Here is a 115343-nt window from a genome sequence, read left to right on the forward strand (position 1 = left end):
CCATACCTACTCCCTCCTCTATCTACCGTAAGGATATTCCCTTATCAATGAGCTCCTTCGCCCTGATAACTTCTTGATCTGATGGCGTAGGACAAAGCTCGAGTGGATATTCCTTCCCCATCTGGCGCCATTTATAGACACCCATTCGATGATAGGGGAGTATCTCCAGTTTGCATACATGATCTAATGAGCCAATAAACTTGCCGAGCTCGATTAGATCGCTGCTGTCATCCGTCCATCCGGGCACGAGCACATGACGAATCCAAAAGGGCTTTCTGAGTTCGTCTAAATAATGCGCAAATCGTTTCATGCGATCGTTGGGCTGTGCCGTAAGCTCGATGTGCCGCTCCGGATTCAGCTGCTTCAAATCGAGCAGCACCAAATCCGTCACTTCCAACAGCTCCCGAGCATGACTTGGCTCACAGAAGCCGTTCGTATCCAGCACCGTGTGCAGCCCCCAGCGCCTCTTGCACTCGGTGAATAGCCGGGCTAGGAAAGGAGCCTGCAAGGTCGGCTCCCCGCCCGTCACGGTAATCCCTCCACCCGAGCTTCGGTAGTACGCCAGATAAGGCTCTATCTCATTCATAATTTCTTCGACATCCATCTGCATCCCCGCGTTCATTTCCCATGAATCCGGGTTATGGCAGTACTTGCACTGCAGCGCACAGCCCTGCATGAATAGTACAAAGCGAATGCCCGGACCGTCCACGGTGCCAAAGGTGTCGAAGGAATGTATGCGTCCTTTCATATCGCTTTGCACTCCTCTCTTCTTACATCGCGCCGTGGAACGTACGATGGATGACATCAAGCTGCTGCTCTCTGGTCAGCTTGATGAAGTTTACCGCGTAGCCAGAAACGCGGATCGTCAATTGCGGATACTGCTCCGGATGCTCCATCGCGTCCAAGAGCTGAGCTCGGTCAAACACATTAATATTCAAATGATGACCCTGATTCGTCATGTACCCATCGAGCAGTGAAACCAGATTCGATATGCGTGTTTCTTCCTCACGGCCAAGAGCCTTGGGCACAATCGAGAAGGTGTTGGATATCCCATCCAAGCAGTGCTCATAAGGAAGCTTGGCGACAGAAGCCAATGAGGCAAGCGCTCCCTTGCGGTCGCGTCCATGCATCGGGTTAGCGCCAGGCGCGAAGGGTTCTCCGGCTTTGCGTCCGTCCGGCGTGCTCCCTGTCTTCTTCCCATATACGACATTCGACGTAATGGTCAGTACGGACATCGTTGCTACTGCGCCCCGATACGTCTTATGCTTCCTGATCTTATTCATGAAGGTTTCCGTCAATTGAACAGCAATCGCATCTACCCGTTCATCATTATTGCCGTATTGCGGGTACTCGCCCTCAATCTGGAAATCAACGGCAATCCCTCGTTCGTCGCGGATCGGACGGACCGTCGCATATTTAATGGCGCTAAGTGAATCAGCGACAACCGACAAGCCCGCGATGCCTGTGGCCATCGTGCGTATAATTTCACGATCGTGCAGTGCCATTTCCAACCGCTCGTAGCAATATTTATCATGCATATAATGAATGACGTTCAGCGTGTTTACATACAGCTTCGCCAGCCACTCCATCACGGTATCGAATTTCTCCGCAACCTCTTCATAATTCAGAATATCGGAGGTCAAAGGCGTTAACTGAGGTCCTACCTGTATCCCCAGCTTCTCATCCACACCGCCATTAATCGCATAGAGCAGCGCTTTGGCCAGATTGGCACGAGCGCCAAAGAACTGCATCTGCTTGCCGATGCGCATCGCGGATACACAGCAGGCAATGCCATAATCATCGCCATAATAAGGCCGCATCAGATCATCATTCTCATATTGAATGGAGCTGGTCTCCACCGATACCTTGGCACAGTAAGCCTTGAAGCCCTCTGGCAGCTGCGATGACCACAGCACGGTCAGGTTCGGCTCAGGGGCCGGGCCCAGATTGTACAAGGTATGCAGGAAGCGGAAGGAATTTCTCGTCACGCGCGCTCTGCCGTCCAGTCCCATCCCGCCGATGGATTCCGTAACCCAAGTAGGATCTCCGCTGAAGAGTTCGTTGTAATCAGGCGTGCGTAGAAATTTGACGATGCGAAGCTTCATGACGAAATGGTCCACAAGCTCCTGTGCTTCCACCTCCGTCAACGTTCCAGCGCGCAGATCCCGCTCGATATAAATATCCAGGAAGCTGGATACGCGGCCTAGACTCATCGCCGCTCCGTTCTGCTCCTTAATCGCAGCCAGATAGGCGAAATACAGCCATTGCACAGCTTCACGGGCATTGACAGCCGGCTTCGCGATATCGGAGCCGTACGACTGAGCCATCTTCTTCAGTTCCTGCAAACTGCGAATTTGTTCAGAGAGCTCTTCCCGCAGTCGAATAACCTCTTCTGTAATTGCGTCCACTTCCAATTGCAGAAGATCTTGCTTCTTCTCCTCGATCAGCCGGTCTACCCCATACAGAGCAACACGTCTGTAGTCACCGATGATGCGGCCGCGGCCATAAGCATCCGGCAAGCCAGTAATGATGGCAGCCTTGCGTGCTGTTTTCATCTCTGACGTATAAGCGTCGAATACGCCTTGATTGTGCGTTTTGCGAATATCCGTAAATACGTGTATGATTTCTTCCGGCAGCTTGAAGCCATACGCCTCACAGGCGTCAATGACCATGCGAATCCCGCCAAAAGGCTGTACAGAACGCTTGAGTGGAGCATCTGTTTGCAAGCCGACAATTTGTTCCTTGCTCTGGGCGATATATCCTGGCGCATGCGAGGTAATGGAAGAGACCGTCTGAACATCAATGTCCAAGACGCCTCCATTCTCTCTCTCTTGGTTGGTTAGCTCACTGACGATACGCCATAGCTCCTTGGTAGCATCCGTAGGCCCTGCCAAGAAGGAATGATCTCCTGTATACACCGTCAAGTTATGATCGATAAAATCTTTCACATCGACGGCGTTTTGCCAGTGTCCTGTGACGAATCCATCCCAACAACTGCCTGCCTTGATTGCCTCTTCTCGTACTGACATGACGACACCTCCTAAGAAATTGTGTGGGATACTCGCGGCATTAAAATTTACCGTAAAAGGCATTCCGATACACATCAGCCAATTCCGTAACTAACGGCATGCGTGGATTCGCCGTCGTACATTGATCTTCAAAGGCGCGATCCGCCAAGTAATCCACACGTTTCTCGAACTGCTCCGCAGCGAAGCCAAGATCCTGGAACTTCTCCGGGATACCAAGAATGCCGTTCAGCTTGCGGATAGCCTCGATAAGGCTGTTTACGCCTTCTTCCGTAGTCTTCGCAGGAAGTCCCAGCATGCGGGCAATTTCCGCATAACGTTGATCTGCTATGAAGTGATCGTATTTCGGGAACGATGTGAACTTGGTTGGCTTTTGAGCATTATAGCGAATAACATGCGGCAGCAAGATCGCATTCGTGCGTCCATGGGCCGTGTGGTATTCTCCGCCCCATTTGTGCGCCAAGCTATGATTAATGCCCAGAAACGCATTGGCAAAAGCCATGCCGGCGATAGTGGAAGCATTATGCATCTTCTCACGTGCGATTGGATCTGCTGTGGCAAATGATTTCTCCAAGTTTTGGAACACTAATTGAATGGCCTTCATCGCCAAACCATCCGAATAGTCATTAGCCATGACCGATACATACGCTTCAATGGCATGGGTCAGAACGTCCATCCCTGTGTCAGCCACCGCCGTTTTCGGCAAGCTGTACACATAATCAGGATCAATGATGGCTACGTCCGGTGTAAGCTCATAATCGGCGAGCGGATATTTGGTATTGCCCTTCTCTTTGTCCGTAATGACGGCGAATGACGTTACTTCCGAACCTGTCCCCGAGGTCGTAGGAATCGCGACAAATTTCGCTCTGCGCCCTAATCGCGGGTATTTGTAAACCCGTTTGCGGATGTCCATGAACTTCTGCTTCAAGGCATCGAAACTGGTATCCGGGTACTCGTAGAACAGCCACATCGCTTTCGCTGCATCCATAGGCGAACCGCCGCCCAAGGCGATAATGCAATCCGGCTGAAAGCTTGCCATCTGCGCCCGGCCTCGTTCCACCGTTTCCACAGACGGATCAGGCTCCACATCAGAGAATACTTCGATGTACACGGGAAGCTGCCGCTTGCGGAGATAATATTCCACACGCTCTACGTAACCCAGCTTCACCATCATCGGGTCAGTGACGATCATCACCCGCGTAATGTCGGGCATTTTCTCCAAATATTGCGTAGCGCCTTTCTCAAAATAAATCTTCGGCGGTATTTTGAACCACTGCATATTGACCGTACGGTAGGCCACCCGCTTCACATTGATCAAGTTCACGGCACTCACGTTAGAAGTGGTCGAGTTATGACCATAAGAACCGCAGCCAAGTGTCAGGGATGGCAAGTTTGTATTATAAATATCGCCAATTGCGCCATGCGTGGAAGGCGAATTAACAATAATGCGCCCTGTTTGAAGCTTGCTTGCAAATGCCTGAATGACCTCTTCATTCTGCGAATGAATCACAGAGGAATGCCCCATTCCGCCGAATTTAACCACTTCTACCGCTCGATCAATCCCTTGCTCTGCGTTCTTCACCTTGTAACACGCCAGTACGGGGCTTAGTTTCTCCGCCGACAGCGGATACGCTTCGCCGACACCAGCCAGCTCCGCGACTAGTATTTTCGTTGCCGCAGGCACCTTAATTCCCGCCATCTCGGCTATTTTCACAGCGGATTGGCCTACAATGACTGCGTTAACCGCACATTTCTCCGCGTTAATCACAAGCCCGGAAACAGCTTCGGTTTCTTCTTTATTCAAGAAATAACAGCCCTGATCCACCAGCAGCTTCCTTGTCTCCGCATAGATGGACTCCTCGATAATAACAGCCTGCTCCGAGGCGCAAATCATGCCGTTGTCGAACGTCTTCGACAGGATCAAATCGTTGACAGCCTGCTGGAGATTCGCCGTTTTCTCAATGAAGCAAGGAACATTCCCAGGTCCAACGCCGAGAGCCGGCTTGCCGGTGCTGTATGCTGCCTTCACCATGGAAGAGCCGCCCGTAGCCAAAACCAGCGCTACATCCGGGTGGTTCATCAGCAGTTGAGTAGCTTCTACGGATGGATGCCTCACCCATTGAATGCAGTGCTCAGGCGCGCCAGCTTTAACCGCCGCCTCCAGCAAAGTTGCCGCTGCTGCGCTGCTGGATTGCTGAGCCGACGGATGGAATGCGAAGATGATCGGATTCCGCGTTTTCGTGGCAATCAAAGATTTGAACATCGTCGTTGAAGTTGGATTGGTGACTGGGGTTACCCCCGCGATAATGCCGACCGGCTCAGCCACCATTTGGTAATTCTCGTAGTGGTTTTCCTCGATAATACCAACCGTCTTGTTATTTTTAATGCTATGGTAAATGTACTCTGTTGCAAATAAATTTTTGGTAATCTTATCCTCATAGACCCCGCGGCCGGTTTCCTCCACAGCGAACTTGGCGAGAACCATATGACGGTCAATGCCGGCTAATGCCATTTGCTGTACAATTTGATCTATCTGATTTTGATCCAGCTTGAGAAACTGCTGCTGTGCTTGCTTCGCTCTAGCTACCAGTTGGTTCACTTCATCTTGTGCAGAAAGCTGTTCGGCGATTTTTGCTTCTTTGGTTGCCACGATTCATCCACTCCTTTATTGGTTAAACCTGTCTGCTGCCGTTTTCTGATTGGTACGCCCTTAGATTAACCTTAATCTGGAACTTGAACTATGATAAATATCACACGCCAAAGCCCAATCCCATGAACATCTTGTGAATATAATCACACATAAATAGAGAGAAAAAGCAGCAGTCCTATTTCATAACAGCTGCCGCCCATGACGCAAGATTTCATAATCCTCAAATGTTTTGATATTCGTGACAAAATTCAAATCAATGCCGTTCTCTTGCAGGAAACGATCTCCCATTTCACTCCAAAAAACATGGTTCAATAACGCTGACACGCTGGTCTCTCCTTGGTTCAAGAGAGGTACAATATGAGAGGCGCAGGCGCGATCGTAAATCCCATGCAGCGGAAACACCTCTCCGGCTACGAAGGGAACAACCGCTTCAAATCCATCCAGCTTTCTTTGCATCAACAGGTGACCGGCTTTACTGGAGATAAAGGGCATGTCGCAGCCGACAACCCAAACAGAAGCATATTTGGCTAAAGATAGAGCTGCATGCATGCCGCCAAGAGGCCCGTGGCCGACAAAAAAATCCGTTATAATACGAACTGAGCGGTCAACGATGTTTAAGTAGGGTGTGGGCTCATTGGTGACAACAATCATCTCTTCGCATATTTCCCTCATGGTTTCGATTTGCTGCGCAATCAGAGGCTTTCCGTCAAACGGAAGCAGTGCCTTCAGTTCTCCCTTCATGCGACGGTTTGCTCCACCAGCCAGAATCACTCCTGAAAGCATATCCATCACGTCTCCCTCTCCAAGTGTTTTGTCTAGTTCAACTTTAGACAAAATTACTATGCCTGTAAGTGAAAAATGTCACACTCACCTATAGGCCCAGCGCGTACAAGCAGCCATGCATCAAAGCAAAAAGCCTATTCTTGGTCCCAACTGCTGAGTAGGGAGAATAGGCTTTTATCCAAATATCATCATGTTAGCAGCCCTCAGCTTATCTGTATTTAGGCTTTACATGCAGTCGATCTGCGATTTTGTCGAACCATTTGTGAAGATACGGAAGAATCACATGATCCACGCCATATTTGCCTGCATTAGCACCAGCCGCTAAGATGATGAAACCAAGCAGCATTAACCATGGATTCGTGCTAACCGTCCCAGCGAACATATACATCACATTCATTAGAACACCAAAGAAAATCGCTGTCGTTGTTAAGGCCCCTATGAGTAAGCCTATGCCGACCAATAGTTCACCCCACGGAACCAGAACATTGAACCAGCCTACATGCGGAAGCGCGAAATTTTTGAGGAAAGCAACGTAATTGCCATACACCATATCCGTCGTTCCGGCCTCCAGAACCGGTTTAGCGATCGCTCCTTTTAGGAAGCCTGTTGCATCAAAAGCTTTGTCTCCCGTGATTTTATGCCATCCAGCTATCATCCATTCCCAACCTACATACAAGCGAATGATCGTCAACAAGATGGCCGCGTAATTGTTCTCTCTTAACCATTTCATCATGTGAACCAGCTCCTTCGTTCTTTATGACTTGATTATAGCTCTCCGAAAATGAACCGTATGTGATAAAAATCACAACCTAAAAAAAAGCTTTTCTTTATAATAAGCTTCATACTTATTAAGGTAAGGAAAAAGGAGATGATCCATGATGAAACACGAAATCACCGTTCATTTTAAAGTTATTCATTCGGACAAAAGCTCTCTGCTAAGAGGCATCCTATTCTTAGAAGAGAATCAGAAGCCAACCCTGTACGACTATGAACAATGTCTCAAAGCTTGTGGTCATGACGTTTCTTTAGTGGATAAGGACAATGTCATTTTCAAAGCTAGGAAGCCTGGCGAAACCTATCTCATTCATATTTTGGAGGAGAGAGAATCTACGATTCGAGATCAAATTGTGGAAAACTTGGTCAGAAATTTGCTGAACTGATTGGCTCAAGCATGCTCCTGCGTAATTCCCGCAATTATGCAGGCTTTCCGTCTTGTGCATAGGCCCAAAGCGGAAAAGCCTGCGATTATGCATCCTTTAGAAAGCTTTTCTCCATTCTAGGGTGGAAAAGCTTAAAAAGCCTGCATAATTGCAGGCTTTGTCATGTTTTAACACGATTAGATCGAAAAAGCCTGCACATACGCAGGTTTTCCAATTCCAATTGAACCTCTAAGCCTCATAAAACTTGTGGCCGCAGACGGAACAGAATTTGGTATCCGCCAGAACCACTTTTCCACACACACATTCCTTTTCATTGCGAGCTTCATTTATTTTCTGTTCAATCTGCACGATTTCCTCCTTGATGGAAGTAATGCCTTCGCACAGATCAGCTACCTCTGCCTCCGATTGAGCTGCATTACCAGCAAGACGAGCTGCATACACGGCTTCACCAATCAAATTATAGTGCTTTTCAATCTCTTTTTCCTTTGACGAAATTTGCGTCTTCAACTTAGTGATCTCTACCGTTTGCTGTGCTTTTTTCGCTGCGTCAGTTGCTCCCTGTTTTACTTTATCAAAAAATGACATACGTACACTTCCTCCCCAGACATTTTTCATCTTCCTAACGAATCATATGCTTACGCTGACCAAAGTAACACCTTCGCCAGATTCCTTAGGGACCGCTGCCAGAGCTAATGATAGACCATCCCCATGCATCCTTATTCAGGTAAAAGGCATACCAATTATCTCCGCTTAATCTTCCCTGTCCCTCATGTCAAAAATTGTATTTGCAATCACATATTCCAATCATAGCATATTTCCCATTCCCTTGCCCGTCCTGACGAACAGATTGAAGTTCACTGCTTTGCTTAACATGATATTCCGTTGTTCGGTGATGAAAATACGAGTTGAAAGAAGGACCACATGCTTTCGCAATATGGCCCCTTATTTGTACCTATGTTAAATTTTCAAAGCTTCCAACAGCTTGTAAATCATCGCTGCCGCTTCTGCTCTTGTTGCTACGTTGTTCGCACGGAACGTGTTATCCTCATAGCCTTTCAGAATACCCTCAGACACTGCCGCGCTCACCGAAGCTTTGGCCCAATCCGGGATGTTAGCCGCATCTTGGAAAGATTTCATGCCAGCATCGGCTTTTTTCACGTTCGTTTTGAGCGCGTTAGCGATCATAACGGACATTTCGGCCCTTGTAATGGTTTGATTCGCTTTAAATACTTTTGCGCTATTTTCTTCGTATCCGCTAATGTATCCTGCTTTGACTGCTGCGGCTACATCCGCTTTGGCCCAAGCTGGAATTTGGCTTTCATCCGCGAAATTCTCAGCTCCCGTTGATGCTTGAAGTCCTAGCGATTTGACTAGTATACTGGCGAATTGAGCTCTTGTTACCGTTTCTTCCGGATGGAAGGCTTGATCTTCAAACCCTTGGATCGCCTTCATGCCAATCAAACGGTCCGTATACACACTTGCCCAGTGTCCCGTCAAATCTTTGAACAGTGTAGGCTCGTAATTAAATACCGCAAATTTCGTGAAGTGATTGACTTGAACAGTTACCGTACCGTCATCCTTCGGAGTGCCTCCGATGAATATCCATTTCTTTTGCAATTCATTGTAGTAATAGACCGCTGCATGCTTAATCTTGCTGCTGTTCGAATCTTTTTTATAATTAATCGAAATTTCAATTGGTTTATTAAACGTATGACCTGATGTGCTCGTAAACTCAAGGACTTGGCTTAATGCTTGTAGATTTCCTACAGCTGGCGTTTGATCTGCCGGTATAACCGAAACCGTAACCTTGCCGTCTGAAGGTAAAGCATCTGCTGGAAGCTTGAATTTCACCACATCCTTGATGCTGCCTTCTGATCCTTGCGCCGCTTTTACATCCAATTGAACGGTTTGCTCCTTGGTCTCTGGCTTAGGCGCTGGATCTGACGTTGCGGGTGATCCATGTTCTGGCGTTGGTGTTGGTGTTGTTGGTGAGGTTGGATCAGAATCAGACTCCTTGTAAACAACCACAGTACGAATGACCTCTTTAGCAGCATTCCCAGCCAAGTCACTCACGTTATAAGCAATTTGGTAAGTTCCGAGTTGATTGGTGTCTACAGTTCCTGTGATCACGACATCTCCTGCGATCCCAACGTTATCCTTCGCTGCTGCTTTTTGTTCCGTATACACGGAACCTTTAGCAAGTCTTATGCTTGACTCTCCGTTTAGTGTAATGACCGGTATTTCCTTATCAATTTTCACCATGAGCGGCAGCTTATCTTGATTGCCTAAGTTATCCGTCGCTCGGAAATAAAGCTGATTTTCGCCTTCCTTGGAGATATTTACATAGCTGTTGCTGTCATAGTGTTGATACGCTTGTTCACTATCCCCATTCATAGACAACTGGAGCGCAGCTGAAGTGCTTGGCGCGTAGACATTCGCATAGACGCTGACCGTAACGTTCTGGTTCGTCCAAGTACCGCCAGTATACAGCTTGCCATCTTCTGTTGTCATCTTACCATGAAGCTCAACCGTTGCTTGGTTGGTCCCTTTGATGATACCTGGGAACGATTTGGTCTTGCTAATTTCACCGTTCTTGACCGTAGCAGTCAATGTAAACATGGTGTTATTCGCCGGTTTAGCAAGCAATTTACCACTATTGCTGATTAAGGAAGGCATCGAGCTTTCCCACGCAATCGTTACACCTTGGTCGCCTGTTGTCGGTAGTTGTATATCCGTCTTCACATCGTTTAGATCGCCTAACGTTAGTTTGTTCAACGTATCGGTTACAGCCGAAATCGGCGCCACGAAGATTGGATTGGAATAAAACCATAAATCCTTATAATTTCTATCATTAATATTATTAAAACGTGTTATATTATCGGCATCATTCGTAATTGGGTCAAGCAGTGGATTGCCTGCTGCATCCGTTTCTCCCGAAACATTCAGCCCCAGATTGGTGCCTCTTAATCTATAATATTGCTTCTTGCCAGCAGAACCTAAGTCATACGTAATAACATTGTATTCTTCGCTATCAGTCGTCCAGTCCTTGCTGGTGAACGATGCAATAACTTTCGTTGAATCATTCGTATCTTTGTTATACTCGGCCGTTCCGGCTGCGGCTTTCTCGTCGCTTACGTCTCCTGCGATTAGATCGATGTGATCTACTTTAGGCGCTACTTTCGCAGATTTCCCGCTATCCACCGGCTTTTCATAGTTGTTTGTGGTTGGGCTTTTAAACCGAATCGTAAGCTGAAGGTGATCTCCTTCTACTACGCTCACCGACGGATCAAGCGCACCCATCTCGAGTTTGGAACCATTGCCCTTAATATTGAAATCGAGTGCATTAATCAGGTCGCCATAGACGGAGAAAGATTTTCCTGAACGCATCCCGTTCACAATGTCCTGCATCTCAGTCCCATTCGTCCATGTGTAGTTCTTGGCATATTCACCAGGCCAGTATCCACTCGAGTTTGGATTTATAGTTTTGAAATGGAAATCGGAATTGGCGAAATTCCAATAGTTTCTGCCTTCTCCCAGCAAGGCATCCCAGACGCCGCCAACCTTGGCAACCATGTAGTCTGTCCCGCCGAAGGAGCGGAATTTGTAATTATTATCTGCTGTAGGATTGTTAACGTTATATGTTGTGTTGTAGCCCCCGCGATCGGGTTCCATTTGGCCGCCAATCATGCCTTCGAAGCCAAAGTTGACATTCGGAGCTGCATTGTTGAAGTCACGAAGGTCTGCGATCGTTGTCCGTGGTGTATCCCCATTTTTTCCCCGGGACGGATGTGTGACAAGGAAATAACTTTTCTCTGCGAAATTATATTTCAGCCAGTTAATTGCTGTTAATGCATCCGCATGGGTTGAGAACCCTTTTGCAGGTCCAGGAGCTTTTTTCCACTCGGCCACATCATTGTCGTCAAACATATTTTCAGGCTCTTTTGTAAACAAATACTCAAATTGATTCGCTGCTTTTAATGCTTTGGAAGATCCCGGTGTATCGGTTAAAATGCCAATTGCGGCATGATCATGTGTCGGAATATCCCATTCGAAGCCGGAGAAAATCGTTTTGTTGGAATAGGATCCGGCGTTTTGTATCGCATTGACCTTGGGAACTTCATAATTAATAGCTCCCTTAGAGTATGGAATCGGGCCTGATGGCACCTTGGTTCCTTCATCATCACGACCCGAAGATCTCAAGTGATTAGCCGTTGCCAGCCAGTCCAGCCCATATTTCGTAAATGCATTCTCCAGCGTATCAGTAAGCGATACCTGCGCATCATCGGATTCAAACGTATGGGTATGGAATTCTCCCGTTAACCATTTGCCCGTTTTGGCGTTAGTTGGCTTAACCTTTACGGTAAATGGCTTCGTTGCTGTTGCATTGCCTTTGGCCAGAGTTGCTGTCAAAATGACGGTTGCATCACCGGAGCCTGCAGCAGGACGATGTACATTTCCTTCATTATCAATGACCGATGCGTTGTTGGAGGACCAGCTGATCTTCGTCCCATTCCCTGCAGACAAGGGTAAATTCACATTTCTTATTACCTGGTTTACATCCCCAAGACTAAGAGCACTTTTCTCAACTTCCAGCAAATTTCCGGCTTGTTCAGCTACCAGAGCTTGAACAGCTCCTGCATCCAAAGCACGGCCGTACAGATAAAAGTCATCAAACTGTCCATCAAAATAAGGATCAGTACCAGCTTGTGGCTTGCCTAAATAGTTGTATTTCGTCGTTAAAGCGGATGGTTTGTCAGGAAAGGTATAACTCCCGCTATCCTTGCCATCTACATATACCGTGGCTTTCGTTCCTGCAACAACGACCGCAACATGCGTCCAAACTCCCGCTGGAACATTGCCGATATGAAAGCCATTTTGGTTTCCGTTATAGTTGTAGAATAAAAAGTAGCCATCGTTATCGATCGTCAAAGCAAACGAGTTTTTATTCCCCGACTCCCCGCTGCCAAAATCGAAAATGCGTGACCATTGGTTTCTCTGATCAATTTTCACCCAGGTGGCAACCGTAAAGTTATCTGTGTTTTCAGGAACCCCCATAGGCAAGCTAACATAGCCGCCCTGCCCGTCTAAATCAATTCCGCCTGCGTTTAAGCCGCTCTTCCAAGCTGCTCCGTTTTTCAGACTTGCCTTCTTTACGCCACCAACGACGGAATTAGAGGCTTCAGTGCCGCTTGTTTCATCGAATGTAAAATGGGAGCCTTCAGCGTATTGCGTGTATAAATCATCAATCACTTGTTGTGTGGATGTGCTTATAACCGGGTTTGACGCGTTATACCCATAAGGAAAACTCATACTGCCAGTATCCTGTGGAAGTGAGTTGTAATCAAAAGATAACGTATCGTTAGCTGCCAACGTTATTTTCATTTGCACCAAATCTTTACCACGGTCTCTACCAATGATTAATGGGATATTGTTAACAGTTGTTTTTAAATTTCTGTGCGCATGAGCTCCTAATACAGCGTCTACGCCAACCAGCTTATTCGTGATATCAATGATAGGACCACTGAAATCATTTTCTTCGCTGAACTCTTCATGGATGTTGGCAACTACAATCCGAGCGCCGTCAGCTCTCGCTTTTACAGCCGCTTTGTTGACCTCATCAGCCACATCCTTGATGTTGTAAGCATCAACAGTTCCAGGCAGCGCGTATTGCGTATCTTGTGTAACTGCGCCAATAATGGCAATTTTCACACCGTCTTTAACGAATACTTTATAGCTATCAAGAACAGGCTGATCCGTATTCTTATCATACAAATTCGCCGCAAGCATCGGATACTGGGCCGGCACATTCTTCGTTATTGGATCTAATCCCCAATCGAATTCGTGATTGCCAAGCGTGGAGGCTTCCATGCCCATCGCATTAAAAACCTTCATAACCGCAGTCCCAAGCGACCACTCCGAAATATTCGTGCCTGCATAGTTGTCCCCACCGCCCAGTACAAGCGTCCGATCAGGGTTTTGAGCTTTAATTTCTTCAATATTACGTGCCATAACAGCTGCGATTGGATGCTTGTCATTATCTGTCAGCCTTCCGTGAAGATCTGGGATTTGAAGAATATCAAATATCTTATCCGCTGCGACAGCATGAGCATTTGGTGCAGGAAATGCTTGTCCGATCATGAGAGTTGCTAGTGTAGTCACTGCAATGAAACGTTTCAATTCCTTAGTAAACATTATTCTCCACCTATCCGTTTTTTTATTTCTCTCTTCTTTTCTCCTACAGTCGGTTCCTTTCTTTGTCGCATTATAATTATATCAAATGGCAATCGAATAAGGGGTTAAGTAATTGTTAAGGCGGCACATTTCGGGGGGATTTAGAGCAAAAACAGCACGCCCTCCAAGGAGGATCGCACTGTTACTAAACACATATTTGGAACATCAGGAATATGGGGTCCGATACTACAAACGTCCATGTTCTTCGCTAGCTTGGCTGCTCTTTGCCGCGGAAGCTCGGTTTTCGGCGCTTGAGACTGTTTTTTTCGCTGGCTCAAGCTCAACTTGCTGCTTTCCCCCTTCTGAGACAGTTTCGGCTCCCCTTCGTCGTACACAAAAAGAAGGAGCCGCCGAATGGCGAGCTCCCCCATATTTCAATCGTTTACTTATGAATCCCAATTGTCACAATTTCACATGGTCCGATGGGCAATGCCATCTCGCCTTCAGCATCAACTTCGAGCATTGTACCGTTAGTTTCCATAATGGTACTCTTGTAGAAGTTCTTGAGCGGGATGTTGGATTGGACTTTGAGCTCGGTGTTACTTGAGCTCATGTTGTACCAACGGAGCAGAAGATCGCCGGTTTCTTCGTTCATTTTCATCGAAGAGAATGCCATCTCGCCGCCTTTCCACTGGAATGGCGTATACGTCAGTGCGATACGTCCATTGTGAATGCCCGTTTGACATAAGGTCCACGGAATTTGGAACTGATAGGCTTCCTCATACGCGCCGAATTGTGTGCCTTCTCCGTTATGTGGAATAAGGGACAAGCGGACCGTATGCTCGCCCAAACACTGCGCTTCCGGTGTTGGGAACAAGCCCCAGTCGCCTAGCTCGCCCACAGCACGAAGCAATGTTACTGCAATCGTATTGCGTCCATCACGCAAGACTTCGTATTCGTTCAACCCGAGGTTGGCAACGACCAGACCTGCACCTGTACTTGTACTCGCACCTACGCCCACACTTGCATTTGCACCTGTTCCCGCTTCTGCACCTGCACTCGCACCCGCCTCGCAAACCTCAACAAATGCCTGCTGATGCTGCGTATTGCTAGGGTTTTCCCATTCAACCGCCGGCACGTTGTCACGCTGCGCGATTTCAAACATGGAGTCAACGCGGTGAACGTCCGCGCTCAAATCAGTCGGGAACAGCATCCGCAGCCGGTGATCTTTGGCCTGATTGTTGAAGGAAGATTCGATCTCAACGCCTTTGCCGCTGCGGCTCAGACTGAGCACTGTGCGAATCTGCATCGGCACCATTTGCGTAGAGCGCTGCGCTTTGCGATGCGGGTAATAGACCAAATCACGCTGCTCTTCTTCCAACATCTCGTTGCCAGACGCTGGAATTGCCCAGTCGTGAATAATTTCAACAGAAGCTTGATAGGCTGTATCTTGCAGCACGCGAATTTGTGCGAGCAAGCCGTGAGTTGTCAAAGCCTGCTCACCATCCGGCTGTCTAAACATATATTCGTTGCCGATATCTCCCGTGTTCTCATAGACGCCCAAATCCTGGTAGATACGGCCATTCTTTTTATCTGTCATGGAGAATGAACCGTTATCCGCGATTGCGATCTTCACCGTGTCATTTTCCATTACCCGTTCTCCCGCAAGCAGCGAGGAATGGGCCAGTTTGGCTTCCCGTTTCACCCAAGCGTAAGTTTTCAAACCAAGTGCAGGAACCTTCTCTGCTTCAAAAGTCACTCTCACTCTGCGGCACATATACGGTTGACGGAATTTGTCGTCCGGCAAATCGTAGCCGAACTGTAATCCCAGATCCTCGAATGTGCTTGGAATCAAATTCCCCTGCTCATCCACAAGCACTCTGCCTGACAGATCCGCTGCCTTAACAAAAGCGCTCGCTTCCTCAAGGGAGTAACCATCCCGGAAGTACAAACGCAAAGCATCCAACTCGATGCTCACTACGCCTGTACGCTCCCACCCTGTTGTATTGAAAACAACGACTGGCACTGCGTTTTCGCCTGCCTGGGCAAAACTCGACGTATCAACCACATCCGCAATCGCTTGCTTGCTGTCATCGACGATCGCTTCCGCGACATGGCGGCTTTTCTCAAAGCGCGTCACCATCTCCCGGTGTACTTCGTCCACGGAGCAGCCGCAGATGCTGTCATGCGGGTGATTCTGCATTAATGTCTTCCACGCGTAGGTAAACAGATGATGGGGGTACTTCTCCCCCGCTTTAAGAATATGTGCAAAAGCAGCCAGCGGTTCAGCTACTTTTTCCAGCATGGCTTGCCCAAGCTGATTCATCTGCTTCAAATAAACACGAGCTGAAGCGGTGTTCACAAGCGTTGACCAGCCGTCCGTCCGCTGACTGCGCAGCTCGCCTTTTACCGTCGAAAGCTCCTGCTTCCCTGAACGCTGAACAGCCTCCAAGTAATCATTAAAGTTCGAATGAACAAAAGTCGTATCCGGGAACAGCTCGTTGGCGACTTGAATCGCTTCCGGCAGGTCTAATTGAACAGGCTGATGATCACAGCCATTCATGAAGAGCAGCTCGCTCGTCGACGCGTATTTCTCGGCATCAGCCAGCTTGCGCTCCCAATAGGCCTTCGCTTCTTCGCGGTCTACAGGAATTTCATTCCCGTTGGAATACCAGTTGGCGAAAAGAATGCCAAGCACTTGGGAACCATCAGGTCCCTCCCAAAGAAGCTCCGAGAATGACGATTCATAATCACCGTCCGAGACCGTATTGTTAAAGCCTGTTGGCTTGACGCCGCGGCCAAACAAAGCATTCGTGATGCCCGACTGCTGCATCAATTGCGGTGTTTGACCTACCAGACCAAACGTGTCGGGGAAATAACCGATTTTCGAAACTTGGCCTACCTTTTGGGCATCTTGATGACCGATCTGCATATTGCGCACATTAGCTTCACCGCTAGTTAGGAAGGCATCTTGCAAAATATACCAAGGACCAATCAGAATTCTGCCGTCCTGAATCAATGTATGCAATCGGTCCTTTTGCTCTGGTCTCACCTGCAGATAGTCCTCTAGAATAATCGTTTGTCCATCTAAAAAGAAGCTGCGATAATTCGGATCCTGATCCATTTTATCGAGCAAGGCATCAACCAGCTTAACGAGACGAACATGGTGCTTCTCATAAGGCAAATACCATTCCCGATCCCAATGTGTATGGGAAATAATATGAGCGGTTCTCTTCGTACTCATCGTTTAACTCCTCTCAATATGGACTTCGTTCGGACGGTACACGGAAATGAGATGGCCCCCCGCATCTGCTGCAAAAAGAACGGAACGCTCTTTCTCCAGTGTGAACGTATAAGTAGCCTCGGTATCCGTATCCTTCACTTCGATCGTCACGTCCCACGCAAACTCAGACACAAATACATAGAGGAAGCCGTCCTTAAAGCTTAACTTCCTTCCGTATACGCCTGCGATATCGCCACCTTGCATCCATTGCAATCCGCTTGCAACACCTGCTGACTCGATGGCATGCTGGTACAGCTCGACCAACGTATCCGTTCGCTCGTTCAATTCAACAGGCAGCGGACTCCAAATCAGCCGGCCTTTCCCAAGCGGTATATCAACGACAGCATCCCCGGTACTGGATTCTGCATTTCCTGCTCGTACTTCTTTCGCGATTTCAGCAATCCGGCGCTGTCCATAAGAAACCGGAAGCGCGGCACCTTGCAGCTGTAGTCTTTCTTCTCTGCGTACATTGTGCAGCTCGGCGGATCCCAGCTCCTCGGTTAGACGCGGCGTTTGCTTCCAATACGCATCAAGGCTGATTGGCCCCGTTGCGAGCAAGGTCGCGCCCGTGCGCTTAACAATATCGACTAGCTGATTCCAAGCTTGCTCATCCAGATTGTGTGCACTCGGGAGCAGAATGAGCTTGGCCGGCTGTTCCTCGAGCACATCCAAATGATATTCCGAGGCGCCGCGGAATGGCATCTTCATCTGATACGCCAGCACGCGGGTCATTCTGGTTGTTGCATCGAAGGCCAATTTCCGATTGGAGAAATCGTTCGAATAAGGGAAGATCGCAACGATGTCCTCCAAGGCCCGATCCTGGAATAAATCCTTGATTTCTGCCATAAATCGACCAAACTCATAAGAGACATCCGCCTCTGGCTTCTCCGTACCATCGGCACGAAGCGCACCGATATGCGACTCATTCGCGTTATCCATATAGAAATTGGTGTTCCAGATCCAATGAATAGCTCCTGCGCCTCCGGTTGAGAAGGCATAGGCATACTTGCGCTCGAGTAGGCTCCGCAGCTCGATCTCCGAACGCTTCGCCCGTCCATCCGGTGTCTCCACATACATGATGCCTGTTTCTTGAATCACATTTGGCTTATGCGCTGTTTTGGCGAAAATACCATCCCAAACGAGGTTGTCATTCAACCACCACGAGTGCACAGTTGTATAATCCACCGCTTCCTCATAGAAAAATGGAGAAGGCCGCTGAGCGCCAAGCGCTTCGTCCTGACCGACCACAACAAGATGATCCGGACAGATTTCCTTAATCGTATCATAGAGCTCTTTGGCCCAGCGATTATGCATCTCCATTGAAAATAAACAGTAATCGAGCCAGCGTGTTCCTTTTTTAGCCCGGTGCATATCCTGAACGTCAAAATTGATTTCTGCCGCTTCTGGAATGGCCGCCGCTTCAAAAGTCGGAAGCTGCTCAGGCGACATATTCCATCGCTCCTGAAGAAGCTCGATGTGCTTATGACGCTGCTTGAGCCACTCGACAAAAGCTTCCCGTTCATAGACATCCCGGCTGGAGCGCGGACCATCGGAAAAGATTTGAGCCGGATCAAACATCGAAGGCTCGTTGATCAGATCCCAATCCACATGTGTCGTCGCACGATGGCGAGAAACAATGGAGCGGATAAAACGCTTCTGTGCTTCTACGCTTTGCGGGTCCAGATAGGGATTAACGCCCTCCCACGTCTCTGGCGTGAAGGAGAAGAAGGTGAAGGTCACCTGCAAATTGTGTTTTTTGGCGGTTAAGAAGAAAGCATCAATCGCTCTCAGCACTTCTTCCGACGCATGTCCGTCCACCTGCATGATGTTGCGGTAAGCCGTCCAAATCCCTGTGCGTATCCAGTTGATCCCTGCCTTGGCCATCTGGGCCATATCCCGATCCCAAACATCGGCGTTGGGCAGGAACAGAAATTTGCGAGCCACATCGGAAGTCATATAGGTCATACCGACAACTGGCAGCGGGTGTCCGTCCTTGATGAAATAATCACGACCGCAAGCAATCGGTTGTCCCTCCGCAAGAAGCTGGTGATCGTGTCCCCAGAATCCTTGACGCAGCACACGAAGCTCCCCATCCTCCGATGCTGCCTTGCAGGTCACTCGGTATAAACCACGTTGTATATCAAGTGGCACCGGAATGCGTACCACATTGAATTCTTTGTTTACTTGAACTGTCATTTGGTGATTCCAGCCCGCCTGCTCACCCTTCTCATGCTCGACACGAAGATCCAAAGTCCAAGTCTTCGAAGCGGCGCCTTGGCCAAGCAGCTGCGATTGGATCGTCAGCATCGCATGTTCACCTTGTTCAAAGCTGGCATAATTCGGCTTGATCCATAGCTCGGTAACGCCGCTCGCACAGAACGATGCCCAAGCCAGCAAGGTTTGAGCGCCCTCTTCACTCCAAAACGAAGGGCTGAGCGGGACATTGACGAACATCCAGCGCGAACCTATGAACTCACCGCGTGTGTTCTCCCACAGCACAACAGGCGCTGCGATTTCGCGGCCTTCCTTGCCGATGCTTTTCAAAAGCGGATAAATCTGTGTGCTCATCGTTCCCGCTGCACCCATTTGATGAGGCAGATCACTGTTGCGCGTCGTATGCGGTACCATATTCCATGTATCCGCCAGCGCAAACAGAGATTCCTGCTCTTGCAGCAGAGGGATTGTATCTAATGCGGTATAGGAACGAATAGGAGATCCTTCGACACGAAGAATCTCATGAATATACAACTGTTGATGGTAAGCTGTCTGCTCGCTCTCCACCAGCCAGCCGCTGCCTTCCCGGCGCACAGGGCGCTTGAATGCAGCGCCGCCAACGCTTAGCAGCCCGCCGCCGCGCTGCAGGAACGCGAGAATATCCGGCCATGCCGACTTCGGAAAATAAGGAGCATGCAGATTGACGAAGCATCCGCCTTCTGCCTTGCGAAGAGCCTCGCCTAAGCAATCGGCTCCAACAACCTTTGCGCCTTGTGCTTCCAACCGCTCTTTCTGCACATCGCAGAAAGAACTGATTGGGAATCCCGCTTCATGAAAAATAATGACGGTTTGACTCATAGATGACCATCCTTCATTGCTTTATACACCAATTGGGAGAATAGGCTGTTCGACCACGCGAACCATTTTCGAGTAAAAATTGTTGGATCATCCACATGAAAACCCTCATGCATGAAACCCGTGTCTGCATCTGTCGCTTCAAGCATAGCAATCATCGCCAGCTTTTCTTCCACCGTGGAAGCCGTTATGCCTTGCATGGACAAAGCCATATGCCAAATGTAGTCGTCAGGCGTATGCGGGCTGCCGATGCCTTTGGCCACTTTGCCTTCGAAATAAAACGGATTCTCTTTGCTAAGCGCAAATTGTCTTGTGTTCTGATAAATCGGATCATCAGCAGATACATAGCCCAGATAAGGAATAGACATAAGCCCCGGCGTACCCGCATCATCCATGAGGCAGTAATTGCCGAAACCGTCCGTCTCATAGGCATAGATCGGGCCAAACGTCGGATGGCGGTAAATACCGTATAATTGGATGCCATGATCAATATCCGCTTCAAGTGCTTTCAGCTCTTGGAGGAAATCCATATCCCTGAACACCCACTCCGCGAATTCCTGCATATGGCGCAGGGCTACAACCGCGAACATGTTCGCCGGAATATTGTAGTGGAAGTCACAGGCATCGTCGCTGGAACGGAAGCCTGACCAGACCATGCCCGTATAATTCACCGGCATTCCGAGCCCGTTATTGCGCAGCGAATCCGTCGGAATTCCGTTATTGCGGGTAAACCGATACGGCGACTTCTCAAAATGATGCTGCTCTGTTTTGAACAGTTCATAGATTTTGAACATTGCGGCTTTGAACCCGGCATCGAAAATATCGGTTAGCTCGGTTTCCTTCCAGTATGCGTAAGCCAATCGCATCGAGAAGCATAAGGAATCGAGCTCAAATTTACGCTCCCAGACCCATGGCGACATCTCCGTTTGGTCCGCCTTGTTCCAGTGCCAGTCATTGGCGGATTCGTTAAACGCATTCGCATAGGGATCAATGTGGATGTACTGAATATGACGTTTAATCAACCCGCTAATAATGCGCTGAAGCTCTGCATCATCCTTGGCGAACGGCACATAGTGCATCACTTGCTCGACGGAATCCCGCAGCCATGACGCAGGAATATCCCCCGTGATCACAAACGTGGTTCCATCCTCCATTAATTTGGTCGTTGTCTCCAAGGTATTAGGAAAACAATTTTTGAATAATTGCAAAAGCTTCGGACGATGCGCCAGCTTCTCCTCGGCTTCCTGCAATACAGCTTGAATCGCCTTAGGCAGCTCCAGCTTAGGCATCGGAATTTTCGGCAGTCTGAATTGTTCCACGGTAAGTCCTCCAAATCTATCTATTCACGAATGTGATTTTCCTCTTATTCTTTCACAGCACCGATCGTCAAACCTTGAATGAAGTAACGCTGGAAGAACGGATAAGCAAAAATAATCGGCCCGGTAGCCAGTACGACCATCGCCATCCGTGACGTATCCTGCGGCAGCGATTGCAGCAAGCCTATGCCCACAGAAGGATTGCTCGTGTTCTGGAGCAGGAACTGCATGCTGTTCTCAATACGCATCAGCATTGACTGCAAAGGCACCAAACTCGGCGTATCAATATAGAGCAGCGCATTGAACCAGTCATTCCAGTACCCCAATGTACTGAATAGACCAATCGTCGCCAGTCCCGGAAGGGACAGCGGCAGCACCAGCTTAACGAAGATGCCGAATTCGCCGGCACCGTCTATTTTACCAGATTCGATAATCGCATCCGGAACGGATGTACTAAAGAAGGTTCGCATAATCATGATATAAAATGCATTGCCGGCGAGCGGCAAAACTAACGCCCAGAGTGAATCCTTCAGTCCGAGCAGCTGCGTCATTACAATATAAGTCGGCACAAGTCCGCCGTTGAACAGCATCGTAAAAAAAGCGAAAAAACCGAAGAAATTACGAAATTTAAAACTTTTACGTGAAATGGCATAAGCAAAAGTAGCTGTCAAAAGCAAACTTACGATCGTCCCTACTACCGTTACAAGGATCGTGACGCCATAGGACATAAGCAGTTGATCACCGGCTTTGAAGAGATAGCGATAAGCTTCTAAGCTCCATTTCTCCGGGATAATGCGGTAACCGTTCGTGTTCAGCGATTTCTCGTCCGTAAACGATATGATCGTGACAAATAGAAACGGGAACACGCAGGCAATGGCGAAAAGTCCCGCGGCAAGATGTGCCATTATATTCAGTGCGGGCGGCAATTTATGAAAATCACGGGGTTTCTTCAACGTAGCTGTTTTCACGTCAAAATTCCTCCTTTCATCGAAAAGTGATTAAAACAACGCATTATCTTTATCAAATTTTCTAACAATATAGTTGGATGTCATAACGAGAACGAAACCAATGACGGATTGATACAAGCCTGCGGCTGTACTCATGCCGATTTCTCCCGTAGATTTAAGCCCGCGGTAGACATACGTGTCAATAACATTCGTAACAGAGTATAGCGTCCCTGAATCTCTAGGCACTTGCAGGAACAAACCAAAGTCAGCATAGAAAATACGTCCGATAGCAAGCAGCGTCAGAATCGTCATCAACGGCTTCAGCATCGGGAAGGTGATGTGTTTGATCTGCTGCCATTTGCTCGCACCGTCGATCATTGCTGCTTCATAAAGCGATTTATCTATCCCCATAATTGCCGCTAAATACACAACACTGCTGTATCCGACTGATTTCCAGAGATACACGAGAACAATAATAATAGGCCAATAAGTCTTGTCGTTGTACCACCGAATAGGATCGACACCGAACCAAGGAAGAATATGATTAAGCATTCCTTTATCCACGCTAAGGAAACTGAATACGAAATAGCCGACAATAACCCAAGATAAGAAGTAGGGTAAGAACATCCCTGTTTGATATAACTTCGCTAATTTTTTATTCGTAATTTCTGACAAAACAATAGCTAACCCGACGGATAGCACTAGTCCCAAAACAATAAACACAATGTTGTATAAAAGCGTGTTGCGCGTAATGATATAAGCGTCATTCGTACTAAACAAAAATTTGAAATTTTGCAGTCCTACCCACTTACTCTCTATAATGCTTGCCCAAAAACCGTCACGGCTATAGCGGTATTGCTTAAAAGCAATCACCATACCGGCCATCGGCAAATAAGAGAAGAACAGGAACCAAAGCGTTGCTGGCAATGCCATAAGCAGCAGCACGCGGCTTTGTTTAACATCTCTAAAGAATGCTCCTATTCTCTGCATACTTTCCACCCCTCACCTTAGTTGCGAATAAAAAGATCAGGTGAATGCAGAACATTCACCTCATCGCTAATGTAAACTTATTTTTTGCTTGCAGCTCTCCAAGCATCAACTTGGCTTTGCGCTTCTGCCATAATTTTATCCAGACCAGCCGCTTTGAACTTTTCATTCGCGAGTGGGATATATTTATCCGGATCAACAGTACCTGTCATCAGAGTTGCCCAGAACTCTTCTTTTACGTTTTGAACAGCTGCAATTTCATTGATGACCTTCGTTGGATCGAAGTTGAAGCCAAGCAGCGGCGCAGGTACGCCCGTGTCATTAAACTTCTTGAACTCTTCCCATTTGTTCTCTGGATCTTTGACATCTTTATACGTCAACAGAACGTTACCAAGAGAGAAGGTTGGCATATCGTAATTTTTGGATTCTGGTAAGTTTTCCATTTTGTCAGTACCGACTTTTTTGTAATGCACGCCTTCAATCCCGGAATCGATCATATTGCGCAATACGGGATCTGTATTCAACAGGTTCAGGAATTCCATTGCTTTCTCCGGATATTTGGAGTTCGCCGAAATCGCCTGCATGGAGCCCATAACGGACCAGTTGTAGATTAAAGCCGGGCTTGCTTGCTTGGAAACAACCGGGTAGCCGTAGCTTGCTGACCAAAGGTTGTCCGCGAATGGCTGATTTGTCGCTTTATCCGCGAACCATTTGCCTGTTACTTGGACATCATTCAGCGAAGTCAAAGTCGATGCTTCCGTCGGAACGTAGCCCGCTTTGTAATACTTGTTCATTGTTTTCAGTGCTTGCTTCATTTCCGGCGTATCCAAAATGTTAACCACTTTGAAATCTTTATTGTCTACGCTCACGGCCATTGGCATTTTCTCAATAATGTAATCATACGGCACGTACGGCATGTAATTTTTATCTACAGCTAATCCGTAAACGTTTGGTTCTTTGGCTTTAATCGTTTGAAGCAGCGGCTCCAAGCTTTCAAGTGATTTCACGTTATCTAGATTAAGGTTGTATTTGTCTACCATATTTTTGTTGAAACGCCACACGTCTTGAGCCGGCAGCTCTTTGTTGGCAGGTACGCCGTAATTATGCCCGTCTACCTTGGAACCGTTCAGGAACGCAGGATCTAACGCTTTCACAATGCCTTGTCCATTTTTTTGCAAAAGCTCGTCAATCGGCTTGAATGCGCCTTTACGTGCGTTTTGTACGTAATCAAATGCCCATGAAGAGGTAAACATAATATCCATCGGAGTGCCGGATGCCGTCATGACTTGCATTTTCTGTGCGTAGTCGCCCCAGTCCGTCATATTCATCTTCACCGTTACGCCGATTTTCTCAGCTGTGTACTTGCTGACTTCCGCCATAACGCGGTCCACATCTTTCTGTGGTGTGCCGATCGTATACCAAATTAACTCTACAGGTTTATTTGTTGACGCATTGCCTTTCGCATCGCCAGCGTCTTTGCTGCCGCACGCGCTAAGCGTCATTGAAACAGCTAACGTCAGTCCCAGTGTAGTGACCAAGTTTCTTTTCATCTTGCTCATGTTATATCCTCCCTAATGAATCCTCGATTGATTACGCCCAAGGGGGCTATATTTACAGTACCGCATGAAAGCATTTACAAATAGACGATAAATTAAATGAACCTTGTCTAAACTCAAGAAAAAAAACGCTACCAAAGCAATTTTGTAGTAAAATGCAAGGAATATAGAATAGGAATTAGGCTAGGGTTTCTATTCAAATATCATACCCAGTGCCATTTACATTTCTCCATTTAAAATAAAGTAACAGCTTGCAGGTTAAAGTTATCAATAGCCTTTTCCATTATGTCCTGATTAATGGCAATATATCTGAGGGTCATGATTGCGGAGTGATTGAACAATTCCTGTAAGAGTTCTATAATTTTTTATCCTTTGTGGAAATGGAAGCCACAATTCTTTCTCGAGCCTATTTGGGCAGATATATCTCATTTCGATGCGGTATAAACACACCCTCAAGTGCATAGGGCACATCATACGCTTCGTCACAGCTAACAAAATAGATCCCGCTCGCCACACTCCTCAGTTCCAACTATAATGTCGGGGAATTTACCAAAGTGTTCGAGGCAAATCTCACGTCGTAGCGTATATAATACACCATCTGTTTCAATAAAATTCGGTAGAACACATGCAAGTACACACCTTTATCCATTCGTATGTGCATCTGATACACAGAGATCTTCTTGTGCTCCGTTCGTTTCACTTTGTACTTCCTGTCAAATAACAGCCTTCCATACCAATCTCTGAAAAAACCTATAGGGATGTCTCAATACTCTTCTATCACCTTATCTGTTGTAACACTTATCATTGTCGACGTGTCCTCCTTGATCCGCGGGTATTTTTGTCTTCGCACGATTAAAATTTAACACTTAACCGACTACTAATACTTAATTATATTCCCTCTGTACCACGCCATCCGTAAGATCCTCTGAACGCAAAAAGGCACCTGAAATCACCGTTAAGTGTTTTTCAAGTGCCGTACTGCCGTTCAGGTAATTTGTACGCTCTGCCGTTAAAAAAACCGTCGCTTCACATAAAACATTCATCTTCATGAGTTCTATTAAAATTTCAGGATTCTCATTATGTCTCTCATACTCTCTGAGCGGTTATTTGTGTTGTTAGTGGTACAGCGGCAGATAAATAAAGAAAACCACAAGCGAGGGTTAGTCGCCGTAGCTGATTGTTGTTTACCTAACGTTTATCTTTCGACTTCAAAATAAATAACTCCATTATCGGTATCTAAGTAGAACTTGCCAACATAGTTCGATGACTTTATGAAGTTATTAAATTCGTCGCTAAACGACCAACTATAAGGTTTTGTTCCAATGTGCTTTGAATCCATTGTAGGCTTCCAATCTGAAGCTACATGCGTCCACTTGTACTTGGACAGAAACAATTCAAATTCTGTGTTCCGTAACTCGACATAGCCCATTAACCTATAATTTGTTGGTCCGATCCCACCCTTTTTTCCTATTGTTTCTGCTGACCAAACACATTCTTGGATTTCACCTAGTTTTGGGAATCTATCCATAATTGGTTTTATATCTGTCTTGATACTCTGCTGACTAGTATCTTTATTTTCACATCCCCAAAGTGACACGGAAACCAATAAGGGGAATAACAAGATATAAATAATTAATCTTCTCAACACATGGCCTCCATCTGGAAAAGTTAGGAGATAGTTGAATCGAATATTTCATATGAATTGTAGCCTTCGGAGGTTTTATATAGTTTCCCTTGTAGTTTTTTCATCGAATCATCTCTTTCTTACTAGATCAAATTGTTCTTTAATTTATACTTGTTCTTGATAAATTTTCACTTCTAAAGGGAGATAGTTTTTAACAGGTATTAGGAACTCTTTCAGCCCTTCAACTGTATTGAAAAACAATTCAAGGTCATTTTCTGTATCATATGACCATAAAGTCTTTCTTAAAGATTTAAAGATTTTAACATTTCAACTGGTTCGTATAGGAACTCACAATGTAGTTGTTCCATATGCGAGTATTCTCCATCTTCTTCTACAACAAATTGACGCACAAAACTAAAATGAAAGCGTTCTTCACCAGTAAAGCTATATATTCCACATTCAAATAACAGTGCTGATTCAGCACATTCAACATTTTGATTTGCAAATGACTTAAATGTATTCCAAACATTCATTACATCAAGTCTGTTATCGTCAAGCATTTCTTTTAATTTTTGCTCTGAATCTTGAAGCTTAATCATTGTATCCTCCCCTCGTTTCTATAATGATTATAATCGTCATTTCTTGTTTTGCTGGAAGAATAAAGCCCTTTATGCTTAGCCATTAATCCTATGAGCCATTGACCAACAGCCCCTAAACGTTATCCTCGCTATATAATCAGCAGGTTTAGAATCCTCATTCCAGCATCCAAAATACAGTTCATGTCCAATGGCTAAATCCCTTTTAAGTCTTCATATGAATACGACACCGCTCACTATCCTTTAGTTAGAATGTTGCCTTTTATTTTTCATCAAATGATTTCCAATCTGGGTCTTGTATATCATCATCCATTGGTTTCCTGACAAACTGCCCACATCTTTCTTCACATGCTCCAAACTCTAAGAAATTTCTTTGTCCTTGTCTTAAAGATACTTCGTTTGCACCACCCCAATAATCAGGGTCAGTGGACTGAATCAAATCATCATGCCAAAAACATATTTTGCATATTAAATCAGTTCCTGGTGGTTCTTCATCTAAGGTCTTATAGCCACAACAAGGACAAGTATATTTTATTTTTATTTTCATTCACTCCACCTTGCATGAATTAGTGCTTTCATGTCCTAAATACTCTATATATATAGACTCACCTGATTGACTACGTAGTTCTTCAACAGCAATTTTCATAGCGTTAGTATTGCTACCTTACTCTTCCTCTTTATTATATCATTAATTTACAAATTAAGGATATTGAAAAAACTCTTTTCTGAAGGACTAGACATTACTGTCTAACGCAAAAAAGCCCTCTAAAAAGGGCTTTTCAACATCTAAACTTATTATCGTAAGTTGTCCCTAGAGCAGTCCTCTATAATCCGTAGGAGAGATTCCCACATACTTTTTAAACTGTTTATAAAAGTAGCCCAGCTCCCAATAGCCGACGTCTTTGGCGATAACATGCACCTTCAAATTCGTCGTCTTCAGCAGTTCTTTGGCCTTCTCGATGCGGAATCGGTTAATATACTCCGTGAACGTCTCATTAATCTCCTTATGAAACAGTTGTCCCAAGTAGACCGGATGAATATGATAATGAGCCCCCAGCATTTTGAGCGACAGCTCCTCTGCATACGATTGCTGAATGTATTTCAGCACTTGCTGCACAATTGGGCTTCGTACATCGGAAATCAAGAAACCTATCGTCGTTTCGGCAATTTGGAGAATAGCAGCTTCCAGCTCTTCCAGTGTCACTGCACTTCTGATTTGGCGAAAAGCTTCATTATAGGCTTCAAGCTCCTCGGTATGACGGATCGCTTTGATCTCCAGCTTGAAATGTATGACCATCTCCAGCGCGATATTCTGAAAATCATGCGGCATTATCCCGGGGAGTGCTTGAATCATTTTAAAATCGTTCTGAATCTGTTCACGCAGATTTTCTTGATCTTTGGCAATAATCAGCTTCGCATAAGCCGGCCAATCGATGATGGAGAAGTCGACCTTGCAGTTATCCGGATTCGTTGCCTGCACGTTGTAATCCATTAGCTGCAGCTCCGGGTAGATCCAGAAATACTCCTGAGCTTTCTTCGCCGTTGCATAGCTATGTGCAGCTTGCTCCGAAAGCGGCTCGACACTGCCGATAGAGATGCGCGGCGGGCAATCTTGCAGATCTGTCAGAAGCTGCTGAAGCAAGGCAATCAGTTCTTGCCTTCCCTGTACCGCGTCGTCGAACGACGCAAGCAGAACAATATCGCCGTCCATATCGAAAAATGAAGTGATCCAGCTATAAGGCTCCACTTTATCGGAGATGAAAGCCACAAGCTCATCGGAGCCAGCCGGCATGCGCAGGACAGAAGCTGCCAGATAAGCACGATCCAGATTGATGCCCAGCATGTCTGCGCGTTCGGAGAATTCCAGCGGCGCAATCTGATGCGTTAACCAACGATGCAGCGTGTTATCCTTCAAAATCTGTTTGCTGTACGCCTGAACCAACTGATTCTCGTTGACCGTATTCAGCTTCTCGACGGTATTATGAAGCGTTGCTTTCAGCTCCTGAATATTAATAGGCTTCAATAGATAATTCTCAATGCCCAGCTGCATGCCTTCCTTCAAATACGAAAACTCATCGAATCCGCTGAGCACGATCACTTTCAAATCTGGATGAACGGTTCTCGCATGGCGAATTAGATCCAGACCGTTCATGATGGGCATCGAGATGTCCGTCACCAAAATATCCACGGACGTTTCTTTCAAGGCGTCCAGCGCTTTCTGTCCATTGCTGGCATGGCCCACAATCTCCAGTCCCGCTTCAGCCCAATCGATAATGTCGTACAACCCTTCGATGATAAAAGGCTCATCGTCCACAAGAAACACCCTAAACATCATACACCTCCTGTCCGCCGTCCATCGGCAGCCATATATCGACTATCGTTCCTTTGCCTGGCTCACTTTGCAGCTTGACGCCATATTCGCTGCCATACAGCAGCTTCACTCGTTGATGAATGCTGCGCAAACCGAAGGATTCCCCTTCCGATTCCTCGGTTTGAAAGAAGACCTCCAGCTCCTTCAGCCGTTCCGGCGTTATGCCATTCCCGTTGTCTTCGATCTGCACGTGCAGGAAATCATCGACCTGCTTCACTCGGATATGCAGCTCATTATCTGTGCTTTCGCTTCGCAAGCCATGTACGATGTAATTCTCGATAACTGGCTGAAGCGACATTTTCATCACTCGAATCGCCCCCAGCTTGCGGTCCCACTCCATCGAATAGGTGAACTTGTCCTTATAGCGAATCTGGAACAGCTCCAAATATAAGCGGCATGCCTCCAACTCGTCCTTCAAGGTGTATATTTTCTTCTGCTGTACGAAGCTGCGAAATAAAGCGGACAAGCTGTAAATCATCTCCCCGACATCATGCGCCCCCTGGGAAATAGCTCTCATGCGAATGACTTCCAGCGTATTGTACAGAAAATGCGGATTAACGCGGGCTTGCAGTGCCGTCAGTTCCGTATGCTTCTGCTTAATATTCGCTTTATACACCCGGTCGATATACAGATTCAACTCTTCGACCATCTCGTTGAAGCTTCGAGAAATCTGCCCCAGCTCATCCTCTCGCACATCGGGAATCCGTACGCTCAGATCCCCTTGTTTGACTTTCCGCGTGAAACGAATGATCTGGTTCGTCCGCTTGGCGACACTCATCACCACGAGGAAAGGGATCAGAATAGCGAAAAAGATACATATCGCGCTAATCATCAAGATCGTGCTCCCGATCCTTCTTGAAGATGCTTCCAGCTCTTTTTTGGGAATGATGCCGATGACGCTGAAATTCCCCTTGCTCTGCGTCAGCTTCGTCATATAGTCGCTTTGATTAGTACCACTATTGTCATACATCGCGTTAATTTGCGCCATATAAGGATACGGCTTACCGACATACTGATCCGAAGAGTCGAACAATACGCCGCCATCCGGAGAAAGCACAAGAATTGTCCCTTTCAGTTCGTCCTTATCATTACCCAGCACCTTCCAAATGCCATCCGTGCTGAAATATACCGTCTGCTGTCCAATATTTTTCAAGGTTAGCTTGTCGCTGATCGGAGTTCGGATCGCATACAGATTGTTGTCCCACTGCCCTGCGGCTTCGCGAACCCAAACATTCGGCAGCTCAACGCCTTTGCTTTCAAGGGCCATCACCTCGGGGATGTAAGAACGGGCTCGATTTGTAGGCACAATCTTCAATTGCCGGTTATGACCCAGCACATACAAGGTCTGCTGATCCGCACTGTATAAGAGTAGATTGCGTATATCTTCGTCGTCTTCCACCTGATTTTTAAAATATTGCAAACCATCATTCCACATGCTGTTGCCGCCTAAATTGTACTGCTCCAGACTATGCTGTACATACTCCTGAAAAGGGTGCTGAAGCATAAAGGACACTCCCGCGGACAGCGAGCTGTCGCGATACAAGCCAAACAAAATAGATTGTGCCGAATCATATTTGCTTCCTAAATATTGATTAACGTTCGCCATTGCTTTCTTCTGTATTTCCAGTTCGCGATTAATTGCCGCTTGAGACATCGAATGATACATAAAATAAGAAAAGGAAATGATGGTAACGACCGTAATCATGGAAAAAAGGAGAAGCAGCCTCATGAACAAATTATTTTTCAAATAATTGTGATACATCTTGCGAAATCCCATCTAGGCATCAACTCCTGCTGTTAATCGGGATCATTATAACATATCCATCTGCGCTCACGAATTGATCTTATTCTGTATGCCATTATCATACTACTACTCGCCTTAAAATACGAAAATGGACGATCAGGCGGTTGATTGGACGATTTCTTCCGTGGACATCAGGCGATTCGTACGGTTAGAGACGGAAGTGTACCTATTCATGGCCGGAAACGATCTTATATAATCAGACATATGGAAGGCGTTACCATTTTAAAACGATATTACTAAAGCGCTTTCAGATAGTTGAAAGGTGGTGAATGGCAGCTGCCAAATGCCGAAAACAGAATTGAGTTGATTACTAGGAAGTCATTACATGAGTAAAGGGGAATGTGAAGATGAACAGAACATGGCAACGCCACAGGAAAATTTGGCTTGGACTGCTGCTCGCTATCGTCGTCATCGCTCAAATCGGTTATGTCCCTCCATCTGGAGGCTTAGCCAAAGCAGCGGACAATGGGTTGGCACAGAAGCCATATATGGGCTGGAGCAGTTACAGTATGCAAGTATATGACGGTCCGAGCGGCAATTGGATATCCGAAGCGAAAATCAAGCTGATGTCGGATGTGATGCACCAGAAGCTGCAAGCCCACGGCTATAATCGGATTAATATCGACGCTGGCTGGAATGGCAGCATGGACGAATACGGAAGGCCAGTCCCAAGCACAACGCTGTATCCAGGCGGGTTCCAGAACCTCGTCGACTATGTGCACGCCAATGGCCAGAAGCTTGGCATTTATTTCATCCCAGGCCTCTCTCCGGATGCAGTAAGCCAAAATCTGCCGATCTACGGAGCACCTGGCTGTACAATCGGAGACATCGCCGTTAAACCCTACAAGTATGCGGACTACTGGAATATCGGTTACAAAATCGACTTCAGCAATCCATGCGCGCAAAAGTATATTGATTCGATCGCCGATCTAATCGCTTCTTGGGGGATCGACTTCGTCAAGTTCGACAGTGTCACGCCCGGCTCCGGGCATAATGACGTGTCGATCGACGCCCGCGACGATGTCAAAGCTTGGTCTGAAGCGCTTGGCCGACACCATATATGGTTTGAGCTGTCCTGGGCGCTCGATCATAATTACGTGGATTACTGGAAAAAGTACGCAAACGGCTGGCGCGTCGATTGGGATGTAGAATCCTACGATCGTGAAGTCGGCATGACACAATGGGCCAACATCGCCCGTTTGTTCCCCGATGCCGCATTATGGTGGCGCGACGCCGGTCCGGGAGGCTGGAATGATTTCGACTCCTTGAATGTTGGCAATGGCTCGACCTCAGGACTTACAAGAGACGAAAGACAAACGGCGGCGACGCTGTGGGCGGCATCGTCTGCTCAATTCTACACGGGCGACGACCTGTCCAATCTGGATGCGTATGGTCTAGAGCTGTTGACGAACGATGAGGTTATTGCCGTCAATCAAGCCGGACGCCCCGTTCATCCAGTATCCACCTCAACCAGCCAGCAGGTATGGTATGCCAATAATAGTGATGGGACTTACACGGTAGCGATCTTCAATCTAGGCAACAAAAGCGCCTCCGTTAACGTCAACTGGAGCGATATCGGCCTGAGCGGTTCCGCTTCTGTTCGCGATCTGTGGAGCCATCAAGATTTGGGCACGTTTGACAAAGGCTATGGACCTGTTAATTTGGAGCCCCATGCTTCTCGTCTTTTCAAAATAAGAGCTATTAACGGTACTTCGATCGTGAATGATGACGACACGGGAATGCGATATACAGGCACATGGACGCGCAACGGAGGCAAAGAGCTGGCGCGAGACGCTCAGGATCTGTCCATAACAATTGCTGATTCTTCTGCGGCTCCTTTGGGTCAAACTGACAATAATAACGCGCCGCCTGCCGGGTCGAATGATGTTACCGTGTCGCACGCGGTGTATATCAACGACAACGATCCCGCCATTCAATATACCAACAAGTGGGGTTACAGCGGAGGCAGATCGTTCGGCGACTTCATGGGCGACGTTCACTACGGCGAGCCTGATAATGGGGTTCAACCGGAGTTTGCCTATACCTTTACAGGTACCGGCATCGAGGTGTTTTCCGAGCAAGGCACCAGCAACGGCCGGATGGATATTTATGTCGATGGCGTGTTGAAGGCGACGGCTGATGCCGAAGGCCCGCAGCAAAAGGGACAATATTCCGTATACAGTTTATCGGATTTGCCGCAAGGACCACATACGCTGAAGGTAGTCCGAAATGGCAGCGGCCAGTACTATTTTATCCTCGACGCTTTAAAAGTAATGACAGAAACGCTGCTCGGCCAGCCTTCTTCCAGCAGCTTTAATAAGGATCAGCCCGCCGATATTACGACGGAACTGCTGCTTGGCGCAAGCTCTTTGACGGGTATTGCCAATGGAGCGGTGACGCTGCAGCCGAATACCGACTATACCGTGAACGGCAAAGTCGTGACGATCAAGAAAGAATATTGGCTGCAGCAGCCTTCAGGCCATGCGACCAAGCTGGTTTTTGGCTTTGCGGGAGGCGATACGCAATCGCTGTCCGTTGCCGTCACTGGAACGTCACTCCAACCGACGCAGGCTAGCTTTGACAAAAAAACAACCGCTCAAGATGACGTCAAGACAACACTAACGCTTGGCGGTGGCAACAGCTTGACCGGCATTATGAACGAAGCGACCCGTTTGACAGAAGGCGAAGATTATACGGTTGCGAATAACACAGTGAAAATTCTGAAGTCTTACTTGGCGAAGCAGCCCGTAGGTGTAACGAGTTTGACTTTCACCTTCAGCTCCGGCAATCCGCAGACGCTTTCTGTTACGGTAAGCAACTCAGCATCGCCAGGAAGGTTCACGTATGTGAATGACGACCATCCAGACATCCATTACACCGGAGCCTGGAACCGCAGTACTAACCGGCCGTTTAATGACTACGGCAAAGACGTCCATTACGTGGAGCAAAATAACGACTATTTTACTTACAAATTTAACGGAACAGGTATCACTTACATTACTGAAATCGATCAAGGCCAAGGCGATGTCGATATATATATCGACGATCAGCTTCACGGAACAGCCCATACGTACGGGGCGAACGCCCATAATGAGGCTCAACAAGAAGTCTATACTGTCTCAAATTTAACGCCTGGCCTGCATACACTGAAAGCCGTCAAAAAATCCGGACAATTCATGCTTCTAGATGCTTTGAAAGTGCAGCAGCCAGATCTGATTGACGTGTCTGTTGCCGATTTCAATAAGGCAGCTTCTGCGCAAACGGACGTTAGTGTCAACGTTATCGGCAACATTTTGGGTCTAAGCGGCATTTCGAACGGTGCCAGAGCACTCATCAATCACACGGATTACGAGATAGCGGGCAATCAAGTTACGATTAAAAAGGAATACCTTGCGGCGCAGCCTGTCGGCACCTCGAAGCTGACTTTTGCCTTCAAAGGCGATTATGCGGATGACATCCATGCTGCTGCTGCAAACGGAGATTATTTCGATTATTCCTTCACAGGAACGGGCATCGAATTGCTGTCTCCTACGGGTCCTGAACAAGGCGACATGGACATCTATCTCGATGGCAAGCTCGTGAAGACCGTGAATGCTTACGCCGCAGTTCGAAACGCTCAGATTAGTTTGTTCCGTGTTTCCTCCCTTAGCAGCGGGGCTCACACGCTTAAAGTCGTCAAAAAATCGGGCAATATCCTGCTCGTGGATGCGCTTAAGCTCGACATAGCGACTGCAGCACCGACACAGCCGACAGACGGCGGTGGCGGCGGCAGCACGGGTAGTGGTGGCAGCGTGGTTGGCGGCGTTGATCCGGGTACGTTGAACATCGTTCATACGACGCAAGCTGACGGTACCAGCAAAGATGAGCTGAAGCTGTCAAGCGGCAATGCGCAAGCGTTGATTCAGAAGACCCAAGCAGCAGGCGCAAAGTCAGTACTCATTTCCCTTCCGGACGTGAAGGATGTCGTGGCGTTGACGAGCCTTGCCTTATCCAAAGATTCGCTCGGCTTAATCCATGACAGTGGACTGGGCCTGAATCTCGATACGGCTAACGTAAAAGTACAAATTCCCAACGCTTCTTTGAAAAGCTTGAACGACGATGTTTATTTCAACCTCGTCCCTGTCAGGTCGGCTGATCGTGGCCTGGAGCTGGAACGGCGTGCCAATGCGGCGACGGTCGTGCTGGCGCTTGCTGGCGGCAGCAAAGCAACACTCATAGGCCGTCCGGTAGATATCGAGACGAACCTGCAAAACCATGAGGTCACCCTCGTGCTTCCGTTACGGGATACTCAGCTGAGTGATGCCGATTTGGAACGGATCGGTGTATACATCGAGCACAGCGATGGCACGCGAGAGTTCAAAAAGGGTACCCTTACAACGTTCGAAGGCGGCCGTGGCCTTCAATTCACGACCAGCAAGTTCAGTACGTTTGCCCTTCTGAAGGTCGAAGGCAATCTGCTCTCCTTCGCTCACACGCCTTATATGCAAGGCTACGAAGGCGACTTGTTCAAACCAGAGAATCACGTTACTCGCGCCGAAATGGCTATGATTTTGTCCCGCATCGCGACAAACAAGGAATCGGCGAGCGACCGCGAATACACGGATGTCCAACCAGAGTACTGGGCAGCCAAGGCAATCGCTAAAGCAACCCGGATGGGTCTTATTCAAGGCTATGCAGACGGCACCTTTAGACCGGAGCAGCCGATCGCCCGAGCAGAGATGGCCGCTCTTGCAGCCAAATTTGCCTCAGACGCTGCGGGCTCAGGAGCTGGCTACGCAGACACGATAGGACTTTGGGCGGAAGCAGCCATCAAAGTTTCTCAAGGTGCAGGTTATATGCAAGGCTATGCAGACGGCACGTTTGGTCCTGCCAATCCGTTGACACGCGCCGAAGCGGTCACCGTGATCAACCGCATGCTGGGCAGAGGCCCTCTGAGCGGATTAGCGCACTCTCCTTGGAAGGACGTACCCGACGGACACTGGGCGATTCAGGACATCGAAGAAGCCTCCGTCAGCCATAACTTTGAATCGTCCTCCACTGGAGGCGAACAAGTGACGAAGTAGCTCTTTGCCGCATTTAAGCAGAGAACATACGAAACAGGAAAAAGGATCATTACAAGTGGCTTGCCACTTGTGATGATCCTTTTCTGTTCACAGACAACCCGTTGGTGAAGCACCGCTCTTCCTCCATATCGCCGAAAAACAGCCTTATCACCAACAAACTACATATTCCCTAGAGCCATCAATTGCTCACGCGTCTGGCCAAAATGTCCGCTCGACTTGCGCAATTCTTGCATTACTGTCGAGGAGTCGACTTGGAATTGGAGCATCAGGATCGCCACTCGCGCGTCTCCGCTGGCCATGTCGCAGTAACGGCGGGCTACTTCCTCGTTGACCTGAGTGGCTTCCATGATGATATGGATGACACGTTTGCGCAGCTTGTCGTTGGTTGCTTGCACGTTCACCATCAGGTTTTTGTATACTTTCCCCAGACGAATCATCGTGGCGGTTGATATCATATTCACCACTAATTTCTGGGCTGTTGCGGCTTTCAAACGGGTTGAGCCCGTCACAACCTCCGGTCCTACGCTCACCTCGATCGGGTAGTCCACTGCTTCGCTCAAAAGTGTATAGGCATTGCAGGAGAGGCCAATCGTCGGCACGCCGATTCGTTTAGCCTCTTGCACAGCCCCGAGTACATAAGGCGTTTTGCCGCTTGCTGCAATGCCAACAAGGACATCACGGTTGCTTACTTGCTTCCGCACTTCGTCTTTACCTGCTGCTTCATTATCCTCCGCATCTTCAACAGCTTCGAAAATAGCGCGTGATCCCCCAGCGATAATCGCCGTCACCAGCTCTTTCTCAGTGCCGAAGGTTGGCGGACATTCAGCGGCATCCAGAATGCCCAGCCTCCCGCTTGTTCCTGCCCCGACATAGAATAATCGTCCACCGCCGGCAAGCTTCTCTACAATAACCTCAATAGCACGTTCGATTTGCGGAAGCGCCTCCTTGACGGCTAGCGGAACCTTCTGATCCTCTTCATTCATTAAAGCAATAATATCCATTGTACTTAACATGTCCAACTGTTCACTTCGTTCATTGCGCTGTTCTGTCGTTAATTTGATGTTCATGGTGTTTTCGTAAACTCCCTTCCTCATCTGTTATTTCACTGCGCCTGCTGTCATTCCGCCTGTAATCTGCCTTTGGAATATGAAATAGAAGATCAGCACCGGCACCATGGCAATGGTCAGCGCTGCGAACAAAGGCCCCCATTCCGTCCGGTACTGCATCTCGGCTTGCATAACGGCAATACCAACAGGCAGTGTGTATTTCCCCGGCGTATTAATAAAAACCAGCGCCATAATATATTCATTCCAAATATTCAGCACCGTCACGATAGCAAGTGATACGATGCCTGGCTTCGCAAGCGGAAGCATAATTCGAAAAAATGTGCCATAATGATTGGCTCCATCAATGGCAGCCGCTTCTTCCAGCTCTTTGGGCAGCGTCTTGAAGAAGCCAACCAGCATAAACACACCGAATGGAACGGCGGTAATTGCATATATCAACATTAACCCGCTGAGCGTATTGGTCAGATGAAGATCATTCATTAGGAAAAAGAGTGGAATAATGCCCAGGAAGGCCGGAATCATTTTATAAGCCAAATAGGAAAGAAATAACACGTTGCTTCCTCGAAACGTATATCTTGCAATGACATAAGCCGTAGTCGCTGATAGCAACACGCCAAAAAAAGTGCTTACGACTGTTACACTTATGGAGTTAAGAAAATAATTCCCAAATTTATATTTCTCCCAAACATACGAATAATTCTCCCATAGCAAAGGGAAGTTCGGCAGCGCCCAAGGGTGATTGAACAGAAACTGTTGATTATCCTTCAGCGAAGCAATTAACGTCCAAATCAAAGGATAAATGACACAAGCGGACCAGAATACTAAAATGACAGTCATACACCAGGTCTGAAGATTAGATTGTTTCATCCGATAGCTCTCCTCATGTCAATTCGATGGTTTCTCTTTTCATCAGACGCTGGAGCGTGATCGTTGTAATCAACGCGATGACCAGAATCAACACCCCAATGGTTGCTCCATAGCTGAAATTGCCGTAATGAAAGGCCTGTGCATACAGATAGGAACTCATCACCTGAGTCGCATTATCGACGCCGCCTTCGAATGTCATGATGCTGACGATGATAAATGAACCGCTGAGGGTCGTAGTCACAATCCAGATGACCGAAGTCTGAACTTGTTCCCATGCCAGAGGAAGCGTAATATTCCAAAATTGCTGCCACTGCATAGCCCCGTCAATATTCGCCGACTCGTATAGTGATTCAGGAATATTGAGAATACCTGCGATAAGCAAAATAATCGTAAAGCCGATACCCGCCCATATCGAAGTTGGCAGCAAGGCAAATATGGACCATTTTTCCCCTAACCAAGCGAACTGAAACGGTTTACCCGTCACACCAGAAATAAAAGAATTAATAAAGCCAATATTGGGATTATAAATAAACCGCCATAGCACACCTACAACAACAACCGAAATGACATTCGGGATGAAAAAAACGGAACGGTAGAAACCTGCGCCTTTAATTCGAAAACGCGTGAGCGCAACGGCCAGCAGCAAGGTAGGAATCATAAAACCGATGACTTTGCCAATAACAAGGATGTAGTCATTACGGATCGTTTTCGGAATAACTTCGTCGTGAAACATATTTTTATAATTTTCCAGCCCGATGAAGTTGTAGGTTTCGGAACCACCTGACCAATCAAACAGGCTCAAATAAATCCCTTTTAGCATGGGATATACGAGAAAGACACCGTACAGAAGCAAGGTTGGCATTACGAATGATGCGACAAATAGTTTCCGCTGTGCTTTAGATCCCAGATTCAAGTCATCCTTCCTCCATTCAAGTTGTCATAATAATGGCGGGTTGGATACTCCTTCCCTCTCGCTGAAGTATCCAACCACTAGCTGATCTATTTATTCTTTCTTTCTATTCTTTCTATTTATTCTTCTCGCGTTGTTTCGCAGCCCCGTCTTCAAGGCGTTTCGCCCATTCTTCTTTGTTGATTTTGCCGGTTACCAAGGCGAGCGTGGCATCCTTTTCGATCTTGAACAGTTCTTCCGGCAGCACCGGAATTGGTGCAATGATTACATCGGAGGAGGCAAAATAAGTGCTGGCTTGCTTCACGAGCGCGCTGACTTTATCCGCTTTGCTCAAATCTGCTTTCACATTCAGAACAGATCCTGTCAGCTCTGCCCAAGCTAAGGCTTGCTTTTTCGTAAATACATATTGCAGATACGCTTTGGCAGCATCAGGATTTTTCGCCTTTTTGGCGATACCCATTGTCGCTGTTGAAGGAATAACGATGGATTTTCCGGCTTTATCCTGGACAACGGAAGGAATGAATCCAAACTCAAATCCAGCAGGAATGTCCTTCTTCATTTCGTTTTCTATCCATAAGCCATTAGGAATAAAAGCAGCCTTGTGCTGCAGGAACTGCATTTGGGAATCGGTATGGTTCAATGCAGATGAACTGCCTTCGATAAATCCTTTCGTATTGAGCTCGATCAGCTTATCCAAAGCTTTCATGACAGGCTCGCTTTTGAACACCCCGGTCTCCAGCGCATTAATCTTGTTAATGATCGCAGGATCACTGCCATTAGCGGCAACGATCGCAGAATTGAGCAGCCCGCCAATGATATATTGTGGATAAACGCCAGTATGGATATAGGGTGCCATTTTGCCGGAGTCTTTCACTTTCTGCAAAGTGTCCATGAAGCTAGGCCAGTCTTTCGGCTCATTCCAGCCATTTTTGCGCAGCTCAGCCTTGTCATAGAAAGTACCGTACGAACCGAAGACGAGTGGCAGCGTGTAGGTCTTGCCTGGTTGATACTCTTCCGGCTTGCTGAACAGGACATCCAAGATTTTCTCGCCATCAGCGTTCTTCGCATCTTTGAGCCAATCGGTTAAATCCATCAATTGATTATCAATAAACATCTGCCTTGCATTAGAACCTGCGCCATTGATGAACATCAGATCCGGCGGATTGCCCTGAATCCAGCGCGGTTTCATCTGCTCGTTGATTTGCGGCCCTGCTGTTTGTGTGATTTTCAGCTTCGGATTCAGCTTCTGGAATTCATCAATGGATTGCTTCCACCAAGCATCTCCGTAGCCGCCGACAAAATACTGAATTTCCAGCTCCCCAGTCAATTCTTTCGTTGCTGCCGTTTGCGCATTCGTGACAGCGGGACTTGCACTTGCCTCTTTTTTGGCGTTCTGCGGACTGCAGCCCGTCAATAATCCAACCGTTACCATAACACCCATAAGACTTACGCTGATTGACTTCATTTTCATACCATCGAGCTCCCCTTTTAATAAAATGGATGACATCGTCTTGCGAAGAAATCGCTGCTGTTTATCTGGTTGAAGGTTTACATCTGCATCCTTATTGCCGCGAATACATACCTTCTATTCAAATCGGCAAACTCAGGATTATATATAAAAAGAAGCAACAAAGTTACTTCCTTTGTATATCCCCTACTTCTTTGACTGCTGTTTCACAAAATTAATGCCAACACGAACCTCATCCAGCAATTGGATTGACTTATCGTAATTAGCTGTCAGCACACACATGAATAAAATATCAATAATATGCAGCTGAGCCAGTCGCGATGAAGTTGCCGCGCTGCGGAATACCTCTTCCTGCTTGGAGGAAACATATAAGTTGATATCTGCGATTTCACTTATTGGCGATAAGCCGTAGCTCGTTAAGCTGATGGCAACCGCGCCTCTGTGCTTCGCTAGTTCCAATACTTTGCCAACCTCATAAGTCTCTCCTGAGAAAGAAATGCCAATAACGACATCTTGCGGGCCCATTTGGGCAACCATCATCGCAGATAAATGAAAATCGATGCTGGACGTCGTTGACGGGTTAATCCGCACGAATTTGAGATGAGCATCTTGGGCAATAACACCTGAAGCGCCTATGCCATAGAAATGAATTCTTCCGGCATGCTGAAGCACCTCGACGGCTTTGCTCAAAGCTTCATAATTCATGATCTCCGCCGTTTCCTGCAAGGATCGAATGCTGTTGTTGGTAATCTTCTGCACAATAGACTGCTGAGACTCATGGGAAGCGAAGTCCGTGAAATCGGCTTCTGACGTGTTCCGCATATCTCCAGCTACTCTAAGCTTTAATTCTTGAAACCCGCTAAGACCTAACGATTTGCATAACCGGATCACGGCCGATGCACTCGTAGCGCTTAATTCACCTAATTCATTGGCTGTGCTGCGTATAGCTTCATGGGGATTCTCCAGAATATAAACGGCAATCTTACGCTCCGAGGGCGGCAACTGTTCGGCAATTTCCTTCAACATAATCAAGCCGCCTGATAAAGATTCGGCCAGATGATTTTCTGCCATAAGCTTCCCCCTAAATGGTTGGTTTCGAGATTGCTTCCATGGCCACTTTGATCGCGCCCTCTACAGGATCTGCATAAGGCGGCTGATATTGGCCTGCTCTATGTACGCTTAACCCTTCAACAAACCGGTTCTTGATGATATCCGAGTAAGTGAAGATAGAACCCGCAACGGTCACGGGGATCGCTTCATGCAATGATGCCGACTTCCTCATTAACCCGCGAACCAGTTCAACTAGCTCGTCTCCAGCTTCGCTCAGTATTGCCACCGCCACCCGATCTGAATGGGTGGATGCTTCAATGACCAGTCTGGCTAAGCTGGCAATCTCCTTCTTGCTCTTTCCCTCACGATATATATAATGAATGAGCTCTTGTTCACTTGCAAGCTTAAGCGCATCCAGAACCATTCCGGTTAATTCCGTTGGATATTCTCTGCGATCATAGGCTTTGCAAACGGCTTTGAGCGCTTGAAGTCCAATCGAGTAACCGCTTCCTTCATCACCGAGAATATGGCCCCATCCTCCGTTATAAATCAGATGACCCGCTTGGGATACGCCTATCGCATTGGAGCCCGTACCGCAGATAACAAGAATGCCTTCCTTGTCCGCAGGCTGCATAGCCCCGCGAAGCGCTACATATAGATCACTCTTCACCTCATAGAAAGCATCTGGATGCAGGTGCAATTGCTGACCTAATTGTTTGAGCTCATGTTCAACCATCAATCGATTAGCTTCCAGCCGTGTACCGGCAATGCCAGCGCATAGGCCAACAACGTCTCCCGGAAGAATGCCTTGAGCTTCCAATCCATACTGTACGAGCTGATGAAGTCTATCTGTCATTTGCTCAAAACCGACACTCAGCGGATTCGTACCCTCCCCGATATTCACTTCTCTCTGAGGCTTCAAAAACGGATCATATTCCTCTACTTTCTGGAAAACGCATGTCGTTTTGGTACCGCCTCCGTCAATCCCAATGACATATGGCACAATCGGTTCACTCCAAGTGGATAGAATGGGTATAGGTCAAATTATATAGTCACTAAAATTGCATGTCAATAATATTTTAACAATTCTAAAATATTATTTCAGAGCGGAAAAATAAAAAAAAGCCTATTCGCTTTTATCGCGAACGAGCCCTGTTTCCGTTTACCATTCATAGTCCTAAAATGACATCCAATGCCCATATTTGGCTAAAAACTCTTCCTTCTCTTTATAGTCCGGCATCACGCTTCCAACACGTCTCCAAAAGGAACGATCATGGTTCATGTGCAGCAGATGGCATAGCTCGTGGATGATCACATAATCAATCACTTCAATTGGAGCCATCGCTAGGCGATAATTGAACGTTAGCTTTTTGGCCGAGCTGCAGCTGCCCCACTTCGTTATTGATTCCACCACTTCTACGGTTTTGGGTTTTACTTTCAGTTGAGCTTGGTATTTGGGTATGCGTTCCCCTACAATCTTCTTGCAGCTTGAGAAATAAAACTTCTTGAGGTTTTTTTTCAGCTCATCTTCCGCTAACCCCTTCGTTTCTATTAACTCATGAAGATCATAGGTTTTCCCCAAATGAAGAAATTTACGATCTGGATACGCCGGTTGTTCAACTTCATTTGCCATCATTTCTCAAGCCTTTCTTTCTGTCATAACCTTCATGCACACGTATATTCAATCCTTCTTCAGGCAGATAGCTGTCGATTCTCTTACAATCAGTTCCGGCTGCAAAACGACCGAGGTGTTTCTTTTGGACCCTTGAATCAGCTTCAGCAATAGACGGACAGCGTGCTGCCCCATTTGCTCCATAGGCTGACGAATCGTCGTAAGTCGCGGATGAATTTCAGCCGCAAAAACTTGATCATCATAACCAATAACCGAAAGATCGTCCGGTATTTTGTAACCCTCGCTCTGGTACGCCTCCATAACGCCAAGCGCCAACCCGTCATCCCCTGCAAAAACGGCAGTCGGAATCATTCCGTTCTGCATCCAAGTCTTGGCTACATCGAAGCCGGAGCGAATGCCAAAAGACTCCGTATGCGTAACGATCAGCGGTGATAGCCCAGCATCTGATAAAGCTTTCTCATATCCCCGCTTTCTTTCTCTAACGCTTAGAAAATGATCAGGTCCGCTTACATGCGCTATGCGCGTATGTCCCAGTTCAATCAAATGCTTGGTTGCTTCAAGACCGCCTATGTAATTATCAACATTCACCGTCAAGGCTCTTGAGTTGGCAACATGGTTGTCAATAATTACGAAGGGGATTTTTTTTCTTTTTAGCTCCATGACATAATTCTCTTCGTCCAGAAGCGAAAGAACAATGATGCCATCCACGCGGTCCTCTTGAAATAAGAAATTGGTCTTTTGGTCCGGATCACCTTCGGTTCGCGAGAAAATAGACAAGGCTAAGAAATAGCCGCTCTCCTCCAAGCTTTGATTCACCGTATGAACAATCCCGTCAAAAACAGTATCCTTTAACGTTTCCAGCGTAAGCCCAATTAATCCCGTCGAACCACGCGCCAGACTGCGGGCAGCGGAATTCGGCCGGTAGTCCAGATCTTTAATCGCTTGCAATACTTTCTGGCGATTGCTTTCCCGCACCGTTCCTACGTTATTCAAGACTCTAGACACAGTGACGAGCGAAACACCCGACTTTTCAACTACATCCAAAATGCTCACTTTTTTCATTGCTACCTAGCTCCCTGTTCCGATAATTACCTGTATAACCTATTATAACACAACATTCCGATTATATAAGCGTTTACACATCCGAACAGTAGGAAAACCCAAGCGCCGTTGGACATACCCCCTTGCGAAGAGGAACTATGATCCGCTATATCACTCTGAATCCACTATTTGCCTCTGAAAGGGAAGTACGATCCTCTATTTCACCTCACTAGCGTAAAATAACAGCAAATTGGACAAATTAGCGTACTGTAGTTCCGTCTGACGAGCTAGATAACTGCTTAGTGGATGAATAAGGGAACACAGTTCCCTTTCGTGAATGCGATTCCCCCGATCCAACCCTAAATGCAAAAAAAAGCCAAGGGAGCCTCCGCTTCCCCTGGCTTTATATCCATACTATTTCAATCCCGCAGCAATGGCTTTCCAGAACGTCTCATCTTCCTCGCCCATGGCATAGACCGAAACACCTGCAAGTTCATAAGTCAGCGTATAGTGCGTTTTGGTCTTGATGCTCGTTTCATCTTCGTACCAGACCACATGCCTGGAGCCGTCTTTGGCCGTATACTTGAAAGTCATTGATCCTGATGCGTTATCTCTTGTTGGCTTGCCTTTGGTGCTTGTAATCAGCTGTGGAATGTCTTTCCACGGAATTAATTTGTTGCTGCTGTTCGTCTTATCCGACAAATTCCAGTCGTTCCCGTAAGCTGGAATACCCATGATGACTTTCTCTGAAGGCACATAAGTAATCGAGAATTTAAGCGCCGCTGTCATCCATGGTTTACTTGCAACTGAGCCTGGATCTGCCCACACGCCATGCTCATCATAGGTCATCACTTGAATGAAATCTGCATAAGTGCCAAGTTGTTCATAATCGAATGCGCCCGACCAATCATCAGCAGGATCATCGGTATCTTTGGCAGGGACAGAGACCATCGTCAAATACCCTTGCGCTTTCATAATACTGGCAACGTCTTTCACAAAGCTGGTCAGCGCATTGCGGTCGCTTGCCAAAACGGATTCAAAATCAATATTAATCCCTTTGTAATGATTCGTTTTCACTAAAGCAACCATATTAGCAATCAACTTTTGTTTGGCAGCGGCGTTAGTTAACACTTGATGAGCGGCATTGCTGTCCCAATCTGTTGCTCCATAGTTGGATACCAAAGCATAAGGCAAGATACCAACGGAATTGGCATAATTCACCGCTTGAGTCGGGATAGTCCCAACAATGTTGCCACTTGCATCGGTATTGAAGGTATCTGTTGAAATTTGATTGATATAGCTGTGATAGCTTGTAAGGGCGGCGAACGAATCGTTCGTGTAATAACCTAAAATAATTGGAGAGTTCGCACTGGCCTTGGAAGAAACACCGGCTGATAGGGTAAATACAAGTGCAGCAGCTGTAAGAAAACTAGCCATTCCTTTGATCTTCATAGACATAATTCCTCCTTTGGTTTGGAAAGCATGCATTGCGATTAATGGATACCTTTCATCGTTACTGCCTATGTCCTCCTTCCAGCGTAGTCAACCGCCGTTAAGCTTCAGCAAACTGCGGCAGAAAAGCCTTGTTTTGCTCTAGCATTTCCTTCAGCATACGATCGGCAATATTGACCGAAGGTACGAGGGGATGATGGCCCAAGGCCTGAAGCGCCAGACTGCGGTCTCCATGCACAGCCGCTTCAATTGCGAGCTGCTCATAGGTTTTAACTGCATGTATCAAACCTTTGACTGAAACCGGAACATAGGAGACAGGCAAAGGAATAGGCCCCTGCTTCGTCACAACACAATTTACCTCAATACAAGCATCATGTGGCAAAAAGTCCAACGTATGGCCATTGGCCACATTCAATGTTTGAATATCGCGCGAATCATTATAAAGTGATTTCATGAGATTAACAGCGGCTTCCGAGTAATAGGTGCCTCCGCGTTTCTCAAGCTGCTTTGGCTTCTCCGCCAAATTGGGATCTTTGTACAGCTCGAACAACTCGTCTTCCAAGCGTTTGACAACCTCTGCGCGTGTGCCTTCTTTCTTCGAAGACGCCATTTGATCTTGCAGCATTTCCTGCGTTAAATAAAAATATTTCAAGTAGTAGGAAGGAATAGCGCCAAGCCCATGGATGAAATCGGCATTCCACTCGGATTGCGGGACATTTTTGGCCGAGTATCCCTCTTTCAGATCAAACAGCTTCTCCAGCTTGGAATCACCGTCAACACTAACCTTCGTCACCCAGTTCAAATGATTAAGACCCACGAATTCGGCATAAATGCGCTCCACCGGAACCTCGAATAAGGCGGACAGCCATTTATAAACGCCTGTTGGCGAATTGCATAACCCAATCGACTTGATCTTCGAATATTTGTTAATCGCTTCGGTGACCATCCCTGCCGGATTCGTAAAATTAAGCAGCCAAGCTTCGGGACATAGCTCCTCCATATCCTTGCAAATATCAAGCAGCACGGGAATTGTACGCAGCGCTTTCATCATCCCCCCGGGACCCGTCGTTTCCTGCCCAATCACCCCATATTTGAGCGGAATCGTCTCATCCCAGATTCGTGCTTCGAGAAGGCCAACTCGCATCTGAGTAGATACGAAGACAGCTCCCTCCAGCGCTTCGCGTCGATTCATCGTTAAATGAACCGTCATGGGCAATCCAGACTTCTCAACCATCCTTTTGGCTAAGCTCCCTACAATTTCAAGCTTGTGTTGGCCTGCGGGAATATCTACCAGCCAGATCTCAGATACCGGCAGCTGCGCATGATTGAGAATAATTCCTTCAATTAATTCCGGCGTATAGGAGGAACCTCCCCCGATAACTGCGATCTTCAATTTTTCACTCATGATAAACGACTCCTTTGATGTTTGTTATTTGACCTAGCTTTTCATAAGTCGAAGCGGCAATCGTCATTCCGTCTTTCTCCATGGCTAACAGGATGGAACCGACCACCGGCTCTACCGTCAAAATGTTCAACTGACAACCAGGAGCTGCCTCGCGAACCTCTTTGGCAATATAAGGATGAATGAACTGGCCATTTCCTTTTGTTAACACACTGCCTGCCAATACAAGATCGAAGTTCTCCTCCTGCATATGCAAGCGTTCAATGACGGCTCTGGCGGATAAACCTAGTTCAGCACCTTGTTTTTGCAAAATCTGGATAGATGCCTGATCCCCTCTTGCGGCAGCATCGAAGATCAGCTTCGTCAAGTCCGACGGAATCCGCTTATGAAGATCAAGAAAATGATGAAACATGTCTTCAACCGAACCATAGCCCAGCGTCTGTAAAATTAAATCGGTCAGCAAAGTGGGCTTGATGCGCCCCTCCCATGCTCGAATGACAGTTCGGAAGGCTTCAATCGAAAGCTCGCTGCCTCCGCCAAAATCGCCAAACGCATAACCAAATCCGCCGCATTGGAACATCTGACCCTGCTTATTAATGCCAGCTGCATTCATGCCAGTTCCACAGATGAGCACGGCGCCATATGGCTTGGCTGTTCCCGCACGCATCGCGATAATTGTGTCACATACGATATGGGCATTAGCAAATCCATAGCTTTGAATCATGGGCCTTAGTATGCGATAGTCCGCTTCTCGATCGGCCCCCGCTAACCCAAACCAGGCGATACGTATATCCGCAGGTTGAAGGTTCGCTTGATTAAGGGCCTGAAATACGGCATCTTTAATATTCGAATTGGCTAAATCTACATTGATTTGGTGATTGCCTGGGCCGCTTCTGCCGCTTGCCAGCCAATTGCCCGTTTCATCTGTAAGGATGGCGTATGTTTTCGTGGCGCCTGCATCCACACCTAAGTAATAGTTCAATCCATTTCACTCCCACCATCATGGTTACTTTTATCTATGTTTGTAATTGGCTGTTGAATGTCTGATGATTAGCTGGGGCTGCAAGAGCACTGAACTATTCCTTTGTGCGCCGCCAATGAGCTTAAGCAAAAGCCGAACCGCTTCTTTCCCCATTTGTTCCACAGGTTGACGAATCGTCGTGAGCTGCGGATGGATCTCAGAAGCAAATAGCTGATTATCATAACCGATAATCGACATATCATCCGGAACGCGGTACCCTTTGGCCCGAAAAGCATCCATTGCGCCTAACGCGAGCGCATCATCCCCGGCGAATACAGCCGTTGGAACAATTCCCGCTTCGATCCACGCTGTTGCGGCTTGAAAGCCGCTGCGAATTCCGAATTCGGTATGAGTTACTGCAAGAGGCGCAATGCCGGATTGCTCCAATGCTTTCTCGAAACCGCGTTTGCGTTCTCTAACACTAAGAAAGTGTTCGGGGCCGCTCACATGAGCGATATGCGTATGGCCTAACTCAATTAAGTGCTTGGTCGCCTCGAATCCCCCAACATAATTATCGACATTCACAGTTACAGCTCTGGTGTTGTCATCGTGGTTATCAATGATCACGAACGGAATGTTTTTGCGCTTCAGCTCCATAACAATTTGCTTCTCATTCAGTGGAGAAAGCACGATAATGCCGTCGACACGATCCTCCTGAAATAAGAAGCTATTTTGCTTCTCAGCCTCTTCCTGCGTCGGCGAGGAAATGGATAAGGCTAAGAAATAGCCTTTCTCCTCCAAATGTTCATTCACCGCTTGAACAATATCGTGAAAGACCGAATCGTTCAATGTAACCAACGTAAGCCCAATTAATCCCGTTGTTCCACGCGCCAAGCTGCGCGCAGCTGAATTAGGCTGGTAATTCAATTCTTTGATGGCTTGCAGCACCTTTTGCCGATTGCCTTCGCGGACCGTCGCAACATTGTTGAGAACCCTTGATACCGTAACTAGAGAAACACCTGACTTGGTGACAATATCCAAAATACTGATCTTTTTAATTGCAATCGAACTCCCGTTTCGGTGATTTTATTGTCGTTCCATTCGATTCAATTGTTTAAACGTTTATACTTAAGAGAGATAATGCTACTCCTTTAATCCCCCTTCTGACAATCCGCTCACAATATACCGATACAGAAACAAGGAAATAATGACTGGCGGCAGCGAAGCTACGAATCCTCCAGCTGTCATGAGGCCCCAGTCAATACTGTGTTTGCCAATAAATTCTCGAACGGCAATAGGCAGTGTTTTGGAAGCATACGTTTGACTGAAGGCACTTGCAAAAATAAATTCATCCCACGAATTCAAAAAGGTGAAAATGGCGGTTGCGGCGATACCTGGCAGCGCCAAGGGTAAAATGATTTTGTACATCGTTTTGAATTTACCGCACCCATCCATGTAGGCCGCTTCTTCCATCTCTTTGGAAATGGATTGAAAGTACCCGCTCATGAGCCAAATAGCAAAAGGCAGGCTGGTTGCGATATAGGCAATAATCAGTGCCCAAGTCGTATCCAAAAGCGGTTTCGTGTGCAGGATAATAATGGAGGTAAACGGGATAGATAAGGTTAATCCCTCTCTCATCATGATGTATAGCGGCACGATAATACTGATAGAAGGCAATAACTGCATAGCCAAAATAATGAACAGCAGTGTGACCCGAAACGGAAATTTGATTCGCGCCAAGGCATACGATGCAAATACGCCTACGAAAATTGTAATCACCGTTGTCCATAAGGAGACCGATAAACTATTTTCTAAGGCATGCACAAAATCTTTCCCCGTACTCCCTTGAAATAACTTCACATAGTTGCCAAACGTCGGCAAATGGGGGAACAGATGCCCGGATAACAGCTCTTGCGATTGGCTGACCGAAGAAATCATCAAATACAGAAAGGGTGAAAGCGTAAATATCGTTAAAAGGATAATGCCCAACCACAAATAAATGGGGGGAATAAGCTCACTTGGACTGACTTTAAATAAACGAACTCGCCAAGACGGGGTTCTGCTTGCTACCTCTCTGCTCACCGTTCTTCCCCCTTACTGTTCTTTCTGCTGTCTCTTCAGCATGATCATATAGATAACAATGAAAATTAAAATGAAAATGGTGGAAATCCAAGCCATCGCTGACGCTCTGCCTAAATAAAAGTAGCGGAATGCAAAGTTATACGTTAGATAACTAACCGATGTATTCGGATTTCCTGTGAAAACCGTTAGAATGTCATACACTCGAAATGCGCCAATTACACGCAATACGAGAGCAATCATCAGTGAGGGCATCAACTGCGGAAGTGTCACATGCCATATTTTCTTCCAAAAGTTGGCGCCGTCAATGGCTGCTGCCTCATACAAGGAAACCGATATGGATTGCATGCCCGCCAATAGCAGCAAGGTCATAAAAGGCGTCATTTTCCAGATATCCGTCAAAGCTGTGAAAAAAACTACCTTGCCGGAGCTGGAAAGCCACACCGGATTCGTATCGGCTCCCAGCACATGCATGTTATGCAAAATCGTATTCAAAGCGCCGTATCCTGGCTGATAAATCCAGTTCCACAGCAACCCATTCACTAACGTGAGCATCGCCCAAGGAATGATAATAATGCCTCTAAAAAACGATCTGCCAATGAACGTCTGGTTCAGTACAAGAGCACATAGAAAACCGATAGCCAATTCAAGCGCCACTGAAAAAACGGTGAAATAACTCGTATTTTTCATGGAAATCCAAAAGTCCTGCAGCACAGAAATGTCCATATAATTTCTCAAACCTACATATTCAATGGTTGAACCGTCCATCAAATTGTATTTAAAAAAGCTCCAAACCAGCGACTGTACAATGGGTAAGATAAATATTCTTAACAAGAGATACAGCGTAGGCGCCAGCAGGAGGATCGCAAATAAGATATCCTTCCGTTCTTTTTTCGAAGAAGGAAATAGGCTTCTTTTGGTAGCAAATTGACTTTTGAGCACGCTCATCCCTCCACACCCTGCTTTACTTAGCTGCTGTTTTTATGGCTTCGTCGATTTTCTTGGAAGCTTCATCCAACGCTTGCTGAGGAGTTTGGTGCTTCGTCAAACCGGATACCACTTGATTGGATAAAATATCTGCCCATTCGACATAACCAGGCGCATTCGGACGATTGTGGCCATATTGGAATTCCGGCATAATTTTACTTAATGATTTCGTTGTATCAGCCTTGATAATCGCCTCGTCCGTGTAAAGCTCCTGCAGCGATGGATACGTACCGGTATTCGCGTAGAACGGCACTTGGAAATCCCTTGACCCGATCCAGCTTAAGAACGCAAGTGCCGCTTGCTTCTTCTTGCTTGATTTCATAATCGCGATGCCTTCAGACCCTGTCACGGAGGAAGAAACAACACTTCCTTGTCCTGGCAGCAAACCTACGTCGCTTTGATTTACCACTTTGGATTTCGTTGGATCATTCAGATCAGGATACATGTTCTCCCAGTTGCTCATCATAGCAATTTTGCCAGCCATGAAAGCATTTTTCACGTCTTCTTCTGTCCACTGCAGGCTTGCAGGGTCTACCGTTTTGTCCGTATTAATAAGGTCCGACATATATTGAAGCGTTTGCACGGATTCCTTGGAATTAACATTAAGCTTGCCATTGTCCCCAATCATATTGCCGCCGAAAGCGTACACCATGCTGACATAATCACAAATTAAGCCTTCTGCCTGCTTCCATGCCCAGCCTGATCCGTAAACGCCGTTCGCTGTCAGCTTCTTGGATGCTTCTCTAAATTCATCCCACGTTTTTGGCGGGGCGTCGTAGCCTGCTTTTTTCAACAAATCCTTGTTCCAGTAAAAATGTTTTGTGCTTGAATAATACGGAATTCCCATCAAGTGATTATCGAACATCGCTGACGAAAGCGAAGATTGCGTGTATTTCTTTTGGACATCTGCAGGAATAACATTAGTCAAATCCTCGGCAATATTCCCTTTTAGAAATTGTCCCGCCCAAATGGTATCCATCTCAACAACATCAATATCGGACGAATTCGATAACGCCGCTGTCGTTATTTTGCCATATAGAGAGTTGTAGTCTACGGCGAGTTCATTGACTTTAATGCCTGTTTTCTCTGTAAATTGCTTAAATAACGTTCCAATCTTACCATCCGTATCAACGACGAGAACAGTAATTTCCTGCCCTTTCAGCGAAGGATCATTCACTTTATCCCAGCTGAGCTTGCCCGAAGCCGCAGCCGCAGCCGTGGATACCGCTGAAGTTTCCGTTGCTTTCGCCGTCGATGCTGCATCCGTGTTGTCTGTTTTGGTTGGAATCGTGCTGCAGCCTGCCAAAAAAGCGCTTACTGTTAAACATGAAACGATACTCTTTAACTTTGCATTTCTCAAATAGAACCCCTCCTCATGGTAAGAAGCACTTGCACCTCTGTAAGTCAAAAGTATAAACGTTTATACTTAATAAGTACATAGTAGCTTTTTTTGATTAGGGTGTCAATATGGATTAATTTATGCGTTAGGTTAGCTTACAACAACTTGTCTTTCAGGGCGATATCCATTTAAGCCGCAATAACCATTGCCATAGCTGCTATTCTGCTATCCTCTCCGGCGTCTACCAAGTTCATTGCATGCCCAACTCTTCTTTGCAAATGCGAACATCGGCTCCACTACGCTTCTCATTTACACAATAACCAACGCGTATGATACTCCCTGGCACAAAAAGTACGGGTATCCTCGATATTTGCAGCTGATTTTCTAGATAAACCTGCGATAATGCATCCTTTTTTTCTCAGAATAGCCTTTTTCCATGAATGCCTGCATTTCTGCATGTATTTCCGCCCTTTTCTCGGATTTCAGTGAGAAAAGCCACAAATTCCTGCACATTCGCAGGAATTTCCACTTTAAGAGCGATTTTGTTGAAAATACCTGCATTATCGCAGGTTTTTCAAAGTCACTCGCTACATGCGCTACGCTCGGCGGAACCCGCAATCTCTAAAACCCTGCATTCTCTGCATTACCTGCATTACCTGCATTACCTACAATCTCTGCGTTATCTCTGCATTGCCTGCATTACCTGCAATCTCTGTATTCCCCGCATTCCCTGCATTCCCTGCATTCCCTGCATTCCCTGCATTCCCTGCATTCCCCGCATTCCCTGCAATCCCTGCAATCCCTGCATTCCCTGCATTCCCCGCATTCCCTGCAATCCCTGCATTCCCCGCATTCCCTGCAATCCCTGCATTACCTGCAGTCTCCCATGCGCATCGGATTATAAAAATGGGCCAATTCAAATCAGCAAATGACTCTACTGAAGTGAATTGACCCTTATTAACCTGCATTCTTTACTGTTTTATACCAGCTGTCAATAGATTAAACAGAATTTGAGCAGCCTCAGCACGCGTAGATATGCTTTGCGGTTCGAATTGGTCCGCTGCTCGTCCTTGAATCAGGTTTAGCGCTGCTGCTTTTTGTATAAACTCTGCCGCCCACGAAGATACTTGCGCTTCGTCCGCGAAAGCATGGGATGCTTGGCTTAAGACCTTACCATTCTTGTACTCATAAGCTCTTACAAGCAAAGTGACCATTTCCTCACGAGTCACCAGTGCGCTCGCATCGAATACTGTCGCACTCCTGCCTTGCACGATTCCTGCGTTCACAGCAATAGCTACCGCTTCCGCATACCAATCGCTGGACTTCACATCTGCAAAAGTCGTTGCGCTCTTGTCCGTTAGCTTCAGCGCTCTCACGAGAAGCGCCGTGAATTCGGCGCGTGTTACGCTGCGCTCTGGTTCGAAGGTTGTCGCGCTCGTACCATTAACAATCATCTTCGCTGCGAGCTCCTTGATGACAGCGGATGCCCAATGGGTGGATGGCACATCAGTGAAGGTTTTGCCAACTTCGAGCACCGCATATTTACTAAAGTGACTAATCTCGGCTGTGATGACACCATGGCTGTAAGTACCGCCAACGTACTCAAGTTTCCCGTCATCTGCAATATAGTAGATACCTGCCAACTGCGGATTCATGGAAGCAGGAACCTTGAGCTCAAGCAGGATCGGCTTATCGAATTTGGACAGCTCAACCATTTTCCCGTCCGCTGTCTGAATGTACAAATGAAACTCATACACAGTGCCAACTAAGTGATTGTCGGCATTCGAAATCCGGTTGCTTTGTTGGATAAGCTCCTTCGCATTGGCTTCAGCCAGTTGATCCAGCTTCAGGGTTAACCTTGCACCCTTGACCTCATCCCCGCTGAGCTTGCTTGTCAGCTGCGCAAACACCTTGGATGGAATAGAAAGTGTCAACGCCTCTGATTTGATCTCCAACTGATTAAGATTAATCAGCTCGGCCGTATTCCACGGAAGTCTGATTTCTGAAATATGGCTTGGAATTTCGACAACCGTTTTCCCATTCAGACTGTTCGTAAGCTGCTGATTTGTAATGGTTATGATGCCCGTGTTGTTATTCGTAGTCTTCGTCGCTTCTGTTGAAGTTTCTGTCGAACTTTCGCTTCTACCACTGGATGTTTGTTCATATACAGTAACGATACAAGTAGCCGTGAATCCTCCGTCGGCTGTTGTTACTGTGATGATTGCGCTCCCTGCTGCTGCCGCAGTTACTCTGCCGTTAGCGTCTACGGCTGCGATATTCGCGTTGCTTGTGGTCCACGTAACGTCAAGGTTCGTCGCATTGGCCGGAAATACCGAAGCTGTTAACACACTGGAGTCACCTCGTGTCAAACGGAGGGTCGTCTGGTTAAGCGTGACACCCGTCACAGCTGTGTTCAGCACTGGCGCTTGCGGAGTCGCGCTGACTTCGTTGGAAGCATGGCTTATTCCTCCAGGATTGACAGCTTTGACGACAAAATAATAAGTCGTACCGTTCATTAAACCAGCTGCCTCGTAGCTGTACACGGTGCCGCTGACAGAGATAAGCGGTGTATTGCTGTATGTTCCAGATGCCGTGCCCATGAACACTTGGTACCCCGTTGATCCTGCCACCGAATTCCATTCCAGATTGACGTGACCATCGCCGGCTGCTGCGGCCCGCAGCTCTGGCGCACCAGGAGCCAACACTTGCGGAGTCCCGCTGACTTCATGGGAGGCATCGCTTATCCCTCCGGGATACACGGCTTTCAATACATAATAATAGGTCGTGCCGTTTACTAAATTAGTCGCATCGTAGCTGTAAACATCCCCGCTCACAGTAGACAGAGCAGCTCCATAAACACCGTCTGCCGTTCGTTGATAGACGGAATAGCCTACTGTCCCCTCCATAGGTCGCCAGCCGATGGTTATGCGGCCATCTCCAGATGTTACCGTTCTAATCGTTGGCGGTGTAAGCACTTGGCCGGATAAATCAATGATCACACTTCCAACGGCGCCAGAGCCGTCATTCGCCGCTGCTGTGACTTTGACCTTTCCGTTCTTCATAGCGGTCAATAATCCATTGGCGCTGAGCGTCGCTTTGTCGGTTGCTGAATTATCTGAGTTTGCAAGCGACCATGTCAGCGTTTTGTTATCCGCAGTCGCAGGCAGAATGGTGGCAGATATTTGCAAGGTACCGCCTTTTGCCGTAATTGCGGTTGTTCCATCTGCTCCTGCAACAGCAATAGAAGTAATAGGATTCCAGAACGGTACTAAAGTATTTGCTAATTTGAAATCCGAAAATTCGGCTGTTTTCACAGAACTTGTCGTTAGTTTCCGTACAAATATCCCTACTTTGGGACTGGACATCGGCGTGGCGAACGAGAATGTGTCGGCAGTAGTCGTCCACGACATTCCATCATAGCCATAGTAGCCTGTGTAGCTATTCCCTGTTTTAACAATTTTCAAATATACATCTGGTGTTGGTGTTAAAGAAGAATCCGCATAGTCCTTATCGAGTTGCCCAAGCGTCGGGTTGGATTCCCCCTTGGAGAATCTGATCTTCTGCGTTGTCGTGTTGCCCGTCGTTTGTCTGCCCAATGTAATGAATTTGCCATCATCCTGATAAATAATCAATCCTGCCCATTCATAGTTGGCATCAGGCGCAAATTTTAATTTGGTTGAAATCGTGAAGTCAGTTGTCCCCGGATCTCTCACAAGAATGTTGCTTGGTTTGCCCGTTTGAGACCAGCTTCCGTTCAATGTTTTGAGCTTCATGATATTGCCATTGCTGCGATCAACTGCCCAATTGCTTGGCGTTTCTCGCACCCATGACCATCCGCTCTCCAGCATGATCGTTTGACCGCTGATTGTGATCATCTGAGCGCCTGTAGTACCCGTACCATCAGCAGCTGTCGCTACGACTTTCACCATGCCATCTTTGACAGAGGTCAAAAGTCCGCTGCTGCTAATCGTCGCCCTATCCGTTGCCGTTCCGTCCGGCTGATAAACGCCCCAAGTCACCGTGATGATATTCGCATCGCTGGGCTGAATCGCCGCAGACATTTGCAGGGTAGCGCCTTTGGTCGTAATGGTTGTTGCATTGCTGGCTCCGGTTACCGTAATTCCGGCAACCTTCACAATCTGGCCGCTGATGAGGATGAAGGCTTCGCCTTGCACACCTGATCCATCATTAGCTGTCGCGATCACTTTGACCGTGCCGTTTTTAACAGCTGTCAACAGACCTCCGCCGCTGATCGTTGCAATATCCGTAGCGGTTCCGTTCGAGTTCACAACCGACCAAGTGACTGCCCCATTATCTGCATTCGCAGGCGTTACTGTGGCCGACATTTGAAGCGTGCCCTCTGGTGCAGTAATCGTCTTCGCATTGCCTGCTCCAGTTACGAGAATATCTGTCACTGCATGATTCGGGGCAGCAGCAACAACAACCGTTGCAACAGCATGGAGCGAGCTGCCAGGCACGGTTCCATTTACCGTAAAACTGCCAGCAGACGCATAGCGGGAAGGGGGAATAATCTCCCATGCTACTGCCGCTTGTTTCGTTGTAGCATCCTCAAAAACTTGCGTGACAAACGCAGGCAAAAGGGGAGCTTTCCCAGCAACGGTTGAAACATTGACCGCAGGAATGCTTGCCACAGATCTAGGTATGTAATCGGCCAGCGTCGTTCTCATTGCCCCTTTTCTCACCGTTGATCCCATCGCATTCACAATATGTGTAATTTCCCCAAAGCCGCTCAAAAAGACCGAGGTCGCATGATGAATTTTGACATCTTCCTTATCTGGAACCTCTATCCCGCTTTCAAGCTTCACCTCTGCGTCTCTAAAAAACGAATAAATGCCCAAGCCATATGCATCATGTGAATTCACTGAATCCGCCACTTTGTAAGAGGCATATCCATTCACCGTTCCACCGCTGCTCATCCAGCTTTTTTGGTCCGGAACGTCATAGGGGATTTCGGTTTGATAAAAGAACATTTTACCTCGATCACCGTTCCACAATGTCTGATACTCGTGAAAATGTTCCACAAAAAGTCCGTATATCGTGACGTCATTCCCATTGACAATCATGCCATTGGTGGTGATGTTGGAATCCCATGCTGCGCCTGTGCCATGGTCCGCACGCCATACCCAGAAATGATCGCCGATGACATTGTTGCTGTTAATTTCGATACAGACCTCCGCTTTGGCAAGAGCATCCCCGCCTACTCTAAAAAAGAGATCGTGCAGCGAGCTCGGATTGCCTGCATGATTCGCCGAGCTCCCTTTGGGACCCAACTGCAAGAGGACAGGCGAGCTGACAGTTCCTGCTTCGAATAGAAGCCCAGCAATTTTGACGCCGTCCACATCCGCTACAGATAGAGCCACAATGCCATTGTCCGAGTGCAGCGTAGCAAGGCCAAGACCAAGCACGACAGTATCGGGTTTCGTCACTTTAATCGTATCTGCGAGATGATACACGCCAGGCGTAAGCAGCAGGTTCTTCCCTTGATCCAGTGCAGCGTTAATGCTGGCCACAGGTGTTGAGGGATCTGCAATATAAAATTTCTCCAACGAAATTGAGGCTGGCGTTCCTGAGTTGGAGCCGCTGGCCCAACTGGTCCCTTTGGTGTTAGTCGTCACATTCGGGACTAGCACGTTATACTGATTTGCCGCTGGATCGAAAGTCAGAAATGGTTTTTCGCGGATAACAGGCGCTTTATCCACAACGGTATAAGCATTTGTAGGCCAATCTTCCACAGGCGCATTCACCGAGCCGACAATCGTCGTATTCCACAAAGAGCCTGTCCAATTTGCCCACTGGCCGTTTCTGGAGAACCACTGCTGCTGAGATCCGGAATTTACCGTACCATCAACTACCGTATCCGCCAAAAACCCGCCGCTTGCCCAACCGCCTTGGTCATGCAGGGTCAAATTGCCTTTGACATGCAGACGTCTCATCGGTGCTGCCTGTGAAACTGCCCATTTCATGTCCCCGCCCGCAGGGGCTACCGCCAAATTTTCGATGGAGCGCCAGAAATTTTGGGTCGCATTATGTGCAGCAGCCCAGTTGGCATCAACCGTTACCCCGCCATTTATGGTGACATCATCCGGCACTTGGCCCAAACCTGACACTTGCGTGTAGAAGCCTACTTTGAAATTAGCATTGTAGGAGGCAGGTGTAGGAAGACCCTGCGCATTGCGTCCTGGCTTGAAGAGCATCGCGAATCGCTCACTGCCGAATTGATTGGTTTCCTGCTTCGCAAACACGGCCGCACTGGCCGCTTGAATATCGGCTGGTGGTGTCGACGGATCAAATACATAGACATTAGGACCAAAATCAGGTTGTGTTAACCCTGAAGCTTCAACTGATTTAGTCGATTCTCCATCAGCACTTACGGCTGAAACCTTGTAGTAATATCTGGTATTTGGCGCCAGACTCGTATCTACGTAGTTTTGTGATACGATGTCGGAGCCGTTAACCTTGATATAAGGACCGCTGCTGTTCAAGGAACGGTATACGTTATAGCTGGCTGCCCCTTGAGCGACGGGCCAAGATAAGCTAATTGAATTTATCGTTGTTGTGGTCTTATCAATGACAGGCTGCTCTGGAGCTGCTCCTGCATAGACGGCATAAGTAATGCCAGACCCCGCTGTAAATAAACTTATTAAAATCGTAAAGGCAAGAATTGCAGATAAACCTCTTTTGAACACGACGCCACCTCCGAATAAACTCTCTCATTATAAAGCGCTTTCATTCATTCTAAAAACTTTGCTTTCATCCCATCCTTTCCCGATATCCAGCGTACTATTTTCAGTATAGCGATAACCAGATACGCAAATAAGCAAACAAATTAACCAATATGAGCATTATTTTTACCTATTGAGCAAAAAGAACCTCCGCATAAATGCGAAAGTTCCTCTACAAATATCAGTTGTTTTCCATCATAAAGAACATCAGCCCTATTCACTTCTCAGTGGCTTGCTAGTTGCAACCGCTATACAGCGAAACTCATATTGGTCTTCGAATACCTCCAGCTTGGTCCTGTCACCGGCTTGATAATGTCTGCACGCGCAATAGAAGTGATACAGCACCCCGTTCCAATAAATAACACTAGACTTATGAGCATGAATTTCGTCAAGCTCGCCTTGCTCCCCGTAAGTAATTAAAGGCTGCTTGGCAGTTCGCCAGTTATGCAAATCATCAGATACCGCAAGAGCTCCCTGTGCATGACGGCCATCAAAACCAAACGCAAAATTCACCCACTGCTGTCCATCATGTTTTATACAAGGATCGCTGATAAATTGACTGTAAAAATTCCCCTCCACTGTCTCCAAGACAGGATTCCCTTCATAACGTTCCCAATGGATCAAATCGCTCGAGACTGCAAGGCCTGTCTCTTCTTTCCATGGCCACTCGTCATCTCGCTTGGCATTGTAGAACATCCAATACTTCTCATCATGCTCGATCACACAGCATTTGTACAAACCTGCCTTCTCCCAGTCCGCTCCCTCTTTATTAGAAAAAACAGGCTCGTCCAGCCGATGCCATTCCAGCAAGCTCTCATCCTCCGTCCATGCCAAACCCATCACGGCTCCGCCCGCTTCATAGCCCTGATCCGGGTAAGAATGGTAAACCATCCAATAGCGGTTATTTATCTTTTTGAGCCGTGGGAGGTCATACAAGCTATTGGATTCCAGCAGCATCCAAGATCCTGCAGCACCTATGTGATCCCACCTTTCCTCCGTTTTCAAGCGCGGGAGAATAATCGCCTTATGTTCCCAATCGAGCAAATTGGAACTTGTCGCCAGCGCAGTTTGATAGCCCTTTCCATCAAACCCTACGTACATCATATAGAAGCAGTCTTGATGGACAAAAACAAAAGGACAGTCCACAGCCTGCGAGTCAAAATCCCCCTCCAGTCCTGATCCACTCAACACCGGATGGTTAAGCTTATATGGTGTATGCAGCTGTGCAAGCTGCTCAATTTCTATTGTCGACATTAATGAGCCACCTAGCTTTCGTATCGTATAAGTTAAGAAACAAAGTCATAAGTTAGAATGAATCTGAACAAACCAGAACAACAGAATCACAATTTTACTTGTAATAGCGCCGACATCCGTGCAGTTTACAGCTGAGCTTTGTGTAAACCTGCAATTATGCATCCTTTTGAGCTTAAATTTGCTTATAATGATGGAATTCCTGCGATTGTGCATCCTTTTAGAGCCTTATCCTGACTTATCGAAGGAAAAGCTTGAAAAGCCTGCCTAATCGCAGGCTTTTCCACTTCTGATGCGATTTCTCTGAAAAATCCTGCACTTTCGCAGGTTTTCAGACTCATCAATTCACCTTCACAACTGCGTCTGATGCTGCCAACACCGTGCTGTGGTACAGCTTGAAAGGAATTGTTTGCTCCGCAGCATGCCCTGCTTGATCCACAGCTTGCACAGATAATGCATAATCTCCTTTCTCAGTTATAGGCGTTCCGGAAGTCCATTCCTCGCCATTCAACTCCACCTGAACGTTCTTCTTGTAATAATGATCACCGGAGGCACCTAATCTTTGATCCATTGAACGGTTCTAAATTTCTTCGGATCTTTCGTTTCACCAATCCCCGAGCCCCACTCGATATACCCTTTCCGACCGGCACCATCGTTATCATTGACTAGCAATGAGAAACTGAAGGCTCCCTGTGTTTCCGGTTTAATCGGCGCAAGCTCAGCCCATGGGAGTGCAAGTTCATAGACTGTGACCTTCTGTTCTTCATCTCGCGATACTTGCAGCGATCCGTTCGTTACAAGCTGTCTAACGCTCGAGTTAGGCGACAACCACCGAAAGATTTGCGGTCCCACTGGAGTCTGGGATAAGCCAAATTCATAGGAAGCCAAGTTCTCGCCAGGGATACCGGCCATAGCCGCAAATTGGAGGCTGTCGTTTTTCCAAATTTCCTCTCCGCTGGCAGGCGTGTAATGAACATTGTCTTTGATTTTCGCTGTCAGATACAAATGGTTCTGATCCCAGTTCAACCATACGCTGCCATCCAAATCCGATGGCCCCCCGTAGTTTTGCATTTTTACCGTCCCTTGCGACAAAAGGGCAAGCGGCGCCAACGCTGCAATCTCAGGGTCAGGCAAGCCGTCAATGTGTACCGTGCCGGGAAGAATCGGATTGAAATCCAGTTTCCCCGCGTATGTGAAAGAATTTTTGCCGTCAAACTGGACAGTCACCTGCGCTTGGTTGCTAACGCCATATGGAAAATTGCTAAGTGGAATATTAAACGTCTTGATCGTGTCTGGAGCAATCACATAGCTTAAATCCTGCGTGCCTGACTGGGAGCCGAACTGCCAATTTGCTTTTTTGACAGTCAGACCCTGCTGTTTGGAATAATTCCGAATTTGGATCTTCAATGCTTCTGCTTTGGTATTCACATCGGTAATGACAGGAATAACTCTTGCACTATAGGAAGGGAGCGTCTGGATAGCGTGTTTCAGTCTTCCGATTCGACTTCCGTTTGCCGTCAAATCGCCCGTTACATAGCGAATCCCTTCTTGGCCTAATCCAGACAGAGCGAATGGCTGCGAAGTCTTCTGACCGGCTCCCGCGTAGAGTGGATAGGCTGCTCCTTCCACCTCAAATGATACAGCGATAGGCGACGAAGAGGTATTGTTCGCTTCCACTTTCAGTGCGACGGATTCCCCCGTTACCGCTTCTTCTCCGAGCACAGCGAACGTTGAGTCGAGCGCAATGCCGTCGATGTCGCTTTGAATATAAATAGGCTCCGCAGTTAGGGTCATATACACCTTGCCGCTAATCGGCGTGAAGGTTTCTGTATTCCCCATGATATCCGTAATTTGAATCGGCACATTCGTTTGAATCGCTGCCTGAACAGGCGTATTGGCCCAGACGACTCTTAGGTTCTGGCCGTTTCTATCAAATCTGTAGCTGTTTATCCCTGCGCCAGCTGTTTCCTGCTGGGCGAAGGCAGCGCCCGTCAATTCACGGGTCATTGCACCGTATGCCGCATAAGCGGGTTTCGGCGTGAACTGGCCTTTGGGGTCATTCTGGTGCCGAAGGAGACCAAAATTATTTTCCCCATAGTCGGCTTGCATGCCATCATTCATCAAATCGTACCAGAATACTTTCTCAACCCCCGCGCCCAGCGCTTGCACATAAGCACGAACCAAATAATCGGCTTGTGTTTTCTCGTCTACGCCCGTAGCGCCAATATGTGTTGGCCAGCCAACCTCTGTAATCCAAAGCGGTTTGTCTTGACCGTTATTGTACGTGCGGATTAAGCTTTTGGCGTCAAGAATAGCTTGCAGCATACCATCTGACGTTCGATTGTACGGATGGATGGAAACGGCGTCCATGTACTGGAGCCCGCCAAGCCGGAATACTTCCTTCATCCAAGGAATATCTACGTTCGACGCCATGCCGACAACCGTGACATCCGGTCTGGAGGCTTTCACCGTCTCATAGGTTTTCTTCAGCAGCTTGAAATAATAGTCGGGACGGGAGTCGGCGGGACCGTTCCCTCTATCTCCGAAGCCGCCGTTGAACTCATTGTAGACTTCCACCCATTCCATCTGGCTGCCGTATAAATCCAGCAAAGCCTTGCCATAATTGGCAAACCCCTGACGGCCTTCGTCCGAATAAGGCGTGCTGTCCTGATCATAAAACGGACTGGTAAAGTCGAAGGTAATGAACGGCTTCAATCCATCTTGTTGCGTTTTCCGCATAAAAGCGTCACGGCCTGGCGGCTTCTGATATTTCCCTTTTTCATATTCAACATCGACCCATGTGATTTCGTCACGGAAATTTTTGGCTCCGGCGCGTTTCAACAGTGCGCTTAACTCAGGCGTCCATCCATCACTTGTTCGTGCAAGATGCGTCGATACCCCAAACGGAGAGTTGTTCGCTAAGGTAGGGTCATCAGCGGCTAAACGAGCAAACGAAATATCCATACTTTGAATCATTTGACCCTCTTTCTTCGCAGCAACGGATAACTTAAAATAACCAAGCTGCTGAAGGGGAACCGTCAGATTCAACTGCCCGTCCTGCACCGCCTCATTGCCTGCCAATAGTTGATGATCCAAATGATCATATACGCTCCAGCTTACCGTATCCCCCCTTGTTGCAAGAGGGAAAACTGCGGACTCATTCGCCAGAAAAACATTTCCCATGCGAGACTGCTGGATGGACAAGTCCGGGAAGGAACCGGTCGCAACGACATTGTCGAAGCGGATATCCCCGCTTATTTTGCCGCTGACCAGACCTGACTTCTCCACCAAGAGTGCGATTCCCTGGGCCGGACCATGCCATACCCCGTCATTGGCCCCGTTGTAATGCAAATAGCTTGTGCCGGCGTTAAAGGTCCACACTTCGATTTTTTGCCAATCCCCGGTAGGTGCCAAGGCGATTTTCTGCTGATGCACCTGCCCCGTCGAGTCCTTCGCGAGCAGCAGGACCACAGTATAATCGGCCGTTTTGACCCAAAACGCCAGTTTCTTCATATCCATAGGCGTAGGAAAGCTTCGTCCAAGCGAAACATTCAGCCCGCCGGCGCTGAAATTTCCACTCAGCTTGCCTGAGTATGCCCCCGACTTAACCTCGGCCGTATCCCGGATATATTCACCCTTGGCTCCGCCTTGCGAGGCCAGCGTCCATATATCGAAGCCCTTCTCGAAGGTGCCGATTGCGTTCTCCCATACGTTCTCCTGAGGAGGCGCCGTTACCGACACATCGTCGACCCAAGCGTCTCCGCTCGTTTTGCCGCCGATCAAGTTGGACTTCTCCAGCAAAAAGGAGATTCCGCCAGCAGGACCGTACCACTTGCCGTCATTGGCGCCGCCGAAATGCAGATAGTTCGTGCCGATGTTGAAGGTGCTGATCTCGATCTTCTGCCAATTGGCATTCGCCAGTGCGATCTTCCGCTGATGTACCTGTCCGGTCGAATCAACCACCCGCAGCGTAAGGGCAGAGGCGTCCGCCGACTTAACCCAAAATTCCAGCTTCTGCATATCCAAGGGCAGAAACTTTTTACCGATGGCCACATATTTGCCGCCCGCACTGAAATCACCGTGCAGCTTCCCCGCGAAGGTCCCGGATCTCGGTGCCGACGCATCCCGCTCATACGCGCCTTGAGCTCCCGGAAACTCGGATCCCAGACCGAAATTCCAAACCTCTTCCTCGCTTTCAAAATTGCCGATCGTTGTATTTTGCAGCGGTTCTGCCGCATAAACGGTCGTATTGTCGAGGGATTGCAGACCAAACAAAGGTGTAGTAAACATTAACGAGACCAGCATAAAGCTTAACATCCATTTTGTTATCACTAGTAAATTCACTCCCTCTCATTATTGAATGCGTTTTCATTTCAAACCAACATTGGCAGCCTATCGCGATTCGGCTTGAACCTACCTTAACAATCGCCTGTTTATATGGAAAGTCTCACTTTTTGCGGCCCTCTGCTTCTTTTGCTCGGAGGACTACACACTTTTTGCGCTTATATTCTTTTCATGACAAGGCTAAAGAAAACGGCTTCGCCGCCCTGAGAGATCAGCCTCTTAGTAGCGACAAAACCTGTTAAGGGAACTAGAGGACGCTATATAGGCAAATAGCAGGGATGCTATGGTATTAGCGGAACTACAGGGTCTTATTTCCACGAAAAACGCTGAATTTGCCTTGAAACAGCAAAATAGCGGACTGGAGTTCCCTCACCCCCGCGATATGGATACTTTTGGCTAGAATAGCGGACTGGAGTTCCCTCTGTTCGCACAAGGCGGCTGGAGTAACTCAGCGCTCACTCCAAAACATATAAACTCCTATATATTAAAAAAATCCAAGCCGCCAGCAAATCGGCAGCTCGGATTTTATCAAGATTTATCTACGTAGTTATTCATCACTAACATTGCTGCGCCTACAACGATCGATTTGCTTTTCAATTCGGAAGTCAGAATTTTAAAGGTGTCGCGAAACGGTTCCCAGACCACCTGCCCGCACTGTTCTTCGATCAAAGGCACAATCTCGCTATAATTTTCCACCAAATCGCCGCACAAAATGACGGCATCGGGATTGTACATGCAGACGATATTGTTAATGGTTATGCCAATGTAAAGCGAAGTTCTGGAAATAATGTCCTGAGCCCAGTTCTCTTCGTTTTGTGCCGCTGCAAACAACTGCTGCATATCAGCAGTCTCCTTGATTCGGTTGGCTTCATGCAGAATAGCCGACTCGTCGATATACGTTTGCAGACAGCCTCTTTTGCCGCATTCGCACATGTTGCCATTCGGGTCAAGCGTTGTATGCCCTAACTCCCCGGCACTGTTTGAACCCCCGCGAAAAATATCGCCATCGATGATCAAAGAGGAACCGACTCCTGTGCCCAACTCAATCAATGCCGTCTTTCTCGATCCTTGCGCGGAGCCTAGTAAATACTCAGCAAGAATCTTCACTTTCAAGTCATTGTCAATGACCGTAAGAATATGCAGCTTGTCCTGGATGAACTGGGCGAAAGGGATATTTCTCCAACCCAATGTAGAGGAATATTGGACGATTCCCCGATCATGGTCGATCACACCAGGCACGCCGATGCCGATGCCGATGATTCTCGACTTATCGAGTTTTTTATTCGCAATAATCACGTTAATCGTTTCGGAGATTAAAGCAGCCGTAGCTTCAGGAGTTGCCTTCAAAGCGGTATGTTCAACCCGCTCTTCATGGAGCAGCTTGCCGCTGAATTCCATGACGCCGAATTTAATCACCTTTTTGCCAATGTCCACCCCAAAGGTAAATACCGCTTGAGGATCTATATCCAGCATAATAGCCTTGCGCCCAACCCCAACCGAGGTTAACGCGGTTTCCCTCACCAAGCCTTGTTCACATAGTTCGCCTACAATACGCCCTACGGATGTAGGACTCAACTTCGTGATTTTGGTGATTTCCGCCCGGGAAATAGGCCGACGCTTTTTAATAATTTCCAGTATCATCTGCTTATTGTGCAGCCTGATAACATCTTGGTCATGCTTCTCAATTTTTTTCATTGACTTGGATTCCTCTTCTTTATTCCACCCATGTTAATAAGTTTAATGTTAACAATCCTGTACACCGCAGTCAACCAGCAGCATCACGATCTATTCAAATATTTTTCATATTTTTAATTTGTTCCGTATCAATCTCATGCAGCGGATTATTATTCATCCGTACCCCTCTGCCGAAATGAATCTCTTTAACACCTGTCGCTTGAAGGAAAGCGGGAATTGCACTTACTGTCAATCCACTCCCGGCCAAAATACGCAGGTGAGAATGGTCCGTTTGCTTAACAAGCTGTCTGATTTCTTCTTGCGCATCAAGCACATTTGGCTTACCTCCAGAGGTGAGCACACGGTCAATTTGGCTATAAGCTAGAAGTTCCTCTAGAGCCTTCTCTAGATTGCTTGCTTCGTCAAATGCCCGATGAAAAGTTACGGATAACCCTTCAGCCTCATCCAATAATCGGCGCAGCGCCTCATGATCGATCCCACGCTCTGAGGTTAGCGCCCCAAGTACAATGCCATGGGCGCCAATCCGTTTCACTGTCTGTATATCTTTGATCATCACACTCAGATCTCGCTGGTCATAACAAAAAGATTGGCTATGCGGGCGAATCATCACTTGAACAGGTATAGTCGTGCTGTGCACAACCTCGTCAATTAAGCCGCAGCTAGGCGTTAACCCACCCTCTAGAATGCCAGTTATTAGTTCAATACGATCTGCACCGCTCTGTTCGGCCAACACAGCATCCCTCACTGTAGTTGCAATAACTTCCAACAGCATAATTCTCCCTCCTCCCAATTGAAATTGTTATCCTTTGACTGCACCCTCAGTAAGGCCTGATACGATGTATTTTTGGGCAAAAGCGAACATAATCACAACCGGAATCAAAGATAAAATACCCGCTGCGCTCATTTGCCCCCAGTTAATATCAAATTTCTGCACAAAACTGCTTAGTCCTACAGGGACTGTTTTGGTGCTTTCGCTATTCGTAAACATAACCCCGAAAAACAAATCATTCCACGCGCCCGTAAATGCGAATACAAGCGTAGCAACAATTCCCGGCCGCATAATGGGCAGAATAATTCGGATCATCGTTTGAAACTTGTTGCACCCGTCAATAAGAGCTGCTTCCTCGAGGGATACAGGAATTCTCTGAAAGAAACTGGACATCGTCAGTAAGCAAAATGGAATGTTCATGGCCGTATACGTAATAATCAACGAAGGGAGCTTATTTAACAAGTGCAGCTGGCTGAATGAAATGAAAAGCGGAACTAGAATGACCATCACAGGAATCATTTGAGTAGCCAAAAAAGAAATAAGAAATACCTTTTTGCCTCGAAATGAATATCTAGCCATACTATAACCGCCTAGAATAGATACAAGCAACACCAGGATTGAACTGCTCATACTTACGATAAAACTGTTCATAAAATAGTGCGGAAAGTTGGAATTCTGAAAAGTATCCACATAGTTCGAAAAAGTTAAATTTTGCGGCCACAGCGTTAGTTTACCGCTATAAATTTCCTGTCTATCCTTGAGAGAAGTGACCAACATCCAATAAAACGGAAACAAAGCACCAATTAGAAACAATGTTAACGCAAAAACTCGAGAAACTGTCGGGGTTGCATTACGAACATAGGAGACCATTAGAAATCACCTGCATCATCATATTTAGTCGCTTTCAAGAAAATTAACGTATAAAGAATAAGAATCGCCAACATCATAATTCCCAAAGCGGAGGCTTGCCCGTAGTCAGTCGTATAGAAGATTTTATTAAATATATAGGAAGGCAAGTTATGAGAAGTATTCGCTGGCCCTCCGTTAGTCATGATGTAAATCAAATCGGCGGAATTGAATACCCAAATCACTCGGAGCAGCAAAGTAATAATAATCGTCGGTTTGATATAAGGAATCGTAACTCGAAATAGTTTGGTCATTCGGCCTGCCCCATCGATATCAGCAGATTCATAGATATCTTTAGGTACGTTTTGTAGAGCAGCAAGAATCATAATTCCGAAAAAAGGCACTCCATACCATACCATTGCAGCGATGACTGGGAAAATAGAGACATGTGGAATAGCCAAAAAGGGGATGCCTTTTTCCAGAATTCCGAATTTCACCAATAAGTAGTTAATAAGCCCATTCTGTTCATTAAACAACCACTTGAAAATCATCCCGATTAAAAAAGCAGACACAGCCCAAGGCAGAAAGACAATAGATTGGTAGATGTTTTTCCCTTTAAACTGTTTATTTAGCGCTAGTGCCAAAATGAACCCAAGAACGAATTGCAAACCTACCGTGAGGATGACCCAAAGTACGGAATTCCCTAATATTTGAGGGAGATTCTTGTCTTCCAGCAATGATCTGAAATTTTCAAAGCCTGAAAAGTGAATATTGCCCGGCTCAAATAAGACATAATGCATAAAAGCCAGCTTAAGTCCTGATAGTAACGGATAAGCAAAAAAAGCTAGTATAATCAAAACAGCAGGAGCGATTAATAAATAGGGCTCAAATGATTTCCATCTAATTGCTTTTAGCATGCTTTCTCTCCCCGCCTTCTCAATACTTCAGAATAGACAACCGAGGATTCTTCCGCATCCCCGGTTGTCTGTATTCCTTCTAAGGATTTTCCTTCATATAAGCTTGCTGTTCTTTCGTTAGGAAATCCGCAAGATGCTTAACGGTATCCTCGAGCGATTGAGCTTTTGTCAAATATTTCTGCGTTTCTTCCACGGCGAACGTTCCCGTGAATTGACCAAGCTTCGTCAAATGGCTTGGCGGGCCTGCAAACACAATGTTGGAATCCGCCATGGAACCTGCGTACCCAGCAATAGGACCTTTGTTGAAGAACGGATCCTTCAGATTATCTTTGTAAATTGGAATCGTCGAATTTTTGATACTGTACTCCAAATTGTTCTCCGGAGAACTTAAGAATTCGATTAGCTTCCAAGAAGCGTCTTTATTTTGCGATTTGGAGGACATGGCATATGCCGCTGTGTAACCCCAGAAAATATAACGTTTGCCGTCATCTGCTTTGGGCATTGGAACTACATTCCATGTGCCTTCTTTCATATTTTTCTGAGCTGTAGTAATAACCTCTGGCGTTTGATTTAAAATAGCGGTTTGACCGTTCAAGAACCCTTGCACCATCTCATTGAAGCCCCAGTTAACAGACTCCTTCGGAGCATTTCCGTTTAAATAAACGTCATAGAACTTCTTAAAGGCTGCGGCGCCTTCAGGTTTATACAGAATCGATTTGCCATCTTTATCAAACCAACTGTCAGAATGGACTGCCGCCATCACATATTCCATTGCGCGAATAACGCCATTGGCGCCTCCCCTGAAGGAAATACCGTATCTGTTTTTCGCCGAATCCGTGAATTTTTGCGCTAAATTAAAGTAATCATCCCATGTCGCGATAGTCTCAGGCATATTCAGTTCTTTGAACCAGTCGCTTCTTATAAATAAGCCCTGCAGCAAGAATCCATCCGGAATCGCGTAGACATTGCCTTTGAATTTGTTTCTCGCTTGCTTCGTTGCTTCCGTCAAATTATTCAATTGATCCCATTTGTCATAGAAGGGCTGCAGGTTCTCGATATAACCAGCTGAAGCCATCGCTACCAAGGAAGTATCATCAATACTCAATACGTCAGGAAGAATGCCAGCAGCACCCATCGTCATCCATTTCTTGTTCGCGTCATCCCAAGGAACAGACGTATATTCAACTTCGATATTCGGGTTTTTCTCCTGAAATTTCTTCAAAAGTCCCTGCATAAGCGCTGTTCTTTCCTGACTTGGAAGCGGATCAAGGTACGAGATTTTCGCTTTCTTGCCTGTCGTTTCTTTGGCACCTGCGGCTCCAGTGGCTTTGGCCGCTTCATTCTGCCCGCTGTTCGTAGAGCAGCCTGCTAATGCAAAAGTAAGAACAAGACTGGTACATAAGGCTAGAATCGTAGCTTTTTTCTTCATTTTATAACCCCTCCTATAATTTAATCTATGTTATAAAATCTTGCTGAAGATAATTCCTCAACATCATTTAGTAACTAAGCCCTAGGTTTCTATCTCGTTTCTAAAGTAAACACGGCTTTGTTCGTTCCGATAATTTTCTGATTGTCGTTAATCATGTCCGTTGGCGTAAGTTGATACATTCGATCAATCGTCGCTTGGTTGCTATAACCAATCTGCTCAAGGATAGATGCCGTAATAATAGGCCATTCATCCTCGGAACCATCCATTACTTTGAGCGCGAAACCTAGCTTTTCTTTTTTCAAGCCGAAGCAATACACGCCTTTAGCTCCACCCTTAGCGACAATATTGGGATCCATAAGTAAACTGGAGCAAATACGCTCTGAACCGGCAATCATCTCATAATGCTCGTTCATAAGAGCAGTTATTCGGATGACGGCGGATCGAATCTCAATATTTTCAATCACCTCTGGACACGCCAGCTTCATAAAGGCAGTCGCCAAATGCTTAAGAGGAATAGCGAATACTGGAAAACCGCAACCATCCGTACCAATGTGGATCTGTTCTCTAGGACATTCTGATAAGTAAGCGAGCGTGTCTACGATCTCGATTTGAGCAGGATGTTCAGGTTCAAAGTAGCCTTCCGTCTTATATCCCATTGTTTTGCACAAAGCAAGGATGCCAAGATGTTTTCCAGAACAATTATGATAAATCGAACGTTTGGGCTTCTGCGCCCTAAGCATGGCTTCTGAGGCAGGCACGCTTAAGGGGTACGTGGGATGACAGACAAGCGTTTCTTCTCCCACCCCAATTTTGGCAAGCATGGATTCCAGAGCTTCAACATGGAAGGACTCCGCACGATGGGAACCGATCATAATAGCCGTTTCTTTATCAGAAAGCCCGAACTTTCTATCCGCGCCGTGTCTAATGACAGGAATTGCTTGAAATGGTTTGCCGGATGACCTTAAATAAGTCAATGATTCTACATCCCCAACTGTGTACTTAACAGCACCCGAGATGGAGACTCCGCATATATGCCCGCTATGCACGCATTCCAATGCACCTCCACGATACTCTTCAACTAATGTTTTATCCATTCGTCTTCCCCTCTTTGCGTTTAATTTCTTGGTCTAATGTTGTTGCGGGGTAATTGTTCCATACATGTTATTAATTATCGATAAAACGCAACAAAAAAAGCGTAATACCTAAATAAATAAGAAAAATAATCTGTTTTGTCTTTTATTTATTCCAGTGATGTTAATAATTAAATATTAACAACTCCCCTGCCTATTGTCAAACGTTTTTTCATTATTTTGTTAAGTAAACTAACAGGTAGCGCTTTCTCTTTTAAGTACAAGCCATTTAAAGACAATTGTAAAAATAACTCATGTCAACTAAGTTAACTCAATCATTAAATAAGCGCAGCAAAAACCCTCCCAATAATAAGTACTCTCTAGCTTCGCTAGAATTGGGAGGGTTTATTATTCTTTTCGGAACCGCCGAAATTTGATATACACATTCAACCGCTTGCTGCGATCTCCACAGAAGCTTCTTTCAAAGCCTCCTCCAATTCCTGATCAGGACGGCGATCTGAGATTATACGATCCACACCATCCAGCGATGCGAAGGAAAATAAATCCCTCATGCTATATTTCGTATGATCCATAACAATGTTCACTTCGGATGCTTGCTCGATGACAAGCTGTTTGATTTCTGCTTCATGCATATTGGAATTGCTGAAACCATGCTTGACCGATACGCCAGTGGTACCGATAAACACACGGTCAAACGCCATTTTAGCGATGGAACCGGCTGCAATAGGACCGACCAACGTTGACGTTTGATCCAACATCATGCCACCAACTACGATGGTAGAAATTTGCTTTCCCTGAAGCTCAGCAGCAATATTAAGGGCATTCGTAACAACGGTAATGTTCAATTCCGGCTTCAAATATCTGGCTACCTGCAGCGTTGTTGAACCTCCATCCAGAAAAATCGAATCGCCAGAGGCAACAAGCTGTGCAGCTTGCAAGCCAATTCTCATCTTCTCCTCCATCATTAAGCCCGTACGATCCTGCAGCGCAATATCCTTGCCTACGAGAATGGCGCCGCCGAATGTACGCCTAAGCAGTCCCATGAATTCAAGCTTCTCTAGATCCCGGCGCAGCGTCATTTCGGTAACTTCAAATTTATCTTTCAACTCCGCTATTTTAACTTCGCCGTCTAAAGCCATTCGATCCAAAATTTGCTGCTGGCGTTGGTTAATGGTTTGGTTATGTGTCATCTAGAGCCCCCGTTAGTAATCTTCAATGACTCTATTATCGCTATAACTCCCTTGAGGTTCAACCTTAAGTTCTCTTTCAGCGTCTCACCGCAGATTTGTGATGGGGTCCGATCCATAAGCCATCCTCATGCAGGCCCCAATTAGGCAAATTAAGCTTCATTTCACGCTTGGCCCAACCGCCGCTGATTCTGCGCCACACTTCTGTCCCGTCTGGAATGCCGCTTGTTGCATCTGCTCGTTCTACATTGCACGCACCGACGCCAACAGCGGTATGAAGGGTCTCTTCTAACGTTAAGCCCCTCATAAGGCCAAGCAGAAATCCCGCAATTGTACAATCACCAGCGCCCGTCGTTCCCGCGACGTCTACCTTGTAGGTGGAAGTTATCAGCTCGCTATTCGCCCAATTTCCAAGTTGATCTTGCGCCGGCGCGCATAGTCCCATTGCCACAAGACGACTTGCGTCAGAGGTGGTGCGCACATACAAGCCATGTTCTCCTAATTTGAGCCCAACGATTGCAGCTCCCATTTCCAGCAGTTCTTCCGAAATTTCAGAAAGAAGAGCTCCGCTCGCCAAGGGCAAGAGATCCCCGGAGGGAGCCGCTTGCAGCAATTCATCGTAAGTTTCGCGGTGCAGCATATAAAGAATTTCTTCAAAGCTAGGCAGAAACACATCGACATACGGAAGTGCTTTGGCCAAAATAGCGCGCCAATCCGCCTTGCCTGCGTCGGACTCGGGATCAGGCTTAGCTAAATCAAGCGATACGGTCAGCCCGTTGTCCTTCACCTTTTTAAGCAACAAAGCCATTTCATGACCATCGTTTTCATACATTTTGCGCATTAAAGGCGGGTATCCAAAATGAAACAAGCGCGAGCTTTTGAGCTGTTCAGAACTAAGATCCTCCGCCGAGTAGGTATCGTTGGCACCTGTTGCATGCAGGAAGGTTCGGTCTATATGCGGAGGACTAATCACAATGGAATAAGAGCTAATCTCGTTAGGAGACACAATCATGCCATCAACTAATGCCGCGCTATGCTCCCTCAAAATGGTTAGAATAGCTTCACCGAACTGATCCTTTCCGATTTTGCCCATTAGACTTACCTTGCTTCCCAGCTTGTGAAGGGCAATTCCTGTGTTGGAAACTGCCCCTCCCGTTGCAATGACAGCAGGACCTATCTCTACAAGTTTACCTGGAACCAGTAAAGCCCCCATACCTGATTGCTTCTCATAAATAGTCGGTATGATATCCAAGCAGATATGCCCAGCAATGATCACTTCCGCTTCGTTCTGACTCAAAGCTAATCCCTCCAGTTGATCGGTATCGTCTGCCCTGTCCGGTTCGATTCCAATGCGGCTGTAAAAACCTTATGGCTTCCTGCTGCTTCTTCTGGCGTTGCACAGTAGAAAGGCTGCTGCGTATCGCTGCCATGCGCCAGTTCATCACAGAAAGCTGCCCACATTTGGAGAATCGAATCCGAGAAGCCGAATTCAAAGATACCTCCTGTAATCGTGCCGTACGCTGATTTATATGGCGCATCTTCGACATGCCATGCTTGATTTCCGCCTGGTGTATAAGGCAAGGAAGCTACTTGTTTAGGATTCTTGGTCGTAAATTCTGCAGAGAACTCCGTACCTGTAATCCGGATAAACCACGTATTCGCATTGCCTGGAGCAATCCGTTTCGTTGATAGAATCATAGGAAACTGTTGGGCTTCCAGCTCAACGTCACAGGCAAGAATCGCATTGTCCCACGTCTCACAAGGAACCATATTTCCCTTTCCATCCGGTCTTTCGGGTACGATTTTGGACAATAAGGCCCTTACTGACTTCGGCTTCCAGCCATACCGCATAGGCAGGTGCAGAACGTGCATCCCCAAATCCCCCATGCATCCATATTCGCCATTCGTCGCGATTCGCCTTTTCCAGTTAATCACTTTGGTCGGATCAAGATCGCTGGAATGCCAGAAACCCGCTTCGACTTCGATAATTGTACCGAATTTATTCTCTTGCACCCATTGAAAGATTTGCTGAGCCCCCGGATAAAAAGGAAACTCAGAGGAACAACGAACGATGACGTTAGGATGTTTGATAATGGCTTCTGAGATGAGCCGATTGGCTGCCTGATCTATGCCAAAAGGCTTTTCGCCCAGCAAATGCTTGCCTGCTTCGATAATGTCGATGTAGATTTGCGCATGCAGATTGTGCGGAACAGCGCAATAAATAGCATCAACAGAAGGATTAGCAAGAAGCTCCTTATAGTCTGTGTAAGCCGCCTCTACGCTTGCAATGTTATCCTGGAACCACTGCGTAGCAGCCGCATTCGCATCGCATACGGCCACAATCTTTGGTTCAAAATCAACATGGGTCAGATGACACCAGCGGGCTGCCGCGCTAGCGAATTCTTTCCCCATTAAGCCGCAGCCAATAACACCAAAACGAATGATTTTTTTGGACATGTTAGCACGATCTCCTTTGAAATGTTATGAAGTTAAAATAGCAAGAGCCTGCTCTGCGGAATTGCCGTGGTGAACGATGGACATCAAGGCTTTAGTCATGTCGGCCGGATTCGGATGCTGAATGACATTACGGCCATAGACGATGCCTGAAGCGCCTTGCTTCATCAAGGCTGCGGTACGAGTCATAATTTCTTCATCACTTGCTCTCCCGCCGCCGCGCACAAGTACCGGAATTCCGGAAGCTACTTCAATAACCCGGTGATATTCGTCTACATGGTCACAAGGATCTGCTTTAATGACATCCGCGCCCAATTCAACGGCTTGGCGTACGAGGGGTAAAATTTTATGGATATCGCCATCTACCATATAGCCGCCTTTGACGTCATTCGCCAGCATAACCAAAGGTTCTACCATAAGGGGCATGCCGTACTTTTCACATTCTGTTTTTAAAATCGAAACATTGCGAACACATTGATAATGCAGCTCTGGCTGATTTGGCAGCAGCAGCAAATTAACACAGACCGACACAGCGTCGAGTCGGACAGCTTGCTCAATCGCCTTATCGATAAGCTCACTAAACAAGAATCGCGGCAGCTCGCTTCCATAAATATTAGCTGCATCTGTACGAAGCACGAGTCCAGGTTTCTGACTACCCGGGATGGACTGGAGATGTCCAGCCTGCCCAACGCTTAGTTGTATGCAATCGGGACCTGCTTCTACAATCGTTGTGATCGCTTGCTTCATATTCTCAATTCCAGCTAGAAAACCAAACTCATTAAAAAAACCATGATCCACAGCCACATCAAAGCATTTCCCCTGCTCACTAAACATTCGGTTTAATCTTGGTTTAAGTGTCAATGAAAGTCACTCCCTTAAATAATTGTTATTCTACAACGAAATTTAAGTTCGTTAATAACCTTAAATGTTGTTTTATAACATTATAATAAGTTAATTTCGAACATTCGTCTATAGAAAATAAACCACCCGGAATGAATCAGGTGGTTTAAACTAATTTTATAAGGTTTACTTTAGATTGCTTATGTCTATAATGCCGACTTGCAGCACATCCTGCGCATCCGAAAATGTGAAGGCAATCTTCCGGCTGTCCGGACTAAAGGACGGATGAGGATGTCCTGGATGCATCCCACGGCATGGCAGCTCGCATAACAGGGTGGACTGTTTCGTAGCCGTGTTGATCAGCACGATTTTGGAAATGCCTGGCTCCTGTGTATCTGCGGCCGCATGCTTGCCATCAGGACTGATGCCAACATGCCAATACCGATAATCTCCGTTAATGAACTCGCTATGCTCGCCCTGCCGATCTACGAAATACACACCTGTAGGTTGATCCGGACTATGCGGATATTTCACGAAATACAGCCCGCTCCCGTCGAACGCCCACATTTCGTGACCGACATACTCGACAGGCAGTCCGCTCTCCGCTCTTTTTTGCAAAAAGAGATTGCGCATGTCTCCAGTACGCGTATCAACCACCCAGAGCCGATCCGGAATCTGCTCCGTTGCGCCCTCATGCGAGAAGAACACTTGCTGCGGATCGACCGGATTGATCATGGCATGATTCGCCACCGGATAAGGCTCTTCAAACCGCGGACGAGCTGCTTCGCGCACCTCACCGCTGACCGAATTCACCGTGCCGATTACCCAATCGGCTTCCTGAGACTCAGCACCCTCGGACGGATGAAGCGCCTCCTTCCAATACACGCCTAGCATCTTGCCGTCATTCGTTATCGACAAGGGCCCAAAGAACGTGCAGTGCTCTTCCAGCTTGCAAATCGTACGCCGCTGCCCGCTCCATGCATCAATTGCGTATAGCTCATTTTTGTCCAACAAATATAAAATATCATCGCTCGAAACAGCCCCGCTTCCCCAAATCCGGCCTTCCTCCAGCACCTGCCTATGACCCGTTTCCGTATCGAAACGCACGATATTGCCCTTCCACGTCTCCCGGTCCATGTCCGTATACGCAATGAGATGCCGGCTGTTCGACAACCAGGACATCGCCGTAAAATAAAGATGCCCTGTATCGCCTGCTTCTGAGCCTAGTGCGAGGATCGGCAGCCCTGTGATTGTATCTGTAAATGATGTTTGCTTTAGCATCGTCCGTACCTCCTGTTGCCTTATTATTCGGTGGAATCGCCTGTATTAGCAGCGCCCTCTGCTCCTCTGAGCAGCGCCTGCTCCCGTTCCCGATATTCGCCTGGGGTAAATCCCGTGCTTTTCTTGAAAATTCGCACGAAGCTGTTGACATTCGTGTAGCCGACCGCCCCTGATACATCTCGGATCAGCATATCGCTGCCGGCGAGCAGCTCCTTCGCCTTGCTCATGCGAATATCCATCAAATAATCGATGAAATTTCTTTCCGTTTGCTCCTTGAAAATGCGGCTCACATGCGACACACTCAGCTTGAACTCGCTTGCCAAATAATTCAATGACAAATCGCTGTGCATATAATGGGCGTCAATGAAAGCGGTGATCCGCTCAACAACGTCGTTTCGATCTCGATTGCTGCGTCTCTCATCAATTAGCCCTGCATAGCGGCCAAGCTGCTCGATGACGTAGTCCGACAACTCATGGATGCTTTCATATTGGCTCAACAGATCGAATAGCCGATGCGACGGCGCCTCCTCGAGCAGCGACGGATCAATCTCGCCTACCGTCTTGGCTGCCTTCATCATAAAATGCACCACAAGCTGGCGAATCATATCAGGCGCAGCGCCGCTGCCAGCCATCTCGCCGAACCAACGCTCCGTCTGCTTCGTCATCTTCTCGCCATCGGTCATCCGCAGCGAGTCAACGATCCCATCGGTCATGCCAAGCAAGCGCATAAATTCTCCGCTCGCCGGCTCCCGGATATCCTCACTGGATATAATTGAATTGCCGCCGAGTATCATTTTGTACGACAGTGCCGACATCGCATCGTGATAGGAATGCTGCAGCGCGCCCAAATCTTGCGTCATGCGGCCGAGCCCAATTGAGATCGTCTGTTTGAACTGTTCTTCCACATAGCTCTTGATCATTTCGGCAACCGCCAATGCCCGCAGCAGATTCGCCTCGCCGTTATCTTCGTCAAAGCTGATCACAATAACCACCATACCGTCCCGCGCTTCAATGGCGATTCCCCGGTACTCGGTGTTGATCATCTCCTCCGCCACATTACAGAGGGCGTAGCTGTATAAATGAAGATCCTCAGGAGTCGCTATCGCGGACTTTCCATCGAACTGGGCAGCCATTGCGATATATTGCACCGCGTGCAGCGGAAAGCCGATTGCTTCAAGGCTGGGCAGCAGTTCGCCCGGATTTTTGCGCGCGCCGATCAGCGCGTCCATCACCAGCCGCCATTTGATAACTGGCTGTGTTTCGCGCATTTGCCTGTACATACGATTGCTGTCTTCCAATATGTACGACAAGGAAACTTCGATGCCGCTGAATTCATCGTCTGCCGCATACTCGCTTCTTCTTTCATTGCCGCTATACGCCTGCAGCTGTTTCGTCACATTCGAGAGGACCCTGTTCACAGGCCGGAACATCCAGCTGTTCAGTACAACTGCCATGCCCGCTGCCAACAGCAGCAAAATAATCGAAATGCCAAACATTGTGTTCCGCACCTGAACCAGCGGCTTGCTGAGCTCAGAATCGGATACCACGCTTACAATTTCCCAGCCCGTATACGGACTTTTCATATAAAAGACGGTTCTGTTGATCCCATTCATTTTGGTACGGAACTGCCCTTCATCCCGCTTAGTCATTTCATTGGACCAAAGCACCTCGCCTGCAGGCGTGCCGATCAACGATTTATCGGAATGACTGAGCACAGTGCCTTGCTCGTCTGTCAGAAACAAGTACCCCAGAGAAGGATCTATCGCATTTTTGATCAGATTGTAGACGGAACGCTCATCAACATTGAACGCAACTGCGCCCTTTCGGTATCCTTCGCCATGTGTCAGCGGATAGGAGCGAATGAGCGTCATGACGTTCTGCCGAATCTTACCCGTTTCATCGATAGACACCTTTCGCGTACCGATCCATTGATAAAAGCCTTTGTAGCTTTCGAACTCACGAATCCATTGATAATCAAGGCCCGGCTCCGCCGTCTGAAACGGATTCGTCTGTGACCAGCGCTTTTTCGCATAGGAGTACAAATCGATGGAAAAAATAGTATCGTTGCTCAGCAGCATATCTCCGATCCGGTTGTTGATCGTGATGGTATCCTGCTGATCCGCAGCATCATCCTCCATGAACGTCCGCATATCCCGGCTGCGTAGAAATTGCATCGTTTCCGAGTCGATCCCTTTCAGCACCAACAGCAGTTTATCATTGACCTCGTGGAGCAGCGACATATTCGTTCGCTCGACTTCTGCCTGAAGATGATCGGTCGTGATGAAATAAGACAGGCCTGCTGTCGAAACAATACATAGGCTCAAAAAAAGTAAAATGATCGACATAGCGCGCTTCGAACGGCTTCTCTTTTGTCGCCAAAACATGCCTCTGCCCCCTCGAGTTCTCGACAATTGCTACTGCGAGTTATTTGAAATTTGCTTTATTTTTTTCATACCATTCTTGGGCAATTTGATCTGCCTTGTCGCCGCCAGCGCTTTTGTATTCTTTACGTATCATCTCAAGCGCTTGCTCTGGCGTAATATCGCCTTTGACGATCGCTCTTGTGCGAATCTCGACCAGCTTCAGCTCGACGCTCGCCAGCACATTGCTGATTTCCGGCGAATTCGGGGAGAACGGAATATCCCGACGGAACGGCACGCTTAGCGCTGTCTTCATCGCTTCAACGTTCAGCTTCGCCCAGCGCTGCGAAAGCGGATCCGGTGCGGCTTTAACCATCAAATCCTCCAGCTTGAACGTCTTCGCATCATTTCTTAGGATCGCATACTCTCCGGCATAGGCAACTTCCTTCTTATATTTGTCCGCATCCAGCACCTGAGGAACGCCATTCACTAATTTGAAATGCGTGTTCTCAATACCGTTTGCCAGTGTGTACCAGCCTTTATCCAGCAGCCAGTCGAGATATTGGATTGCTGCCTTCGGATTTTTCATATCTTTATTGAACGCCACATAAATATTGGCTGGCGTTTCTTGGTAAGCGCCAAACTTGCCGTACTTCGTTGCGAAAGCCGGTAACGGCACCGGGTTCGCATCCGGGAAATTCTTCATCAGATCCTTCATATAGGTGTCGATGCCATTGCCAACGCTGCCGATCAGGATGCCTGATTTACCTTGCGCCCAGTCCGCCATCATCTTCTGGCTATTTTTATCCGTCATATATTCCTTATCAATGTATCCGTTCTCATATAGCTTGCGCTCGAAGCTAATTGCACCCACATTGCGGTCAACGAGCCTCGAATTAACCATTTTACCGCCCTCGAGGTACCATTGCGTGCTATGTGTCGCATAGAGGCCAGCGATCACGTTAGGCCAGACATACATCGATACGACAGGTGCGTTCGTATTCCCGGACAACCCTTTCTCTTTGAAGGCCTTGGTCACGGCAAAAAACTCTTCCTCTGTCGTTGGCGCCTTCATGCCTACCTTGTCCAGCCAATCCTGACGAATCCACATGCCGCCATTGGCTATGCCATTCATTGGCCTCTTCGTTGTAATCCCATATATTTTGCCGTCAAATGTCATAAGCGGCTTCAGGTCTGGATTTTCATTGATATAATTTTTAATGACACTGCTGTATTGATTGATGTATTCATCAATCGGTTGAACGACGCCCTGTGAGACAAGCGTACCGATATAATTGCGGTCATAATCCCAGATTAAATCAGGTGCTTCACCTGAGGCAATCAGTGTATTCAGCTTATCCTGCGCCTGGTTGCGGGGAACCGGCACATATTTGACCTGAACGCCCGATTGCTCCTGAATCCACTTGGTCCAGCGATTCTGTTCATAGGAGCCTTCTTCTGCGGCAACGGCGCCGCGGTCGTACATCGCAACGCTAACGGCCTTCGGCAGCTTATCGTATTTATCTCCCGCCTTGCCTGCTGCGGATGGAGCTGGACTGCTGCTTGCTCCTTCCTCCGCCTTGCTGCAGCCGGTTAAAGCCGCTCCCAACGTCATGGCCAAAATCGTGGAGCCTAACACCCATCTTTTTGTTCTCTTCATACAATGACCTCCCACATGGATTGATTATATCACAAGGCGTTTGGCGCCATTATGACTAGCGATAAGACAATCTGCGTTCAACAAGCTAGCCTTTGACAGAGCCCATTAAAACGCCTTTCACGAAATACTTTTGCAGAAACGGATAAATAATCAGAATCGGCAGCGAAGCCAGCATCGCGGCTCCCGCACGAACGCCTTCCGGAGGCAGCGCGTTGTTCGCGTTCGCCAAATCTCCGACCAGCAGGGCGGGATCGAGGTTGTCGATCATTTGGTAGAGCTTCACCATCAAAGACATTTGGGTTGAGCTTTTGATAAAAATAAGCACGTTGTAATACGCATTCCACCACCCCACCGCATAGAAAAGCGTCAAGGCTGCGATAACCGGAAGCGCCAGCGGTAGAACGATACGCACAAGTACGACCCAGTCTTTCGCCCCGTCGATGGCTGCCGACTCCTCAAGCTCTCCCGGCAAACCCTCGAAGAAGGTCTTCAAGACGAAAAAGTTGTACGTGCTGAGAAGGCCTGGCAGCCAAAGCGACCAATACGTATTCATAAGCCCCAAGCTTTTAATAAGCAGAAACTGTGGGATCAGCCCTCCGCTGAACAACATCGTAAAAATAATCATGCCAAGCACCAGTCCCCGTCCGCGCAGATCCATTTTGGACAGCGGATAAGCGGCCATGATGGTAACCAGCATATTTAGCGTGGTGCCAACAACCGTCATTAGAACCGTATTTTTCATCGCCATGAACAGCTGTCCGTCATCAATCAAGTTGCGATAGGCATCCCATGTGAACTGTTTGGGCCAAATTGAAACACTTCCGGCACGTATGGCCTCACCCGAACTAAGGGAAACAGCCAGCACATTCAGAAACGGAAATAACGTCGAGAACGTGCATATCGCTAAAATGAAATAAAGCAGTACGCGGGGCACGCGTTCTTTCCAATTGGCCATCCGCAGCCCCTCCTTTCGGTATTTATATTTACTGCCAGCCATACGCTCCGCTACCATAACGCTCGCTCTCCCATCGCCCGAATAACGCGATTCACCAGAAGCACAAGCACCAAGCCGACGAGGGATTGGACCAATCCAATCGCGGTCGTGTAGCTGTATTGCAGATTGACCAGACCAAGTCTGTAAATGTACGTACTCATCACGTCGGAAACGCTGGTCACCATCGGATTGGTCAGCGCCCAGATGTGCTCGAAGCCCACGTCGAACATGCGGCCCATCTGCAGAACCAGCATGAGCGCGATCGTGCTTCGGATGCCTGGAAGCGTTACATGCCAGATCTGCCGCAGCTTGCCGCCGCCGTCCATACGGGCCGCTTCATACAGATGTGGATCAATGCTGGACATTGCTGCCAAATAAAGAATCGTACTGAATCCTGCATCCCGCCATATACCGGAGAACACATAAACAAAGGGCCACCAAAAAGTGTTGCCCATAAAATAGATCGGTTCAAGCCCGAACGCCTTCAGCACATAATTGACAAACCCGCTGCCTGGGGAAAGCAGTCCGATAACGATCGTGCCGAGAATAATCCATGATAAAAAATGCGGCAAGTAAAGCAGGTTCTGCACCACTCGCTTGTACCATTCCACCCGGATTTCGTTCAGCATAATGGCGAGCGCGATCGGCACAGGAAAGCCAAAAACCAATCCATATAGATTCAACAGGAGTGTATTGCGTACAATCTTCAACAGCTCAGTGCTGTGCAGCAGCCGGGTGAACTGGTCCAGCCCCACCCATTTGCTGCCCCAAATACCGTCAGCTAAGCGAAAATCCTTAAACGCAATGATCTCCCCGTATAAGGGGAAATACTTGAATATGATGAAGTAAGCGATTACCGGCAGGAGCAGCATATAGAGAAACGGTCTGCGCTTTAGATCTCTCCATAACGATCTCCGTGATGTCATCTGTTTGGCATGACCGGTGACTGGGGCATCTACGGCTGGTTGTGCAAGCATACTTCGTTCACCTTCCTTTCTGTTTGTCAGCCTCTTGCTGCGATTCGGCTTGAATCCAACATAACAACCGGCGACTTCTCTGGAAATCTCCACTTTTTGCGACCTCATGCATCCTTTGATCGGAGGCATACACCTTTTTTGATCCTCTATGCCATTGATGATAAAACCCAGGCAAATGGCGCCTGGGTTGGGAAGGGGAGGCTATTATGAGTAAGCGTAACGAAATGCGGATATCTGGGGAGTGCGGCGAGTTGCAGCTAGATGCTGCGATGTGTGCGAGTTCGGCGGTTGAGCGAGTGCGGCGAGTTGCAGCTAGGTGCTGCGATGTGTGCGAGTGCGGCGGGTTGCGGCTAAGTGCTGCGTTGTGTGCGAGTGCGGCGGGTTGCAACGACAGTGCAACAACTTGCAGCGGCGTTCAGCGGCTTCCAACCACTTGCTTCTCGGAAAGCCTGCGATAATGCATCTTTTTTCATGCTGAAATAGCCTTTAACAATGAATTCCTGCAATTATGCATGCTTTTGAAGCCTTTCTCTAACTTTAGGACGGGAAAGCTTAAAAAGCCTGCATTTTTGCAGGAATTTCCGTTTTTCGAGGCTATTTGCTTAAAAAAGCCTGCACTTTTGCAGGTTTTGCCACTTAGAAGACTCAGTTGGACCTATACGCCCCCAATCAATGGGAGCATGGAAGCAGAAATTTCCGATTTAGCCCCAGTGGAGCGGCTTCAACACTGAAACTGCTTATGAGATAGCCTCAAATGTGCCGCGGCATCGTAGTTGAACAGAGTCCAGAAAGCAGAACCAGCATTGCGATACTCAGAATCTTTCTCCGACAGGTCTCCAACTCCATCACACTCCATCTACTACAAGCCATACATCCAACTCCATCACACTCCATCTACCACAAGCCATACACCCAACTCCATCACACTCCATCTACCACAAGCCATACATCCAACTCCATCACACTCCATCTACCACAAGCCATACATCCAACTCCATCACAAATCCATCTACCACAAGCCATACATCCAACTCCATCACACTCCATCTACAGCTAGCCATACATCCAACTCCATCACACTCCATCTACCACAAGCCATACATCCAACTCCACCACACTCCATCTACCACAAGCCATACATCCAACTCCATCACACTCCATCTACCACAAGCCATACATCCAACTCCATCACACTCTATCTACTACAAGCCATACACTCACCTCCATCACACTCCATCTACCACAAGCCATACACCCAACTCCATCACATCTCATATACAACAAGCCATACATCCAACTCCATCACACTCCATCTACCACAAGCCATACATCCAACTCCATCACACTCCATCTACTACAAGCCATACACCCAGCTCATTCACATCCCATCTACAGCTAGCCCACCATCCCCTCCGACAAGTCATATCCCGCTCAAAATACAAAGAAAACCCGCATCATCCATGAAGGATAATGCGGGTTTCTCTTTGCGTCTAATGACCTACCATAATTGGAATTTCTGCGCCATCCTTGGAGTCGCCTTCCGCTCTCTTCGGCTTCTTAAGCATAAGTCCAAGCAGGCCGCCAACAACAGCGATACCGAGCAGAATTAAGAATGTGTAGCCAAAGGAAGAAGCATACAAGTCTAAATCCGGCTTTTGTTTGCCTGATTCGATCATGACATTTTTCATTTTGGTTGTGAATATCGTCATCAAGATCGCAATGGCGAAGGACATCATCACTTGCTGCGCAGCGTTGGTGAGTGACGTTACACGTCCAACCAAATTCTGCGGTGCGGATTGGATCAGATGGTTATTCAGCGGCATCATGAACAGTCCCATTCCCGCGCCTAGCAGTGCAAGCGGAAGCATAACGGTGCCTACCCCTGAATCGCCAGAAATATTGGATAGCAATAAAGCAGAAATTGTTGTAAGTGCCATACCCGCCAATACAAGCGGACGCGCTCCGAAGCGATCTGACAATTTGCCGCCGATTGGCATAAACAAACCGGATGCCAGTGCTTGCGGCAGCATGATTAGTCCGGTTTTGAGCGGGCTATAGCCATGCGCCTGTTGTAAATACAGCGGAACAAGGAACATCGTTCCGAACATCGCAATCTGTGAAATCCATTGCACAATGATTCCTTTGGTGAAATTGCCTGAGCGGAATACGCGAAGCTCGAGCAGTGGATTATCGCGTCTTAATTCCACGATAACGAATAAAATAAGAGCAACGATACCTACGGCAGATCCGATCAGCGTTTCCGGTGCTGTCCATGTGGATTTCCCGGTAACCGGGTCAATACCCCCACTGGAAACGCCATATACCAGAGCTGCGAAGGCGATAGGCCCTAACAGCATGCCAAGTAAATCCAAGGATGCAACTGACTGCCTTTGAATATTCGGCAGCGTACGAATTCCGAGGATAATCCCGATGACACCAATAGGGAGGTTAATCAGGAAAATCCACTGCCAGCTGTGGTATTCTACTAACCAGCCTGCAACGACAGGTCCAAGCGCAGGACCTAACAAGATAGGAATACCCATCATGCCCATAACAGCCCCTACTTTCCCCGGTGGAGAAAGGCGATAAATGAACGCCATGGCAATCGGCACAACAACACCGCCGCCTAAGCCTTGGATGATACGGAATGTAATCAACATTTCAACCGTATTTGCCAAAGCACATAGGCCCGAGCCAATCGTGAACAGACCTACGGAGATCAGAAATATTTTCTTGGCGCCAAATCTGTCGGAAAGCCAGCCCGCTAACGGAATGACCGCGGCTTGCGCCAGCGCATATCCGATTACGGTCCATTGTACCAAGGACAAGTTCAGTAATTTGAATTCTTCCTGCAGCTTGGGAAGAGCAACGTTAACCGCCGTTCCATCCAAAATAACCATGAAAATCCCAACAACAATTGCGATCAATGGTCCTAAAATGCTGCGCATTGAAAACGGAGCTTCTTTTTCTGCTAATGATTTATCTGAAGACATGTGTTCCCTCCATCCGATTAAAGCATCCTTCTCTGTCTGTCTGTCTCTGTCTCTCCCTTGTCATATTACGGACAATTGTCCGTAATACCATGATGCTAACGAAATATGCATCATTTGTCAATGCGGCCCTAAAGTCTTCGGGACCGGTCCTTGGGTAAAGGAAAACGCCCCCACCTCGCGGCTTGCTTAGTCGGGTTTAATTCTAGAGATATGATTAGTCTTTACAAAAAACATATGAACTTAATCAAGCAGCGCTTTAGTCAGCCGCTCCCCAATAATTTAAAAAAGCTGACACCGGTTAAATACCGATGCCAGCTTGCTTGATTTTTATCGTTATTGAATAGCCGTCTCAAGCGCGACAACGATCATGTCGTTAAACGTCGTTTGACGTTCTTCCGCCGTTGTGTCCGCTTCGCCACTAAACAAGTGGTCGCTTACCGTAAGAATGGACAAGGCTTTAGCTTGATGCTTCGCAGCTAGTGTATATAACGCCGAAGACTCCATCTCGACAGCAAGGACGCCATATTCAGCCAATTTTTTGACAGGTTCCATGCTTTCTCTATAGAAAGTATCAGCCGTAAGGATATTCCCTACTTTGACCGATAATTGTTTGTCCAAGCTGGCTTGGTAGGCTTTCCTCAGCAGATCAAAATCCGCACTAGGAGCAAAGCTGAACCCTGGGAATAGCAGCTGGTTGGCACTCGAATCCGTGCTTGCAGTCATCGCGATGATCACATCACGAACCTTAACATCTTGCTGAATACCCCCACATGTACCTACACGAATCAGTTGTTTGGCTCCATACTCGCAAAGCAATTCCGTGACATAGATGGAAATAGAGGGCACACCCATGCCAGTCCCTTGAACGGAGATTCTTTTTCCTTTATACACGCCCGTAAACCCGAGCATACCTCTGACCTCATTATAACAGTGCACATCCTGTAGAAATGTTTCTGCGATATATTTCGCGCGTAAAGGATCACCTGGCAATAGGATAGATTCGGCAATCTCACCTGATTTAGCATTAATATGAATACTCATTCGCAAACCGCTACTCCAAAAATAAAGTAACGGTATTCACCTCCATAGTCATTAATTTATCATTCGTTCCTCAACTACTATATCAGACTTCCGGGAATCTTTGGTGGATAATCTCGCACAAACTAAGGCCAATAGGACGAAAGCAACACCCACCCACGCATTATAATAAACGGAAGATTGCTCAATAACAATACCGCCGATCGCTGACCCTAGCGCAATTCCCACATGGGATGCTGAACTGTTGAAGCTTTGTTGAATGTCCGAAGACTCCGGTGCTAATTGAATCAAATAACTTTGTAAAGCCGGAGTAATAGACCAGCTAAGCAAGCTCCATAGGATCATAACAATAACGCTAGTGTAAATCGAAACTGTCGCCAATGGCATAAGAACCATCATCACGGCAAAACTGCTTACAATAAAAAATATGCTTTTTTTCGGTCCGAATCGGTCGGTAATCCAGCCGCCAATTCCACCCCCGGAGACCGCTGCAATGCCGAATAGGAAGTAAAATAAGCTGATGGATGATGGCCCCAGATGCAGTACTTCCTGTAGAAAGGGTGTTAAATAGGCATACAGCGTTAAATGTCCAGTTAGCATCAAAATAGAGATCATATGCGTGAATATGATTCTTTTGTTTTTCAAAGAGGCGAGCTGCTGTCGCAGTGGAATCGACACCGTTGCCGGTGTCCGCGGCAAGCCCATTTTGATCAGCACAAACGACATAATGGAAAGAATCGCTATCATCACAAAAGGAGCGCGCCAGCCAAATTGGTGGCCAAGCAGCAATCCGAGCGGAACGCCCAACACCAACGAGCCGCTTACCCCCATATATATGACCCCGATAGCTCTGGCTCTGTACTGCACCTCAACGATCTGCGAAGCCAGTGTGATGGACAAAATGATAATCAGCGAGCTGCTTGCCGCGGAAAGAATTCGCGCAGACAACAAAATCAAATAGCTCGTGCTCACAATTGAAATAATATTCCCCACAATAAAAACAAATATGGCAATCAGATAAAGTTTTTTCCGTTCAACCTTTACCGTAACGGCTTGCAGCAGCGGTCCTGTGAGCGCAAAGGTCAGGGAATACAAGGTTATCAGCTGACCTGCCGCACTAATTGAAATATGCAAATCCGTTGAAATCAGGTCGAGAATACCTCCAACAATCAATTCCACTGTCCCTGTCACAAAACAAGCAATGGCCAAGATGAATACTTTATAATTCACTTCTACCTATCTCCTCCTCTTCCGATGGCTTCTATCCTTGGTTCTAAATCAAGATTCATCTGAAAAAAACAAAAAAATCCTGATTACAAAAAAAGGGCAGAATACACGCTTTCTTCGTAATCAGGATTTTACGGTTCCTGGTAGAGACCCTCAAACCATATCATTGAGGTTATACGGTATGGAATTTATTTAGCAATAATAGTATGGGGTGAATAAAAAGTCAATCAATTATTTTGAAGGAAGCATCACATTGAAAAGGCTAAACGACAATATCTATGGTAAAATTGACAAAAAAGCATGTTTAGGTGACCAATGATGCAAAATTTAACCGACCAAGAAATGAAATGGGTCCGAAAAGTTTGGATTTCCTACTGGTATATAATTGGCGTACAATTTGTGGCTCAGCTTTTCTCCTATCTATTTTTGCCCTACGATGCCCAAGCCGTTGAATTTTATTTCTATGTCCTGCTCTACCCGACTCTCAAAATGAGTCTAACCGTAAGCCTCGGCTGGGTCGTCAATAAAGCCATGAAAAAGTATTCCTTCCATACGCTATTAATCGCCGGTACGATTTTAGCTATCCTTATCATCAAGTTAAACACGGACATTCGTATTATTTCGGCTCTTTTTTTACTGCCGATTTTTGTTTCCGTCATTTTTTATCGCATTCGATTAACTTTGTTCTCTGCCATTTTACAACTGGTCGGGTTTCTCTTTGTATACATTACAGACGAAAGTTACCGCAACCACTTATCTAACTTCGATGTAGTTGCGATCCCCTGCTTTCTTGGTCTATGCACATTGCTTGCTTCTATCATTATGATCAGAGGGCGTGAACTACAGGAAGCCTTGCGGCACACAATGACAGCGAAGCAAGAATTAATGATTCAATATGCCGTTATACGTAAGCAAGCTAAGATGGATTCACTCACTAATTTGTATAATCAAGCATCTTTCTATGAACATTTCGACATAGCCATGGCATATGGGGGCGATCGCAGTTCCTCATTTTTTCTTGCTTTAATAGACATCGACAACTTCAAAACCATCAATGATACATACGGGCATCTAGTTGGAGATGTTGTCCTTGCACGCGTCGCCAAAGTCATCAAAGAAACAATTACACCGAACGATATTGCTGCACGATACGGAGGCGAAGAATTTGCCCTCCTGTTGTTTGAAACCAACTTCGATAAAGCGCTTAAGCTTGTCGAAACGATTCGGGCCACCGTGTTCAGCTTGCAGCATGAGGAGATGGCTGGAACAAGCGTAACCATCAGCATAGGAATCACAAGCTATGAACCTGCGATGAGCAAAGAAGCCCTCTTTGAGAGGGCTGACATCAATCTATACAAAGCCAAACGTACCGGTAAAAATAAAATCGTCACCTAACCACTTACATTTATACCGAACCGCTCACGAGGCGTCCTTGATACCAGACCGCCTGGCGAGCTGCTCGCCGCGCGACCGCTTCCGCCGAGCAGCTTGCTTGTACCAAAACAAAGCTAGCTGTATCCCCGACCTTCGGTCACACTTGCACGCCTTCAGACTTCTTGATTCGAACAAACCCGATTCCTGCCATCCATTTTGGCCTTATACAGCGCCTTATCTGCTTGCTCAATAAGCTCTTCCTTCGTATCTGGATATGTCGCAGCCCCGATTGAAACTGTAATCTGGATTCCATGACCATCATGAAGGACGAATTCATGTTTGCTGATGGCACTTCGGATACGATTCCCAACGACCAGCGCGTGCTTGTGCGGCAGATCATAAAGCAAGACGGAAAACTCCTCTCCTCCATTCCTCGACACGATATCAAAAGAACGTGAGGTCTCTTTCAATAATTTGCCAAACTGCTTTAACACGATATCCCCATTTGAATGTCCGTATGTATCATTGATCTTCTTGAAATGGTCAATATCTATCATCAGCAAGGACAAGGTTTCATTCTTCTCCATTGCTTTCTCCATCGAAGCATTGAACACCTCATCAAATGTTCGATGGTTATTTAATTCTGTTAGGAAATCAAAGGTTGCAGCCCTTTCCATCCGTTGAAAATGGGATTTCGCTTTGATAAGAAAGGCCGTCAAATGCCCAGAAATTAATCCTCCAATCGTCATCATAATCATATAAATGACCACCGGCAAAGTACCCTTCATTCCCATGTTTATGTAAAACGCAATGGCTGTCAGAACATTACAGACAATGAGCGCATAAATCCATTTTCTCCAAAATGTCAATTTCATCATACATATAACACCAAGCACTGCCGCAATGACAATGGTAGTGGAAGCGGCTACAATCGCTGAATGGCTGATGACACCAAAATACAACAACCTCATTAGGGAGATAATCAAGCCCGTGATAAGGGAAGCATAAATACCTCCGAAAAGCGCTGAGAATACAACGGCAAGCTGTCTAAAATCGAGAATTGTTCCATCAAATTCAACAGTAAAGACCATTAATATACTCCCTAACAGACCAGCGACTAAACCTAACAGAACTTTCGTGCTCCATGACGCACTCGCATCCAGATTCCTGTTCTTAAAGATAATTTGGCTCGTTAGAAACAAATAAGCTGTAACTATGGCGAAATTGGCAATCAAATCTTGAAATGTACCAAGTATAGTGTTAGTCATATAGCCACCCCCTTTTTCTATCTTAGCACCAACATGTCAAGAGTTTATTAGGTTGTGGCTGTCTTTTTCACACACGGGTGTGATATTTAAGGCTCTTATATGCATAAAACAAGGGTAAATTATGGATACTACGGTAAAAGGTGATGTGTATGAATCTCCCAGGTTCAGTTGATCTTTTCGAGGAATCCTTGAAAAGGCTGCTCCATAATTGTTCGGATCTTGTCGTGAAGCATGCTAATGATGGCCTTACGCTCATTTATTTCTGTAATTTAATTGACTCCAATCTCGTTAACCATCAACTTCTCGGCTCGCTGCAGCAAATCCGGCTTGCCCCCTTCTCCATGGAGGGGCTTGCCCAATTAATCCCGGTCGGCCAAACGGAGCTTACTTGTGAAATGGAGCCGGCCATGACCTTGCTGCTGCGTGGTTGGACAATCGTCTATAAAGTTGGCTATTCGGATGCCATATTGGTCAACACCGCGAAGCAGCCCAATCGAACGCCATCCATAGCCGAAATCGAAACGAATGTGATCGGGCCTCAGATCGGCTTCACCGAATCTCTGGAGACGAATCTGGGTATCGTTCGCAGCTATATTGCCCATGAAAATCTGTGTAATGAATCACTCGAAATTGGTGAACTTACGAGGACTCAGGTGCAATTGCTGTACTTGAAGGATGTGGCTGAAGAGCAGACCGTCAATACGCTGCGTCAGCGTATTGCTGACCTCAAGATAGACGGCGTTATCGGCAGTTCCGTGCTGGTACAGCTTATTGAAGATAATTCGATGTCGATCTTTCCTCAATTGATACTGACCGAACGGCCCGATCGTGTCAGCTTCAGTTTATTGGAGGGCAAAGTAGCTCTCCTTGTTAATGGCAGCAATTTCGCGATTGTAGGACCAAGTACCTTCCTTGATTTCTTCAAGTCACCGGAAGATCATTACTTGTCTTGGAATATTGCCATGTTCATCAGAGGATTGCGATTTTTCGCCATTTTCATCTCGATCCTGATGACCCCTGCTTATGTCGCAGCATTAACATTTCACTATGAGACCATTCCTCCCAGCCTGCTTGTTCCTTTGGCACAGTCGCGTTCCAAAGTACCTTTCCCGCCTTTGTTTGAATCGCTATTTCTAGAAGTGACCATCGAGCTTCTACGCGAAGCAGGGGCTAGACTGCCAACCAAGGTTGGACAAACGATGGGCATTGTGGGTGGTATCGTTATCGGACAAGCGGCGGTTCAGGCCGGGTTTACGAGCAACATTTTAATTATGCTTGTCGCTTTGGCTGCCCTGTCCTCATTTACCACACCTATTTACTTAATGGGCATTAGTATCCGATTCGTTCGTTTTCCGATGATTATTGCCGCTGGCATTTGGGGTGGAATCGGCATTGTTTTCACGATTTGTTTAGTACTCATCCATCTGATACGTCAAACGAGTCTTGGACATCCGTATATGCATCCCATCTTTCCCCCGCGCTGGAGAGACATGATGGATACTGTCTTCCGGCTTCCCTTTCCATCGCTTTCCGCGCGTTCTACCTTTACACGCACGCCGAATAAGCAAAGATTCGATAGGGACCAAGCGAAGCAGAAAAAAGATATCGACGAGTAGACGGGTGATGAGCAATGAAAATCTCGGATAAACCGAGGCAAGGGTTACTGTTTCAAGCATTCTTGCTTGTTTTCGTAATCAGCAAGGCCCAATTGAGCGTTGGCGTGCTCGGATTCCAGCGAGTCATTTTTAAATCTGCCGGTCATGATGCCTGGATTTCGGTTATTATAGCTGGTTTAGCTGCACACCTTTCCATCTGGTTAATGATTCGAATACTAGCGCATTATGATTCTGCGGACTTGTTCGGCATTCATCATGCCTTATTCGGCAAATGGGTAGGAAGGTTGTTTAGTCTCCTGTTCATGATGTATTTCGCGTTCTATGTCTTGACAATCTCCCGCACCTATATAGAAACCGTTCAGTCGTGGATATTTCCCGATTTCCCGACATGGCTCCTTATGCTGCTTCTTATTGCCTTAATTGCCTATGGCTTGACTGGCGGAATTCGCGTGATTATTGGGCTGTGCTTGTTTGGTTTCGGTTGCTGGATTCTGACCACACTATTTTACTATGCAGCTGTGAGGCATGCCCAGTGGAGCTTTCTCCTTCCTATCATGGAAGGCACTCCTTCTCAGTTGTTAGAAGGTGCTAGCAAAATGCCGCTGACCCTAGCTGGATTCGAGGTTATTTTCTTCCTGTATCCGTTCATTCGAGATCCACAAAACGCTAATCGCTACGCTCAAATAGGTGTTCTTATCAGCAACCTGTTTTATTTGTTCGTTATGGTCGTGTCGATTGTTTATTACAGTCAAAATCAGATGCCAAAAACGATTTGGGCGACTTTTAGTTTTTTGAAAATCATCCGGTTCCCGTTTCTGGAACGATTCGAATTCATCGCAATTCCGCTCTGGATGCTTATCCTTGTCTGCAACTTAATGTTGTTTACATGGGTCATCCTGCGTGGCATGAAGCGTGTTTTTCAGCAAAATCAAAAGCGATCATTAGCCGTATTCTGCGCTCTGCTGTTCGCATGCTCCTTTCTGTTTCAAGAGCACGGACAAATATATAAGATGAACTCCATCTTGAACTCGGTATCGACCTATGTGATCTTTCTATATCCCTCCCTTCTTTATCTATTCGTGAAAACCGTACATGCCCTTAAGAAGAGAACCGTTCATCGCTAGAATTACTCTCGAGGAGTGAAAGGCGTGAGAAGATCACTTTGTCTATCTTTCTTGTTGTGCATCGTTGTTTTGTTCTCAGGATGTGTCAAGCCGTTCATTTTAGAGAACTTGGCGCTCAGCATTATTATTGGATATGATTCTCTTGAAAATGAACGCATCCTTACAACATCGGTCTTGCAAAAAATCGATCCGAGTGCTAGAGAAAAGACGCAGGTCGTCGCCAGTACGGCCTTCACCAGTAGAGGCTCGCGCATTTCTTCGAATCGAGAGCTAAGCAAATATTTGGTCGGCGGACAGGTGCGGGTCGTGATGTACGGCAAAAAACTTGCCTCCAAAGGAATTATTGATCTAGTGGATACGTTGTCCCGCGACCCAACGCTCGGTGATATGATTTACCTCTGCGTAAGCGATGAGGAAGCTTCGCACATTTTAACCCACCGTTATCGGGAAATATCGAATATCGGCATGTATCTCTATGAGAACTTAAAACAAAACTCGGAGAGAGAAGAACTGCCTTCCCCAACCATCCAAGACTTTCTTCGTGATTATTACAGTGAAGGCAAAGATCCCGTCGTTCCTTTGCTGAAACGGCGGGGGAATGAGGTATATATCAAAGGCTTGGCTTTGTTTCATGATGGCCATATGGTTCATGAAGCTTCTCCGCGACAAGGATATCTGCTTAAATTACTGCTCAATACCAGGAAGCCGGGATACTTTGAACTCGCAACAGATGCTGAACCTTTGACGAAGTACCTGAAGCATTCAGGTAAAGAGAATGAGGTCAAAATTGTGTTCGGTACGGTGAAAAGCAGCAGTAAAATTAAACTCCTTGATTCGAAGACTCCAGAATTCACCGTATCCGTGTCCATGTTCGGAGATCTCCAAGAAATTTCGACCCCTTATTCCTTCGATAAGCCTGAAGCTATAACCGCATTAGAAAATGAAATCGGCAAAAAATTGAAAGAGGAAATAGAAACCTTCATGGCCAGTTTACAGAAACATGAGGCTGATGCTGTCGGCTTCGGCGAAATTTATCGGAGTAAAGTAAGAAATTCAAAGCTAACCAAAGACAAATGGCACCCCATGTTCAAAGAGGCGAAAATTAACGTTCGGGTCAATTTCAAATTGAGACATACCGGTGCTATTGAGTGAAAACTGAACCATACACGGAGGGCGAGACTGCCTTTTTGGCAGGCTCGGTGGGGGGTGCGGCTTCTCTGCCTCTGAGACGGCGTTTTCGGCTGGCTCGGTTCGGCATATCGCCTATAAAGCAAATCAAAGGGCTGCTGACGCTTGGCTTACCAACGCAGCGAGCAGACTCGCATCGACTGCCTGCCCTTGCCGCAGTTTGATTGTTTTTCTTTCTGGCGGGCCTTCAAATAGTCCTTCAGGAACATTCAGTTCACTTGCATTAAAAATGGTGAAGCTGACTGCGTCTTTGGATGTTGAAATAACAGCAGCATATTTGCCATTTTTCAAAAAATGCGGCTTTTTATATTGAATGCGCTCCTGAACGTCTGGAATCGCTTCATAAACAACATCGCGAAGACGAAAACACAGCTCTGCTTGCCACGGTTCTTTTAAAGCTTCAATAAATTGACTAACTTCTTGATTCATATCTTATTCCTCCAGTTTGCTTCTATATAGCGAGCTTTTTTTGAACATATCTAATTGCTCTTGCAGATCGGCTTCTATCGCGCTTCTTTGCGGATCTTTATCTGGCTTCACAGGATCGAAGAGCCGGCGAAGCTCAATTTCGCCCTCCCCATAGCCGTGAGGATCCGGCATCCGCATCGCCCATTTGATTGCCTCTTCCTCGGACTTTACTTCAATTAATGTAAATCCTGCAATCAGATCTTTCTCCCCATCAAAAGGACCCACGGCTACGTTCGGCTTACACCCTCGTGCCGGAAACGAGATGCGCAGGCCGCTTGAACTTGGCTGCAGCCCTTCAGCAGCAAGCAGTATGCCGGCTGTGGCCAAAGACTCGTTGAACGCTTCCATCGCCTCGACGAGTTCCAAGCTTGGCTTCACACCCGCTTCTGAATGTTTGTTTGCTTTCACTATCAACATATATCGCAATTGCCTTTCCCTCCCAGTACTGATTAAGGCCGGGTGGCAAGCACTGCCTTCCCGTCTCTCTATCTGAACGACGAATGGGAAAGGGCGGAATCGACAAGGATTTATAATTCAGCGGCTCGCTTCAGCAGAAGATCACGTTCGCGCTCATTGTGGGTCAGCGAAGCAGCACGTTCGAATTCTTGTCGGGCCTCGTCAATCCGGTTCAATTTCGCCAGGAGGTCGCCGCGAACGCTAGGGAGCAGATGGTACCCCTTCATGGAAGGCTCAGACATCAGATGGTCAACAATTTGCAGGCCAAAAGCCGGACCGAACGCCATCGCAATGGCCACCGCCCGGTTCAATTCCACGACTGGGGATGGCATCGCCCGCGACAAGGCTTCGTATAGGGCGGCAATGCGCGCCCAATCCGTCTCCGATGCGCTGCGGGCCTGAGCATGACAGGCGGAAATTGCCGCCTGCAGCGCATAAGGGCCTAGAGGGCGTCCAACCGCTCTGGCACGCTCAAGCGCAATCAAACCGCGGCGGATCAGCAGCTGATCCCATTGCGCGCGGTTTTGATCCATAAGGAGGATAGGCTCTCCATGCGGGCCTATTCTCGTTTTCAACCTTGATGATTGAATCTCCATCAGCGCAACAAGTCCGTGAACTTCCGGCTCCGCGGGCGCGATTTCGGCCAACATGCGCCCGAGTCTCAGCGCATCCTGACACAACAGCGGGCGAATCCAGTTTCCCCCGGAAGTCGCCGTATAACCTTCGTTGAACATCAGGTAAATAACCTCAAGTACGGTGGATAGACGCTCCTTAAACTCCTCGCCTACCGGTGCTTCAAAAGCAACCCGCTTTTCGTTAAGCGTCTTCTTCGCTCGCACAATTCGCTGAGCAATCGTCGATTCAGCGACAAGAAACGCATGCGCGATTTCATCGGTCGTAAGCCCGCCAAGCAGACGCAGAGTCAGCGCTACACGCGCGTCTTGGGACAGGACCGGATGGCAGGTTGTAAAAATCAACCGCAGAAGATCATCACGGATCTCACCATCCATCCCAATGTCCAAGTCCTGCTCGGTGTACATAACACTGCCACGGCCAAACTCCTCATACTTCTTGTCGCGCAGCTTGTTCCTGCGAAGCAGATCAATAGCTCGCCGTTTCGCAGTCGTCATCAGCCAAGCACCGGGGTTGTCCGGAATGCCAATCTCCGGCCACCGTTCCAGTGCAATGACAAGAGCATCCTGTGCCAGGTCTTCTGCGAGACCAACGTCGCGAACCATCCGTGCCAGTCCGGCAATCAGCTTGGGAGATTCAATTCGCCAAATGGCATCAATACGCTGGGCAGCCGCAGATCTCACGATCGTTTAAGACTTTCCAACTGTTCGCGCAGCGCCGCTTCTTTGGCCAACGTCTCCGGGTCCTGAGTCAGGTCTGCCGGATCGAATACTTGCCGCAGCTCGATTTCTCCTTGGCCATAACCGTGCGGGTCCGGCATACGCATCGCCCATTCTATCGCTTCTTCCCTGGATTTCACCTCAATGAGTGTATAGCCGGCTATGATTTCTTTCGCCTCGGTGAAAGGACCATCCGTTATTTTGGGTTTGCTGCCAGGCTCCGGGTAAGAAATTCGAATCGCGTTCGCGCTGGCATGCAAGCCATCGGCAGCCAGAAGCACTCCGGCTTTGACCAGTTCTTCGTTGTATCTCTGCATCGCTTCGACAAGCTCTTGACTGGGCATTACCCCCCCCTCAGAATCTGCTGTTGCTTTAACGATCATCATGAATCTCATCGTATTTTCCTCCTCAATTGTAAATAAAACTGGGCATACCCATCTGATATCATTGGCACGCTGCTATATACATGACGAATACACACCAAATAAATCGACATAACATGAAAATAATTTCTTCATTTTTGCCTATTCATTCGTCATTAATGAGGCAGATCCCTTTTCAACGATATCTCTGGTCATAAGAAAACCTCTATCGAAGCCACTCCAAAAGGAGCGACCACGTATAGAGGCAGGTATTGTCGTCAAATAAAGAGACGATATAGTAATATATACTTGCTTTATTCTAGCCACTAAATAGAAATTCGCTTCAGCTATAAGCAATATCGACAAGGTGCCCCTCGGAAGCTGCTGCTAGATCTGTCCCGCTCAGGAAAATTTGCAACCCACGGCGACCGCCGCTAATACTAACAAGCTCCATTGATTTGACGGATGAATGCAAGTAAAAAGGATACTTTTTCTTCATGCCGAGGGGTGAGACACCACCCCGTATATAGCCTGTAAGAGATTGAATTTCTTTCACTGACACCATTTCAACTTTCTTATTGCCACTCGCTGAAGCCAGACTCTTCAGATTCAACTCCTGATCTCCAGGAATGCAGGCTGCTATGACACCGGATTTATCCCCTCTCAGAACGAGGGTTTTGAACAACTGGCTGGTCTGCAAGCCAACTTTAACCGCCACGGTTGCTGCATCCAACTGATTTTCATCCCAATCGTATTCGTGCAGCGTGTATGGCATATGTAAAGAATCGAGTATTCGGCAGGCATTCGTTTTGATTGACATCGTTGACCTCTTTCGTGCTGTTTTATTGATTTTAAAATTAACTATATCAAGGAATTAGACAATTACCAATTACTTGTTCAAGCTTTGGGCAATTCTACTTCATGCTTTCCAAAGCTTGAATCGCATAGTTCAGCTCAACATCCTGTCCTCGAACATATTTGTCTTCAAAAGTTTGCTCATTTAACGGAATTTTGATATCAGGAATTGCTCCGCCTTGCCCCTTGTCGTCACTATCTCCTTGAATCCTTTTCTCTTGATTTAGCGATCTGCCATCCGGCAGTTGCAGGACGTAACCTTCCGGCATTTCAACTTGAATAGGACTTGTCACAACGCCAAATGATCCATTTGTAGACGTAAATCCAACAATTCGGACATTGGGCAGGCCCTTTGCCGCGATCGGCAAGCCTTCTCCCGAACTTCCCGTGCGTTGATTGATCAATATAGCTATCTTACCGCCATAATAAGGCTCTACGGGTTTGATTGTGCGAGTTTCATTGGCATTAATTTCAAATTTTCCAGCCATCCGATTGTAATAGCTTACATATTCATAAAACTTCGGCTTATTCACCAAATAACCTGCCATCGCAGTAACGAGGTCATCACTTCCCCCAGGATTGTCACGAACATCAATAATCAAGCCTTTTATTTGCTTTGCCTGAAACTCTTTCAGTTTATCTCCCAACACTTTATCCGGATTAGACATGGTCGTGCCTGGAAGAAAATATCTGATCTTCACATAACCATATCCGTTGCTTAGAACTTCGCCTTCCACCGGCGCATCCGTTTTATTTAATTTAACTTTTGTTTTCTTCAGCGTCTCATAATTATCGTCATACGCCTTTAATGTTGCTTTTTTTATTTCATTGTCACCTTTATTTTTAAAAGCAACCTGGATCTCTTTTCCAATCGGGGCTCTCGCCATGAATCGTCCTTGATTCTGAAGCTGGTCCCCTTCCGTAGCCATCGGGTTTTCGCTCCAGTAGGAGGCACGATAAGCTTCACTCGCCTCTTTTCCATCCCAAGAAATGATCTCCGCGCCAAGCTGGATGCCGCTTTGTTCAGCGGGGCTGCCCGCTAAAAGCAAATTGACCAATACCTTGCCTTGATCTAATTGAATCGTACTAAGACCAACGCCGCCGCCGACTTCTTGTTTGAAAGCCTGATTGTCATCGTACAATTTCTCATTCATGATTTTGACATGCCCGTCTCGAAAAGAATACAGATACGATCTTAACGTTTTATAGTATAAATCTTTGTTCTTTTCTTGCTCTGCTTGTTGAAATAAGGGTTCATACTTATCTTTCATTGCCGTCCAGTCTACCTTTTTCCAATCCCCAAATGGGTATTCTCGGGAGAGCCGCTCGTTCAATTGTACAAAGGCTTGGGAATAGCTCAGTGTACTAAAATGGCTCACCGGATTGAAACGCGACTCACCCGCCAGCATCAGCGATAGGGCAAGAGAGAGAATACCGAATAAACATAGGACGATTCTTAAAACCCTGTATTTGGGCATGGGGATGCGACGAACCGGTCTAATTACTTTCTTGACCGTACATAAGAAAAGTATCGCGGTCACTGCGTAGAGCGATAACGCCAGTATGGTCGTGTCACCATTTAACACACTTGCTATCGCAATAAGGAGGCCTGCGCTAGGCAAAAAATCTAACCATCTGACATATTTTTGAATAGGTACTGCATACCACACTAAAAGAATCAAATTGATTGCAAATAACAGCAGGTCATACACAGTGAACCACTTCAATGAACCAAATAGATCTCCTACCATGCTCATTCGTCATCTCCTTCATATGAGGCTTACGTTACTCATAAAGCTTAGAAAAGAAATGTGAACGGAGCGTGAACGCGTTTGGCTATTAATGGAATTTAATTATTAAATCATGCCAAAAATACCGGCGCCATCAGGTGCCGGTTTTCGTTCAACGCGTATTTGGCCGAGAGCTCGGTATATGTATGGTGAACTTCGTACCTTGTCCGACTGTGCTTTCTACTTCAATGTTGCCATGATGGTGTAAAACAATTTGCTTCACAATAGCGAGACCTAGACCGCTGCCTATGCTGTTGCGCGATCGATCCGTTTTGTAAAAGCGCACAAAAATATGGTTCAATTCCTCCGGCGTAATACCAATCCCTGAGTCCTTAATGACGACCGTATATGAATGGGTATTGGCGATGAGTTCGATACGAATCGTTCCATTGTCAGGCGTGAATTTGATGCTGTTCCCAAGCAGGTTAATCCACACTTGATTGAGCTGGTCGGGATCAGCCGTGATTTTCGCGGCAAGCGGCAGCCGCAGGTCAACCCGAATATGTTTGGCAGACCACAACGGCTCGCACGATACCACCACCTGCCTGATTTGTTCATCAAGGTTGAACGTTTTGGCCACAAAAGGATGATGCTTCGATTCCAGAGAAGCAAGCTTGAGTAAATTATCGCTAAGCCGAGACAGTCTATCGCTTTCCTTCAAAATGATATCCAAATACCGTCCCCGATTCTCCGGTGTTACGAGGTGGTCGAGCTTGAGCGCTTTCGCAAAGCCCGAAATGGACGTTAACGGCGATTGAATCTCATGAGAGACATTCGAAACAAAATCCTGACGCATCGTCTCCAGCTGCTTAAGCTCGCGGGCTGTCTCGTTGAAGCTTCGGGCAAGAATCCCTAATTCGTCTTTTCGCTTCAGCTTTAATTCTACATCGAAATCGCCCCTAGCGAGTCGTTTGGTTGCTTTCGTCAATAATTTAAGCGGCCTTACCAAAAATCGGGCGGCAATAACAATACACAAGCTTCCTATCACGAGCACAAGCAGCAAAATTGTAATCAAGAACCGGTTTAGGGTCTTCTCATTTTTGGAGGACGACTGCAGGAAGAGGGCATAGTCCTGACCCCCAAGCACAAAAGGAAGCCCAACGTAGATCGTCCCTTGCGCTTTAACCTTCGAGCGGTACTGCTCGCCTTTCAGCACATGTTGAATAGTCTCCCAATCAATCCCAACAGCCTGCCCTTTGTCGGACCCGAATAATTTCATTTCGCCTGAGGCCGAATAAACTTGCACCGGATACACCGTCAACTCGGATGCCTTCTCCATGAACGAATCCAGATCCTGAGGCTGCGTTTGCTGATAAAGCCTTACGAGGTTATCGCCTACCTTGATCATATCGTTTTGTCCCACTTCATTTAACTCTTTTTGAAAGATGGCGACTCCGATAATGAAGGAGGAGATTAAGCCGATGACAATTGCAGCCAAAAAGGTCAGCACAACACGGACATATAGGCTCTTCATCCTGCATTAACCACAAGTCTGTAGCCGAGACCGCGCGCCGTTTCAATGTAAAAATGCTTCATATCGCTGGCAAACCTCTGCCGCAGCCTTTTGATGTGCACATCCACAGTCCTGTCGTCGCCTTCGTAATCCATCCCCCAAATTTGAGTGATCAGTTGCTCCCTTGTGAAAATTTGGCCTGGATGGCTGGCCAGCTTGAACAGCAGCTCGAACTCTTTCAAAGGCAGTGCTTGCTCTTCATCCCCGCGAACAACCTTGTAGGTTCCGAGATTCAACAAAATCTCACCCAGTTGTATCACCTTGGAGGAGGATATCCGGGATCGTTTCAACAGCGCTTTGACTCGCAGCACCAGCTCCACTGGATCAAACGGCTTCGCTAAATAATCGTCTGTCCCCAACTGAAAGCCCTTCACCTTATGCCCCGACTCCCCTTTGGCTGTCACCATTAAAAGAAGGATATGCGGATCTCGCTTTCGGATTTCTTTGCATAAATCCCAGCCATCCATCAGCGGCATCATAATATCAAGAATTACAAGCTCAACGAGCTTATCCGCCAGCAGCGCAAGTGCTTCCTCTCCGTTCACTGCTTCTATAATGTCAAATCCTTCATTTTGCAAAAAGAAGCTCATCAGCTCGCGAATGTGCGCATCGTCATCCACAATAAGTATTTTGGTCATTTAACTTTGAACTCCTTTTGGAAACCTTTTTCTAAACCCATCATACAGCAGGGCAGCCAATCATAAAACCCTCATTGGTGGGGGCGCAGACCTCATTCTAATTCTATAATGATTATGTATTTTGTGGGGATGACTGACATAAATAAAATGCTCCTGCCTATGTGCAGGGGCATTATTTACAAACATCTATTAAACCTATAGATCTATTTTCATTGTAAGTTGAACTTTATGTGAAGGTCAAATACGAAATGGAGGTTGACGGCGTGGCGAGACGCCTTTTCTGGCGGGCTCAGATTACTTTCGTGGCGATGCCGACTGATTCGATCGGTGAGACTGCCTTTTTGGCAGGCTCAGCTTGCTTTCGCGGCGATGCAGCCTGATTCGATCGGTGAGACTGCCTTTTTGGCAGGCTCAGCTTACTTTCGCGGCGATGCCGACTGATTCGATCGGTGAGACTGCCTTTTTGGCAGGCTCAGCTTGCTTTCGTGGCGATGCCGACTGATTCGATCGGTGAGACTGCCTTTTTGGCAGGCTCAGCTTGCTTTCGCCGACCATGCCGACTGATTCGATCGGTGAGACTGCCTTTTTGGCAGGCTCAGCTTGCTTTCGTGGCGATGCCGACTGATTCGATCGGTGAGACTGCCTTTTTGGCAGGCTCAGCTTGCTTTCGCCGGCCATGCGGCCTCTTTCGCGTGGCGAGTCTCTGGCAGCAGGGAAATTCCTGCGAATATGCATCCTTTTCGGCTTAAAAATAAGCAAAAAGGTGAAAAGCCTGCAATAATGCATCCTTTAGAGAACTTTTTCCGATTCCAGGACGGAAAAGCTTAAAAAGCCTGCACTATTGCAGGCTTTTTCAAAATCGGCGCGGCGAGACGGCCTTTTTGGCAGGCTCACCTTGCTTTCGCCAGCCATGCAGCCTCTTTCGCGTGGCAAGCCCGCCTTTTCCGCTGGCTCACCTTGCTTTCGCAGCCATGCAGGCTCTTTCGCGTGGCAAGCCCGCCTTTTCCGCTGGCTCAGCCTGCTTTCGCAGCCATGCGCCCTCTTTCACGCGGCGAGACGGTCTTTTCCGCTGGCTCACCTTGCTTTCGCCGGCTATGCGGCCTCTTTCCCGTGGCAAGCCCGCCTTTTCCGCTGGCTCAGCCTGCTTTCGCAGCCATGCAGCCTCTTTCACGCGGCGAGCCCGCCTTTTTCGCGGACTCAGCCTGCTTTCGCCAGCCATGCAGCCTCTTTCGCGTGGCAAGCCCGCCTTTTCCGCTGGCTCACCTTGCTTTCGCAGCCATGCAGGCTCTTTCCCGTGGCAAGACCGCCTTTTCCGCTGGCTCACCTTGCTTTCGCAGCCATGCAGCCTCTTTCACGCGGCGAGACCGCCTTTTCCGCTGGCTCACCTTGCTTTCGCAGCCATGCAGCCTCTTTCGCGTGGCAAGCCCGCCTTTTCCGCGGACTCAGCCTGCTTTCGCAGCCATGCAGCCTCTTTCTCGTGGCGAGACGGTCTTTTCCGCGGACTCAGCCTGCTTTCGCAGCCATGAGGCCTCTTTCATGCGGCGAGCCCGCCTTTTCCGCTGGCTCAGCCTGCTTTCGCCGCCATGCAGCCTCTTTCGCGTGGCAAGCCCGCCTTTTCCATGGGCTCAGCTTGCTTTCGCCAGCCATGCAGCCTCTTTCCCGTGGCAAGCCCTCCTTTTCCGCTGGCTCACCTTGCTTTCGCAGCCATGCAGGCTCTTTCCCGTGGCGAGACAGCCTTTTCCGCTGGCTCACCCTGCTTTCGCAGCCATGCAGCCTCTTTCACGCGGCGAGACCGCCTTTTCCGCGGGCTCAGCCTGCTTTCGCAGCCATGCGGCCACTTTCGCGTGGCAAGCCCGCCTTTTCCGCTGGCTCAGCCTGCTTTCGCCGCCATGCAGCCTCTTTCACGCGGCGAGCCCGCCTTTTCCGCGGGCTCAGCCTGCTTTCGCCGCCATGCAGCCTCTTTCGCGTGGCAAGCCCGCCTTTTCCGCTGGCTCAGCCTCCTTCGCCGGCCACACTGCCTTTCTCCCCCCGGCTCAGCCTTCCATCATGTCTTAAGCCTCACCTTACTTTTCCACAAAACAGACATCGTAAAAGCAGCCAACAGAATTACCGCGGCACCTATATACGGGAAGTTAATGTTGATATCAAATAAGATGCCGCCCAAAGCCGGCCCGATGATAATGCCTAGACTTGTATAGGTAGAATTCATGCCTGCAACGAATCCTTGGTTTTCACCCGCCAATTTGGAAAGCAGTGTTGTCACAGAGGGCCGCAGCAAATCACAAGCAAAAAAGACAATACACGTCACGGCCAGAATACTCCAATAACTGCTAACGAATACAGAAGCAAAAATAAAAATAGCAGCCGTCATCAGTGTGCCATGAATCATTTTTCTCTCACCGAATTTTGCGATCAGCTTCCCAAAAAACAAAATTTGCGCGACCACTCCCATAATGGAGCCTACGGTAATAATGACCGCAATCTGTTTGGCGGTAAAACCGAATTTCCGATCCACAAATAAGCTAAACATCATTTCATAAGCCGCCAATCCAAAAGCCAGCACAAACACGATCACGAGCGGTACAAAGTAAATAGGCTGGAACGACTTCTTAATTTCAGCTAAGAAACTGACTTGTTTTTTCCTTTTTCTATTATTCTCCAGCTGCTCTTTGGACAAGGGTTCTTTGAGAATAAACACCGAAATGAGTGCAGCACCCAAGGCAAAGGCAGCGGCAAAAAAGAAAGGCGCACGTATGCCCAAATCAGCTATAAAGCCACCGATGCCAGGGCCAATAATGAATCCCCCGCTAATGGCGGCGGCTTGATATCCTAATACTTTAGCTCTATCCTCCAATGAAGTTCGGTCTGCTATATAAGCCGTAACGGCCGGCATAATGAAGGCGTCGCTAATTCCCCCCAATATTCTCGATAGAAAGAGTACCCATACTTGATTCCCGATTCCAAATAAAACTTCTGAGAAAGAAAAAAGGAACAGCCCCATAACGATCATTTTCTTCCTGCCAATGGTATCTACCCACACGCCGGTAATTGGAGAAGCTAGCAGCTGGGCAAATGCAAAAGCAGAAATCAGGTAGCCCATTTGCTCCCCGCTTAAATCCAGCTCTCTTGCCAGCGAAGGCATGACAGGAACGGCTAAACCAATTCCTACAAATGCAATAAATAAATTAAATAACACTAAAGCTAAAGACATTTTTTCGTTACGAAGCATACTCATGATGTTCCTCACCTAGCTCCCTGATGGAAGCTGCTTTCATTCGTTTTCTTTATGTTCGATGATGACCTCGTTAATTTTTTTCATCGTCTGGGTCATGTGCTGCAGATCTGCAATATCAATTTGAGAGTAGTATTTCCTAATTAGCGTTTCATCCAAATTTTTTATTAACTCGGCGTATTTATGGCCTTCCTCCCCAAGAATGATGTAGAATTCCCGGCGATTGCTTGGATTGCTTTTACGAACAATAAAATGTCTTGCTTCTAATTTCGATATCACTTGGCTGACCGCGCTTTTGGTTATTTCGAATTTGGCCGCGATGTCATTGGCTGTAATCCGTTCATTTCGCATAATATAAAGCATCATCACTTCTTGCTGAAAGGTTAAATGATACTCGTCAATCTTTTTCGCATTTTTGTTAGATAACACATAAAACTCGTTAAACGCATCATTCAACTCGTTCACGATTTTTCGATATTCGGCCAGCATGTCATTCCCCCTGAAAATAAATAAGTTTAGTTTAGTTAACTTAACTATAAGTGTTGTTGCACGTGATGTCAAATGACCGCAGCATGCAAGCCACTGCATCTCTTTCGAATGACGAAAAGACAAAAACACCCCTTATGGCTACTATGCCATAACGAGTGCTTAACGAGTTCTCTTCCCCCAACAGTCCTCCAATCCCTTGTCCTTACAGCTCCCGCGCTTCTCCGTACCGCATCTTCTGTTTATACTGCCTTGGTGTGCAGCCGCTAAACCGCTTGAATAATTCATAGAAATGGGCCATGTTTTCAATGCCTACTTCCACCGCAATATCTGTTACGTTTTTGTTTCCGATTGCGAGCATTCTTTCCGCTTTGGCGATTCGTTTGCGATTGACGAAATCAGTGAAAGAGATGCCCACCTTTTTCTTAAAATATTTGGAGAAATACGCATAGCTCATCCCCACAATCCGGCTCACTTCCGCCATATTGATTTTCTCGGCAAGATGCTCCTCTATGTAAGCGGAAACCGGGCGAAAAACATCCGCATCGACATACTCGTGCGCGAGCAAAAGCTCCTGTTCGTCATTGCGAAGCAGTGTTAGCAGTAAATGCTTGATGTGCATGCTGACTGCAATTTCATAGCCTTTCTGCTTCTGCATGACTTCCTCGTGAATGCCCAGCAGAATCGAAGCCACCTCTTTTTGCACATGCGGGAATTTGCGAAATATATAATTCAAGTCTTCCAGTGGATTCAGCACTTCCATGAAATGTCTTGTATAGTGCATCATCGCCGGGTCGAAATAAGGTTCAAGGTCCACATGAAGCACGAGATAGGTGACTTGCTGCCCCTGAAGTCCAAAACCTCGGTGAAGCTGCGAGGAACCGATCACCACGACCTCTCCCGGGTTCAGTTGGTAGGTCTGCGTCGGCGTATACATCCTATGCACACCTTCCAGCACAAGGATGAACTCAACCTCTTTATGATAATGCCACTTCTGAAAGTTTTCTTGTCCATATTCGACATGCGTAAATTTCCATACTTTCATACACAACTGAGGGTTCTGATAATGGATTGGTTCTTGAAATATTTCCACGGTGACAACCTCGCTATTTTCTCAAGAGTAAATATGGATATAAATCGGATAAATAACCGCATATACGTAACGTCTATTTCGACTGTATCATTCTTTTATAAGCAGGTATATAGCAAATGAAGGAGATGTATCGATGAAAGTAGCTGTATTAGGTTGCGGTGGATTAGGACGTGTCCATGCAAGCATCTATGCCAAGATGAAGGACGTAGAATTGACAGGTGTTTGTGATCTACAACTCCAGCTTGCCCATGATTTGTCTGAAATTACAGGGGCTCCTGCTTACTTATCCTTCGAGCAGATGTTGGAGCAGGCTGAATTTGATGTGATCAGCATTGCAGTACCAAGCTTTTTGCATAAAGAATATACGCTCAAGGCGGCTAAGGCCGGAAAACACGTCATTTGTGAAAAGCCCATTGCCCTCCATCTTGAAGATGCCGAGGAAATGATCCGCTGCTGTGAAGAAAACGGGGTTCGCTTGTTCGTTGGACATGTCGTTCGCTTCTTCCCGGATTATGTCAATATGAAACGATCCCTGGACGAAGGTAAAATAGGCAAGGCCTGCGTCGCTCACGCCAGCCGGATTGGGTCCCATCCTGGGGATACCAAAGCATGGTTTAAAGATTTTGATAAAAGCGGCGGCGTTATTGTTGATTTGATGATCCACGATTTGGACTTTTTGAGATGGACGCTTGGCGAAGTCACAACCGTTTACGGATTAAATCATTGCAACGACCAGCTGGATTATGCGCTAGTGACGCTGCAATTCGCAAGTGGCGCTGTTGCCAACGTCGAAGCGAACTGGGGGTTCCCCGGACCGTTCCAGACGAAAGCGGAGATTGCCGGAAACGAAGGCATCGTAATCGCCAATAGCTTGAACAGCAGCTCTCTGAAGATTCAAAAGGCTCCTTCCGCCTCAGAAGCAAGCGCCTTCGTGACTATCCCTGAAAGCCCGGGCTTCCAAAGTCCCTATGAGCTGGAGCTGCAGCACTTCATCACGAGCATTCTCACAGGTTCGGAAGCTATCGTGACCGCAAGAGATGCCTACAAAGCCTTGGAATTGGCGCTTGCCGCGATTGAAAGCGTGCAAACGGGCAAAGCCGTTCATCTACCGCTTAGCAAATCTTTTAGCTCAAACGCATAACCATGAGGAGGCACGTACAATGAATAAACTTAAAGTTGGTATGATTAGCTTCGCGCATGGTCACGCTTTCTCTTACTTCCATGCCCTGCATTCTTTGCCTGAGGTAGAGCTTGTAGGAATTGCTGATCCTCTCAAAAGCCGGGTCGATACTCTCTTAAACCAGTATCCATTGTCCTATTACGAGGATTATCGGGAATTGCTTGCTGCTGATATTGACGCTGTCGTCATCTGTTCAGAAAACGTTTATCATGCCGAGATCACGATCGAAGCCGCCAAACGAGGCAAGCATATACTCTGCGAAAAACCGCTCGGCATCACGACAGATGAGATGCAGGCCATGCTGTCAGCATGTCAGGAGAACAATGTCCAACTGATGACGGCCTTCCCATGCCGCTATCTGGCAGCCGTAGTGCAGGCCAAGAAAGCGGTCGAAAACGGGGAAATCGGCGAGATCGTTGCGATCAAGGGAACGAACCGGGGCACCTTCCCGGGCGGTTGGTTCGTCGATCCGAAGCTTTCCGGCGGCGGCGCCCTATTGGACCATACGGTACATGTCATGGATCTAATGAATTGGTTCACTGGCTCTCAGGTGAAAGAAGTTTATGCTTACGCGGCGGCTTTATTTCACGAAAACCTTGAAGTGGACGACGCCGGCATGATCCATGTGAAATTCGCAAGCGGCGCGTTTGGCGTACTGGATACGAGTTGGTCAAGAACCGCACCGTTCCCGACATGGGGAGATGTGACGATGGAGATCATCGGAACCAAAGGCGTCATTTCTGTCGATGGACTCGCTCAGAAGAACGAACTTTACAGCAGCGCTGCCGGCAAAGGCCAGTGGGATTATTGGGGAGACAACATGGATGCCTACATGATCCAAGCCTTCGTGCGAGCGCTTCTCAGCGGCGAAGCGGTTCCCATCTCCGGCGAAGATGGCTTGCGCTCAGCGGCAGTCGCGTTGGCTGGATATCGCTCTATCCAAGAAGGCCAGCCTGTCCTGTTGTAGATGAAAAGGGCTGTCCCCAAGCAGATACATTTGCTTGAGGACAGCCCTATATTATTCATTCATGCACTTGCATGATGATTTGGATGTTGGCTTGCCAAGCTGCGATCACTGTTCGTCAAAAGAACCTCAGCCTGCCTCTTCGAGTCATCCTGTTACAGAAATTCCTGCAAATATGCATCCTTTCGTCCGTGAAACAACCCAAATCAGCAAATTCCTGCGAATATGCATCCTTTTGGAGCTTTTTCTTGATTTCAGGAAGAAAAAGCTCCGAAAGCCTGCATAATCGCAGGCTTCTTCCATTTTCCACCCTGTTTCGTTGAAAAAGCCTGCACTTTTGCAGGCATTCAGATGCAGTGACCATGACCATCCGCCCTTGCGAGCTGGAAGACCTAATGCTGGATAAACACGGTGCTGAAGGAGACGTTCAGGACCCTTCCCACAATTCGCCAAGGGCCTATGCCTCACGCAACAGAAGCTTCAGCGCGCAGTCGCACAGCGAGAGCCGAAACCCATCCGAAAGCAACGATTCCAGCGCTCCCCATGATGACCCCGATCCAACTGCTCACACCCATTCCTACTACAATGAGCAGAGGCGAAATGCCAGCTGTCGCCATGCAGTAGACTCCCCAGCCACGTTCCCCTTGCGCCGCGAACCGGCGAGCAAAGACGACGCATGCCGCTATTAGGCATAAGAACGCTGCAAAGAAAGCCAATGAATGCAAGCTCGCTTCCCCGCTCATCGTTGTTGGCACACCCGCAGGGGCTCCTGCGGGAAAACCAAGACCGGGGTCCGGGCGGAAAATCCCCGCCATTGCCATGCCTAGGCCATAGATGCCAATGAGCATCGGCCCCCACGTTCCGCCCTTCCTGCCTCGCAGCAAGGCGCGTATGCCAACAGCTGCCGCCACTGCGAGCAGCCCGCTGAAGATAAAAGCCGCGCTTTGAATCCATCCCAAATCACCTAAAGTCAACGTACTGATGGCGTGGCGCCTGATATCAAACCCCGCGCGTGTAAACACTTGAGCTGCGACTATCGCATAGAACAAAGGCGCGGATACGACCCCGCCAATCAAGAGCAGCCTAATTAAGCTAGCTCGACTATTTTTGGCATATATCTTCTGCATAGTAATCTTCCTTTCTATTTCCATCGTTCACTAGTGACTACTGATTACTCTTAAAAAATAAAACAAGCTCCGCTGAGATTCGTTTGGCATCGAGCTGCTTGGTGTGTCCGAGTCCTTTTTTACTCAACAGCTGCGCGTTGGGCAGCACATTAGCCAGCGCCGCGGCACCACGTCGCAGTGAAATCGGGCTTTCGGTGCCCTCAAGCACCAGGGTTGGCACCACAACGGTGCGCCAGAGCTGCGATGGGAGCGGCTTTCCATGCATAAAGCCATCCAATAATGCTGCGTCGTAGGGGAGCGTATGAGCAACAGCCATGAGGTTAGACCACACGCGCGGCATCATGCGCATGAAGCCAACAACGAACGAAGGCGCCCCCATCCCTTTGGTCATAAAATACTTGATGGCTTCCGCTCGGCGATTACCTGCAATAAGCTCTTTAACGTGCAATACGAAATCTTCCGGAGGCTTGCGATCTGCCGCATCGACCACAAAAGGAGGTTCATGCAGAGCCAGCTTCGCAATGTTGGAGCCCCTCGCCGATGCCTGCAAAGCAAGGACCGCCCCGGAAGACAACCCCCAGACATAGGCCGATCCGCCCGCTGCATCAATCATCGCATCCAGATCTTCAATCTCTCGCGCTGTGTCATAAGGCTTCGTGTCCCCGCTATCGCCACGGCCGCGGCGATCATAGTTGTACACCGTGAAGTGCTCCGCCAACCTATCAGCCAATTGCACCATCGCAGGGAATTTCCGGTAGCTGAAAGCGCCCCCTACCAAGATGAGCGCCCGCCCTTTTCCCACTTTGTCATAAATGATTGTGGTACCGTCTTTAGAAGTTGCTGAATACATGTGTATGCCTCCTTGGATTGTAGCAATTCTTGCTTATATATTGACGACGAACGGCTGACAGGGAAATCGACACAGCCAGCTGCTTTCCCTATTTTTTTCCTCAATTAGTATAATTTTTTTATACGGTGGCACACTATCCCTTGTTGTTATTCTAACGAAGGAGGTAGCATATGACTAACCAAAACAATCAAGCAAGCAAAGCGGAAGTACAATCAACGGAGTTGAACAAACTGCCTGTCCCAGGCCAAGATGATACGGAGTTTTCCGCAGAGGAAGCGGCAGAGGCATTTAAAGAAAATCAATCCTCCAGCAGCAATTCGCAAAATCAAGAATCCTAATAAGCAATGCGCAAAAAGCCTAGTCCCACTTGGACCAGGCTTTTCGTTTGCTATCATTGTGATCCCATTTGCCAATCGGCCTAACCTTACGAGGGCCTTGTCCCGAAATAAACATTCGAAACATGATCCTGCACATCAATATGCCCGGATATAACATCCGTAACCAGCATGTCTTGCCTTTTATAATTTGTAAAATAAACATCCTTCACATAAGAAGCCTGATTTACACCCTTTAATAAAGCCTTCTGCTCCCCGCTACCCTGATAGGTGACATTATCCAGCGTAATGTTTTGGATCATTCCCCCATCCCTATCTCCAGGAAACCGTTCATCCGTTCGGAATTGAAACACGGCAGCTTTATAGGGATCTCTAAAAGCGTCTATTCTTATATCCTTAAATAAGATATTTCGAATATGATTTCCCCCATTTGCCCATAACTTCAGCACGCCTGTGAACTTATCGAGGATGTACACTCCTTGTTGATTCAGGACATCGATATTTTGAAACGTCAAATCTGAAATGTGGGCATCAGCGACACTTCCCAGACCTATGAGAATCGTATGCGCGTCATCTCCCCACAGCACGCTATTTTGCACCGTATTCAAGGACGCCTTGCCATAATGATACATCACGATATCATCATCAGGCGTTCGAATAAATACACCCGTAATTAGACCATGGCTCGATCCACTAAAATGGATGCCATCCGCATTCACTTCATAAGCAATAATATGAATGTTTCTGACAACAGGTCTTGTGGAAAAATTCATCACCACTGCCCACATAGTTGGATCTATAATCGTAATGCCCTCCACGAGATTATCACATCCGCTGCTTAGCCAAATGGCGCCCGTCCTGCCTTCGCCCGGATGCGGATTGGCATGCTGCAATTGACTGCCATCGAGAATGCCGCGGCCCCTTATGGTCACCCGATCCACTTCGTCAGACGAAATGGACCCGTAGCAAACGGCACCAGGTGCCAAGTAAACCGTCGTATCATTTTGGGAAATAAAGAAAGACTCACCCGAATGCCAGTTCCCATAATTGGAACTTGTCTCATAACCGGTATGCTCATTCCCGTCAACAGCATGGATGTAGCTGGGCATTGCTCCCGCGATTGCGCGATTCAGCGCCAAATTCACAGTACCGCCCGCTTCATACACTTTGAACTCGCCGATTGAATTGCTGAACACCCAACCGGAAGCAACGTTGCTTCCGAGAAGCATGAGCCGCACATATCTGGCTTTCTTGGGAGCAAAGGCTCTCGTCAAATATCCCGTATCCGTATTATTGGTACCATCATAAGCGGCGGTATAAGGATCACCCGCCTGCGCCTTAGTTTCCACCACAAACTTATTCGGGTACGAGAGAGGTTCCATGCCTAATCCTTGCATTTGCAATATCGTCTGCCTGAGATCAAATCGATCAATCACATACTCGGCACCAAGATCAACCTCTAGCCAAGAACCTTGAGGCAAGGTATGCCGTCCAGGTTTAAAGTAATACGTATCTTTCCCCTCAGGCAATTGCAAAGGAATCGCATCCCCTGGATGAATGAGGTGAACATGGGGAGCATGTTCCGAAGGAACATCCGTTTCCAAGGGATTCGTTAGGATATGAAGGTCTTCCGTATTCCAGCTGTCGTTGATGCGAATGACGATTTTACGTGGAGAATCATCGTTTTGTGTGGTAGAAAAGGTAAGGGTATTCCCCACCTGCGCAGCATCAATGCCATAGGAATTGGGCCTGATATCATAACAATTAACCCGCCCCCCGTGATAGGCGACTTTAACATCTATCGTGCCGGAGAAGTCGAAAATCACCATGGAAGAATCAAACTTCGTTCCATCTTGATGACCTAAACTAACATTGTAGACGAATAAATCGATCCACTCCGTCTCATTCGCTGGCTTAATCTGAACCGTGAAGGTAGGATTCATCGCAATTCCTGCCGGTGGGGACCATGTATGAACAATATTGAGCATTATTCCTCCTGTGAAACTTGAATATGATTGCAGCTTATGGCTAATTAGCAATGATTACATTGTCAAAATAAAAGATCCCGCCTACAGGAGATTCGGACGACACAAAACCAACTCTGCCTATATCATTGGTTGCGGACTCCAGCGATTTGTTCGCATTGATTAGTACATTATCGACGTACAAATCAAAAGTGTCCGTACTCGTATTGATAATGAGCTTCACATCGTACCATTGATTGATGTTGTAAGGCATCAACGCTGTCCAGACGTTCCCATTGTTGCTGTATACATTTCCGCCGCTATCGAAGCCAACTTGGGTAAGTTCAGTGCCTGCGGAGTTGTATATCGCCAGCGATTTCCAGTTGGTTTTGTTGGCTATGTTCATTCTGGCTTGCACCGTCACGATGCCGGATATAGCGTTTATGGACTTATACGAATTGACGATGCTGCTTGTCGTCTTGTACATTTTCACGCTTTTATCCGCCATACTTGGTACTGCCTGGACAGTGACTCCCGATGTGCTGGTCCACCCGATTGGCGCGTTTCCGATCGTATCCGAGTTGAAATCGCTATCGATAATCGTATGCAGGAAAGATACCTTCACTTGGTCAAAATAATACGTTCCTGCGGCAGCTTCACCCGAAGTAAACATGACAGCGCCAATATTGGCAGTCGATACTTCAAAGGACTGGTTCGACGCTTTAAGAACGCCATCAATAAAGAGATTGTATTGATCTGTTGCCGTGTTTAATTCTACTTTGACGTCATACCATTGATTTGTACTGTACGGCATAAAAGCAGTCCAGACCGAACCATTATTGCTGTACATGTTGCCTGCCGAGTCAAAACCAACCTGCATCAGCTCCGTCCCGGAAGCGTTCATGACAGCTAACGATTTCCAGTTGGTTTTGTCGACAATTTTCATTTTCGCTTGCACAGTCACGATACCGGATGTTGAAGGCAAGGATTTGGAACTGCTTATGGCGGCGCTTGTCGTCTTGCTCATACGGACGCTTTGGTCGCTCGCGCTCGGATCAGGCTGAACCGTTACTCCCGGACTGCTCGTCCAGCCTGCTGGGGCGCTTCCTGCCACATCGCTATTGAAATTGGCTGTATACGAATAGTTAACATTCGATACACTCCCCGCGCTCGTGATGTTACCTGACGCTTGATCCGTAACAAGGATGCCATTTCTTGTATAGTTGTTGATATAAATATCTTTGACATCATTGCTGCTGCTCGCGCCGGACAATAACGATGTCAATTCTCCGCTTCCCTTATAGGCAATGTTATCGAGCGTGACGTTTGAAATTCGGCCATTGCCTTCTC

At 47.3% G+C, this 115343-nt stretch carries 85 protein-coding genes, 3 pseudogenes and 1 riboswitch (2 of these 89 cut by a window edge); of the genes and pseudogenes, 10 read left to right on the forward strand and 78 right to left on the reverse strand.

What is annotated here, in order from left to right:
- The 6 genes from BC351_RS18640 to BC351_RS18665 form a co-directional block, all read right to left on the reverse strand.
- Positions 1-4 carry the beginning of a hemerythrin domain-containing protein gene (locus BC351_RS18640; protein ID WP_079414250.1) on the reverse strand. The gene continues 539 nt to the left of window position 1, outside the view, so 4 of the gene's 543 nt are visible here — the first part of the coding sequence; the start codon lies at positions 2-4; its stop codon lies off the left edge, out of view.
- A gap of 18 nt (positions 5-22) precedes the next feature.
- Positions 23-748, reverse strand: a complete 726-nt coding sequence (gene pflA, locus BC351_RS18645) for a pyruvate formate-lyase-activating protein (RefSeq protein WP_079414251.1) — start codon at positions 746-748, stop codon at positions 23-25.
- A 22-nt stretch (positions 749-770) separates the two neighbouring features.
- Positions 771-3029: a formate C-acetyltransferase gene (pflB, locus tag BC351_RS18650; protein WP_079414252.1), complete on the reverse strand. Its 2259-nt coding sequence runs from the start codon at positions 3027-3029 to the stop codon at positions 771-773.
- Between the two features lie 40 nt (positions 3030-3069).
- Entirely contained in the window at positions 3070-5676 is a 2607-nt protein-coding gene (gene adhE / locus BC351_RS18655; protein ID WP_079414253.1) for a bifunctional acetaldehyde-CoA/alcohol dehydrogenase, read from the reverse strand.
- A gap of 180 nt (positions 5677-5856) precedes the next feature.
- Positions 5857-6465 (reverse strand): molybdenum cofactor guanylyltransferase, encoded by a 609-nt coding sequence (gene mobA, locus BC351_RS18660; RefSeq protein WP_079414254.1) that lies wholly within the window; start codon positions 6463-6465, stop codon positions 5857-5859.
- A 202-nt stretch (positions 6466-6667) separates the two neighbouring features.
- Positions 6668-7192, reverse strand: a complete 525-nt coding sequence (locus tag BC351_RS18665; RefSeq protein ID WP_173219618.1) for a DoxX family protein — start codon at positions 7190-7192, stop codon at positions 6668-6670.
- 142 nt (positions 7193-7334) lie between these two features.
- Here BC351_RS18665 and BC351_RS18670 point away from each other — a divergent pair, with 142 nt between their 5' ends.
- Positions 7335-7619 carry a hypothetical protein gene (locus BC351_RS18670; RefSeq protein WP_079414255.1) on the forward strand — a complete coding sequence of 95 codons (285 nt, stop codon included), beginning with the start codon at positions 7335-7337 and terminating at the stop codon, positions 7617-7619.
- A gap of 228 nt (positions 7620-7847) precedes the next feature.
- Here BC351_RS18670 and BC351_RS18675 read toward each other — a convergent pair whose 3' ends face one another.
- The 13 genes from BC351_RS18675 to BC351_RS18740 form a co-directional block, all read right to left on the reverse strand.
- A complete protein-coding gene (locus tag BC351_RS18675; protein ID WP_144028450.1) occupies positions 7848-8234 on the reverse strand; it encodes a zinc ribbon domain-containing protein in 387 nt (128 codons plus the stop codon).
- Positions 8235-8576: 342 nt separating this feature from the next.
- Entirely contained in the window at positions 8577-13811 is a 5235-nt protein-coding gene (locus BC351_RS18680; RefSeq protein WP_079414257.1) for an immunoglobulin-like domain-containing protein, read from the reverse strand.
- Positions 13812-14232: 421 nt separating this feature from the next.
- Positions 14233-17034, reverse strand: coding sequence for an alpha-mannosidase (locus BC351_RS18690; protein WP_079414259.1), 2802 nt, complete (start codon positions 17032-17034; stop codon positions 14233-14235).
- A 3-nt stretch (positions 17035-17037) separates the two neighbouring features.
- A complete protein-coding gene (locus BC351_RS18695) occupies positions 17038-20145 on the reverse strand; it encodes a beta-galactosidase (RefSeq protein WP_079414260.1) in 3108 nt (1035 codons plus the stop codon).
- Positions 20142-21461, reverse strand: a complete 1320-nt coding sequence (locus BC351_RS18700; protein ID WP_079414261.1) for a glycoside hydrolase family 125 protein — start codon at positions 21459-21461, stop codon at positions 20142-20144. Before BC351_RS18700 ends, BC351_RS18695 begins: the two co-directional genes overlap by 4 nt.
- 44 nt (positions 21462-21505) lie before the next feature.
- The gene (locus BC351_RS18705) at positions 21506-22363 is read right to left on the reverse strand and encodes a carbohydrate ABC transporter permease (RefSeq protein WP_208629784.1); all 858 of its coding nucleotides are present in this window, start codon (positions 22361-22363) and stop codon (positions 21506-21508) included.
- A gap of 93 nt (positions 22364-22456) precedes the next feature.
- On the reverse strand, positions 22457-23395 hold the full coding sequence (locus BC351_RS18710; protein WP_079414263.1) for an ABC transporter permease: 939 nt from the start codon (positions 23393-23395) through the stop codon (positions 22457-22459).
- A 77-nt stretch (positions 23396-23472) separates the two neighbouring features.
- Positions 23473-24951, reverse strand: a complete 1479-nt coding sequence (locus BC351_RS18715; RefSeq protein WP_079414264.1) for an ABC transporter substrate-binding protein — start codon at positions 24949-24951, stop codon at positions 23473-23475.
- Positions 24952-26143: 1192 nt separating this feature from the next.
- Entirely contained in the window at positions 26144-26593 is a 450-nt protein-coding gene (locus BC351_RS18720; RefSeq protein ID WP_079414265.1) for a hypothetical protein, read from the reverse strand.
- Between the two features lie 281 nt (positions 26594-26874).
- Positions 26875-27171 (reverse strand): hypothetical protein, encoded by a 297-nt coding sequence (locus BC351_RS18725; protein WP_079414266.1) that lies wholly within the window; start codon positions 27169-27171, stop codon positions 26875-26877.
- A 259-nt stretch (positions 27172-27430) separates the two neighbouring features.
- The gene (locus tag BC351_RS18730) at positions 27431-27703 is read right to left on the reverse strand and encodes a CPCC family cysteine-rich protein (RefSeq protein WP_079414345.1); all 273 of its coding nucleotides are present in this window, start codon (positions 27701-27703) and stop codon (positions 27431-27433) included.
- A gap of 276 nt (positions 27704-27979) precedes the next feature.
- Positions 27980-29503 (reverse strand): response regulator, encoded by a 1524-nt coding sequence (locus tag BC351_RS18735; protein WP_341866006.1) that lies wholly within the window; start codon positions 29501-29503, stop codon positions 27980-27982.
- Positions 29493-31316 carry a sensor histidine kinase gene (locus BC351_RS18740; RefSeq protein WP_079414268.1) on the reverse strand — a complete coding sequence of 608 codons (1824 nt, stop codon included), beginning with the start codon at positions 31314-31316 and terminating at the stop codon, positions 29493-29495. The genes BC351_RS18735 and BC351_RS18740 overlap by 11 nt, the downstream gene beginning before the upstream one ends.
- A gap of 374 nt (positions 31317-31690) precedes the next feature.
- On the opposite strand from BC351_RS18740, the gene BC351_RS18745 reads away from it, so the two are divergent.
- Positions 31691-36406, forward strand: a complete 4716-nt coding sequence (locus BC351_RS18745) for a X2-like carbohydrate binding domain-containing protein (RefSeq protein WP_079414269.1) — start codon at positions 31691-31693, stop codon at positions 36404-36406.
- Positions 36407-36564: 158 nt separating this feature from the next.
- On the opposite strand, the gene murQ is transcribed toward BC351_RS18745, so the two are convergent.
- The 35 genes and pseudogenes from murQ to BC351_RS18925 form a co-directional block, all read right to left on the reverse strand.
- Positions 36565-37473, reverse strand: coding sequence for an N-acetylmuramic acid 6-phosphate etherase (gene murQ / locus BC351_RS18750; protein ID WP_079414270.1), 909 nt, complete (start codon positions 37471-37473; stop codon positions 36565-36567).
- Positions 37474-37503: 30 nt separating this feature from the next.
- Positions 37504-38340 (reverse strand): carbohydrate ABC transporter permease, encoded by an 837-nt coding sequence (locus BC351_RS18755; protein WP_079414271.1) that lies wholly within the window; start codon positions 38338-38340, stop codon positions 37504-37506.
- A gap of 13 nt (positions 38341-38353) precedes the next feature.
- Positions 38354-39202, reverse strand: coding sequence for a carbohydrate ABC transporter permease (locus BC351_RS18760; protein ID WP_079414346.1), 849 nt, complete (start codon positions 39200-39202; stop codon positions 38354-38356).
- Between the two features lie 163 nt (positions 39203-39365).
- The gene (locus BC351_RS18765) at positions 39366-40721 is read right to left on the reverse strand and encodes an extracellular solute-binding protein (protein WP_144028451.1); all 1356 of its coding nucleotides are present in this window, start codon (positions 40719-40721) and stop codon (positions 39366-39368) included.
- A 183-nt stretch (positions 40722-40904) separates the two neighbouring features.
- Positions 40905-41789, reverse strand: coding sequence for a MurR/RpiR family transcriptional regulator (locus BC351_RS18770; protein WP_244209085.1), 885 nt, complete (start codon positions 41787-41789; stop codon positions 40905-40907).
- Between the two features lie 10 nt (positions 41790-41799).
- The gene (locus tag BC351_RS18775) at positions 41800-42771 is read right to left on the reverse strand and encodes an N-acetylglucosamine kinase (protein ID WP_158082138.1); all 972 of its coding nucleotides are present in this window, start codon (positions 42769-42771) and stop codon (positions 41800-41802) included.
- Positions 42772-42945: 174 nt separating this feature from the next.
- Positions 42946-43362 (reverse strand): annotated as a pseudogene (locus BC351_RS18780) (M48 family metallopeptidase); the annotation flags it as partial.
- 87 nt (positions 43363-43449) lie between these two features.
- A complete protein-coding gene (locus tag BC351_RS18785) occupies positions 43450-44463 on the reverse strand; it encodes a LacI family DNA-binding transcriptional regulator (protein ID WP_079414274.1) in 1014 nt (337 codons plus the stop codon).
- Between the two features lie 393 nt (positions 44464-44856).
- Positions 44857-45894: a glycosyl hydrolase family 18 protein gene (locus BC351_RS18790; protein WP_144028452.1), complete on the reverse strand. Its 1038-nt coding sequence runs from the start codon at positions 45892-45894 to the stop codon at positions 44857-44859.
- Positions 45895-45994: 100 nt separating this feature from the next.
- Positions 45995-47299: a 6-phospho-beta-glucosidase gene (locus tag BC351_RS18795; RefSeq protein ID WP_079414276.1), complete on the reverse strand. Its 1305-nt coding sequence runs from the start codon at positions 47297-47299 to the stop codon at positions 45995-45997.
- Complete coding sequence (locus BC351_RS18800) at positions 47292-48278, reverse strand: N-acetylglucosamine kinase (RefSeq protein WP_079414277.1); 987 nt, start codon at positions 48276-48278, stop codon at positions 47292-47294. Before BC351_RS18800 ends, BC351_RS18795 begins: the two co-directional genes overlap by 8 nt.
- Positions 48279-48308: 30 nt before the next feature.
- Entirely contained in the window at positions 48309-49298 is a 990-nt protein-coding gene (locus tag BC351_RS18805; RefSeq protein ID WP_244209086.1) for a LacI family DNA-binding transcriptional regulator, read from the reverse strand.
- A 102-nt stretch (positions 49299-49400) separates the two neighbouring features.
- Entirely contained in the window at positions 49401-50339 is a 939-nt protein-coding gene (locus BC351_RS18810; RefSeq protein WP_079414279.1) for a carbohydrate ABC transporter permease, read from the reverse strand.
- Positions 50340-50351: 12 nt separating this feature from the next.
- Positions 50352-51278, reverse strand: coding sequence for a carbohydrate ABC transporter permease (locus BC351_RS18815; RefSeq protein ID WP_158082139.1), 927 nt, complete (start codon positions 51276-51278; stop codon positions 50352-50354).
- 283 nt (positions 51279-51561) lie between these two features.
- Positions 51562-52500, reverse strand: a pseudogene (locus BC351_RS18820) (ABC transporter substrate-binding protein); the annotation flags it as partial.
- Positions 52501-53327: 827 nt separating this feature from the next.
- Positions 53328-53582 carry a hypothetical protein gene (locus BC351_RS42300; RefSeq protein ID WP_208629777.1) on the reverse strand — a complete coding sequence of 85 codons (255 nt, stop codon included), beginning with the start codon at positions 53580-53582 and terminating at the stop codon, positions 53328-53330.
- Positions 53583-53633: 51 nt separating this feature from the next.
- Positions 53634-59369 carry an Ig-like domain-containing protein gene (locus tag BC351_RS18835; protein ID WP_079414283.1) on the reverse strand — a complete coding sequence of 1912 codons (5736 nt, stop codon included), beginning with the start codon at positions 59367-59369 and terminating at the stop codon, positions 53634-53636.
- 249 nt (positions 59370-59618) lie between these two features.
- The gene (locus BC351_RS18840) at positions 59619-60659 is read right to left on the reverse strand and encodes a glycoside hydrolase family protein (RefSeq protein ID WP_079414284.1); all 1041 of its coding nucleotides are present in this window, start codon (positions 60657-60659) and stop codon (positions 59619-59621) included.
- Positions 60660-60996: 337 nt separating this feature from the next.
- Entirely contained in the window at positions 60997-61227 is a 231-nt protein-coding gene (locus BC351_RS18845; RefSeq protein WP_079414285.1) for a hypothetical protein, read from the reverse strand.
- Positions 61212-64988 carry a sugar-binding protein gene (locus tag BC351_RS18850; RefSeq protein WP_079414286.1) on the reverse strand — a complete coding sequence of 1259 codons (3777 nt, stop codon included), beginning with the start codon at positions 64986-64988 and terminating at the stop codon, positions 61212-61214. Before BC351_RS18850 ends, BC351_RS18845 begins: the two co-directional genes overlap by 16 nt.
- Before the next feature lie 540 nt (positions 64989-65528).
- Entirely contained in the window at positions 65529-66695 is a 1167-nt protein-coding gene (locus tag BC351_RS18855) for an ROK family transcriptional regulator (RefSeq protein ID WP_079414287.1), read from the reverse strand.
- A 94-nt stretch (positions 66696-66789) separates the two neighbouring features.
- Positions 66790-67467 carry a copper homeostasis protein CutC gene (locus BC351_RS18860; protein ID WP_079414288.1) on the reverse strand — a complete coding sequence of 226 codons (678 nt, stop codon included), beginning with the start codon at positions 67465-67467 and terminating at the stop codon, positions 66790-66792.
- A gap of 27 nt (positions 67468-67494) precedes the next feature.
- Positions 67495-68334: a carbohydrate ABC transporter permease gene (locus BC351_RS18865; RefSeq protein WP_079414289.1), complete on the reverse strand. Its 840-nt coding sequence runs from the start codon at positions 68332-68334 to the stop codon at positions 67495-67497.
- On the reverse strand, positions 68334-69227 hold the full coding sequence (locus BC351_RS18870) for a carbohydrate ABC transporter permease (protein ID WP_079414290.1): 894 nt from the start codon (positions 69225-69227) through the stop codon (positions 68334-68336). The genes BC351_RS18865 and BC351_RS18870 overlap by 1 nt, the downstream gene beginning before the upstream one ends.
- A 79-nt stretch (positions 69228-69306) precedes the next feature.
- On the reverse strand, positions 69307-70656 hold the full coding sequence (locus BC351_RS18875; protein ID WP_079414291.1) for an ABC transporter substrate-binding protein: 1350 nt from the start codon (positions 70654-70656) through the stop codon (positions 69307-69309).
- An 89-nt stretch (positions 70657-70745) separates the two neighbouring features.
- Positions 70746-71750, reverse strand: a complete 1005-nt coding sequence (locus tag BC351_RS18880) for an asparaginase (protein WP_079414292.1) — start codon at positions 71748-71750, stop codon at positions 70746-70748.
- Between the two features lie 422 nt (positions 71751-72172).
- Complete coding sequence (locus BC351_RS18885) at positions 72173-72937, reverse strand: DeoR/GlpR family DNA-binding transcription regulator (RefSeq protein ID WP_079414293.1); 765 nt, start codon at positions 72935-72937, stop codon at positions 72173-72175.
- A gap of 76 nt (positions 72938-73013) precedes the next feature.
- The gene (locus BC351_RS18890) at positions 73014-74231 is read right to left on the reverse strand and encodes a carbohydrate kinase family protein (RefSeq protein ID WP_079414294.1); all 1218 of its coding nucleotides are present in this window, start codon (positions 74229-74231) and stop codon (positions 73014-73016) included.
- Between the two features lie 2 nt (positions 74232-74233).
- Complete coding sequence (locus tag BC351_RS18895) at positions 74234-75391, reverse strand: Gfo/Idh/MocA family protein (protein WP_079414295.1); 1158 nt, start codon at positions 75389-75391, stop codon at positions 74234-74236.
- A 24-nt stretch (positions 75392-75415) separates the two neighbouring features.
- Positions 75416-76249: a class I fructose-bisphosphate aldolase gene (locus BC351_RS18900; protein ID WP_244209088.1), complete on the reverse strand. Its 834-nt coding sequence runs from the start codon at positions 76247-76249 to the stop codon at positions 75416-75418.
- Between the two features lie 165 nt (positions 76250-76414).
- The gene (locus BC351_RS18905) at positions 76415-77509 is read right to left on the reverse strand and encodes a TolB family protein (protein ID WP_079414297.1); all 1095 of its coding nucleotides are present in this window, start codon (positions 77507-77509) and stop codon (positions 76415-76417) included.
- Positions 77510-77532: 23 nt separating this feature from the next.
- Positions 77533-79893, reverse strand: a complete 2361-nt coding sequence (locus tag BC351_RS18910) for a helix-turn-helix domain-containing protein (RefSeq protein ID WP_079414298.1) — start codon at positions 79891-79893, stop codon at positions 77533-77535.
- A gap of 40 nt (positions 79894-79933) precedes the next feature.
- Entirely contained in the window at positions 79934-81529 is a 1596-nt protein-coding gene (locus BC351_RS18915; RefSeq protein WP_079414299.1) for an extracellular solute-binding protein, read from the reverse strand.
- A gap of 85 nt (positions 81530-81614) precedes the next feature.
- Positions 81615-82484: a carbohydrate ABC transporter permease gene (locus tag BC351_RS18920; protein WP_079414349.1), complete on the reverse strand. Its 870-nt coding sequence runs from the start codon at positions 82482-82484 to the stop codon at positions 81615-81617.
- A gap of 50 nt (positions 82485-82534) precedes the next feature.
- A complete protein-coding gene (locus tag BC351_RS18925; RefSeq protein WP_244209089.1) occupies positions 82535-83593 on the reverse strand; it encodes an ABC transporter permease in 1059 nt (352 codons plus the stop codon).
- A gap of 113 nt (positions 83594-83706) precedes the next feature.
- On the opposite strand from BC351_RS18925, the gene BC351_RS41640 reads away from it, so the two are divergent.
- On the forward strand, positions 83707-83958 hold the full coding sequence (locus BC351_RS41640) for a hypothetical protein (RefSeq protein WP_144028453.1): 252 nt from the start codon (positions 83707-83709) through the stop codon (positions 83956-83958).
- Positions 83959-84990: 1032 nt separating this feature from the next.
- On the opposite strand, the gene BC351_RS18930 is transcribed toward BC351_RS41640, so the two are convergent.
- The 3 genes from BC351_RS18930 to BC351_RS18940 form a co-directional block, all read right to left on the reverse strand.
- A complete protein-coding gene (locus BC351_RS18930; protein ID WP_079414300.1) occupies positions 84991-86493 on the reverse strand; it encodes an MDR family MFS transporter in 1503 nt (500 codons plus the stop codon).
- A gap of 333 nt (positions 86494-86826) precedes the next feature.
- The gene (gene deoD, locus BC351_RS18935) at positions 86827-87534 is read right to left on the reverse strand and encodes a purine-nucleoside phosphorylase (RefSeq protein WP_079414301.1); all 708 of its coding nucleotides are present in this window, start codon (positions 87532-87534) and stop codon (positions 86827-86829) included.
- A 51-nt stretch (positions 87535-87585) separates the two neighbouring features.
- Complete coding sequence (locus BC351_RS18940; RefSeq protein ID WP_079414302.1) at positions 87586-88761, reverse strand: MFS transporter; 1176 nt, start codon at positions 88759-88761, stop codon at positions 87586-87588.
- A gap of 97 nt (positions 88762-88858) precedes the next feature.
- Positions 88859-88958: riboswitch (purine riboswitch) on the reverse strand.
- A gap of 115 nt (positions 88959-89073) precedes the next feature.
- On the opposite strand from BC351_RS18940, the gene BC351_RS18945 reads away from it, so the two are divergent.
- The gene (locus BC351_RS18945) at positions 89074-90153 is read left to right on the forward strand and encodes a GGDEF domain-containing protein (RefSeq protein WP_244209090.1); all 1080 of its coding nucleotides are present in this window, start codon (positions 89074-89076) and stop codon (positions 90151-90153) included.
- 10 nt (positions 90154-90163) lie between these two features.
- On the opposite strand, the pseudogene BC351_RS43475 reads toward BC351_RS18945, so the two are convergent.
- Positions 90164-90289, reverse strand: a pseudogene (locus BC351_RS43475) (deaminase); the annotation flags it as partial.
- A 16-nt stretch (positions 90290-90305) separates the two neighbouring features.
- Complete coding sequence (locus BC351_RS18955) at positions 90306-91400, reverse strand: GGDEF domain-containing protein (RefSeq protein WP_079414303.1); 1095 nt, start codon at positions 91398-91400, stop codon at positions 90306-90308.
- Between the two features lie 149 nt (positions 91401-91549).
- On the opposite strand from BC351_RS18955, the gene BC351_RS18960 reads away from it, so the two are divergent.
- The 3 genes from BC351_RS18960 to BC351_RS18970 are packed head-to-tail and all read left to right on the forward strand — an operon-like array spanning position 91550 to position 95292.
- The gene (locus tag BC351_RS18960; protein WP_244209091.1) at positions 91550-93016 is read left to right on the forward strand and encodes a spore germination protein; all 1467 of its coding nucleotides are present in this window, start codon (positions 91550-91552) and stop codon (positions 93014-93016) included.
- A 14-nt stretch (positions 93017-93030) separates the two neighbouring features.
- Positions 93031-94140 (forward strand): GerAB/ArcD/ProY family transporter, encoded by a 1110-nt coding sequence (locus tag BC351_RS18965; RefSeq protein WP_079414305.1) that lies wholly within the window; start codon positions 93031-93033, stop codon positions 94138-94140.
- A gap of 24 nt (positions 94141-94164) precedes the next feature.
- Complete coding sequence (locus tag BC351_RS18970; protein WP_158082141.1) at positions 94165-95292, forward strand: Ger(x)C family spore germination protein; 1128 nt, start codon at positions 94165-94167, stop codon at positions 95290-95292.
- A 123-nt stretch (positions 95293-95415) separates the two neighbouring features.
- Here the strand turns inward: BC351_RS18970 and BC351_RS18975 are convergent, their stop codons facing one another.
- The 15 genes from BC351_RS18975 to BC351_RS19040 form a co-directional block, all read right to left on the reverse strand.
- Positions 95416-95757 carry a DUF1801 domain-containing protein gene (locus BC351_RS18975; protein WP_079414307.1) on the reverse strand — a complete coding sequence of 114 codons (342 nt, stop codon included), beginning with the start codon at positions 95755-95757 and terminating at the stop codon, positions 95416-95418.
- 3 nt (positions 95758-95760) lie between these two features.
- Positions 95761-96222, reverse strand: coding sequence for a YciI family protein (locus BC351_RS18980; protein WP_079414308.1), 462 nt, complete (start codon positions 96220-96222; stop codon positions 95761-95763).
- Positions 96223-96323: 101 nt separating this feature from the next.
- Positions 96324-97568, reverse strand: a complete 1245-nt coding sequence (locus tag BC351_RS18985; protein ID WP_425270932.1) for an RNA polymerase sigma factor — start codon at positions 97566-97568, stop codon at positions 96324-96326.
- Complete coding sequence (locus BC351_RS18990) at positions 97565-97999, reverse strand: YciI family protein (protein ID WP_079414310.1); 435 nt, start codon at positions 97997-97999, stop codon at positions 97565-97567. Before BC351_RS18990 ends, BC351_RS18985 begins: the two co-directional genes overlap by 4 nt.
- Positions 98000-98309: 310 nt before the next feature.
- Positions 98310-98786 carry a Cys-tRNA(Pro) deacylase gene (gene ybaK / locus BC351_RS18995; protein ID WP_079414311.1) on the reverse strand — a complete coding sequence of 159 codons (477 nt, stop codon included), beginning with the start codon at positions 98784-98786 and terminating at the stop codon, positions 98310-98312.
- Positions 98787-98880: 94 nt separating this feature from the next.
- The gene (locus BC351_RS19000) at positions 98881-100578 is read right to left on the reverse strand and encodes a S41 family peptidase (protein WP_079414312.1); all 1698 of its coding nucleotides are present in this window, start codon (positions 100576-100578) and stop codon (positions 98881-98883) included.
- Between the two features lie 145 nt (positions 100579-100723).
- On the reverse strand, positions 100724-102085 hold the full coding sequence (locus BC351_RS19005; protein ID WP_079414313.1) for a HAMP domain-containing sensor histidine kinase: 1362 nt from the start codon (positions 102083-102085) through the stop codon (positions 100724-100726).
- The gene (locus BC351_RS19010; RefSeq protein WP_079414314.1) at positions 102082-102762 is read right to left on the reverse strand and encodes a response regulator transcription factor; all 681 of its coding nucleotides are present in this window, start codon (positions 102760-102762) and stop codon (positions 102082-102084) included. The genes BC351_RS19005 and BC351_RS19010 overlap by 4 nt, the downstream gene beginning before the upstream one ends.
- A 411-nt stretch (positions 102763-103173) precedes the next feature.
- A complete protein-coding gene (locus BC351_RS19015; RefSeq protein ID WP_079414315.1) occupies positions 103174-103440 on the reverse strand; it encodes a hypothetical protein in 267 nt (88 codons plus the stop codon).
- 111 nt (positions 103441-103551) lie between these two features.
- Positions 103552-103674: a hypothetical protein gene (locus tag BC351_RS43935; RefSeq protein ID WP_279628346.1), complete on the reverse strand. Its 123-nt coding sequence runs from the start codon at positions 103672-103674 to the stop codon at positions 103552-103554.
- A 40-nt stretch (positions 103675-103714) separates the two neighbouring features.
- Positions 103715-104002: a hypothetical protein gene (locus BC351_RS19020; RefSeq protein WP_144028454.1), complete on the reverse strand. Its 288-nt coding sequence runs from the start codon at positions 104000-104002 to the stop codon at positions 103715-103717.
- Positions 104003-104265: 263 nt separating this feature from the next.
- Positions 104266-104430, reverse strand: coding sequence for a hypothetical protein (locus BC351_RS42305; protein ID WP_158082142.1), 165 nt, complete (start codon positions 104428-104430; stop codon positions 104266-104268).
- A gap of 376 nt (positions 104431-104806) precedes the next feature.
- Positions 104807-105997: an MFS transporter gene (locus BC351_RS19030; protein ID WP_079414318.1), complete on the reverse strand. Its 1191-nt coding sequence runs from the start codon at positions 105995-105997 to the stop codon at positions 104807-104809.
- 36 nt (positions 105998-106033) lie between these two features.
- Positions 106034-106483, reverse strand: a complete 450-nt coding sequence (locus BC351_RS19035) for a MarR family winged helix-turn-helix transcriptional regulator (protein WP_079414319.1) — start codon at positions 106481-106483, stop codon at positions 106034-106036.
- A 202-nt stretch (positions 106484-106685) separates the two neighbouring features.
- Positions 106686-107573: a helix-turn-helix domain-containing protein gene (locus BC351_RS19040; protein ID WP_079414320.1), complete on the reverse strand. Its 888-nt coding sequence runs from the start codon at positions 107571-107573 to the stop codon at positions 106686-106688.
- Positions 107574-107706: 133 nt separating this feature from the next.
- Here BC351_RS19040 and BC351_RS19045 point away from each other — a divergent pair, with 133 nt between their 5' ends.
- Together BC351_RS19045 and BC351_RS19050 are read left to right on the forward strand one after the other, a co-directional pair.
- Positions 107707-108714 carry a Gfo/Idh/MocA family protein gene (locus tag BC351_RS19045; RefSeq protein ID WP_079414321.1) on the forward strand — a complete coding sequence of 336 codons (1008 nt, stop codon included), beginning with the start codon at positions 107707-107709 and terminating at the stop codon, positions 108712-108714.
- 19 nt (positions 108715-108733) lie between these two features.
- Positions 108734-109720 carry a Gfo/Idh/MocA family protein gene (locus BC351_RS19050; protein ID WP_079414322.1) on the forward strand — a complete coding sequence of 329 codons (987 nt, stop codon included), beginning with the start codon at positions 108734-108736 and terminating at the stop codon, positions 109718-109720.
- A gap of 461 nt (positions 109721-110181) precedes the next feature.
- Here BC351_RS19050 and BC351_RS19060 read toward each other — a convergent pair whose 3' ends face one another.
- Positions 110182-110844, reverse strand: a complete 663-nt coding sequence (locus BC351_RS19060; RefSeq protein ID WP_158082143.1) for a DUF998 domain-containing protein — start codon at positions 110842-110844, stop codon at positions 110182-110184.
- Positions 110845-110881: 37 nt separating this feature from the next.
- Positions 110882-111694, reverse strand: a complete 813-nt coding sequence (locus tag BC351_RS19065; protein WP_079414325.1) for an alpha/beta fold hydrolase — start codon at positions 111692-111694, stop codon at positions 110882-110884.
- 170 nt (positions 111695-111864) lie between these two features.
- On the opposite strand from BC351_RS19065, the gene BC351_RS42750 reads away from it, so the two are divergent.
- Positions 111865-112032, forward strand: coding sequence for a hypothetical protein (locus tag BC351_RS42750; protein WP_167388030.1), 168 nt, complete (start codon positions 111865-111867; stop codon positions 112030-112032).
- A gap of 86 nt (positions 112033-112118) precedes the next feature.
- Here the strand turns inward: BC351_RS42750 and BC351_RS19070 are convergent, their stop codons facing one another.
- Together BC351_RS19070 and BC351_RS19075 are read right to left on the reverse strand one after the other, a co-directional pair.
- Positions 112119-114017: a glycosyl hydrolase family 28 protein gene (locus BC351_RS19070; RefSeq protein WP_079414326.1), complete on the reverse strand. Its 1899-nt coding sequence runs from the start codon at positions 114015-114017 to the stop codon at positions 112119-112121.
- A 40-nt stretch (positions 114018-114057) separates the two neighbouring features.
- A protein-coding gene (locus BC351_RS19075; RefSeq protein ID WP_079414327.1) for a discoidin domain-containing protein crosses the window boundary here: on the reverse strand, positions 114058-115343 show its end. It continues 1747 nt past the right edge of the window; the window shows 1286 of its 3033 coding nt (coding positions 1748-3033); its start codon lies off the right edge, out of view — the gene reads right to left on this strand; the stop codon is at positions 114058-114060.

The organism is Paenibacillus ferrarius (assembly GCF_002027705.1).
GTDB classification, from domain to species: Bacteria; Bacillota; Bacilli; order Paenibacillales; family NBRC-103111; genus Paenibacillus_E; species Paenibacillus_E ferrarius.

Bases quoted from the DNA above. Each gene is read 5' to 3' on its own strand.
- pflA (WP_079414251.1), bottom strand. From the start codon at position 748: ATGAAAGGACGCATACATTCCTTCGACACCTTTGGCACCGTGGACGGT.
- pflB (WP_079414252.1), bottom strand. From the start codon at position 3,029: ATGTCAGTACGAGAAGAGGCAATCAAGGCAGGCAGTTGTTGGGATGGA.
- mobA (WP_079414254.1), bottom strand. From the start codon at position 6,465: ATGGATATGCTTTCAGGAGTGATTCTGGCTGGTGGAGCAAACCGTCGC.
- BC351_RS18665 (WP_173219618.1), bottom strand. From the start codon at position 7,192: ATGATGAAATGGTTAAGAGAGAACAATTACGCGGCCATCTTGTTGACG.
- BC351_RS18670 (WP_079414255.1), top strand. From the start codon at position 7,335: ATGATGAAACACGAAATCACCGTTCATTTTAAAGTTATTCATTCGGAC.
- BC351_RS18675 (WP_144028450.1), bottom strand. From the start codon at position 8,234: ATGAAAAATGTCTGGGGAGGAAGTGTACGTATGTCATTTTTTGATAAA.
- BC351_RS18680 (WP_079414257.1), bottom strand. From the start codon at position 13,811: ATGTTTACTAAGGAATTGAAACGTTTCATTGCAGTGACTACACTAGCA.
- BC351_RS18690 (WP_079414259.1), bottom strand. From the start codon at position 17,034: ATGAGTACGAAGAGAACCGCTCATATTATTTCCCATACACATTGGGAT.
- BC351_RS18695 (WP_079414260.1), bottom strand. From the start codon at position 20,145: ATGAGTCAAACCGTCATTATTTTTCATGAAGCGGGATTCCCAATCAGT.
- BC351_RS18705 (WP_208629784.1), bottom strand. From the start codon at position 22,363: ATGGCACATCTTGCCGCGGGACTTTTCGCCATTGCCTGCGTGTTCCCG.
- BC351_RS18710 (WP_079414263.1), bottom strand. From the start codon at position 23,395: ATGCAGAGAATAGGAGCATTCTTTAGAGATGTTAAACAAAGCCGCGTG.
- BC351_RS18715 (WP_079414264.1), bottom strand. From the start codon at position 24,951: ATGAGCAAGATGAAAAGAAACTTGGTCACTACACTGGGACTGACGTTA.
- BC351_RS18725 (WP_079414266.1), bottom strand. From the start codon at position 27,171: ATGATTAAGCTTCAAGATTCAGAGCAAAAATTAAAAGAAATGCTTGAC.
- BC351_RS18735 (WP_341866006.1), bottom strand. From the start codon at position 29,503: ATGATGTTTAGGGTGTTTCTTGTGGACGATGAGCCTTTTATCATCGAA.
- BC351_RS18740 (WP_079414268.1), bottom strand. From the start codon at position 31,316: ATGGGATTTCGCAAGATGTATCACAATTATTTGAAAAATAATTTGTTC.
- BC351_RS18745 (WP_079414269.1), top strand. From the start codon at position 31,691: ATGAACAGAACATGGCAACGCCACAGGAAAATTTGGCTTGGACTGCTG.
- murQ (WP_079414270.1), bottom strand. From the start codon at position 37,473: ATGAACATCAAATTAACGACAGAACAGCGCAATGAACGAAGTGAACAG.
- BC351_RS18755 (WP_079414271.1), bottom strand. From the start codon at position 38,340: ATGAAACAATCTAATCTTCAGACCTGGTGTATGACTGTCATTTTAGTA.
- BC351_RS18760 (WP_079414346.1), bottom strand. From the start codon at position 39,202: ATGCCAACCTTGCTTCTGTACGGTGTCTTTCTCGTATATCCCATGCTA.
- BC351_RS18765 (WP_144028451.1), bottom strand. From the start codon at position 40,721: ATGAAAATGAAGTCAATCAGCGTAAGTCTTATGGGTGTTATGGTAACG.
- BC351_RS18770 (WP_244209085.1), bottom strand. From the start codon at position 41,789: ATGGCAGAAAATCATCTGGCCGAATCTTTATCAGGCGGCTTGATTATG.
- BC351_RS18785 (WP_079414274.1), bottom strand. From the start codon at position 44,463: ATGAAAAAAGTGAGCATTTTGGATGTAGTTGAAAAGTCGGGTGTTTCG.
- BC351_RS18790 (WP_144028452.1), bottom strand. From the start codon at position 45,894: ATGAAGATCAAAGGAATGGCTAGTTTTCTTACAGCTGCTGCACTTGTA.
- BC351_RS18795 (WP_079414276.1), bottom strand. From the start codon at position 47,299: ATGAGTGAAAAATTGAAGATCGCAGTTATCGGGGGAGGTTCCTCCTAT.
- BC351_RS18840 (WP_079414284.1), bottom strand. From the start codon at position 60,659: ATGTCGACAATAGAAATTGAGCAGCTTGCACAGCTGCATACACCATAT.
- BC351_RS18845 (WP_079414285.1), bottom strand. From the start codon at position 61,227: ATGGATCAAAGATTAGGTGCCTCCGGTGATCATTATTACAAGAAGAAC.
- BC351_RS18855 (WP_079414287.1), bottom strand. From the start codon at position 66,695: ATGAAAAAAATTGAGAAGCATGACCAAGATGTTATCAGGCTGCACAAT.
- BC351_RS18860 (WP_079414288.1), bottom strand. From the start codon at position 67,467: ATGCTGTTGGAAGTTATTGCAACTACAGTGAGGGATGCTGTGTTGGCC.
- BC351_RS18865 (WP_079414289.1), bottom strand. From the start codon at position 68,334: ATGGTCTCCTATGTTCGTAATGCAACCCCGACAGTTTCTCGAGTTTTT.
- BC351_RS18870 (WP_079414290.1), bottom strand. From the start codon at position 69,227: ATGCTAAAAGCAATTAGATGGAAATCATTTGAGCCCTATTTATTAATC.
- BC351_RS18875 (WP_079414291.1), bottom strand. From the start codon at position 70,656: ATGAAGAAAAAAGCTACGATTCTAGCCTTATGTACCAGTCTTGTTCTT.
- BC351_RS18880 (WP_079414292.1), bottom strand. From the start codon at position 71,750: ATGGATAAAACATTAGTTGAAGAGTATCGTGGAGGTGCATTGGAATGC.
- BC351_RS18885 (WP_079414293.1), bottom strand. From the start codon at position 72,937: ATGACACATAACCAAACCATTAACCAACGCCAGCAGCAAATTTTGGAT.
- BC351_RS18895 (WP_079414295.1), bottom strand. From the start codon at position 75,391: ATGTCCAAAAAAATCATTCGTTTTGGTGTTATTGGCTGCGGCTTAATG.
- BC351_RS18905 (WP_079414297.1), bottom strand. From the start codon at position 77,509: ATGCTAAAGCAAACATCATTTACAGATACAATCACAGGGCTGCCGATC.
- BC351_RS18910 (WP_079414298.1), bottom strand. From the start codon at position 79,893: ATGTTTTGGCGACAAAAGAGAAGCCGTTCGAAGCGCGCTATGTCGATC.
- BC351_RS18915 (WP_079414299.1), bottom strand. From the start codon at position 81,529: ATGAAGAGAACAAAAAGATGGGTGTTAGGCTCCACGATTTTGGCCATG.
- BC351_RS18920 (WP_079414349.1), bottom strand. From the start codon at position 82,484: ATGGCCAATTGGAAAGAACGCGTGCCCCGCGTACTGCTTTATTTCATT.
- BC351_RS41640 (WP_144028453.1), top strand. From the start codon at position 83,707: ATGAGTAAGCGTAACGAAATGCGGATATCTGGGGAGTGCGGCGAGTTG.
- BC351_RS18930 (WP_079414300.1), bottom strand. From the start codon at position 86,493: ATGTCTTCAGATAAATCATTAGCAGAAAAAGAAGCTCCGTTTTCAATG.
- deoD (WP_079414301.1), bottom strand. From the start codon at position 87,534: ATGAGTATTCATATTAATGCTAAATCAGGTGAGATTGCCGAATCTATC.
- BC351_RS18945 (WP_244209090.1), top strand. From the start codon at position 89,074: ATGATGCAAAATTTAACCGACCAAGAAATGAAATGGGTCCGAAAAGTT.
- BC351_RS18955 (WP_079414303.1), bottom strand. From the start codon at position 91,400: ATGACTAACACTATACTTGGTACATTTCAAGATTTGATTGCCAATTTC.
- BC351_RS18960 (WP_244209091.1), top strand. From the start codon at position 91,550: ATGAATCTCCCAGGTTCAGTTGATCTTTTCGAGGAATCCTTGAAAAGG.
- BC351_RS18965 (WP_079414305.1), top strand. From the start codon at position 93,031: ATGAAAATCTCGGATAAACCGAGGCAAGGGTTACTGTTTCAAGCATTC.
- BC351_RS18975 (WP_079414307.1), bottom strand. From the start codon at position 95,757: ATGAATCAAGAAGTTAGTCAATTTATTGAAGCTTTAAAAGAACCGTGG.
- BC351_RS18990 (WP_079414310.1), bottom strand. From the start codon at position 97,999: ATGAGATTCATGATGATCGTTAAAGCAACAGCAGATTCTGAGGGGGGG.
- ybaK (WP_079414311.1), bottom strand. From the start codon at position 98,786: ATGTCAATCAAAACGAATGCCTGCCGAATACTCGATTCTTTACATATG.
- BC351_RS19000 (WP_079414312.1), bottom strand. From the start codon at position 100,578: ATGAGCATGGTAGGAGATCTATTTGGTTCATTGAAGTGGTTCACTGTG.
- BC351_RS19005 (WP_079414313.1), bottom strand. From the start codon at position 102,085: ATGAAGAGCCTATATGTCCGTGTTGTGCTGACCTTTTTGGCTGCAATT.
- BC351_RS19010 (WP_079414314.1), bottom strand. From the start codon at position 102,762: ATGACCAAAATACTTATTGTGGATGACGATGCGCACATTCGCGAGCTG.
- BC351_RS19015 (WP_079414315.1), bottom strand. From the start codon at position 103,440: ATGGCCGGCGAAAGCAAGCTGAGCCTGCCAAAAAGGCAGTCTCACCGA.
- BC351_RS43935 (WP_279628346.1), bottom strand. From the start codon at position 103,674: ATGGCTGGCGAAAGCAAGGTGAGCCTGCCAAAAAGGCCGTCTCGCCGC.
- BC351_RS19030 (WP_079414318.1), bottom strand. From the start codon at position 105,997: ATGAGTATGCTTCGTAACGAAAAAATGTCTTTAGCTTTAGTGTTATTT.
- BC351_RS19035 (WP_079414319.1), bottom strand. From the start codon at position 106,483: ATGCTGGCCGAATATCGAAAAATCGTGAACGAGTTGAATGATGCGTTT.
- BC351_RS19045 (WP_079414321.1), top strand. From the start codon at position 107,707: ATGAAAGTAGCTGTATTAGGTTGCGGTGGATTAGGACGTGTCCATGCA.
- BC351_RS19050 (WP_079414322.1), top strand. From the start codon at position 108,734: ATGAATAAACTTAAAGTTGGTATGATTAGCTTCGCGCATGGTCACGCT.
- BC351_RS19060 (WP_158082143.1), bottom strand. From the start codon at position 110,844: ATGCAGAAGATATATGCCAAAAATAGTCGAGCTAGCTTAATTAGGCTG.
- BC351_RS19065 (WP_079414325.1), bottom strand. From the start codon at position 111,694: ATGTATTCAGCAACTTCTAAAGACGGTACCACAATCATTTATGACAAA.
- BC351_RS42750 (WP_167388030.1), top strand. From the start codon at position 111,865: ATGACTAACCAAAACAATCAAGCAAGCAAAGCGGAAGTACAATCAACG.
- BC351_RS19070 (WP_079414326.1), bottom strand. From the start codon at position 114,017: ATGCTCAATATTGTTCATACATGGTCCCCACCGGCAGGAATTGCGATG.